This is a genomic window from Lacticaseibacillus sp. 30 (assembly GCF_053819265.1).
Genome location: NZ_JBSOQX010000002.1, coordinates 115344 through 226921, shown reverse-complemented (window position 1 = coordinate 226921; position 111578 = coordinate 115344). Strand labels below are relative to the sequence as shown.

Genomic DNA, 111578 nt, shown 5'->3' with positions numbered 1-111578 from the left:
CATTTTTCTCATTAATCGTCATGCCCAACGTGTTGCGTGACGGCCCACATTAAGAAACGGTCCCAGTATTCCTCAAAGCAAGGAGTAATGGGACCGCTTTTTCTATAGTCTCATTGAGTCAGTTGACCCAACTTCATTGAGCCTCGTTTTGAAGACATTCTCGTTACCTGTAATCTTGACTGCACCACCATGAAATCTCTAGTCAAAAGACGATCTTTTCCGGTAAGGAGTTGACTCACTAGGTCAGCATGCCAAACATTCATCGTTGCATTAGCACGACAATAAAATATCCCGTCTGTCATATTTGGAATGATCACCGGTCTAGTGCCCACATATAGTTGATCTAGATTTTCCAAGATATCCCCGATGGCATTAACATTGTAATCTGGAATATCCGGAAGAATCCCTTTTGCAAGTTTCCCTGCGCCACTTGTTCCCATCAGTGCACCCGAATCATGATTAATGCCTAGCGCATGACCCATCTCGTGGCTTATTGTTGCTACAGCTTGAACAAAACCCTCCTGAGAACTAGCATCGTCAAGTGTGCCATTGCCAATTTTAATTATGTTTTGCCAACCTTCATGAACAATACCATTGTAACCAGTTTCGGCAACAACGCCATTAGGCAGATTTGTGGACTTTATGACAACATCGGCATCAGCCTTTGCCACTTGAGCCTTTTGATAGCTCATAATTAAATTCATGCCAACTGCTCTATTCCAGTGAGCTGCTGCTGCTGTTATCACGTCTTTTTGTTTAATAGCGTCATCATCATAAATCATAGTGCCATGTTTGTTAATGGTTGTTATGGATGAAAGCTTACTTGGTCTTGCATTTTCCGGTTCGTTTTTAAAAATATTTAAACCGTTGGTGAACTTAACTTTGGCATCTACTTGTTTTGCGTTATTAAACAAGGTCATGCTCGTCACAATCGTTAATACCGTTAAAAAGATTCTCCAGCTTTTTCTCATAGTCTCACCCCTTTGCTCCCCGGGTATTTATATATTAACTGTACGCTATTTCGCTTAATGCCGGTAGTGGCTCATGATTACCGAATCATTTTCTTGCGAGTTACTATTCTTCGCTTTTTAACCTAACAACGCAATGATGACGGATCGAGGCTAAAGGATCTGTTATGTAATGCTCTTGCTGACAAATCGTTAATCCGAATGACTTTTATTGAAGTATTTGCTGATGAAGCAATGCCTAAATTGAAACTCTTCAGAATAAGAATCACTTTATCAGCAGCCACAAAAAAAGTTTGACCTAATTGATTACAATCAACGTACCTTTAAGTCAACCTGTTATTAAGTTTGATTACTTAGTGGCTGTTTAATTTCTTCTTCTGTCATCACGCTGATCGCCACTTGTCTTTGATTTATTGGCATGAGTGTACCACTGATCAAACGCAATAACGATTGTTTTTTAGCTTTTAATGCATGGAGATTGGATGTACGGTCGGTCGATGGCCCAGCCTGAAAGTAGCCGTACGAATTGCTTGGTGTGAAGTTTGCGGACCTCATCTTGATTCAGTGGCCATTGTAGGCGACCATCTTCAATGCGTTTGTAAAGCAAGATAAAGCCGTCACCGTCCCAATAAAGCGCCTTGAAACGATCCTTGCGCGTTCCGCAGAACAAGTACAGTGCTTTGTTATAAGGATCAAGTTCAAATTGGTGTGTCACCACATTCGCCAACCCGTCAATACCACGGCGCAGATCGGTTTTGCCGCAAACAATGTAAATGCCATGTAACTGGCGCATATCAATGAGCATCAGGGAACACCGCCTTCAGGAGGGCATCAAGAATATAGCCCTGAATGTGGTTGTAAATAACGACCGTTTCACGGTTGTTAACCCGGATTTGGAGGGTCTTAGACGCTGGCAGTGGCTGCCGTGATGGGCTTTCCTGATCGAGTTTAACTTGAACAATATCTGGATTTTCTGACATAGAAAACACCTCACCATATTTGATGAGGCTAGTTTAGTACTGTGATTAGAGTTTGGGAATCCGTGCTGTTATTGAGTGCTTACTATACGACGCGAAGCGGTTTGCGTCTCTTTGGTGCAAAAAAGCCTCGATTTCTCGAGACTCTCTGTCGATATTCAACTTTCACTTTTTAGTTATCGGCATTAAAAAGGTGGTCTAGGAAGGAAGTTCAGATAATTTTTCCTTCTCTATCAATTTTAATAAATCACTAGGTGTTACATTTTTTTCTACCATTTTTCTTTTTGCATAATCCCTCCACGAAATATCATTGCGTTCTGATAGTTCCGTAATCAGTTCAGCCATAGTATTAGTAGCGCTTACAGCAAACTTGTATAATGCATCTTGGTTTAGGTAATAGATATTGTCCGCAAAAGTTCGTGCATCACTTTTTAATTTTGTTTGATTTGAAATAAATACAGTAATGATGCTTGTGTCTTTACCGATGCCAGGTATATTATTTTTCATAAGCCACTCCTTATGGCCAGCGGCTTGTCTGACATACTTTGTAGGTATATGTTCCGTTATGATCTTACATTCCGAAACAACAACTTTTGTATCATCAATGAACCACCATGGGTCTGGAGCAGAGTCTTGAACTGTGTTTTCTGATCTATATCCTAATAAACGTCCTAATTCTTGAAAACCTTGTTCAAAAATTTTACCGTTTTTCCCATTTGATTTTGAGTCAGGTTCCACTTTTAATTTTTCAAGCGTCTTAGTGACATCTTTTCTATACTTTAACTTTGTTTTTTTCAAATTACCGGAAAAAAGAGAAGTTTCAATATTTTCAAATAATAATGACAAAGAATCATCCAAAAAATTTGACTCATTAGCATTTGTTGATTCACTAAATTCTGGAACTATTACTTTGCCAAACCATGGCGTGTACTGAGAGGCCGAATGCATTTCAGCTATACATCTAATGCATTTTTTCTTGTCAATAGGATCTTGTGTTTTCTGAAAAATTTCGTATGCTGAATATGCTGCGAGGTATAACCAAAACGCACGATATCCTAATAATTTTATGTCGTCAGACAGTTCATGAACAGCTTTTTCTGCGTTAACAAAAGCTTCATCATAATTATTATTCCATAGGTCATAATTGCACTTTAATTCATACTTTGCAGACCTATTAAGCTTTTCTAAATAATCTGGTTGATTTTTATCGTCGTTAAGTAATGACAATTCTTCATTGATCTGTTTCTCAACTTTCTCAATTGCCGTCTTATTTCTGCTAGTCAATGACTCTATGACTTTTGATAAATTAACGCTTGGATTGTCACTGTTTTCTATATTACTTGATAGTTGAATCCCAGTATTAATTTCGGCCTGTATCATTTTAGGAAATGGACTAACTTTATTATGCGATTGTAATTGATTCTGCAAATCTGTCCCTAAAATAATTACAACTGAATAATCTTGTTCAGATCGTGAAGCACGTCCTATTGCTTGAATAATTCTTGTTTGTATTTGTTCTCTGTATAAAATTCGTGCATTAATTCTTGAGGATAAGAATCTTTCTTGTAGGTTTGTAGCCAAAGCAATGTCAGATAATACAAGTAAATGAGATAAATCTTCTTCAAAATCTAAGCCATCGTACCTATTTGACAGTACAATGATACCATCTTCTGAATTGTAAAAATCCTGAATATGAGAAATATCAAACTTTTTAAAGCTATTTGGTAATAAAGCATTGAATAAATCACGATCTCTATTATTCTTAGTAAGAATAACGGCCTTTGTTTTTATAGGAATTACCTCGGTTAATAAGTTTGCGTACTTCTCAATTTGATTTTCATTCTGATTATTAATAATCGGAAATAATAAGTAGTGTCTTCCACCTGTAGGTTCTCTGTTACTATCGAGTTTGATATAGTCTATTTTATCAGATACTCCTATTGTCCTAGAAGTTTGTTCAGTATGCCCGAATGTTGCCGATAAATAAATTCTTTGTTTGGTTTGTCTAATGTTTTCAAGTGTGAGAGTTGGAGAATAAAGAGGCTTTATTGTTATTGATTTTTTATCGTAGAAAAGGTTACATGCGCCTAAATGTTCTTTAATATTACTCCACGCATATTTCGAATCTTTTATCAAATCGCGATTTGACTCAACAATTTCTGATATTGCATTCCAAAATTTTTGTAACTCAAATAATGATACAGAATTGACTGAGTTTTCAACCTCTGGATCATCAACTAAAGATTTTTTAATCTCCGGACTACTTTCAGTAGTACTCAGCAGATCCATTATTTGGTCATATACGACGTTGACCTGTTCGTTACTACCCTCTCCGTCTAAGAATCGATTAATTGTAAAAGTCCATGGAGAGGCAATATAGTTGTCTGCGCCGTGAATATCATCGAATATAAAGGTATCAACGTCTGAAAAGAACGAATTATTGTTAAAGACAGAGCTATAATTCGTAACTGCGATTGCTTCATTTCTTAGAAAAACATGCATATCACTTGTTGAGTACTCGCTTTGAGTACCCGTAAATTTCAATACCCTGATACCATACTTTTTAATTGCCTGCGTACAAACCTGATCAACTAATATATTATTGGTGCAAACAAAGACAACTTGTTCACCCCTTTTTCTTCGTCTGTATTCGCCAATAATCAGACCAACTAGAGTTTTACCAGAACCTGTAGGTAATTCAATGGCAACATCTCGACGGTCCAAGTGTTTTGAAAAGTATTTCATGATAATTTCTGATTGATAGTCTAGCGGACCATTAATTCGTTTACCGGCTCGATATCCCTTTTTGTACATTTCGATTGGATCATCAAAGTCATCTGAACTATGACTGCTAAAATTAAAGAGTTCTTCCAATACAAGTCATCTCCAAGAATATTTAATATTAATAGAACCTATCATTCAATAAGTATACCAAATATACCAAATGTTTGCGATGTCAGAGAACTTTTGGTGGTATTCTAGAATAAATGGTTGATTCAATCGCCCGCTGTTTGAAGCCGGGTCGGTTGACCACCGTATACGGTCATTTTCTAAACGCTTCTAAAATAGAATAAAACCATCACCGTTCCAATAAAGTGCCTTGAAACGATCTTTTCGGGTTCCGTAAAACAAATAGGGATTTTGACAATAAGAATACAACCCCGAATTCAACTCCTTTTTTCATAATCCCACCTCTTATTTTTCACGCCTATACACAGTAACCGTAGCTTTTCATTTCAAAAACGTCAATTTTTTAGTGAATGGCTCCTGTAAAAAATCAAAAAACAGGTTAACGTAACTGAGCGCAATCATCGCCCCATTAAGTCAACCTGTTATTAAATCTCATTATCGAGAATATAAATGACTATTTCTTACTTCCCGGCTTCCCAACAGGCTTATTTGCCTGCAACTTTCCCGCCAAATCAAGAAGATAAGCACGCAACTCATCCTTCACTTCTGGATGGGTCAGGCCGTACTCGATGTTGGTCTTCACATAGCCAAACTTATTCCCAACGTCATAACGATCGCCGGTGAATTCATGGGCGAAGACACGCTGGGTTTGGTTCAATGTGTCGATGGCATCGGTGAGTTGAATTTCGTTACCCTTACCAGGTTTTTGATTTTCGAGAATATCAAAGATCTCTGGTGTCAACAAGTAACGGCCAATGATGGCCAAGTCACTTGGTGCATCGGCAACAGCTGGCTTTTCAACAAATTTCTTGACGTTGAAGAGTCCCTTTGAAACTTCTTTTTCAGGGTCAATAACGCCATAAGCTGAAACTTCGTCATGTGGCACTTTTTTAACGGCAAGGATGGATGCGTGGGTCTTATCGTATTCGTTAATCAGTTGCTTGGTCAATGGTACCTTGTCATGCATCAGGTCATCGCCGAGCATGACAACAAATGGTTCGTCGCCAACGAATGACTTCGCCAAACGAACGGCATCCCCAAGGCCGCGCGGATATGGCTGGCGAACGAAGAAGAGATTAACGCCGATGTCAGTAGTGGAGTGAACCAACTCCAACAAGGCATCTTTATGTTTTTCTTTCAAATTTTGTTCCAATTCAGGAGCAGAATCGAAATGGTCCTCAATAGAACGTTTTTGTTTACCCTCAACGATCAGAATGTCTTCAATCCCGCTGGCCTTAGCCTCTTCAACGATGAACTGAATGGTTGGTTTATCAACGATTGGTAACATCTCTTTGGCTAAAGCTTTAGTTGCTGGCAGAAAGCGGGTCCCAAGCCCGGCTGCCGGAATGACTGCTTTACGAACTTTCACGTGTACACAAGTCCCTTCTCTTACTAATTTGACTACCTACTATACTATACTAGAAACCGCTTGCGAAAAGTATTGGAAATCCTGAATTCTAACAAAGAATTCACATTTTCATCGCTGAAAATAAAAAACTCGATCACCATTAGCAATCGAGTTGTCTTTAATCATTAATTTCATGCACATTAAATTTCAGAGGCTCGATATGATGGTCGCGCCAAGCCGCAAGTAACGGTTTGATGGCTTGATGAGAATCAATCAAGACGATCCCACAATCGCCGCCACCGGCACCTGAAGATTTTGCCGCGCCGCCTGCTTGTTCAGCTAGTTCAACAAGTTGACGTAATGCTGGTGTTTGGATCGCAACCCCCGAGAAATGAGCTAATTCATCCAACAACTCACGGTTGCGGCGAATACCAGCTTGAATACTGCTCAACGAACGGTTGCGGAACCCATCAATTAATTTTTCTAAGGTTTCGCGGCTAGCTGTTAAGAAGTCACGGTAAAGTTGTGGCTTCTTCGCTTTGGCCAGCGTAATTTTGTCGACCAACTGAGAAGTTGAAGCTGGTGAACCTGTCCAGCCAACCAGCAATTGCATGTCAGCCGGAGCTGTGAGCAGCTCAATCGACAAGTCCGGCCAGTCAGTGTTAATCAGGTCGGCTAGTGACATCTGGTTTCGTGCTGCCGCCAACCACGCTTTATCAAACGAACGGTAGGCAATCCATCCCCCATAGACAGATGCTGCTATGTCACCTAAAGAGCCATTGCCCTGTACGTCTAGATGGGCAATGGCAGCCAGCTTGTAGATCTGATCCTTCGACATTTTCAAGTCGTAAAACTTGGCTAATGCCTTAATGGTGGCAACAGTCACCGCTGCTGAACTGCCTAGGCCATACTTCTTCCCATCCTTGGCGTCCAGCTGCGAATCAATATAGAGCTTATATAACGCGAGCGGTTTGTCTAACTCTCGAGCGTATTGTTCAGTCAATTTGATTGCCGAGAGAATGTAATGAAACGGATTATCCCGATTATCAAAGACCATCTCGTCGCCTTGACGCTGCCAATACAGCGAGTTTTCCTGATACTGCTCGGACACGATACTGCCGAAATGCTTCGTTGCCTCAACCGTGACGGTGACGAATTGATCTAACGCCACAATGATTGCGGGGAAGCCAGTTTCAACCACCGCGTATTCACCGGCAACATAAAGCTTGCCTGGCGCCTGCGCTGTTATCACACAATCAGAACCCTTCAATTTTTCATTTATATAGGACCCCAGAGGGAATCCGACTGTAAGTATAGCTGACCTTACGTCACAGTGACGTAAACCAACAAAAACCTTACTATTTCTAAAGAATCACCTTAATTATTTTAGCAGAGATTCAACTTTGTGCAATGGTTTCCGAATTTTCGATCATTTAGGGTTGTCAAATCGAAGGGTTCACCGATTTGTATAAGTGTAAGGCAAAAAAATGTCTTACGATGCCATGGCACCTTTTGATCCACCTAGTTGTATTTTAAAGACCGCGTGACCTGACTTCGGCCAAGTCTAGTCACACAGTTGCAATTGACGATGAAAAGCGCACGCAAGCGCTGAAAACAAGGAGGAAGTAACATGCCACGAACAATCAAAGCACAAGCCATTGTCTATACGATGATCGACCCAGAGAAGGAGGATTACAAACAAGTCCGGCGCATGAACAACGTCGCGCTTGAAGCTGACGATGGTCAATTACTCGCGATCGGCAGTGCCTTCGCTAGTTTGTACCCGGGTACTCAACTGCACAGCACGGTCTTGCAGCAGCAAACCGAACTGAACGCCTAAACGGAGGGCTAACTTATGAAAACACTTTCTTTTAGTTTCAAATCTTCACTTGGTAAGACCACCAGTATTCGTTTAAACAAGTACGAAGCTGACGTAACGGCGGATCAAGCCAAACAGTTCGCGCAGATTGTCGCTGATGCCAAGGCCTTCGTCAAGGATGGCGTCAACCTGTATGCGACTCCGACAGGCGCCAAGATGACCGAGACACAGGTTACTGAAATCTACCACGTTGATGAGAAGAAGGAACCACAACCTGCAGAACCACAGGCATAACTGAACAACCGCCACCTGCTGAAACCCCCATCAGCCCCTTTTCGATGATCGCTAGGAAGCCGCCGCTCGCGAAACACATGAGTGGCGGCTTTTTTGTGCGAGTCGTTTAGAAACAAGAGCGTAAGTGGCCTCAGCGTCTAGTGACTGTGTCTTAGTCATTGAACGCTGAGGTCACTCACGCGAAATATTGTTGCGGCTGTGAGTGCGGTTGTCCCTCGCTAGGATTCTCTTTTCACATCTTCTGGATCATCATCCGCCTTGGCAAGCTTATTCAAGTCATCGAAGGTCGGCAAGTCCAGCAACTGCGACCATGCGCGCAACCTGCCTGTCAGGCTCGTTTTGTTGGGCTTGTCTGGATTTTCTGTCGCTAAATCGTTGACATCGCCTGCCGAGATGACATCTTGAAACTCGCGGGTATATTGCCCCAGTACCATCCCAAGCTGGCGGACATAACCCCAATTTTTAACAAGCTGACGTGGTGACATTTTTGATAACACAAATAGACTCAGGGCTGCATAACGGCGCACTGCCAGTGAGGTCAATTCCGGCTTGTCATGCGCGAGGGTCAGGAAAACGGCGCCGAGTTGATGGATTGCTTCTAAATCACGCTTTTGAAACTTGGCGTGCACACTGCTGGTCGCATTGAACCGGTAATAATACCGAGGTTCGTCAATGAAGCCGATTTGATCAATTCGCGGCAAAAGATGGCCGATAAAGTAAGCATCCTCTAACAAATTAAAATTCGCGACAGGCACAGGCTGTTCGAATAACTCGGCACGGAATAATTTATTCCACAAATAACCGCGCAAATCACGATCCTCTAACCAATAGCGATACTTGTCATCGCCTTCGATTTTAAATGTCGATTCACGAAACGCGCGTGCCTTCATCTTCGTACTGCCAATGTAGTTGTAATAATTGACGACCACCATATCGACCCGTGGTGCCTTCATCCCGTCTGCCATGGTGGATAGCCACTGCGGATGCACAAGATCGTCGCTATCCATAAACGTGATCAAGTCCCCGTTGGCATGATCAATCCCAATTTGCCGAGCCCGTGCTTGACCGCCATTTTGAACCCGCACAACGTGAATTCGGGGATTTTCTCGCATATAAGCCGCCAAGATAACTTTACTGGTATCCATGGAACCATCGTCTACACAAATAATCTCATAATTCGGATAATCCTGTGCCAATAAACTGTCCAAGGCCTCTGCGAGATACTTCTCTGCATTGTAGACTGGCATGATAACCGAGATCAGCGCTTCAGGATCTGCCATATACTCCCTCTTTTCGTCCTTTCCTTTAGTATAACGTGAACTGGTTTGATTAAGTACCATTCGTTTGTAAGTTACGATAACGCGCTCGCTTGCGCAGAAGCCTGCATATAAGGACCTTGATTGCAATGGTCAAAGCCCGACCATCACGATCAAGGCCGCTTACACTCCGGTTGCTAACCGGGCTGATTCGCGCTCACATACAAAACGGGGTGAGCAATCATCGTCGCCACCCCGTTTTTTCGTGCCCTATTGTTTCTGAATGATCGCGTTGGCCGCTATTATTCAGGAAGTGTTTTAAGATCGGCCTCGGTTAACTTGTACTTCTCATCAATGGCATCGCCTTGAGAAGTCAAAATCTTCGGGCCGTTATCTGTGATGACCAGCGTGTGCTCGTACTGGGCACACTTGCTGCCGTCAGCAGTGACGTAGTATTCCCAAGTATCGCCTGGGACTTGTTTACCCTTGATCTTCCAAGTACCTTCAGTGATCATCGGCTCGATCGTAATGGTCATGCCGGCTTTTAGTCGTAAACCATGACCTGGCACGCCATAATGCGGCACATTAGGACTTTCGTGCATGGTTGGCTGAATGCCGTGGCCAATAAGCTCACGGACATCGCCGTAGCCGTTATCATCTTCGGTGTAAGTCTGAATAGCAGCGCCAATGTCACCGATCCGATTGCCAACAACTGCTTCATCAATCCCTAAGTACAGGGACTTTTTGGTAACGTCCATCAGCTTCTGGTCAGCTTCTGACACCTTGCCAACGCCGTACGTCCAGCAAGAATCGCTGAAGTAGCCATTCCAGCTGACAACCGTGTCAACACTGACAACATCGCCATCTTTGAGTTTCAGGCCCTTACGCGGAACCGCATGCGCAACTTCATCGTTGATGCTGACACAAGTCACATACTTATAACCTTCAAAACCGACTTGTTCGGCCTTGGCGCCATGAGATTCAAAGAATTCTTTGGCGAACTTTTCAATTTCCCAGCTTGAGATACCTGGTTTGATAATATCGCGCAGGCCAAGGTGCATACCTGCCAAAATGGCACCGGACTTTGCCATGCCTTTAATTTCTCGTGCTGATTTGATCGTGATCAAGCTTTTCTGCCTCCAATACAAGTTTAGCTCGCAATTAGTGTAGCATTAATCAGGGATAAACAACAGAAGTCTGAGAATGGTTGGTTAAACAGTGTCGGTGTCGGCTATGACATCAGGGATCATTGGCCTTTTCGATTCACATCCCCAGAGTCGTGTCCCCTATGCTATAATCAGGCAAATGAACAAGAAAAGGCAGCCTCGCCGACGTGTAAGCCCCCGAGCGCTGTGTTTTAGGAGGAATAAGAGAAAAATGGCAAGCGCAAGGATTGTATATGCCAGTTTGACCGGCAACAACGAGGATATCGCTGGTATTATTGAAGAAGCTTTTGAGGACTTAGGGGTGGACGTGACGACAACGGAAGTTTCTCAAGCGCTGGCCAGCGATTTTGAAGATGTCGATATTTGTGTCACCGCGACTTACACCTATTCAGATGTCGGTGATGGCGAGTTGCCTGATGAAGCCGTTGACTTCTATGAAGAGTTGCAAGAACTCGATCTTAAAGGTAAGGTCTACGGTTGCTGCGGCAGCGGTGATCGCTTCTATGATGACTTTGCCACTTCGGTAGACGACTTTGACAAGGCTTTTGCCAAGACCGGAGCCACGAAGGGTGCAGAAGACGTTAAGATCGATCTCGCCCCTGAAGAAGACGATATTAAGCACCTAGAGGCCTTTACCAAACAACTTGTTGAAAAGTATCAGGCATTGCAATAAAACCGTTTAAAACAAAAGGACTTACGCTCTCAGATGAACGCAAGTCCTTTTTTGCTGCTCTCAGCCATGGTTGCTCGCTCAATGACTAGCTTTTCGCTTCTTTTTCTTCGTGTGGTGTCCGCACCCGGCGTTTGACGAAATCGTGCACCTTGCCTTTACTGCCATGCAGTCGGCCAATGAAATACTCAGCGGTGAGTGCATTGATGACGGCGCCCCACAACAGCACCAGTGCGGAGAAGTTAAGCCATAACATGATCGCGATGAAGGTGCCAATCGTGCCATAGGACAGATAGCGTGTCCCAAAATATTTCATGTATAAGGAAAACGCTTGGGCAATTAACAGCCAACCGGCGACTGTAAAGGCGGTGCCTGGTAAGACTGTCCACATCCGAATTTTGACGTTCGGCAGAAAATAATTTAAAAACATAATAATGACAAAAAGCGCGGTAATCGTCACTGGCCAACGTAGGGTATTAAATGTTCGCAGCCAGTCATCGTTGAGACGAAGCAGTGGGATCAGCCATTCCAGAAACTGGCGGCCAAATGCAAAAACAATCAGAATGGCGCCCATCACAATGATGAGTGTGAAGGTCATGAGCATCGATAATAAGCGTTGAATAATAAAATTTTGCGATGACTCGACGCCGTAAATTTGATTGAAGCCCATTTTCAAACCATTCACGCCTAAACTGGCCGCCCACAAAGTCGCAACCGCCCCAATTCCCAGCAAACCGCCACTGCTGGAATCCAACAGATTGGCGATCACTGGGTCCAACCAATTCATGACATTGGATGGGATTGCCTGTGTCAAATAGGCAGCAAGGCCTTTGTATGTTAAGCCAAAATAAGGCAATGCATTGGCGACAAACAAAATCAATGGGAATAAGGACAGCAAGGTATAGTACGCCAAGGCAGCAGCACTTTGGCCGATGTTCGATTCGGTGATCCGATTGATGGCAAGTTTAACAAACACCCGCATTTTGGTGCGGCGTGGCAACGCCAAATCTGCCAATGCTGCACGCCCGGATTGAATCGCGACTTCTTGTTCGGCGGAAAGCAGCGGCGGCTTTTTTTGATGTTGTTTGCGAGCCATAATCACTTGCCTCCTTTCTGTGACGCCCTGCTCTTCAGGCATGTCATTAAGTTAGGTGATTAGCGTCTTAACTTTATTTTGCCAGAGTGAGCGTCATCAGGACAAGAAAAATCTGATCTGTCAATCAGTTCCAAGATGGCTCAGGCCAGCATGTGCGTCTGAACTGCCCGCATAAAGGCTGAATAATCCGCTTTTACCTGATTCAGATACCATTTGCTCCAACGCTGAACGGCGCTGTCAAAACTTTTATCGAGATAGCCGGTAACCACTGCAGCCTGAGGCGTCTGAGCGTGTGCCATTGCCAATAGATACGTGGTGATCTGGGTGTAGTACTGAAACTCGGGGAAAGTCAGTTCCTCAAGATCCACAGACCCCTTCATATCACGGAACTGGCGGACATAATAGCTTTTATCGCCTACGTTAAACCAGCCGAGGAATGGATCAGAGGCTTTCTGCAAAATCATCTGGGATGCGATGATCCGCTGTCCCTGACTGACTTCTTGTTGTAACGTGATGCGTTCCGTATTTGGAATTAATTCAGGTCGCGGCGGCAAGGCTTCTTTGACTTGCAGCACAAGATGGCTGCCACCTAATCCGCTTAGCAAAACGAGATAGCAATTCGTGCCAAAGCTGCCGATACCCACGCTGTGATGAATGATGTCCGTAATCCGATATTCGCTCAGTAGCACCAAAATATCCGGCCGCGTGGACTTACGATACTGGGTAAAGCCGTCAAAGATCGCCTGATAAGTCGTTTTATCCAACCTGACGGAGCTTGGCGGATCGTCTTTAAACCGCATGTTGCCATCGATAGTCGTGGTGTATTTTTTGATCACCGAGTCATTATTACGCTTCGTCGCCTTTTTCACAAATTTCGACAGCAACGCCGAATCTTCAGCGCCGGGGATCGACTGCACAAGATGGTTGACTTCGGTGGACTGATAAAAACGATCCAATGCACCAACCTTGAAAAGATCCCGTAAGGTTTTACGATAAATCGATGCATCAGTCTGTACCAATTCATCTAATTTATCTGCATCAAATCCTTGTTGGTCGCCTAACAAATAAACACTCGTCAGCAAACGCTTGATGTCAAACTCAAAGCTGTTGATCTGCGCTTCATCGAAGTCGTTGAGGTCAAAAAGCAGGTTGCGTTCTGGCGATGCGTAGAAACCGAAATTCTGTAAGTGGGCGTCACCATCAATTAACAGATTGATGCCAGACTTCTCCCCTTGCTGCAAGTCATAGGCCATCAACTCAGCAGTGCCGCGAAAAAAAGCTGCCTGTGAAGCGCCCATGCGACTATGACGCATAGGCAGCAGTGATTTGGTTAAGTTTTGTTCGACACTATTAATGAACTGGACGGGGTCCCGATCAATCTTACTGACGGCAGCCAGACTTTCAATTGGTGCGGTTTTACGAATCTTTTTCCCAGTATCTTTTAAATCGTCAATGGTATATTTAGCGGCGATTCGTTCGCGTAATAGGTCTTTTAGGTCTGATGAACTTCCCATAATAAGCTCCCTTGTGGTTTTCTGTGTTGTCTTGTGAGACGGTAGACAACATCGTTAGTTTTAAAGTAGCGCATTGTGAGATGGTTTTCCAGTGATTCGGTGAAGTGGCGACTATGTAAAAGGCGGCAGCAGTGTTTGGCCCAAGGTCAGGGTTTGCACTGTTGCCGTCTTTTTTAACCGGTGGGACTCATTGTCGTTGAAAAAGCATTCGCCTTTAAACGCGTTCGCTGGCCCAGAAACCTACACATAAGGACCTCAAGGCTAAATGGCCAAAACCCAGCCATTTAGCCTTGAGGCCACTTATGTTCCGGTTTCTACCCGGGCCAGCTCACGCTCTAAAAAAACCGCTCCACATCGGAACGGTTATCCCCAATTTGCTATTAATGATCGTTAGTATCCCTGAGCGATCTTGGCGTCTTGAAACCAAGAGATGCGCGGGTCGTCTGAGAAGCGGCCGTTAACAATGAAGTCTTGTGTCACAGCCGTTAGAATATCAACCATTTGATCTCGTGTAATATCAATGAAGCCTGGTGCCATTAAATTGGCGATCCCCGTTGCAACGATCCATACCCCGCAGATCGTGTTGCGCAACTGTGCTTCGTTCAAGTGCTGCGCTGGTTCGTAAGAATCGAATACGCGCATTGCGGTGCTCATCGCATATTCGCGCATTTCATCAACACCGAAGTGATCTTCCACAAAAACGGCGCGATACAATGGCCGATTTTCAAGTGCAAAATTGATATAAGCAAGCCCCAAATCAACGACTGGATCGTTGGTAAAATGCTTTGCCATTTTCAGTGAAAGTAGTTCTTTAATTCGATCCATGACAGCCTGTTTCAGCTCAGCCATGTTTTTGAATTCTAAATAAATTGGCTGTGTTGAGCAGTTCATCTTTTTGGCGATATTCCGCGCTGTGAAACTCTTGAAGCCCTGTTCCACAACAAGGTCATACGCCGCATTGAGAATCTGATCATGCGTAATTGTTTTCTTTCGTGCCATAATGTTCCCCTTGCTTTCTTTAGTTATTTAAAACTAGCTTGCACACAACTCATTTACAAACACCTTTGGATACGCCTCCACTCCAAAAGGCAATCTAGATGTTATGCTGTTATTTTACCAGACCTCATACCAGAAAGAAACACTATTTGCAAACAAATTGACGGTTTTCTTAATTTTTTTCGAAGTATTTTTTAAAGAGAACGCCATGCTTTGTGGTGTCATTTATTTGAACATAAAGCACGGACGTTTTTTAGAACTGTTGAGCACGTGATGATGACTGCTATGGTAGACTATTGCCAACGACGGATTTGGAGGGAACGAAAGATGACATTACCTAACTTTGACAAAAGCCTCAAACAATATGCAGAGCTCGCGGTTGATATTGGCGTCGCCGTGAAACCCGGTGACACGGTTTATTTGCAAATTGCCGTGGATCAGGCCAAACTTGCGCAGTTGATTGTGGCTGCGGCTTATGACCGTGGTGCCGCTGAAGTGCAAGTTCAGTGGCACGATGATCTGATCAAGCGGTTGGACATGGCCCACATGGCAACATCCCGCCTGTACAACATCCCCGATTTCATTAAGGGTCAGTTTGATTACTGGGTCGATCACAATGCCAAACGGATTACTGTGATCTCTGCCGATCCTGACAACCTTGCAGGACTGGATCCACAACGCATCGCCAACTATCAAAATGCCTTCAATCAAGCTTACGCCCGCCTAATGGACGCAATCAGTTCAATGAAGATTAGCTGGACCATCATCGGCGCCGCAAGTCCAAAATGGGCCGAAAAAGTTTTCCCTGATGCCAAGACCCCGGAAGAAGCGACTGATAAACTCTGGGCGGCCATTTTCAAAACCACCCGAATTGACCAGCCTGATCCTGAAGCCGCTTGGAAAGCCCATGATCAACAATTGCGAACAAAAGCGGACTGGCTGAATGCTGAGCAGTTCGATCGGCTTCATTATGTCGCGCCGGGTACTGATTTGGTTGTCGGTCTGCCCAAGCACCATATTTGGGAAGGCGCTGGCGCCTATAATCCGCGCGGTGAGGAATTCATGGCCAACATGCCGACTGAGGAGGTCTTCACGGCGCCGGATTTCCGCCGCATTGATGGTACAGTTGCCTCCACTAAACCGCTAAGTTACTCCGGGAATATCCTTGAGGGGATGCATTTTACCTTTAAAAACGGTCAAGTCGTTGATGCCCATGCTGATCGTGGAGATGCGGTATTACAAAACCTGCTAAAGATCCCCGGCGCCCGCTCGCTTGGTGAAGTGTCGCTGGTCCCTGATCCATCCCCGATTTCCCAATCCGGCTTGATTTTCTTCAACACGTTATATGACGAGAACGCCTCTGATCACATGGCGCTCGGACAAGCTTATCCATTCTCCGTCAAAGACGGCGTTGCCATGACCACCGACCAACGCACCGCGGCTGGCCTCAACCAAAGTAACACGCACGTTGATTTCATGATGGGCTCAGCTGACATGAATATTGACGGCATCAAGGCCGATGGCACCGTCGTTCCGATTTTCCGCAATGGTGACTGGGCTTAGGTATTTTTCTCCGCCGTAATTGTCTTTTCTCCGCCAAATAAACCATAGTGGCGGAGAAAACCTGGTAAAAAGCTAAAAAGGCCGTGACCGCATCCCCCCGCTTCAAAACGGGAAAGACGCGATCACGACCTTTTTTGATCGACACTAGCCATTCAAGCCTTGGCCTTAATCGCCTGCAGGACATCCAAAAAGATTTGGCCATACTTATCCAACTTCGCCTGCCCGACGCCTTTGACTGCCATCAACTCATCAAGACTTTGCGGCATGGCGCTGCCAATTGCCTTCAACGTCTTATCAGAGAAAATCATATAAGGCGGTAAATGCTGCTGCTCCGCCAGTTGTCGCCGAGTACTGCGCAGTTCCTGAAAGACAGTGTCGTCGACTTCGAGATGCTGCTCGGCTTTTTGCGCCGTCTTCTGGAATACTTGCGCTTGTCCGCGAAGAACCTCAGTGCCTTTGGCCGTTAAGCCCAGAGTTGGGTACTGACCACCGCGGGTTTCTAAATAACCGCCAGCCGCCAGAAAATCTATGAACGTTGTAATGTCGCGTTGACGACGACTGCTCATCAACCCATAAGTTGACAATTGATCTAGATGAAACGACAATACCCTCTGATTGTGGGCTCCGGCCAACACTTGTGCCACAACGCCTTTGCCAAAACGTTCATGCAAGCGAACCACACAAGATAAGACCTTCTGCGCATCAACCGTAACATCCACCGATTCGCGGTCATCCAAACAATTCGAACACCGACCACATGGTTTTGTCCCGCTTTGACCGAAATAGTTCAAAATAAACTGTTGCAAACACTGATCTGTGTTCGCATACCGTTCCATCATTTTCAACTTCTCATATTGCCGCTGTTTGTGCTCGTCATCGCCTTCGGATTGATCGATGAAGAACCGCTGAACCTGGAGATCTTGCGGCTTAAACAGCAAAATTGCCTCACTCGGCAAGCCATCACGACCAGCCCGACCGGCTTCTTGATAATACGATTCGACATCTTTGGGAATCTGGGCGTGAATGACAAACCGCACGTTGCTTTTATCAATACCCATGCCGAACGCATTCGTTGCAATCATAATTGGTTTGCGATCAAACAAAAAATCTTCCTGATTAGCAGCACGCTGCGCTTCACTCATGCCCGCGTGATATTTGGCCACAGGCAACTTCTTATGTGCCAAAAAGGTATACAAACGGTCAACTTCTTTTCGGGTGCTGGCATAGATGATGCCTGCCTGATCGACATTCAGTTTCAGGTAATCTAGTAGATACCGATCTTCATCCTGATCGCGTACGACCTTGAAGCTCAGATTACTTCGCTCAAAACCAGTATTAATCATCCCGTCAGCCGGAATCGCCAGTCGCTGGCAAATATCCTGCGCAACTCGCGGTGTAGCCGTTGCGGTCAAGGCAATGACCGGTGGCTGCGAAGGCAATTGAGCCGCCACATTCGCCAGATTCAAATAACTCGGCCGAAAATCGTGCCCCCACTGAGAAATACAATGGGCTTCATCAATTGCAAATAACGAAATATCGGTGCTGCCAAGCCGTTGCACAAACCAATCCGTGTCAAACCGTTCTGGGGCAACATATAATAATTTAATCTGACCACTTCTTGCTTGATCAAGGCGATCAGCAATCTCTTGATAATCAAGGGTACTATTAATGAAAGCCGCCGGAATCCCGTTATCGTTCAGCGCATCCACCTGATCCTTCATCAACGCGATGAGCGGCGACACCACGAGCGTCAATCCCGACAACAACATCGCTGGAATCTGATAACACAACGATTTCCCGCCGCCTGTTGGCATCACAACCAGCGTGCTTTCACCAGCCAAAACGCGACTGATGGCCTGATTTTGACCAGCACGAAAATGATCATAGCCAAATTTTTCCTTTAAAATTGTCTCCGCTTGCGGCGCAATCATCGTCTTCCCCCTACTAAAGAACAAAAGGCTTCACTTATAAATTATGACATCGGGCACATTTGCCCTCTCACTTGTCAACATTCATTCACAAAATGCTTGCCAGTAACCAAATCAAGATACTGAAAAGCAGCATAATCGCATCTAACAATAACACATTCAAGTTCAACAGCGACCACCAAGCAAATCCAGCTGGCCAAAACGTCAAAAAAACATAAAAAATCACGATTGTCAGCAAGAACACGATCGGGGCACTCCGCCACATGTTGCGCAGATCCTGAGCTGAAAGCGCAATGCCTGGCGTCAGCACCAAGGCCGTGACGATAAAAGCCGCAAACCAAACCCAGTTGATCTGAATCAAGCCGCGCATCGCGAGCCATTTTTCATTCAGACTCGTGGCGGCAGTTAAGACTGGCCAAAGCCGGCCATCTGTCGGAAAAAAGGCCCATCGTCCCATGATCAGCAACACGGTACTGATGCCCCAGACAGGTGCACTGCTGGACAGAAATAATCCCAGTTGTGCCCAAAGCGAGCGCCGATTGTACCGCAGACTGACATGCGCTGCGCTGCCGCTAACCACATCAGCTCGCATGGAAAAGTTAGTCACTTGTAATCCGAAGAGCCGCGCAACAACCGCGTGCAACAGCTCGTGCACAAAAATACCCGGTTTCATATACCAGAGCTGCGTATTCGAACGCCCGGCCCGATTCACCATGGCTTGCACCGTCGCTGCATTCACGCTGCTAATGATCAGCATACCGCCAATGAAAATCAACCAGCCCGGCAAATAAACGGCTGTGAAGGCTTGCATCGCGTAATCTCCTTTTAGACAAATCCAGCTACCGCAAAAATGCGATTGCACTCATTTTTAATCTTTAAGACTTTTTAGAATGTGCAATGTGATTTCCAAAAAAGCACAGCCATCAAGACTGTGCTTCGTACTGTGCCCTATCGGAATCGAACCGATGACCTACTGCTTAGGAGGCAGTCGCTCTATCCTGCTGAGCTAAGGGCACCAGACAAAGTCAATTATGCCAAAAGCCACAGGGCAATTCAAATTCATTTGCAAATATTGACTATAAAGTGTTCAGCAGGCAGCGAACAACGCCTAAGCCGTCATATACGACCGCTCTATCGAATCCAACATCCGGCCGTAATTACGGCGGCGTTTGTTACCGACCAATAATTCGGTCACCATTTGCTTCAATTGCGCCGCCCAGTTAACCGGCTGCACGGTTTCACTGACGCGGACTTGGCTGGCATTGGCATTTAACGGCGTGATCAGGTACCGGACCTTGAACCGCGAGAAACGGGTGACGGTCAACATCGCAAATTCACGATCAATCACATTCTTAGTAACCTTAACTTTGGCCCACTCGCCATCTGGAAATTGCTTGCGATAAGCATAACCACCGAGTTCTGCCGCCGCAACCTGTTGATTGTTAGCCGCCGCAATATCAGCTTGTACGGGCGCAATAATCTTGCTATATAAAAAAGCTGCTGGTGTCTGTAATGTTTTTTCGATTTTCATGGGGATTACCTCTCTTGATTGCGAGCGCGTTATTGCCGCGGTTGCAGGCACGTCAACCGCGCTGTACCAGCCGTTATTTACGCGCCTGCACTTGCTGATAAAGATCAATAATCTCATCGGCAAGCCGGCGAATGGTCATCGCACTCATTAGATGATCCTGACTGTGCACCATCAATAATGTCACGTCAACTTTTTCGCCTCGTGCTTCATACGTCAGCATCTGGGTCTGAGCTTGATGAGCTTGCTTCAACTTGGCATCTGCCTGCTTCAACAGCTTACGGCTGCGCTCAGCATGGCCGGCCTTGGCTTCGTCAATCGCCGTCATGGTTGCATTTTCCGCATCACCGGCAGCGCTCATCAATGTCATCATGGCAGCCATTTGTTCTGCTTTCATACTCACCATGACTGCCCCCTTATCTTCATCATACATCCGATGCTGCATTATGCGTTATCCTTGTGCTTGCCTTTATTCCGCTGATCTCGCAGGCGATGTTTCTTATGCTTGCGACGCGGACGAACAGCCGGTTCTTGTGCCACTTCTGGTTTAACTGGCTGCTGCTTGGCGACTGGCGATGCAGGCTTTTCAACCGTCGTTGGTGCCGACGCCTCGGACACTTTTTTAGCTGGCGGCGTGTCCACAAGCTTGCCCTCTGACATATAGCCGCGATGAATATGATACTGCGGTACCAACTTGCTGAGGTCGCGGCGATCATGATCATCCCCCAGGGTCACAACCAGACCTGCTTCACCCATCCGGCCAGTCCGCCCAGCCCGATGGATGTAAACTTCCGCGCGCTTCGGTGGTTCAAAGTTTACCACAGCCGGCAACTTAGGAATATCCAAGCCGCGCCCTGCCATATCGGTCACCAGCAAGAGCGTGATTCGTCCGCGCCGAAAATCAGTCAATGCCTTCTGTCGAACCGTTTGCCGGCCTTCGCGTGACAAGACTGCAAAGCGAACCGCCTGATGACGCAAGATCCCCGCCACGCGTTCCAAGGACGAATTTTGATTGAAGAAGACCAAGGCTTTGAAGCCATCGGTATGGGCTAAGGTGCGTAACCAATCAACCTGATGCGCCCGATCCGTCTGCAAAAACAGATGCCTGACTTCGCCACGGGTTCGATCAATTGCCCGAACATCAATGATGTCTGGTGTTTTACCAAACCACTTATGCAGCTCCTTAAAATAAGGGCTTGGCGTGGCCGAGAAAAAAGCCAATTGTGCTTCCGCGGGTGCTGCTGCCGCAATCTCTCGAACCTGATCAAATCCTGGATCACGCAACATTTCATCAGCTTCATCAACAACCAGCGTTTGCAACCCATCAAGTTTCAACTTACGCGACTGAATCAGTTCCAATAAGCGACCCGCCGTTGCAACAATGACTTCTGGCTTTTCTTTTAGCCTATCGAGCTGACGTTTGACATTCGCCGAGCCAATAACCCCTTGCACGGTGATACCAATATCTTTGGCGTAAGGGGTAAGCACATCACGGGTTTGAATCGCCAACTCTTGTGATGGTGCCAAAATTAAGAGTTGTAAGCCATCGCCTGGCACCATCTTTTCAAGTAGTGGTAAGCCAAAAGCTAATGTTTTCCCTGAGCCTGTTGGAGCAAGCCCAACAACATCTTCATCGGCTTTCAGTGGTTGATACACGGCGGTTTGAATCGGCGTCTGTTCAGTATAGCCGGCTGCTTGCCAGCGTTTTTGGAACGGGGTTGCAATTGTCACAATATTGTCCTCACTAAAAATCCAGATTTGCGGAGGTCCGCAGAATTGACATGACTTGATGAACCTCTTTGGCGAGCTGCCATGCCTTGTCAAAAGCGTTGCGGTCCTTGCCGACAATTGCTTTTGCAAAATAGGCTGCCTCTGCTTCCATCGGATTAGCCAACTTTTCTTTGCTCAGCACTTGATCACCGAGCTTAACGGTCTCCAGCTCAGCAGCGTTGTCCATCATCAATGTTTGCTTGCCAGAATAAATTTCTGACGGCAACTCGCTATTAGTCGTTTTACCCGTGATCAATGTCACCGCAAACTTACCATAGTCGAGCCGAGCAACGCCATCGCCGTCAATCCCGCTTTTGAGAAAATGCGGCAAATAAACGGCATTCTCCGGTACACCAAACCACGCAATCGCATCATATACAAGGTAAATACCGAGGTCCATTAAAGCGCCGCCGGCAAATTCAGGATTAAACACATTCGGTAACTTGCCAGCTAAAAAGGCATCGTATTTTGACGAATACTTCATATACGTTAAGGTGGCCCCATCAACCGGTTGACTGTGGGTGAAATCATTGACGACTTCAAAGTTGTGTTCATACACGTGACGCGCTGCCTCAAACAGATATAAAGAAGGTTTCTTCCGCAACGCTTCGTCCAACTTTTCAAACTCCATGGTCGTGGCAACCAATGGTTTCTCCACGATCACATGCTTATCGGCGTCTAACGCTGCCAACGCTTGAGACGCATGCAAACTATTTGGACTGGCAATGTAAACAACATCGATATCACTGCCAAGAAAAGCATCCATCGTCGTATAAGCAGTAGCTGGTGCCGTGCTGTCAATAAATGATTGCGCGCTTTCCTGATGTCGCGAATAAACAGCGGTGAGCTGATAAGCTTTCGTCGCCATCGCTGCCGCCACGAATTGCTTGGTGATCCAACCTGTTCCAATCACACCGAGTTTTAACATGGCAAATCCCCCTTTTCAGACACGCCATTCAGCTCAGAAACTGGCTGAATCGTGCTCTGTTTTTTAACGTGCTGATGCACATGCCAGACACCGCGAAACCGCCTAAGCCGTGGCCTTCATAAACTGGCGGTCTTCAACTCACACGGTCAATCATCAAGCGTCATCACGCACGCTTATCCCGATTCAGTTGCCGTCATCCTTTTAAAAACAAAGTATTTTTGACAAGTCTCTGAACCGCTTACCATTATTGTAACAGCCCAGTAACAGAAAAACAGCATCACTGTAACCACTAAAGGAAAAAGTCATGGTAGACTTAATGTAATGAAAAAATGGGAGGTCGAATAACATGGCGAGTTTTTTACGCGGGCTGAAACATGCACTCGCGCATCGGGGTCATCATCAGGAGTCGCAAACCAAGGCAGCCAATCCTGCATTGGCATTGGCGAAGAATTTTACGGGGAATTTTGCATTTCTCGATGAGCAAACCAACAAGACCCACTCGCTGGCGATCTCGCCACAACTGCAGATCGCAATCGACAACAAAGTGCTTCCCGGTCAAGTCGTCGGCATCACCATCCATGAGCTGACTTTTCTCGACCATTACGGCTATAAGTTGGTCATCACGGCCGACGATAATGGTCCGCAAACGATCTACGACGAGGCTGAAGATGCCACTTATGCGATTATTGTTCCGAGTGTTTAAAGTCATCAGAAGTTGATCAACAGATTTTTGCCGTGCCAAACGCTGTAATCTTTGGCTAGATGTGGCTCAATCTTGGCACTGTCATCTGTAAATTCTGCTGGGTTATCTATGAGCGATCAAAAAACGGCTGATTTTCCAATACGGAAAATCAGCCGTTTTTATTTAGTTGAATTAACCTTCACGTCTATGAAACATTTTGGCATCTTATTGACTAGTCCAACTTTGCCAGCGCCGCTTTTGGCACTTCTGCTCGCGGGACACGCTGCCAATCAGTGACGCCTTTTTTATCATTGTATATCACTTTCAAATAAGCATTCATTTTAAGTGGTCGGTCTTGATTAGCATTGAACTTCAGTTGCTGCAAACTGCCTTTTTCATCATAGCCGGGCAAGTCGTATGCATAGATGGTGTATTTATTACCATCTTGATCATGGTCAGTGGCCTGTTGACCAGCGTTTGTGATCTTCGTGTAATAAGTCGTGCCACCATAATTTGTGATTTCAAAAATTTTCAAGCCGCCAAATACCAGCACAATCAGCACAACAAGGCCGATCAAAACTTTCTTCATCCAGTTTCACCTCGCAACTATTATGCCGCATTGGTGTCAAGGTTGACATGGCTTTTCGCGAACAATCAACGAACACTTTTGTCATATACAGCCACAAAAATTATGATTAGCTGACAATTCCCGTGTTTGGCGTTAATTGACTATCTGCTGAGACAGTTTTAAAAAGGCCGCCCGATCCCCCATAAATACGGCAGCACGGTAATCTGCGTGTGGCCCATTCGGCAACCGGGCGCCAGACGTATATTGCCAGAAACCACTGCTCGTTGTCGGCTTCTTGTCGCTTACAACCCAGCGTGGTGCTTGCGGGTCGACTTTTTGGACAGCTTTTAAAATACTTGGGCTACCCATCAGCAACACTTGGCGATGATAATGTTGCTGCACCAATGTGACAAAAGTTTGTAACTGAGTTGTCAGCCATTGTGTGCTTGGCTTCTTTTCAGTGTAATAGCTTAAGTAAATGCCAATCGGTAAATCACCGATATTTTGGCCGACTTGGCGCGTGAATTGGGCAGCTTGGACTTGGGGTGTCGTTTCAAAGCTGAACCCATGGTAAATGCCGATGCTCAGTCGACTGCCAGCTGCCTGATTAAAATTCGTATTAAAATTATCATCAAAATAGCTGCTGCCTTCAGTCGCTTTGAGATAGACAAAACTGACTTTGCTGCTGCGCAAACTGTCAAAATCCTGCACCCCATCGGTTTGGTCAAGGCGCACGCCCAACACGGGATAGGTCTGCGGATCAGGGCGGGGATTGCGCTGATGCCACCAAACAAACAGTGCGCCCAAAGCGATGATTAAAACGGCCAGCAAAAATAACCGTCTTTGATGACGTTTGCGATAGGTATCAGCATAAATGACCCGACTGCGCACAGTGTCCCCTCCTCGTATAAACGCCTTCACTGGCGCATTATCCTCCACATAAGAACCTTGGCCGCAACGACCAAGCCGCTTATGCTCCGGTTGCTACCCGCGCCAGCTCACGCTCTTTTTAAACGCGATCGCGGACCCAGAAACCTTTGTGTAAGGACCTCAAGCGCAATGGCCCAAGTGCGGCCATTGCGCTTGACGCCGCTTACACGCCGGTTTCTAATCGGGTCGGCTCACGCTCTTTTTAAACGCGATCGCGGACCCAGAAACCTTTGTGTAAGGACCTCAAGCGCAATGGCCCAAGTGCGGCCATTGCGCTTGACGCCGCTTACACGCCGGTTTCTAATCGGGTCAGCTCACGCTCTTTTTTTACCATTGTAGCAAAGTCGATCATTTTCGCGAAATTTGGTTTTATCAACGTCACAGTCTGTTAAGTAAAGGCCAATAAGAATAGAAGCAAGCAAAAACAATAGTAATTTTATCCAACATAAGCAAATAACTTGCTTTTTGAAGTCGTCATCGTTGTCTTTCCCTCACCCGTGCTTTAGAATTAGCGTGTGATAGCGATTGCTTTGCAAAGCTGATGAGGCTTCCACCAAACGCAATCGCGGAACTGGGAAGGAGACGGATAAATGCTTGATGAACGGCTCTTAGGAACGATTTTTACGTTGCCAACTTCGGCCGCGAGTGGCGAAATCACCCTTTATGGCATTCATTATCATTATCGAGTCCAAGATGATGCAGCCGCTGGCGACAAGGTCGTTGTCAACGCTATTTCGCCGTTGTATCTCAGCGTGGTAAAACCGGAACATGCTTTGCATTATTAAGCCACGCCAAGTTCCTAATACATGTCACCCGTATCAGTAGAAATTCATAGACATCTGGTTAGATGTTTTGAAGGAGTGATTTTTATGAATAGCATTATTTTGATCTCGTTAATTGTTGTTGTCCTAGTCATTGTCGTTGCCATTCTTTTCTCCAGCGTTGCCATCATCCATACTGGTGAAGTCGGCATTGTGGAACGGTTGGGTAAATATGTGGCAACCTTAGAGCCTGGTTTTCACATGGTGCCACCGCTAATTTATCGGATTACCGAAATTGTCAACATGAAGCAAATTCCGTTGAAGGTTGACGAACAGGAAGTCATTACCAAAGATAATGTTGTCGTCCGCATTTCCGAAACATTGAAATATCATATTACCAACGTTAATGCTTATGTTTACCAAAACAAGGATTCCGTTCTTTCTATGGTGCAAGATACCCGCGCTAACTTGCGTGGTATTATCGGCAATATGGATTTAAACGATGTCTTGAACGGAACCGAAACGATTAACCAAACGCTGTTCCAGCAAATTGCCGAAACGACTGCTGGTTACGGCCTGAATGTTGATCGGGTGAACATCGATTCCATCCAAGTTGACGCCACGATTCAGGATTCCATGAACAAACTGTTGCGTGCTTCTCGTGAAAAGGAAGCCAACATCATGGAAGCTGAAGGCCACAAACAGGCTGCCATTGCCAAAGCTGAAGGTGAAAAACAATCGGCTATTCTTGAAGCCGAAGCCAACAAACAAACTCAGATTTTGCAGGCGCAAGGTCATGCTGAAAGTCAGCGACTCATTGCCGATGCCGTCAAAGATCAGATCAATTCGATTAATGCCGGCCTGATTGATAACGGCAATCTGTACTTGCAATACAAGAATGTCGAAGCACTTGAAGCGCTGGCAAAGGGCACCGCTAACACAGTTGTGCTGCCAAGCACTGCCATTGATTCTCTCGGTAGCATCCCAGCAGTCGGTACCTTATTTAACCAAAAGAAGACTGCCGACAATAACTGATCCGGTCACAGCCGAATAGCACGATGACTGCTATTCGGCTTTTTTGGGCAAAAGTCAGCTTTTCCCTTCTGCTAAACAAAATGCCGTCTTAACAGGCCGTTGTTGGCCAATGATTTGCAACTAGCTCTTGTTTTTAGGCGTTAAAAAACACTCGCTATGTTTGAAAAGCCGTGCGGCACTTTCAGAAATAGATAAAACAGCGTAACATTGATGGAAATACCCCGTGGCTAACCACGGGCAACGAGAGGTGAACCTAATGTACCAGCTTTTAACCGATTCTTGCTGCGACTTACCCTATCAAACATTACACGATCATCATGTGGATTTTGTCTCAATGCATTTTACAATCGATGGTCAGGAATACGAAGACGATCTTGGCGAAGATAAATACGATATCAATGCCTTTTACCAGCAGCTCAAGCAAAATGTGATGCCAACAACGACACAGGTCAACGTTGGCCAATTTGTGGATTTCTTCACACCTTATGTTGAAGCCAAAACACCGATTCTATACATTGGTTTCTCCAGTGGTTTAAGCGGTACGTTTGATTCTGCAACACAGGCTAAAGCGATGTTGTTAGAAAAGCATCCTGATGCCCAAATTTATTTAATCGACACATTAGCCGCTTGCGCGGGGGAAGGCCAATTTGTGTTGGATGCGATTGATAAACGCGATGCTGGCATGCCGATTGCTGAGTTAGCGCAATGGCTGACAGATCATCGGTTGCATTATCGGATGTGGTTCACCGTTGATAAGCTAGATTTTCTGTATCATGGTGGCCGGGTTTCCCGGACATCAGCAGCCCTTGGAACGATGCTGAATATTAAGCCGGTTATGGACGTCGATACTGCTGGGAAACTTCGCGTTGTGCGCAAAGTCCGCGCCCGAAAACGTTCACTGATCGACTTAACTGATGAAACACTGAAGGCTGTTAAAGCCAACCCGACGCACCGGGTCATCATTTCAACGTCAGGCGATTATGACGCCGCCAACTTCGTGAAAGACCGATTGCATGCCGCCTCACCTGAAACACCGCTGCAAGTCGGCAACATCGGCCCCACCATCGCCAGCCACACCGGCTTTGGTTGTGTCGCGGTCTTCTCGATGGCTACTGACGATCGGCAATGACTGTCTCTCAGGCTGAACGATAACTTCTGAAACCTACAATTTGTCAGAGCCCAAATAATCATATGAAGTGCTAAGCTAAAACTTCCTTGCCATGCCAAATGCTGCAATCTTTAAATTCCAACAGACTATTTATGAGAGCGAAGACTGATTTGTCTATATATGGCAAATCAGTCTTTTTTAGTCTGTCTGGTAGCTATTCAGAATGTCCAAAAGCCAGTTAATCAAGCATGAAAAGGTGCTAATTAGGCGTACTTCAAGGTAAAATAAGACAAGATTATGGCCAAGGAGGTTTTTCCAATGTCCATTCGCCCTGCCATCACCAACGACGTCTCGCCTTTATTATCACTCGTTCAAGGTTATTATCATGACAGCCCTGTCCCACTTACGATTGATGAAAGTGCCATGGCTGCTCATCTGAATCAGCTACGGACTGATGCCACATTAGGGGCTTTGCTTGTGGCTGAGTTGGACCAGCAACTGGTCGGCTTTGCGATTCTTTATCGTAGTTTTGACACCCGCACGCTCAAGCCGTTGCTGATCATCAATGATGTTTATGTCGCCCCTAAGTTTCGCCGCCACGGTTTGGCCCGACAATTGATGCAGGCTGCCTTTCAACTGGCTGATGAGCGCGGTTATGCAGGCTGCAGTTGGCAAACACGGATCAGCAATCATGGCCGCCCAGCATCTGTATGATCAGCTTGGCGTCCGTGAAACTGGCTGGATTCATTATGATCGTGCTGGCAAAGATTAATCTGAAAAAAGAGCCAAGTTTTCGGCTGTTTACCATGCGTTTTCGCCTGATAATCGGTCGCAGAACTTGTCTCTTTTTTTAATTTTCAACTTAACGACTGTTTACGCTCGTGCAGCCGATGCAGGTTCAACCAGCCTAGCAGCAGCACAGCTAGCAATAAGAGTAACAGAGCAAAATCATAGCTGCGGTGCATGCCATAGATAAACCACTGGGGATGGCCATGCGGATAATCATGAATGTACCGACCGGCCTGCGTACTCATATTCAGGTACAACAAGCTTGTCACCAAGGCAACACCTATTGTCATCCCCAAATTACGGCCAAGCGCAGCCATGGACCCCGCCAGTCCTTGAAACTTCGGCGCGACATTGTCCATCATCATCGGATTGTTTTGAAAAGCGCCATTGGCCAATCCTGACCACGCGAGGCCAAACACGATCCAACCCAACGGCCAGTTTGGGGTTGCCGCGGCAAACAACCCCATCGGCATACACCAGAGAAACAGCGCGAAGAAAGACACCCGTTCTGCTCCGAAATGATCGCCCAGATTCCCGCCAATTGGCGCACTGATAACATTGGCCGCCGGAATTGCCATCATACAAAAGCCCGCTGTTAACGCACTCAAGCCTAATGTTTCCTCCAGATAAAACGGCATGATCACGCTATTAAAATAGCCGAGCATATAGACGATCATCGCAGTCAGAATACCAATCGTGAAACCCGGATTTTTGAAAATGGCAAATGGAATCAGCGGATCAGATGCATATCGCTCAATCTGCACAAAAGCCACAAGAGCGACGAACGCAAGCATCCCTGGTAACAGCGTCACCCACGACAATCCGGCTGTTTGTGCCCAGAACACCGTGATGAAAAAGCCCAAAATGATGACCGAATAACTGCCATATCCCGGCCAATCCATGTGGGCACCCGCCAAGGACGGCCGCTGCCTTGGAAAAACCAGCACGCCAATTAAAAACGCCACCAGCGCAACCGGCACATTAATCAAAAAGATCCAATGCCAGCTTAAAACCGCCAACACCCCGCCGCCAATACCGGGACCAGCGATATTGCCGAGTTGCAACAAGGCACTGTTGACCCCGAGCGCGCGACCATGCTGATTCATCGGAAAAATGGCGGTGATAATGCCAAAATTAGTCGCCATCGTCATCGCGGCTCCAGTGGCTTGAATCAGTCGGGCCGTTAATAACCATGGTAAGGTCATGGATAGTCCGCAAAAAAGCGAGCCTAGTGCAAACAAAATGGTCCCCAACTGAAACAACCAGATCCGACCCACACTGTCAGACAACTTCCCCCAGAAAATAAGCAGGACACAAATCGCGATCATATAAACTGATGTGACAAGTTCGATGGTGCTCATCGGCACCTTCAGCTCCCGGGCAATATAGGGCAAAGCAATATTGACGATGCTGGCATCCAATGTAGCCATAAAGGACACAATTGAAGTTGCAATCAAAATCAACCAACGACGGCTGGCGCTCATGGTGATCATCTCAGTTTCATTTTAGATTTAAAGACAACTAATAACTGACACACAGCGTTATGAGGCGATTTCAGGGACAAGATAGGCCTACTAATATCGGTTTTATTTAAAACAAATGTGTTTAAATGCTACCGACGCCAAATCGTGACGCGCTTTGCGGGCAGTCGATACATACCATCGGTCGGCTGTACATCGAAAGCTTGATACCACGCCTCAAAGTTTTGCACAGGGACATTAACCCGCAAGGTCGCCGGGGCATGGACATCTTGCCGCAACACCGTTTTAGCGCGCTCTGGCCGCATTTTGGTCGCCCAAGAACGAGCATAGGCAATAAAGAAGTCTTGCAGCACTTTCGGGTCAGCCGAATCCCCTAACAAGTCCAACGCCACCGCCATGCCGGCATTATCGGCGATGTTTTCGCTAACCGTCAGTCGGCCATTCACTTTGACGCCTTCATACAATAAACCGTCAAATTGATCCGCAATAGCTGTCACTAACTTGTCGAAGGCTTGTTTGTCCTCAACCGTCCACCAATTATTTAACGTGCCGTATTCATCATACAAGGCGCCATTATTATCGAACGAATGTGAAATCTCGTGACCGATGGTAGCACCGGTACCGCCAAGATTTTGCGCTCGGGTCCAGTTCAGTGAGTAGTATGGCGGCTGTAAAATCCCGGCTGGGAAGGTGATGTCATTTTTCATCGGATCGTAGCAGGCATTCACAAGGTGCCCCGGCATCCCCCAAACATTGCGATCCACTGGCTGACCCACCTGCTGAAGCCAAAAGTCTTGCGTCTGCTGGCTCAATTGCAAAATGGTCGGCAGTAAATCAGGCTCTGGCTCGACATGCAGGGTCGCGTAAAGCGGGAAAAGTTGATCTGGATAACCCATTTTAATTTTCATAGTCGCTAATTTGCGGATAGCCTTCTGCTTAGTCGCTGGGCTTAACCAAGTATTGTGTTCAAGTTGAACTTGATATTGTTGCAAAATTTCCTTGACCATCGCGGTAATATCCGCTTTCGCATCCGCGCCAAAATAAGTTTGGCCATAATACTGACCAATTGCATCATCAAAATAGTCGTTGGCAACTCCAAAAGCATGCTTTTCCCAAGCTTCGGGCTCAGGCTGTCCAGCCAAAAAACGGTCATATTGACCAGCAAGTTGGCGGCTATCATCGCTTAAATAATCAGCACAAGCCAATAGTTCGCTAATCAGCATCCATGCTTGCCACTCTGGATAGTTTGCTTCGGTGATTAATGTCGACAGATGCGGCAGATAAGCAGGCACCACGGCGTTGACCTTCGTCGGTGTCTGCGGCATTTTAGCAGCCAAAGCTTCGGGAATGCCTAAGAAGCCAGCATCTTCTACAAATTCAGTCCAGGTTAGCGGATTGTCAAAGGTGCTATCAACGGCAAAATCGACATTTGCCGGAATGAACGCAGCCAATCGGCGATCAAAGCTTTTAGCCGCCGCCACATAGTGCGCTTGTGCTGTCTGGTCAAAACCGGCCTCACCCAAAAGCGTCGCGACCATTTTCGACCATGCAGCTAAATCTGCCGCATTCTCTGCATCATCGGTTTGATACATGGCAGCGTCAGGTAAAATCGTGGCCGGACCGCCAAGATTCAAAATATTGTGAGCCGCATCGTGCATATCAGCATCAACGTACGGGCTTACTGGCAACACATATTGCTCCGCTAGTAGTTTTGGCAGTGCTGCACGAAACTGGGCCAGCGTTTTAAGCCCAGCAATTTTATCCAGCCGTGCACGAACCGGTGTCATGCCGAGTTGGTTGCGTCGAACTTTATCATTAGCCTTAGCAAATAGTCGTGCGGCATTTTGCAGTGGTAAATCGGCGGCTTGTGGTGCCGCGTTTATTTTCTTCAAATCGGCTACCAACTTGATTCGAATGCTATCAGTTAGATCACTGTCAGCACTCACGACGCTTTTGTCAGGCGGGATCACCGTGTTCTGCTGCCAAGTCCCGTTGACCGCCATATATAAATCATCTTGAATACGTGGTAATGACATCAAAATTCCTCCTTTTAAGCGCATTCGTCGAACCAAAATCTGATGCTCCTCCTGCGGTTTTTAAATGCGATAATGCAAGCATAGTTTGACTAAGCAAGCGCGTCAATTGCTTGCACAATGTCCTTGAAACTTCTATCTTAAAAGCAATAAGACAGAGAGGGTGATGAGATGGCATTAGAACAATATCGGTTTGACGGTAAAGGCAAGTTTGATATGAAAGCCTTCACGACCACACCGCCAGATAGTTTTAAAAATAAAAAAGATCAAATTAAAGCAGATATTGAGAATAACATCAAAACATTATCAAAAGTACAGCAACATTTAGCCGCGCAAAAACAATACAGTGTTTTGATCATTTTCCAAGGCATGGATGCTGCCGGAAAAGACAGTATGATCGAGCATGTGATGTCTGGGGTTAATCCACAAGGCACCTCAGTTGTCTCGTTCAAAGTGCCGACTGAGCTGGAGCTAGATCATGATTTTTTGTGGCGGATTCACAAGGCCTTCCCCGCTGGCGGCGAATTAACAGTTTTCAACCGCTCGCAATATGAAGAAGTCCTCGTTGACCGCGTCCATCCCGAATTGTTACTCAAGGAAAACCTGCCTGGTATCGACAGTGTTCAGGACGTTTCCGATAGTCTTTGGTCTGAACGGTTCAATGATATTAAAGCTTTAGAAGCTTACGCACGGCGCAACGGGATTCTAATTTTGAAATTTTTCCTGCACCTTTCCAAAGCAGAACAAAAAAATCGATTCCTTAAGCGTATCGAGGTTCCGGAAAAGAATTGGAAGTTTTCACTGGCTGATATTAAGGAACGCCGCTACTGGGATGATTATCAAAAAGCCTATCAAGAGGCTATTCAGAACACGGCAACTAAAGCCAATCCTTGGTTCATCATTCCATCTGACGATAAATGGTATTCACGGCTGATTGTTTCGCAGATTATCAATCAAGAAGTCACCGCTTTGCCGCTAAAATATCCAGAGATTTCCGATGCTCAAAAGCAGCAGCTTGAACATGCTGTTGAGGCTTTGAAGGACTAAATAGATTCGTTTAAAACTATTTTATACAGAATAAAAAGACGCCTCGACAAAATTGAATCCTGTCAAGGCGCCTTTTTGATTATGCTTTGGCCATCGCATATTTTCTGATGGCGACCGCTGCACCATCATGATCGTTGTCAGGGACAACAGTTTTAATTGCATCTAATACCACAGGCAACCCATTGGCCAAGGTCACCCCAAGTGCAGCAGTTTTTAACATTGGCAAATCATTTTCGCCATCGCCCAACGCCATCGTCTCAGTCATGGGGATGGCAAACAGGTCACTGAGTTGGCGAAGAGCGGCTTCTTTTGACACGCCTTGCCGCACAATTTCTAGATAGGTTCGTTTCGAACGGCTAGCGACCAATTGCCACTCCGGATGGGCAAGAATGATGGCTTCCGCGCGATCAACCACAGCAGGCTCACCCATGCACAGCATTTTATGCACTGGCAATCCTTCCGCCAGCATTTGTTCCATAGGCACAGTTTCTGCGCCAAAGCCTGTGATTGCGGCTTCTTGTTGGACCCACGCATCCACCACGTTCACATACCAATGCGCGCCACTGAAAATATTCAGACTGAGTGCCAGTTTAGCTAACGCTTCGTATGCTTGGCTACCAATGCCAGCGGGCCAAGGCGTTGCGGACAGGATTTTTAAATCGCCATGTTGCGGTTGGCAAATGACGGCGCCGTTGAGACTGGCAAGTGGCACGTCGAGACCCATCTGATGTGCCAATGCAGTCATGGCCAAAGGCGGCCGCGCAGAAGCCAGCACAAAGGTTCCGCCAGCAGCCGCGTATTCCTTGATGGCCGTTTTAACTTCATCGGTCAACTGGTGATTTGAATTCAGCAGCGTCCCGTCAATGTCACTTAAAATCAGTCGATAACGCAAATCAAAAGCCCCTCTCTTTTTCATAATCCCCTCGAACGATTCTTTTCAGCCTTCACGACTGCTGGTGGGTAACCGGGTGCAATGGGTCGTTCAGGGCCGGAATACTCTGGCGAACACTGAAGGCAAAACCCAAAGCCGCCAACAAAATTAAGCCTGTGGCACCAACAAACAACAACTGATAGCTGCCGGTGCCCTCAATCACCATTGCTCCTAACAACGGACCCAATGCGCGACCAGCTGAAGCAAAGCCTTGAATCAATCCCTGATAACGCCCTTGCTGTGCCAATGGCGTAAACAAGGTGACATAAGTCGAGACTGCTGGTAAGGCCAAGACTTCACCCATGGTTAAAACAATCATCGCCACGATGAACGTTATATACTGTCCTGAACCGTTCAACAAAAGCAAAAATGATCCGGCAAACAAGACAAAACCGCCAATCAAACGCAAGCGAATGTGTTGCAATAACCAGCGATCAAACGCCGTCAAAATTGGCTGGAATAGCACAATCAGTAAGGCATTAATCGTCCACAAGAAACTATAATCCTTAATCGTCAAACCTTCGCCTAACATGAAAGCAGAAATATTACTCTGCCATTGCTCATACATTAGCCAGGTCACAAATAAGGTCACCATCAACATGACTAACCGCGGCTTGGCTGGGTTGCGCTCGCCGCTAACAGTTTGCGTGGTCGCAGTCGCAATCGCCACTTTATCAATTCGATAATGCAACAAAGCAACCACTAAAAATAAGGCAAATAAGCCAGTTGCCAAAGCGAAAACAACGCCAATACCATAAGGCAGCACAAATCCGACAATTAAAGTGCCGATAACCAACCCTAGATTCGATGTAAAGTAGAGAATATTGAACACGACACTCGGTCGTTTATTCTGAATCCGAGTCGCATAGGAATTAATCGCCGTCGTTGTGATACCGCTGCCAAGACCGGACACAACTAACAGCAGTGGATAAGCCGGCCATCCATGGAAGAAAATCAGCATACCAGTCGCAAAAAGATTCAGGCCAATACCAGCAAGAACTGTCCCATATGGCTGCCAATGATCAAATAACCACCCACCGAAACTGTTACCGATCACCATAAACATGGAATTAGCAAAAAGAACAATCCCTGCAACCGTTAGTGGTTCACCTAAATATTCATGCATATAAATCGTTGTTAACGGCCAGATCAGGCTGATCCCGGTATTCGTAATCAACGAACCCAGAAATAACCATTTCATTGCTAAAGTCTTTTGCTGCACCATACTCCCCCATTTCTTGTCACTGCTACTGATCATAAGGGAAATGGCCCTATTATAGCAACTTGAATGAGCAAATATTTAGGGTGTTATCATGATTTGCCCAAAATAAAAGCCTAGTGTAAAAGTTCGAGCTGGTTCCGCGGCAATTCAGGGGTGCCGACTGCGAAGCTTGAGTGGTGGACACAACTGCAAACTCACAAAGAATCAAGATCTTGTCGTTCAGTCAGTGCTTGTGCCAAATACGAGCCTCAATCAACAATAAGATCGACATGCTGATCGTGTTCTAAAATAGAATCATGAGAGCTGGCGGAGCGGCGATGGGCTCAGTGGTGAGATTGGTCTTAGTGGAGTGGTTTTCTCCGCTTAGACCAAGGCCGAGCTTCAAGACCGCGGGCTTTGCGGGCTTGAAGTCGTGCCCACCACGTTCCAGCCCAATCGCCGCGGAGCCAGCTCGGACTAAGGCGAAATCTCAACTGAAATAGAACTGATACTGAATCAACAGATATTCATACCTGCTACAGTCAAAAAGAGGCACCCGCAGCAATCAATTGATGTGCGGGTGCCTCTTTGAGTTGCGCCATGATAGTTGTGCAGTCTTACTTCGCCAACGCCAAAGCCGTAATACTCTCAATATGCTGCGTCTGCGGGAACATGTCCACTGGCTGGGTTTCCTTTGCTGTGTAGCCAAAGGCGGCTAGCAGCTGCAAATCTCTTGCCAAAGTCGCGGGGTTGCAGGACACATAGACGATCTTTGGCGGCTTCATATAACCGACAGCGTCGATGAAACTTTTATCCAGTCCTTTGCGCGGCGGATCGACCATGAGCACATCCACTGGCAGTTCGTTGTCTTTCCAGCGTTGGATGACCTCCTCCGCCTTGCCGACTTCAAAGGTGACATTATCGATGTGATTGCGCACCGCGTTTGCCCGGGCATCGCGCACAGCAGGTTCAACCACTTCGACGCCGTAAACATGTTTGGCATGACGTGCCATCGTCAAGGAAATCGTCCCGATACCTGAATAAGCATCGATCACATTTTCCTTACCAGTCAGACCAGCAGCCTCAATGGCCTTTTTGTAAAGCACCTCAGTCTGAATCGGATTAACCTGATAAAAACTGACTGGCGAGATCTGGAATTCACTGCCTAGCAACTTATCCAGCAAATAGTCCTCGCCGTAAATGGTTCGTGACTTGCGGCCTAGAATGACGTTGGTTCGTTTGTCATTCAAGTTCACAACCACACTCGTTACTTCTGGTAATGCTAAGGTGATCTCTTCGACAATATCTTTGAGATGCGGCACTTGCCAAGTTTGTGACACCAAGACAATCATCATCTGCTTCGTATAATGGCCCCGGCGCACCATGATGTTACGAATAACGCCTTTATTAGCGCGTTCATCATAAGCTGGCACATGGTATTTTCGTAAAAGATCACGCACCACCACAATGGCTTGGTCAATTTTCGGATCTTGAATCAGAAAGTCTTCAATTGGTACGAGGTCGTGGCTGTGTTTTTTATAAAAGCCAGTTTGCAGTTCGCCATTCACGGTACGAACCGGTACTTGCGCCTTGTTGCGATAGCCTAAAGGATTCGTCATCCCGATGGTCGGCAGCACCGCAATATCAAGATGCGCTTTTTTATAAAGTTCTTGAATTTGTTTCTGCTTAAATTGCAATTGTGCCGGATATGCCAAGATCGACAGTGGCGCAATCCCCGTGCGGATATAAGTGCTATCTGCACCGGGAACACGATCCGGTGAGTCGCTCAATCGTTTGACAACTTTGGCAAAGCCATATTGTTTCTGCGTTTTGAGGACATGCACCTGCATTTTTTCGCCAGGCAGGGCATCTTCAATGAAAAGCGGAAAGCCGTCGACTTTGGCAACGCCCATCCCTTCATAAGTGAGATCTTGAATGGTAACTTCCAGATCTTGGTTCTTGGTTACAGCTGGTTGGGCCAAATTAGTCATCCTTTTCGTCTTGTGAGCCGATCTGTCCATCACCATCAATATCTTGATGAGAAATGGATTCGACTTCGGCCATGTAGTCCTTCTGCTTCTGCGCGTCCGTACCAAGATTCTTGGTCGGGATCTCGTCTAGATTAGCATACATGGCAATATGTTGCTTCAAATTAATAAACGTCATCGGCGCATCGCCGCCGTATTCACCATCAAGGTTAATTTTCAACGGATCGTCTCCGCCGGCCTTCACCCGCAACTTTTTAGTTTTTGTATAGATAATATTGGGATCATCCACGTGGCGACCACCGTTGAAGACAAGCGCCATTAGCTTCAGCAAATTCGCCATGTTCGCTGTTTTAACAATAATTAAGGAGAACTTGCCATCACCAAGCGCAGCATCCGGCACGATCTGCTCAAAACCGCCCACAGAATTGGTAAGGCCGAGGAAAAACATGCTGGCGGGTCCATCATAAACCCCGCCATCATATTCCAGTTTCATCGGCACCGTCCGCACCGCTGGTAACATCTCGGCGCCTTTAATCACATAGGCAAAATAGCCAAAAATAGATTTAACTTCAGATGGCACAGAATAAGTGAGTTCGCTCAACAAACCACCAGCCGCGATATTCATAAAATAATGATGATTGGCTTGGCCAATATCCATCGCAAGGGTTTGGCCTTTGAGAATCACTTGGGCCGCCTCAACCGGATCATCCCGCGAAATCCGCAAAGCACGCGCGTAGTCATTGGTCGTCCCTGCTGGAATAATCGCCATTTTTGGGCGTTTTTTAGCTGGTGCAATCCCATTAACCACTTCATTAATCGTACCATCGCCACCAGCAGCGACAATTAAGTCGAAACCCGCTTCAGTGGCACGCTTTGCTTCTTCACGTGCAGAAAAAGGCTTCGGGGTTGTTTGAAAGGTTGAACTTTCATATCCTGCCTGTTCCATGATATCCAAAATGTCGGGGACGAAGCGCTTTAAACCTTCGTTGCCGGATGTAGGGTTGTATATCAAACGCGCCCGTTTTCTCATCGGTCAATGCTCCTTAAACGTTTTAACAATACTGGACTGCTGGCCCGTTGCTGGCGGAAACAGTCTTTGTCATAATCGTGAATCGTCAATGTCTTGCTCAAAAGCTTCAATCATGAGCAACTTTTGAGCCTATTTTTCTTGGTACTTCCCATCTGCCGCCACAATAGCAAGACTAGCAATTTGCGCAATAACCTCGGCATGTAAACAACAAAGAACATTGTCTACATGTCGAGGCTATTATCCGAACTGAATTGCTAGATAGTCAGTATCACTTATCGTTGCTTAATCTCAGCCATCAAAATCTGGTTGACCACTTTAGGGTTTGCCTGACCATGTGTTTGTTTCATGATCTGACCAACTAGGAAGCCAATTGCCCGGTCCTTACCAGCTTTGAAGTCATCGATACTTTGCTGGTTATTATCGAGAATTTCGTCAATAATCGGGGTCAATTTAGCCGGATCGGAAAGTTGGATCAGACCTTTTTCATGGACCCACTTATCCGGATCAGTATCATGTTGAATGATTTCCTTAAAGACCTTTTTGGCCATTTTACTGGAAATCGTGCCATCACCAATAAGCTTGATCATGCCTGCCAAATGCGCTGGCGTCAAGGCAACTTGCCCCAGTTCAACGTGTTGGGCATTCAAGAAACCGGAAACCTCACCCATCAGCCAGTTAGACGCTTGCTTGGCATCAGCGCCTTGCGCCACAGTTGCTTCGAAGAAATCTGACATTTCCTTCGTCTGCGTCAGGACACCGGCATCATAAGCTGGAATTCCCCAGTCTTCGATGTAACGCTGCCGGCGCTCTGCTGGCGGTTGCGGTAAAGAAGCCTGAATGTCGTCAATCCATTTCTGGGAAACAGCCACTGGTGGCAGGTCTGGTTCAGGGAAGTAACGATAATCATCGGCGCCTTCCTTAACCCGCATCAGAAGCGTTTCTTTAGCATCTGGATCCCAGCGCCGGGTTTCCTGACGCACTTCACCGCCGCTCAAAAGCACAGCCTGCTGCCGTTTTTCTTCAAATGCGAGGCCATCGCGAACATGCACGAAGGAGTTCAGGTTCTTGATTTCGGTCTTGGTACCAAAATGTTCCTGTCCAATTGGCCGCACTGACAAATTGGTATCAACCCGCATAGAGCCTTCTTCCATCTTAACGTCGGAAGCCCCTGTGAACTGAACGATTTGGCGCAAGGTTTCCAGATAAGCATAAGCTTCTTCTGGACTGGTGATATCCGGTTTGGAAACAATTTCGACCAGCGGTGTGCCTTGACGGTTCAAATCAACATAGGAATAACCATCGTCTTCGTGCTGGTTCTTCCCGGCATCTTCTTCAACATGCAGTTCTGCGATACCAATCTTTTTCTTCTTACCGTCAACTTCAATTTCCACCCAGCCATTGGTGCCCAAAGGCTTCTCACTTTGAGTGATTTGATAAGCCTTAGGATTGTCAGGATAGAAATAGTTTTTCCGATCAAAATGAGTCAAACGCGTGATGTCAGCATGCAATGCCAGCCCCACCATGATGCCAAGTTGATAGGCCCCGCGATTGATGCTCGGCAAAACGCCTGGGAATCCCCAGTCAATCACGTTTGTCTGGGTGTTGGGTTCCTGACCATAAGTGACAGGTGATGGTGAGAACATTTTCGATTTGGTTTTCAACTCAACGTGGACTTCAAGCCCGATTGTTGTTTCAAAGTTCATCTTACTTGCCCCCCGGGATCTGTGCTAAGTAGTCGTTTTGTGCTTCAAAAGCCGCAGCAACTTGGAAGATCGTGCTTTCGTCAAAATGTTTGCCGATCAGCTGTAAGCCGACTGGCATGCCATCAACGAAACCAGCTGGCACGGATGCCGCCGGTAAGCCGGCAAGATTGACCGGAATTGTCAAAATGTCGTTCATGTACATGGTAACTGGATCGGTGACTTTTTCGCCAATTTTGAACGCAACGGTTGGGGTTGTCGGTCCAATAATCAGATCATAATCTTTGAAGACATCTTCAAAGTCACGGGTAATCAAAGTTCGAACCTGCCCTGCCTTTTTGAAGTATGCATCATAAAAGCCGGCTGACAAACTGAAGGTGCCCAGCATGATACGTCGCTTGACTTCTGGGCCAAAACCTTCGGATCGAGAACGAACATAAACATCCTCAATATTTTTGACATCCTTGGCGCGGAAACCATAACGAATGCCATCAAAGCGCTGCAGATTGGAGCTGGCTTCGGAGCTGGCGATGATGTAGTAAGATGGCACCGCATATTGCGTATGTGGCAGTGACACTTCTGTCACCGTCGCGCCCATGTCTTCGAACTGCTTGGCAGCTGCTTTAATCTTGTCCGCAACCGCTGGGTCAACCCCTTTGCCTAAGTATTCCTTTGGCAAAGCGATCTTCATCCCCTTGATATCCTGACCGATTTTGGCGGTAAAGTCCGGTACGGGTGTGTCCGCTGTGGTGCTATCACGTTCGTCATGACCAGCAATCACATTCAGCAACTGCGCAGCGTCTTTAACATGTCGAGTCAGCGTTCCGATCTGATCAAGGCTGGAACTAAAGGCAATCAAACCCCAGCGAGAAACGCGGCCGTATGTCGGTTTGACCCCGACGATGCCGTTAAAAGCAGCAGGCTGACGAATGGAACCGCCTGTATCACTGCCCAGTGCGGCAATCACTTCACCAGCTGCGACAGCTGCCGCGGAGCCGCCTGACGACCCACCGGGAACGCGCGTGTGATCCCAAGCGTTTTTAGTCGTTTTAAAAGCGGAGTTTTCTGTTGACGAGCCCATTGCGAATTCGTCCATGTTGGTTTTACCAACATTGATCGCACCGGCTGCATCAAGCTTTTGCATAACGGTCGCATCATAAATCGGATTGAAGTTGGCAAGCATCTTGGACGCTGCCGTCGTGACAACGCCTTTGGTGACAATGTTGTCTTTGATAGCAATTGGCACACCGGCTAGTGGTTGATCGTCAGCAATACCGGCTGCATCTACTGCAGCAGCCTTTTCCTTGGCGCCATCAGCATTCAGCGCTAAGAAGGCATCTACTTCAGCATCCAACTGGTTGATGCCGGCCAATGTCTCGTCAACCAATTGACTGCTGGTCACCTTGCCGGAGCGTAACTGCTCATGCAATTGATCGATACTGGTTTTAAAGTAATCCACGCGCTAGTCCTCCTCTTTATCGATGATCGCTGGAACTTGGATCAACGTGCCCTTCTTGGTTGGCACATTTTTCAACAAGTCCGCTACCGGCTCGCCTGGCTTAGCGACATCCGCTCGCATCACATTTTCCAGATGAATACTCTGGGTAGTTACCGGCACATCTTGCGTCGGAACACTTTCTAGTTGTTCAACCATATCGAGAATCTCGGAGAGCTGGCTGGTGTATTTCTCCAGTTCCGTTTCAGAAAATTGCAACTTGGCCAATCCTGCCACATGCGCAACACTGTCTTTAGAAATCATGCTATCCCCGCTTTCAGTTTCATTATCATTCGTAGTTTACCATAGATTCGGCTAATAGCTCCCGAATACATGGGTATAAAAGCCTTTGTCGCCAGAACTTCGCGATACAAAGGCCTGCATGCCTTGCGTGCTCTGAATCGTGATCTCAATCGGCACGCCAGAGGGTAGATACTTGCTAGCGGCCGTTGAAATATATTGCGTAAAGCTCTGAATTTCGGTCAACCCATAAAACTGTGTGTTAACCGTAATGTTCATGCCGGCTAGATTACCACCTTCATAATGCGCCTGTGCCGTAATCCCAGCTAAAGTCGGGAAGAAGCCCTTCACTTGGTTCGTAAAATTCGAAAAGTCATTGGCCACGGTACTGTTAATCGCCTTATGATCGCTCACCACTGGCAACACTTCATTCTGTTGGTCAAGCTTCTTCCAATCGCCTAAATTGGTGCCGGTTTTACTGGTTGTCTGCTCAGTATAAACACCGCCAACGAGACTATCTTGTTCAGCATTCTTGTAGATACCGACAATGATCGGAATATTATTCGGTACTTTACTCATGGCGCGCAAACGAGCGACGACCTTGGCAGCGATTGCTTCACCTTGTTTCTTGATCGCCTCATCGGAAATTTCGGTTTGATACTGGGCACCGTATTCCGTCTTTGTATAGTAATCAACCTTATTCATACCAAGCGCAATTGCGATTCCGCCCAGCTTCATACTATTACCGTCTTGCACCATGAAATCCTGCTCTAAAATCTGCTGCAAATAAATCGGATTGCGGGTATCAGGATCGGTTTTGCCATTATCAACCGGATTAAGGCCGTCTTTGTTGTCCTTGGCTTCACGTTTCAGCCAACTTTTAGCAGTTGCCGTACTTAACAACTGACCTTCTTCAAAACTATATTTGTCAGTTGGAAACTGTGCTTTGGCTAGGTTTTCGAGACCACTTTCCATACTTTTAATATTGAAGTTGTTCTCGCCTTGATCATTCTGCTGCAACGTCAAACCACGGGCGCTGCTCGTCTGATAACGTCCGTTTTTGATAACGCCTTGATACATACTATTATCAACCGTGCCGGTGGTTTGGTAACTACCGGTTTTTGTGCCACTAGTACTGCTGCTGCCACTGTCAAAATTCAACTTGCCACAGGCTGCTAACAACACCGCAGCCCCAGCCAGCAAAGTTAACGTTAAAAATTTCTTCATTGATGTTCCTCAATCCTTCAAATTCGCCAGCAATTCCGTCTCATTCATGATTGGGACATTCAAGCTTTGTGCCTTTGCCAACTTACTGCCAGCCGCGTCGCCAGCGATCAGGAGGTCCGTTTTCTTTGAAACTGAACCTGTGACCTTGGCTCCTAATCCTTCTAGCTGCTTCGTGAGTGCTGGCCGCGAAAACTCGGCAAACTTACCGGTAATCACAACGGTTTTTCCTGCAACAAAACTATCTTTGACCACTGGTTTGGTCGGTCCGGTGTAACGCAGGTTAACATCAGCTTCGCGCAACTGAGTGATCAACTTTTGAACCGTTGCGGCTTTAAAATACGTCACGATCGCTTCCGCAATGGTCGGCCCGATATTTGGCACATCTGCGATCGCCTCTTGACTGGCGGTCATCAGATGATCCAAATCGCCGAAATGCTCGGCCAGAATTCGTGCGGCTTTACCGCCAACGTGCCGAATGCCCAACCCAAAGATTAGGCGTTCTACCGAGTTTTGCCGACTGTTGTTGATCGCACTTAACAAATTATTAATTGATTTTTCTTTAAACTTATCTAATTTCGCCAGATCCGCAGCTGTGAGGTGATACAAATCAGCGACATCTTTTACCAGATGTTTGGCCTGCAACTGTGCCACAATCTTCGGGCCTAAGCCATCGATATTCATCGCGTTGCGAGACGCAAAATGGGTGAGCTGCTCTTGGACCTGTGCCGGACACATCGGGTTGATGCAACGCAAAGCTACTTCATCGTCGAGATGGACCAGTTTTTGGCCACATGACGGGCAGACCTCTGGAATCGGCGCCGGTGGCGTATCCGCTGGACGTTTAGCAACCAGTACCCGCGAAACTTCAGGAATAATGTCGCCTGCTTTGTGCAACATGACGGTGTCGCCGATGCGAATATCTTTATCACGAATCATATCCGCGTTGTGCAACGTGGCACGTGCCACTGTGGTTCCAGCAAGCTGAACGGGGTCCATCACGGCAGTCGGCGTGACCACACCGGTTCGACCAACTGTCCAGACAATGTCATGAATGACGGTCTCTGCTTCTTCAGGTGGGAATTTGTAGGCAATTTCCCAGCGTGGCACTTTAACGGTGTTGCCTAGTTGCGCTTGCAGCGCCAAATCGTTCACTTTCAAAACGATCCCATCAATTCCGTAAGGCAACGCATCACGGTCGGTGGTGTACTTCTTAATGTAGGTGTCAATCGCCTGCATGTCACCAGCCACTTCTGAACTTGGATTTGTTGTAAATCCAAGTGCCTGCATAAACGCAATCGCCTCATGCTGCGTGGTCACGTTAAACTGCTCTGGTTCAATTAACGTATAAATGAAGGTATCCAGCTCTCGAGCAGCGGTGACTTTGGCGTCTAACTGTCGGAGTGATCCAGCTGCCGCGTTACGTGGATTGGCAAAAGGCGTGCCGCCCTCAGTTTCCTGCCGCGCATTCAGCTTGGCAAACGCCGCCTTAGGCATATAACATTCACCCCGTACCTCGAGTGAAAGTGGCTGCTTTAACTGCTTGGGAACTGACGCAATGGTCAACACATTTCTGGTCACATCTTCACCGACATTACCATCACCACGTGTTGAGCCTTGAACGAGTTTGCCGTTTTCATAAATCAGAGATAAAGCCAACCCGTCGATTTTCAACTCAACATTGTAATCCACCGGATGGCCGACATTGCTTTGCATGCGAGCATCCCATTCACTCAGCTCTTCGAACGAAAAAACATCGCCCATCGACAACATCGGAATTGGGTGTTGCACCTTGGCAAAGTCCGAATTAATGACATCGCCGACTTCTTGAGTTGGCGAATCAGGCGTGACTAACTTGGGATAAGCCTCCTCGAGTGCCTGTAAATCGCGATAATGATCGTCATAGACGTTATCGGTCACAGTTGGCGCATCCTTGGTGTAATACTCAAGACGCCATTGATTCAGTTGCTTCCGAAGCTTTTCGACTTCCGCCTGAGCTTCTTCAAGTGTGAATTGTGCAGCTGGTTTTGCTAACACAGCGAGCCTCCTCTAAAAATATGCATCCCGACATTTCTGAGTCAAACTGCGAACGCTTATGATGCCACTTTGACAATCGGAGCAAAGGCAGCTAGCAGTCGTTTGATGCCGTTGTCTTTAAAAGCAATATCGAGTTCTTGATCATCGCCGGTACCCGTGACTTTCACCACGGTACCAGTCCCCCACTTGCGATGCTTCACCTTGTCGCCAGCTTCCCAACTGGTTTTGCCTGCACCTGTTGTTGGCGCGGCTTGCACAGTAACGGGTGTTGCTGTTTTTTGATCAGCGTGGCGGCTATACGGGGAGCTGAATGCGCGGTCAGTACGATTAATAAATGGAATGTCACTTTTTGGCTGGGTAGTGCCAATGACTTCCAACAAGTCAGGATTAATTTCTTCAATGAAACGGCTAGCAGGATTGTTTTGCCGTTGACCATACAGCATCCGGCCATAGGCATTGGACAGATACAGCTTCTGTTTGGCACGGGTAATGCCGACATAAGCTAAGCGCCGTTCCTCTTCAAGCTCGCTTTCATCCATGGAAGCCCGACTCAATGGAAAGAGTCCTTCTTCCATCCCCACTAAAAAGACAACCGGAAATTCCAGTCCTTTAGCAGCGTGCAAGGTCATCAAGGTAACTTCTTGTGCATCTTCTTCAACGTCATCCTGATCCGATAACAGCGCCAGTTCAGCCAGAAAATCAACGAAAATGTCGCTGTCTTCATTTTCCGGCTGATACCGGGAATCGAATCCTTGGGTCACCGAAAGCAATTCTTCTAAGTTTTCGATGCGGGTATCGGCTTCCAGATTGTGAGCCGCTCGCAGTGTTGATAAATAGCCACTATCCTCAAGAATTGCCTGCATCATCTCGGTCACGTTTAGATCTTGTCGCCGTGTACCCAGCTGCTGGATCATTTTACCGAACTTAGCTAACTGTCCGCGAGCTTTACCAGCAATCGGACTGAGTTCAGCATTCGCCGCTGCTTCCAGCAAGGACCAGTCATGCTCATTGGCAAAGGCCTCTAACTTCTCAACGCTTGTGTTGCCAATACCGCGTTTTGGTTCATTGACAATTCGATTAAAACTCATATCGTCTTCCGGATTGACCACTAACCGGAAATACGCTAGCGCATCGCGAATTTCCTTGCGATCATAGAACTTATGCCCGCCAACCATTTTATATGGAATATTGGACTTCACAAACGCTTCTTCAATCGCCCGTGACTGCGCATTGGTTCGGTACAGAATCGCAAAATCACCATATTTGCGATGATTATCGGCAATCTCTGCTTCAATTCGGCGAATGACAAAAATAGCTTCATCAGTTTCGCTTTGAGCGCGGTAATAGGTAATCTTGTCGCCTTCGCGATTTTCCGTCCATAACGTTTTGGCTTGGCGATTCTGATTATTCTGAATCACATCATTGGCCGCACTCAAAATTGTTTTAGTTGACCGATAATTCTGCTCAAGCAAAATGACTTGCGCCTTTGGATAGTCTTTTTTGAAATCCAAAATATTCTGCATATTGGCACCACGCCAGCCATAAATGCTCTGGTCGGCATCACCAACCACACATAAATTATGGTAGCCTTCTGCCAACATATGCACGAGCTGGTATTGTGCTTCGTTAGTGTCCTGATATTCGTCAACATGAATGTAGCGGAACTTACGCTGGTAGAATGCCAGTGTTTCTTTGTCTTTTTCAAAAAGCACGATGGTCTGCATGATGAGATCATCAAAGTCCAATGCCTGATCACTGCGCAGACGCTTTTGATATTCCGCATAAACCTGCGCCACAACTTTGGTGAAAGGACTGTTAGCCTGTTCATTGGCATAAGTTTGTGGATCCACGAGTTCATTTTTAGCGCTCGAAATAGCACCTAAAATGGATTTAGGATCGTAGCGCTTTGGATCAAGATTGAAATCAGCCAAAATATGCTTCACCAGCGTCAGTTGCTCAGCAGGATCAGCAATCGTAAAGGCACGGTTATAGCCCAGCTTGTCAATGTCGCGTCGTAAAATTCGGACACAGAGCGCATGGAACGTTGAGACCCAAATATCGCGCGCAATCTCAGCATCAACCAACTTGCCGACCCGCTCGCGCATCTCACGGGCGGCCTTATTTGTAAACGTGATGGCAAGGATGTTCCATGGATTGACGTGCTTTTCTTCAACTAAATAAGCAATCCGATGAGTCAATACCCGTGTCTTGCCTGAACCGGCACCAGCCATAATCAGCACTGGCCCTTCAGTCGCCAACACCGCCTCAGATTGCTTATCATTCATACCCTTTAATGCGGCATCCATTACCATTTAACGAATCGTCCTTTCAGAAAAACCAAGTGAAAAATTCCTTGACCTATTGTACCAAATTTTGGGAGGGAGCGTGAGCGAGTGGTCAATCATGACCTCTTTAAAATCAGATGTACAAGGTTTCTCGTCCTATCTGACGTGAGTCTTCACCTGTGGTCCGAGCTGGCTCCGCGGCGATTGGGCTGGAACGTGGTGGGCACAGCTTTGAACCCGCAAAGTGCGCGGTTTCAAAGTCTGGCCTTGTTCTAAAACGGGAAGCCCACCCGTTTAAGAACAATGTCACCACTGAGCCCATCGCCGCTCCGCCAGCTCTCTCTTTCTATTCAAATGGCAGTAAAACGCATTGCCACCGGTCTCTGTTGTGGCTGTAGGCAATAAATCAAAGGCTACAATTCAAGCATCCTCCTCCACCCTGCCTACCAGTTCTGCTACACTAGAGAAAACAAGTTGGAGGCAGCAACGATTATGGAGACGAAATATGGGCGGCACTCTTTTTTTGATGGTGGCTTGTTGGCTTATGTCGGCTGGACGATTCTTGGCACTTTGATCACGATTTTTACACTAGGCATTTGTTATCCATGGGCTTTGACCATGCTATATGGTTGGAAAATCAATCATACCGTGATTGAGGGTCATCGGATGCACTTTTTTGGGTCGGCCGTGAGCTTGTTCGGCAATTGGATTAAATGGTTGTTGCTGACAATTATCACGTTGGGGATCTATGGCTTCTGGGTTTTTATTAAATTAGAAGATTGGAAAGCTAAGAACACGCGGTTTGTTAGCTAACGCATCGTGATTGCATTGGAGAAGGCATGTTATGAAAAAGTTTTGGTTGGGTTTTGGTCTTTTATTGCTCATTTTAGCAGCTGGCTGCGGGGTACAACATAAAGTGGCTAAATCGAGCAGTTCAGCGGCTTCGCTTCGCAGCCGCAAGTCGCCTAGTTCGCGATCCTCAGCTGCGATTAAGCAGACAAGCATGCTCGCCCGGCTGAAGGCAAAATCACAAACGACGCTCGTGTATGCACCGTTTGGCGACAGCCTCTCTGTTGGTTTGTTTGCGGATAGTAAAACAAGCCGGTTTACCACCCTTTTTGCTGACCAATTACACCATTTGACTGACAAGACGGTGACAGAGGAAGGGATTGCAGAGGTGGGAAAAACCGCGACTAATCTTGGTGTCCCTGCTCTGCCAGCGTTGATTGCCCAGCATCCTGATTTGATTACCATCGAGTTTGGGACGAACGATGCGGTTGGCGGCGCCACACCAACGGCGCTGGCTGATTACCGCCAGGCGTTGACAACCATCGTGGCAACCTTGCAGAAGCAAACAACAGCTGAGTTGATCCTTATGACGACCTGGTCGCCAAACCATGGTCCTTATGCCGCCGCCGATTTGCAATTTGATGCTGTGGTCAAACAAATCGGTCAAACTTATCACGTTCCAGTTGCCGATCTGGCGACCATCTGGCAAAACCATGATGACGTCACAGGCCCTGCCGGTACAGCCATCACCGACTTCGCTGGTAACGGTCCGCGCGATACTTTTCACCCCAACCAGCACGGTCATGATCAGATTGCTGCCTTGCTCAAGAAAACTTTGGAGGAATAACTTATGCAAGATGTTTTAAAATTTTGTCCCAACTGCGGTCAACCAATTAAACCAACTGACGACTTTTGTCCTAACTGCGGGTTTGATTTGCGGAAAGCCCGACTTGAAGCCCAATCAACCCAAGAACCAGCATCGACGTCTCCTACCGAGGCACCAAAAGCAACTCAGTCTGCGACAGTTGCTGCTTCAACCCAGCCAGCGCAGCAACAAGTACATAAACGCCGGCGCTGGCCATGGATCGTTGTTGGTGCGGTTGTCGTTCTTTTAGGTGCGGCTTATCTCGGCGGATCAATGTACTATGGTCAAAATCGACAAGTCGCTGAGTTGGCTGATGAAATGACTAGTGGAGATGCCGATGACATGGCTGAAGTTGCCATTGCAAACGATGGCACACCATTGACTGAAAGTGATCTTAAGCCGCTCGCCCGTTTGACTAAGAATCGGCTTTATCGCAGCACCTTGCGAACCATGATCATGGACAAGCAAACCAATGGCATGGTTCAGGTCGTCAAACAAGGCAGTTACCTGCTACTTTTCCCGAAATACAAGGTTAAGCTTGGTACCGCCAACGTCACAGTCAAAACCAACCTTGACGCCGCTGCTTTCACCATGGATGGCAATCAAATTCAACCTGAAAATCGTTCTGGCAGTTATACCATCGCCAGTCAATTACCTGGTCTGTACGCCCTCAAGCTGAGCGGTACGCACGAAGGAAGTACGAAAGACTTCAATCGTGAAGTCATCGTCCCGCTTAAAGGGCAACCGGAAGCACTGACCTTGGATGCCGCAACCGCTGCTAAGACAGTTACACCAACGCATGACGCCACAAGCGGTTCTTCAACATCTGAATCTCATGATGATGACGACGATGATGATTATGATGACAATGGTGTGACCAAAACGAACCGCCAGTATCCTTCTGATGCTTCAAAGCGCAATGATAATCATTCAACGGATGGCGTCGTCGGTCGCTGGGAATCAGGCGACACTGCCACTTTCAACTTCAACAGTGACGGTACTTATACGGCGACCAGCAATGGCACGCCAACAAATGGTAAGTGGGAAGTTGTTTATCGCGATGGCAACATCTTGAATATCAAGTTCACCAAAGATGATGGCAGCAGTGTCGTCGAACCTTTCGCATTGGACGATGGTGATTTGATTGAAACTAATCTGAAGATTAAGTGGGATCGAGACTAATGCTTGACTGAGGTGAACACCCCTTTGTTCAGAAATAAGACTGGTGCGTGCCGCCTTATTTTCTCCCAATTCCTTCATCTAACGGTGTTATACTACATGCTGTCATGTGTTTTTAGTTGTTAGGAGGTCGTTGCTATGTTACATTCTGAAAAATGGCGGCCATTGATGGTCACCTTGATCGTGATCGCGGCAATTTTTGCAGCCTTCTTTGTCCTAGAGGCCTTCAGTGGCATGGGAATGGGCTTCTTCCACAGCAATATGATGTCCAACGTCTCTTCATGGGGCAGTCATATCGGCGGTTGCATGCGCTAACCGAAACAATTGCTTAACGTCGATTCAATCAAACCGTTGCGTTTTTTGACGCAGCGGTTTTTTTCTGGGCTGAAATCACGTTATGCTTGCTTATACAAACGTATGTTCGTATAATAATTGCAGAGGTGATTTTGATGGCCTACGATTATTCCCACGAACCGCATCGAACGGTTTTCCTGATTGACAATAAATCCTTTTACGCTTCGGTTGAAAGCATTGAACGCGGGCTGAACCCTTTAAGAACCCTTCTCGTGGTCATGTCCGAACAAGAGAATACAAATGGCGGCCTCATCTTGGCAACTTCGCCAATGGCCAAAAAAATATATGGCCTTAAAAGTAACGTTAGCCGTCAACGGGACTTACCTGTGGATAAGCATCTGATCGTGGTGCCGCCACGCATGAATCTTTACATCAAAAAGAATCTGGCCATCAATGATATTTTTCGTGAGTTTGTTGCCAATGAAGACTTGTGGCCTTATTCCATTGATGAATCCATTCTCGATTTAACGCACACATGGCGACTCTTTGGCAAAACACCACGTGCAGTTGCGCAATTAATTCAACATACTATTCGGCATCGACTTGGTCTCTACACAACAGTCGGGATCGGTGAAAATCCGCTTCAAGCCAAAATTGCGCTGGATGTTTATGCAAAACATGATCCTAATTTAATTGGTCAAATCTCCTATCAAACTGTACCAGATACCATTTGGCAGATCACCAATATGACAGACGTTTGGAGTATCGGTCAACGAACAGCAGCGCATCTCGCACGTATGGGCATTACGACAATGAAACAACTTGCTCACGCAAATCCGTATGCCTTAAAGCAAGAACTGGGCATCATTGGCACGCAGTTATTTGCGCTAGCATGGGGCATTGACCGCACAAAAATCAGCGAACGCGTCATCACCCGCGAACCAAGCATTGGCAACTCACAGGTTCTGCCGCGCGATTATAGCAATCAAGTTGAAATCGAAATCGTTATTAAAGAAATCGGCGAACAGGTTGCCGCACGGTTGCGGCATCATCACAAACGAGCTGGTGAAATTTCCCTAGGTATCGGCTTTTCCTATGCTGAAAGTGAAAAAGACGGACGCGGCGGGTTTCACCAAACTAAGCGAATTTTACCGACGAATCGGGACGGCGATCTTGTTGCCACACTGCAACTGATTTTTCGGCAAAACTGGCATGGTGAGGTCATTCGTAACGTTGCCGTTTATACCGGCCGCTTAGCCCCAGATACCGGCGAACAACTCAATTTCTTTGAGCCGGTTGATCAACAAATTAAAGCAACCAATTTAGAACGCACGCTAGATACTATTCGCGATCGTTTTGGCTTTAAGGGCTTGATCTACGCTAAAAGTGCGATGCATGGCGGAACGGCGATTCAACGGGCATCACTAGTAGGAGGACATAATGGCGGCAATAGCTATGACTAAAGATTTGAAGCTAATGATGGCGCGATTAACCCCCCTTTTCAAACGACGCCGTCAAACACGTTACTGGCTATCACTGGTCAATCAAACCTATACACCGGCATACAATTTTTTCATGAACGTTCAGCCTAAGGATCAGCGCCAACGTTCCATTCCCTTACACAGCCTGATCAACTATGATCTGGCAGACTTAGAAACCTTCATTGGCCTGCTTCGTCAGCACACGCAACTCACGATTGAATATGTCGGCTTTGAAGAGATGCGCTGGCCTGAATCAAATCGGGTGATTCAATGGCGGCCGCGGCGTGATGAATAAACGCGTCAATTTCAAAAAGTAGCCAAGAAAAAAGAGCGCTGGCACAGCACTCTTGCGGATGGTATTTTAAATTCATTTTGTTAATACGCAATTGAGTAGGAATGCCGCTCATCAACCACAAAGGACTCCGCCATTTCAGGGCCGTGCTGAGCAAGAATCTGATCAGCAAGATACGCCTGCAAGTCTTCGTGGAAGTAAGTCTCAAATCCAAACCCCCAGGCTGATAAAAGATGCCGCCCGCGCCGTCGACCCGCACGGAAATTTTCATAAATCGCGTGGTAAATCGTCCGTCCTGTCAACTTGACCGTCACCGGCAATACCACCCGTTCACCATGATGTTGAAAACGAACATTCACTGTTCGGAAAGTCATAAAGCGAATCACCAGCAATAAGCATGGAATCATGATACTGAGACCCACCAAGGCCACAAAAATGATACCGAGTACCAGCCCAACAGCGCTAATTGCCATGGCACCAGAAACGACCACGCTCAACCCAATGACAAACAAAATCAACAGTAGCGCGGGAAATAAAATCACACCGGTCACTAAGACCCAGAGTAATAGTTTAAATGCTATTTTCATACAGCCTCCAAATAATCATGGCGCTCATTCAACAGAAACCAGATGCACATCACTGACACCGCGAATGTCGCCAAGTTTGGTTACAAGATCATCTAACGTTCCCTGCAGTGCCGAAATATCAAATGACATCACAACACTAGCCCAATTATGGATCGGAATATTTTGGTTGATGGTCACGATACTAGCTTGCGCTTGCGACATGGTTGTCAGAACTTCTGATAAAATGCCGCGATCGTGATGCAACATCAACGAGATGACCGCTTTACGCGATGCCATTTCTGGGTCGGGTAAAAAAACATAATCTTTGTATTTATAATAGGTTCCACGGGAAATGCCGACCTGTTTGACGGCCTCGCTCACCTGCTTAACCTCGCCATTTTGGAGAAGTGCGCGCGCCGCTATGACTTTACCGACGACTTCCGGAAGCATCGAACTGTCAACAATATAAAACTGCTTCACGCTAAAACCTCCAAAACGATTGACTAAAACTAAATGTCCTTGAATAATAGACATTCGTTCAGATATGTTCATATTGTAACAGTGATTGTCATTTCTGCAAACCCACTGTCAACTTGTAAAAGGTTTGCAATAAAAAAAGTCAAGCAAAAAGACCGTTTTTACGGCCTTTTAAAAAAATAGCAGCGTTTTTGACCAGATGGATGATGACATTTTGATGAGCCTGAAAGCGTTTAAGTGAAGTGCCTTTAATCTTGATCGTTTTTGCGGTAGGCTAAGACTGTCGTTGCGGGGAGTATTAGTTAATTCATACAAAGCGTGCGCGGACACGTTTAGAAACCTGAACATCCGTGACTTGAAGCTTAAATGAATGGATCTTTGACCAGTTGGGTTTCAAATGTTTATGGACAGGTTTCTGCGCCTGCGAACGCATTTATAAGGGGGCCTTCACATGAAGGTACAGCATACATATCATCCACATCATTTCTCATGGCATTTTGTGGTAGTCGCGGTCATCATTGGCTTTGTCGTCTTCATTGAATGCTGGCCGCATGTTAGCGACAATACACTCATGGGAAGTGCTTTAGTCACTGGCGGTCTGTGTATTGGGTCAATCCGCATGGCTCATCATCACGACAAGGATCAGGAAAAACAAAAATAATTAAAAAATGAGTCGCGTTTTAAACAACGCGGCTCATTTTTTAATGTGGTGGTCTCAATGATTAATTCGCTATCTGGGTCAAAAAAGGTGCTGGATAATTGACCTTGCCGCGAACACTTGCCAAAACACCAGGCACAAGTTCCTTAATCAAATGGTCTTCAGTGACGACTGGGAAAGGCGGATCGAGTTTGTACTTGGCTGCTTTTTGAAAGCCAAGTCGGCCAAAGAATTGTCGATCGCCGACAACACTGACAAAATCACGCCGCAAATCAGTTGCTCGCATGTCGAGTTCAGTCACAATCGCGCCCCCAATGCCACCGCCTTGATATTCAGGGGCAACTGCTAACGGTGCCAGCGCCACCCCTTGCATATGGGCATCTGGCGTAATGCTGGCCGCGGTCATTAGCCCGTAGCCGACCAAATGACCGTCCATCATCGCCACAACTTCAAGGGCTGAATCATAATTAGGATCACGCCGCAGTCCGGCAACTAGCTCTGCCTCACCGTTATAACCGCGATTGCTGGCATTGAATGCTGCATGTAACAAGGCATCTACATCAGCAAAATCATTTTGTTGTATTCGTCGAATGGTCATATGCGTCTCCTTTTAGTTTATTAATTCTATTATACACGTTTCCATGCAAAGCCGTCGTTGTGAGGATTTGGACGCAACCCAGTAGCCAAAATTGTTATATAATTTTGGCTAAGCAGCTACTGCATTGTAAAAGCCCTGCCAGCCATCACACGCGGCAAAACTTTTGCTTAACAAAATCAGGCAATTCACGTGAGCGTGATGATCATTTCGAACGGTCCTAATGGCCTTTTTCTGGTGTATCTTGACGCTGCTTGAACTTGTCTCTTCTTCATGATGAGGTCTGCTGATCGGCTCCTGGCTGCTTTTGCTTAGGCGCTGTCGCTTCATCTGGGAAGGTCAACGTAAAGGTTGTACCTTTGCCTAGGGTCGAATCAACATGAATGGTGCCACCGTGTTGTCCCATTAACTGATGCACAATCGCCATGCCCAAACCGGACTCACCATATTTGGTGTTTTTACGTGATGGATCGGCCTTGTAATACCGCTCCCAAATATTCTTCATCTGATCCTTGGACATACCAATACCAGTATCGCTAATGGCAAATTCAGTCTGGTGATACCCCACTTTTGCTTTTATGGTGATTTGACCATTTTTAGTGAATTGGACCGCATTTTGGACAATGTTGAAAAGAATCTGAACGAACCGATCATGATCAGCATATGTCGGCAGATCTGCTGGGGCATCAATTGTGATCTTATCACCAGCCTCTTCGGATTTCTGCGCCAGCTGTTCCGCGATGTTATCAAGGTCCGTGCGCGCGTTAAACGTCTGTTTGCTGAGCAAAATTTGATTTGTCCGAATTTTTTCATAATCAAGGTTCTCGTTGACAAGCCGAATCAAGCGGTTCGTTTCGTTCCGCATTAATTCGATACTCTTTCCCTTACTTTCTTCAGGGATGGCATCATACGCCAAGCCTTCAAGTAAGCCATTGATTGTTGTCAGCGGGGTCCGCATTTCATGAGCCGCATCAGCCATAAACTGCCGGCGCCGATCTTCCTGCCGTTGAATTTCTTGCTGACTAGCTTTCAGTGAGGTCACCATGTCGCGAAAATCATCGGCCAGTTCCGCAACTTCATCATGACTGCGGCTTTTAATTTTTACTTCAACATCATAATTGCCTTCTGCCACTTGATGCGTTGCGCGCCGTAATTGATTAATCCGCCGCACCTGATAGGACGCAATGAAATAACTGATGATGAACGCCGCAAGCGTTGACAGTACGAACGCGATAAGCAAATTATGCTCAGTTTTGCTAATTGAACTTTGAATTTGCTCAACTGGCGCAAAGGCGGCAATCACAAAGAGTAATTTTTCACTCAGAAAAACCGGTTGATAATAGATCGTCATGCTTTGTGCATGGCCGCTGATTGGATTCGTCATCATCTCCGGGACGGCAACAGCCGCCCCTTGCTTTAGCTTTTTCCAATAGCTTGCCTTGATCGCTGGCATCTGACCTTTTTGGGACACAGGATATTTAGCAACGTTATTGGCATCATAAATAACAAAATGCACGTGTTGATCGCTTAAAATCTCTTCAGCATTTTGAATAAATCTGGCATTGATGACGTAAGTATTTTCATCAACCGCATTATTTTTTAAAACATCCGTGTATTGCTCTAACTGTTTAAAGCCATTTTCCCAAACCGTGTTCGTGGTAGACCGAATAAACAGAATCGAGACAATCACTAAGGTCACCATAATGACTGAGAAAAAGCCAATCAGTTGCTGGTAGAGCATTTTCATCGATCAAGCCCCGAATCATCAAACTTGTAGCCGACGCCCCAAACAGTTTGAATAATTTGCGGACCGACTTTTTCGACTTTTTGGCGTAGTTTTTTAATATGGGCATCTACAGTTCGTTCGTCACCGTAATACTCATAATCCCAAACCAATTGCAGTAATTGTTCACGTGAGAAAACCTGCTTCGGACTTTTCGACAAGGTATGCAGTAAATCAAATTCCTTTGGTGTTAAGCCTTCAATTTGCTTACCATCCAAATAAGCTTCACGTGTTTTGGTACTGAGCTTGAAGTGATCGGTTTCAACATCAAAACCGTCAGGCGGCTCGCTTGTTGTCTGCTCAGCACCCACTTCGGCGCCTACCTCAGCCCGACGATGTAGAGCCTTGATACGTGCAATCAACGTAATCGGTGAAAATGGCTTGGTAACATAGTCGTCGGCACCAAGTTCCAGTCCCAACACCTGATCACTTTCAGTATCGCGCGCTGTGAGCATAATCAACGGCACAGTTTGACTGATTTTACGAATTTCTTTTGCGACCTGCATGCCGTCCATTTTTGGCAGATTGAGGTCAAGCGTAATAATATCAAAGCTGTCCGGTGCTTCCTTAAACTTAGCAAGACCTTCTTCACCATCATAGGCGTTGACGACTTCCCATTTCTCTTTTTGAAAGAACATCGCCATCATTTCGGCGACACTCGTGTTATCTTCGATCATTAATAATTTCATGATGTACCCCTCATTTCACAGATCTTTAAAGCCTTTTTTGCGTTGCGGTTTCGGTGCATCGTCTGGTGACACGTAGTCATAAGGCAGTGCATCATGGGCTTGCAAATAATGCTTTAACCGCGTCTCGGTATAGACAAATCCTGGCAGAAACAACATGACGGCCAAAAATAGCCAAACAATAAAGAAATCGTCCCATGCCAGAAAATGGATCAACCAGCCCGCACCGGCTTCAAGTGCGCCTGTGATGATCAATGCTTGGCAAAACCAACGTTGTGCCAAGCGAAAACTTTCGGCATTCACCCCGGCAAGATAGGACGTGTAGCCCCAGAAACCAGATTGATGACGCGGTCGAAAAACAGCAAGAAGGATGCCCATCAGTAATTGCATGCATCCGGCAATAAGTAGAATCATAGACATGCCTCCATAAAAATAGCTTAAATCCGAAATTGATGCCAGTCTAAAACCAAACATTTTGACAAGCTTAATTATACCGTGGTATCATAAAGTTTGCACCTTAATCGGGGGTGTAATGGTCTCGACATTGCTTTTCGCACATGCAGTGCACCTCGGAGGCTCGGCTCCGTCATCAACGGAACAGTTAATATAACTGCAAAGAACGAAAATTCTTACGCTTTAGCTGCTTAATAACCAGCTAGCGTGATCCTTCCGACTTCGCTCAAGGGTCGGATCTGGGTCTCAAATTATTGAGCTACGGTTAATGTTGCCACCTGAGGCATTAACAAGAGACTAGTAGGTTAGCCGCCTTGTGTTAGCCTTGCTGGCTGGCGCGACATCGCGGCGAATTTTAAATAAGTCAGCTATAGGTGTAGAGCTGCATGTAGCAGGGGTGATGGACAGGAGTTCGATTCTCCTCACCTCCACTTATCATTATCATTAGCTTTCATCGGTGTTCAAAATGCCGGTGTAGCAGCATTTTATGTTTGGCAGATAGTCACTGATTATCATTAGTTGGTAACATCAGGTAACATTTAGGTAACATTTTAATCTGCTTGGCAGGCGGTGGCCGTCCATTATGGGCGGCTATTTTATTATCTCTTGTTGCTACTGTATGTTATACTGTGTTCGTCTATAGAGACAATATAACCAAAAAGGAGGAATTATCATGCATTTTCTTTGGGCTTTAATTGTTGGTGCTATTATTGGTGCAATTGCTGGTGCTATCACTAGCAAGGGCAAATCGATGGGCTGGTTTGCTAACATCATTGCAGGATTAGTGGGTTCTGCAATTGGTGAGGGACTTTTAGGCCATTGGGGGCCACAACTGGCAGGAATGGCTTTGATTCCTTCAATTATCGGCGCAATTATTGTTGTTGCCGTAGTCTCCTTCTTTGTTGGCAGATCAAAAGACTGATAGGAGGCCATCTTTATGGACGCTTTAAAAGCTGCATTTAAGTTTATGGTTGCTAGTACTCTCATCGTTGGCGGTGTTTTAGTTGCAGGTACAGTCTTCGCAGCTAAGGGCATTGATAATGCTGGAGATAAACTACAAGAAAAGCTACATGACTAACACAAAATAGCCACTTCATTATGAGGTGGCTATTTTTGTGCCAGTAACTGGTTCTGATATTCGTTGTCTAGTTCAGCCACGACCGTACCTCAAGGAACAGTCGTTGAATTTGTGTCAGAACGCGTCTGTCAGCGCCGTATTAAAAGTGGGTTTGAGCCGCTTAAAACTTTTTCAGCACACAAAAAACGGGCATCTCTGCCCGCCAATTGAAAACGACAAGTCACGTAGTCAGCTTCCAAAGCAGAACGATCTGCTAAACAAGAAACTGGCTATTTTTATGACCAAAGAGGTTAGTGTAATGATGATACTGTACTGCCTGGATTTCAGCGAGGCAAAAAGTAACCTGGTCTATAAAATGCGCCACCGGTTAGCTATGCCGTGCGTCGGTTAAAACGGATCTACCCGCTTATCGCCTAGGACTGTCTTAATTATATCATAACCTTTTTGCTATTGATACTATACGTTTTCCGTAAACAGTCCTCTTAACTGCTGGATCATGCTAACCACTGAATAAGGTGGCTCTTGGCTTGCTGTGGTAACTGCTCCACGATTCTGATACCAGAATTCGGTCAACATGGCCACGGCAATATCAAACTGCGAGTACGCTTGTAACTCATCAATTGCCGCTGTGCTGTCAACGGCATTGTGAACATAGTCTTGCGCCGCTGTCAGGTAGTTGCTGATCAAACTATCATCAGTATTAGTTTGCACACGCAGGCTATTTTTAATGTCATTAGTAGTTACAGTCATGTGCTCATCTCCTTATAAAAATAGGGGCGTACCCTAAGGCACACCCCCCACTAAATTATGCTTTTGGCGTGGCTGCTACCGGTGTGATGTCAACAATTCGAGCAGCGTCTGGATCAACCACTTCATAGTCGTTGCGGATGACCACGGCCAGTCCCTGAGAATAGCTATCGAACCGTTCCCATTGAGTGTTGACTTCGTTCTTTTGGGCTAAGAAGATTGCTTGAGCAAAGTCACCAATGATGATCCGATAGGTGCCAGCCTTATCAGTAGGAAGCACCTTATTAGAAATGACGATCACTGGGGCACCAAACAGTTGCTTGCCTGATGGTGCCGTGATTGAAGGTTGTAACAAGTACCGGCCTTCGCTGTCTTTCAGGGTATCAAGGTAGTTAAATGCGTCCTGATTGACGATGACGGACAGAGACAGTGCTGGATCTAACTCAATATTGAAGGTTTGCTTGATGTCATCGAGACCAGTACCCGTGATGTGCTTGAAGTTATCGTTGGTGCCCGTCTTGCCAGTCAGAACGCTGATAATGTTGCTATTGTCCGTGTTTTGTACCAGCTTCTTGAGTTGATTCTTAACCTCGGCAACAATATCAACTTCACTGTCTTCTACCAGTTCATTAGACAGATAGATCTTGCCAGCACGGGTAGCAACCTTATAGTCAACACCACGGAATAGGGTTGCATCGATCTCTGGCACGTCTGCAAGTTCTGCCTTGGTGGCTAAAACGCCATTGTTGGTAAGGGCGATCGGATAGGTGCCGACTGGGGTACCTACTTGCTTCACAGTGACGTATTTAGCCAGATCATAATCGGATTCCTTTAGATTCCAGACGTCTTCGATGACTTCTTTAGGAACGACTGCACCAGCAGTGGTTGTCGTTAAACCGTCTCGTTGCTCACCCATGCTGCGGATGTAATCTTCATACGCGCGGGACTCGGTATGTTCTTTGTTGTCGATAATTGTTTTTTCAGTCATGGTTTTATCTCCTTTTTCTGATTGTTCAGTATTAGTTTTCAGCCACTCAGTGTAGCTGCGTTTGTCCACTTGGACGTTGGTATCGTCATACGCTGGAATAGCTACCAGTGAGACGTCAAACAAGCTCTTTACTTGCTTGATGGTGCGGATCACTTGCCCACTGTCGTCCTTAGTGAACGTGTCACCGTCTGGCGCAGCATTGAAAGTAAAACTCATGGCTGACAGATTACCAGCTTGGACGTTGTTATAAGCATCATTGGCTGTGGTCGTATCGGGTAAGGTTGCTTCAAACTGCAAGCCTTTATCATCGACATTTAGACTCAAGGTGCCAGCCTTAGTACTGGCTAAGACTTGGCTAAAATCATGGTTTGAAACCATATAGACGTCTGATAGATCCACATTGTCGAATGCGTGCGGATCAACGACTTCTTTAAAACCACCGAGATCCTTACTTGGGCTATTGAAAACTACTGCATAACCACTTAGTTTCTTTGGCCCGCTAGTGGTGTCGTCCTGTTGCTGTGTGTCTGGATTGTCTTGGTCTTGACTGTCGTCTGCTGTGGTAGGATCAGCGGCAGTTAGATCAGCGTCAGGATTCAGGCGCTTTTCTACGTCATCATTGTTCATTTGACGCACTTCCTTTCTGTTTATCTTGATAAGTGACAAGGTTGCTTAGCGGCGTATAGTTCAGGCTGGCCATGATCTCATCACCACCGGTAATTGGTGACAGGTTTAATCTTGCTCGTGCTTCATTAGTGGTCAGAACACCGCCTTGCAGCCCCTTAACTGCTAGTTCTTGCATCGTTGCTGGGTCTGCACTGAACAGCTTGTCAGTGTTGAAGCTGAATCGATTATCGCCAGTCGAAAGTTTAGCATCCATCTCACTTGTGAAGCAGGTAAAATACTGAATCAGTGTGTTTTGCAGATAAACCAAATTCGACTGTACGGCATTAGAGTGCTCGCTTTCGATACCCAGCCGATCCAATGGTAACCCGAACGCTTTAGCAATCTGTTTAGTTGTCCAATCGCTAGAATTGACTAGATTAAGCACGTCAGTATTAACTTCGAGTTGCTTATAGTCCATATCATTGTCGAGAATGATTGTCTTGAGGGCATTATCACCACTGTTGGCAGCTTCAAATTTATGACGGATGTTTTCTTTGGCCTTGGTGTCTAGCTGGGTCTTGTTGACTTTAAGAATGCCTGTCCCTTGGACACCGGAGTTAAAGAAACCTTTCAGCAACGCATGCCCAGACTTTTGTACCCCAACCTCATCACGGAGGCTATAAAGTGGTGATAGTCCTTTGTAACCGTCTTGTGTGAAGCACTTGAAGTGTAAGACCTCACTGGCATTTAAACGCTGTGAACGACCGCTGTCAGGCGTGTATTCGTAACTGATAATGCCGGTCGTATCATCTTGTTTAACCACCATTTGACTGTTGGGGACTAACTCGAAGCCAGTGACTTGTCCGCTAGGATTTTTAGTAACCCGTGCAAAGCTGTTACCATTCAGCAGCATGTTAGCAGCTAGGGCAAACTTGAACCCCCACGCGGTCATGTGGTCATTGGGTGCTTTGTTAAGGAGCACGCTGATGCGCTTGTCACTATATTCAATCGGATTAGTTGCAAGATCACTGGCAATCACGCGCACCGCTGTAAACACATCCGAATTACGTAAAGCACCAATCCCCACATATAAGCCGCTGTCATTGCTGGTCATGCTGACAAGCGCATCTAAGAACGGGTCGCTGTTGTCATCGCGTGGTTGTGTTGTGTCATTCGTGAAAAAGCTCATTGTTTCACCTCCCTTTGTTGAAGTTGATGATGACTGCGACGGAGATCAAGGCCGTGCCGACTGCTAACATACCAACGCCAAACCCGAACAGCCACCAGATCCCGACAACCATACAGATCAGCCCCAGCAGTAATAGCACGGTCTGCACATTAAAAACTAAAGTCATCGCTCGAATAAAAACCATTATCTGCTACCTCGCTTTCCTTGCTTTGATCCATTGCAATTGTGTAAGCATTCATCAGTGCGGCTATGGGATCAATCTTTGTAGCGTTGTGAGCCTTATCTATCATTGGGTTGGAATTGGAATCGTATTTCAGAATAGCGTTGTTCACCGCATAGGCCAGTAACTGATTATCAGGGTGCTTTAACTTGCCATTGAAGAGATCGTCACGGAAACGTGTTGTAGGGGTCGACAATGTTCTAACACCTTGCCTCACCTCAAACAGTGGTAAATTACGTTTTTCAAATTCAGGTATCAGGTATCCCATGGCGAAGGGATCGTAACAGATGGCACGCACGTTCCAGCGGTTCCGCTCGATCATGTCGAGAATGAAGCGGAGCACGTCGTCATAGTCGATCATGCCGCTGTCGAGTTTGGTGATACTGCACTCGCCGCGCTGTTCTCCAGCGATGTAATCGAACCCGTCACGCTTGATCTTTTCTTCCAGTCCGTACTTCGTTCCTACGAATGAATGGCTGTCAGCATACAGGTAGCCATCTTCTGGAACCAGCCACGAAATGCTAGTCAGGTCGCTAGACTTAGAGAGATCCAGCCCGATATACACGTCCTTGTCTCTGGTCTCTGGTGGCTCGATAGTGGCTTTCTCCCAGTCGTCCAGACTGATGTAACTGTCTGCTCTGGCTGATTGCCACATGTTGAAGTTCTTGACGAGAATTGGCCGCAGGGTTCCTTGCTTGGCTGCTAGATCAACATCAGCTTGCAAGCTAGGCCGCATTGTCCTTGCTCTTTCAGCATTAGCCAGTAGTGGATTGGACTTCTCCCAAGTCTCTGGCGCAAAGGCTTCGTCTTTGCTATCCTGCTCAAAAATGGCAATAAAATACCGATCAGCTTGTTCGCGACCGGTTAGGACTTTGGAAACGAATTTGTATTCCTTATACATAGGACCATTCAGGTCTGGTCCCGTGGTTGAGATGACGGCTAGTAAACTGTTATCACTGTTGATCTGGCCAGATTTGAGTGTTCGTAGAATCTCATCGGTACGAGCTAAGGCGAACTCATCAATAATAGCCAAGTCACTTTGATAGCCATCTAGGCTGTGCAGATCAGACGCAAGCGGCACGGCTCGGCTGTTGCTCGGCAAGTCAATGATCTCATTGCGGTTAATCCTCAAACGTTCTCGCACAGAGGTAGAAACTTTCCAAACTTGACGTAAGCCGCTAGACAACATATCGAATGCTAAGTGTGCTTGAGCGTTGCTGTTGGCTGTATAGACGATCTCTCGGTTCATGGCTGGCTTGTTCTCCCTGAGGAGATACAACGCACCTAGATCAGCCATCAGGAAGCTCTTACCATTCTTGCGTGCCATGCTGATGTAGGCTCGATCATACCGGCGGTTGCCAGTTTCCTTATCACGCCAGCCGAACAGCTCTGAAATCAACCACTTCTGAAACAGCTCTAACTTGAGTGGTGACCCATCACGTGCCGGCATAAGTTCGATGAATTCAATGGCTTTGTTGGCAAAGTCCTCATCGAAGTAATACGGCCATGGGTTCTTCTTGCGCTTGCTGGCTTTCAGGTCCCGCCGATAACGTCTTGCTGCTTGCTTAATCTTTTTACAAGCAACAATCTCACCACTTAGCACCTTGTCGGTGTATTCAGTCGCATAGTTCACGATGACATCAGCTCCGCGAACGGATCGTCAGGCTTCTTCTTAGTCTCATTCTTCACTGCCAACTTTGCCCGGCTGTAGACTGACAAGCCAAGCAAGTCATCAATACGGATCATCTGATTAGTGGCATCAAGTTTCATTTTGACTGCTGGGTTAGCTTTCACACTATCGGTGGTTTCAACCATCATGCCTTGTTCTTTAACCAGCTCGGCAGCTTTCTGAATGTCAGAATAGGCTTGGCAATGACTGGCAATCAGGGCAGCATCCAGTTCACTCACTGGAATGTCTTTTTTGAGCAATGGTACAATACGCTGCCATTCTGTCACTGCATATTCATCAAGCCATGTAGGGGGCTGATCAACTAATTCTTTATAGGTGAATAGTGATTCTTCCATGTCACGCCGGTCTGCCAGCTTCTTTTTACTCATTGCACCGCGCATTTGCGTAATAGATTTCAGTGGTGCTCCCATCTCGATCACGTCCTTTCTTTATAATTACAATTAGACTTATCTAACTTAATTATAACACATAGTACCAAATACCCATGATATATTACGGTTATCACGGATTTTCAACAACGAAACTCCTATGCTTGGTTCACAAGACTAGATGACATAGCCCCCGTATTTATGTGGGGGTAGCGTGCCGCGTCTTCTACTTTCGTTTTGGTTCCGTGGCAAGCATTACACAGACTTTGTAAGTTGCTCTCGTCCAGTCTGCGGTTCCAGTCCACACGTATCGGCACAATATGATCTACCACGTCAGCTTGTACATATAACCCCTTTGCTTGGCATCGCTCGCACAGTGGATGTGCTAGACGATACGAGTAAGACAGCTTACGCCACACCTTGGACTTGTAGAACTTGAAGTAACGACCACCAATTGCTTTGCGATATGCGTAGCGTTCGTTGTCGGACGCTCGTGGTTCTGGATGGTGCTTATCACAGTACCGTTGATTGAACGGCACCATGGTGTTGCACCCAGCATGGTTACACAGCTTCATAATCATGACAACACGCCTGCCGTTTCTGTTTCATGCTTATCGTCGCGATAGTAAAGCTGAACGGTTATCATATTATCTGGTGCAGAGAATACCCGAATGAATCCGACTTGCCACCTGTGTAACATCATGAACTTGTCGATGACACCGTTTAGTTCTCCTTGATACGCAGTATATTCAAATAGTTTCATCGTTCTAAGCTCCTTTGGTTGTCTTCTTGAGTGTCACAACATCGAATGCATTGGGATCATCATCATAGGCGATGGACTGAATCGCGAACAAGGTGCCATTAAGTTTTACCTGTGTGCTGTCATCTATCGCGTCAGTGTGGCGTACTACGATCGATATAGTGTCCGCTAGGTCTGTGCCCGTGATCTGGTAGGTCTGTGTCACAGTGCGGTTATATGATCCATAGAACAGGGTACCAGTCGTCTCAAACGTAGAGATGTTAATACCTGCACCAGTCCTGCGACTAACTGTCTTACCGATTTCAGCCACCTTGTTCAGACGGGCAATTGAATAGTTCTTCATGCTATTCCTCCTGTAAAAATATTTGGTAAAATCGCAAAATTTTCGGTACTTCGGTGACAAGCACTTATAAACGCCTATATATCAACGCTCTACTGTCACCGAACTTCAAATATTTTCGGTGACGTGTCACCGAAGTTTTGGTGACACAGGATTGATAGTAACTGTCACCGAACTTGTTTTTCTGTATTCGTTGAGCGCGTAAGGATTGAACGATTGTCACCGAAGTTCGGTGACGCCCGTCACCAAAAATATTCGCGCTAATCCCTTGAGCGAGTAAGGTTGTCACCAAAGTGCAGAAAATATCGGCATTCATTTTGTTTTCAGTTGAATCTTGGATTTATCAGTGATCCCGTTAGACGCAAACCGATGTATCGCCGTGTACTACCGGTGTCATTGTCAAACCCTCTGCGGCTGCTTACCTTTTTCACTCCGTAGGCATCGAGCTTCTTGGTTATGGCTTGTGTCGTCGTTCTGTCCATATAGTTGTTGTCTTGGCAAAAGCGCTTGTATTCGGCAGTAACCACTGTAGAGGCCTCGCCACGATCATCTTCTAGGTTGATCTCGGCATACTGGTCTAGGAACTCTTTGAAATGGTCGTTTGCATCCAGCCACTCTTGGCTTGCGTTTACTACCGAATCAGGTTTTGTTAGGCCACCGCTTTTAAGCGCCTTGGCAAACATATGCATGCATTTCATAGCGAAGCGTGGTGTTTCTTCGTCCATTTTGGTGTCGTCGAACTGATTCCACCAGTGTGTGTGTCGGGTGTCACCATTAATCATTTTGATCACGGTCACCCGATCAGCAAAGCCACTGCTATGGTCACTGAATGCGGGCATTTCATTGGCACTGAACAGTAGCTTGGCATAATTCATAAACTTAAAGTTCTGAATGCCTTTAAACTCTGCTGCTATATAATCACCACCAGTTAGCGACTTAATCACGGCTGTACTCTTGAGGTAATCTGCCCCAACGTCTGCCACGATATTTGCTTCCTTGCCGTATAGGTTGGCTGTTTCAAAACGACGGTCACCATTGGCAAGGTCTGCTGGTTTTGATGCTGACACATTGTCACGCCCGATGAGGTTAGTAATTCTGCGAATAAGTGTGCTTTTGCCTTCACCACCGGTACCATACAACCATAGGAATGCTTGGAATGGACGGTAAGACCGATAGAACATATAACCGATGAATTCCTCAAATGTGATCGCGGCATCGCCCATCATAGCTGCAAGCAGTCGTTCAGTCTCTGGGCAATCGTCCCTATCTGGATCGACCGCGTACTCATGAGCGTTCAGCATGTAATTGTCAGCGCTACTTTCCTGCATCTTGTTGGTCAGTATGCTGTATGTGCCGTTAGCGAATGCAACTAGTTCTGGATGTGGGTTCTCATCAAATGGTGATCGCTTGCCGTATTCCTCGTTATAGCTGATACGTTGCAAGAATCGTCTGGCGCCTGTAATATCACTTTCACGATACAGCCCCCATTTGAGCATCTCTTTGGTGGTTCGGCTCTCGGTGGTCTTAGTGAACTCACCCTTGCCAAATGTTCGCCATGTCCCTTTGCTTGGCTCATAAATGGCGCCTTCACTCAACCCGGGGAAACTTTCTACTCGTGTTTTATCCATGAAGTGATATCCATAGGCTAAGAAGTCCACCTTGATGTGGCGATGAATGGTCACACTTTTAGGATCGTTTTCGTCTTTCTGTTCTGACTGAAACCAAACTCTTAACCAGTTCGGTAACTTAGCAGCAAGCTGTTTGTTATATGCCCGAATACCTTTCTCGGTCTTATCTTGAGGCTCTGGATACTTGTTCACGTCAAATGGTTCTAATGTGCTTTTAGAGATCACCTTGAGCTGGGTAAACTCTGGCGACTTGTTTAGTTCTTCCTTTAAGCTGTCCGTATGCTTCACCGCCTAACTTCGACGCGCGATTTCGCGCTTGCTGATTGAATTGATGATCTTAACTAGCTCGCCATTAGGCAAGGGAGGGCGAACATAGCGCTGGTTGATAGTTTGAATTAGATCCGCGCAGCTATCGGGATCAGCACCCGACCGAAAGACTGAACCGGCAATGCTGGCCAACCACTGATTTCGGTTTCCTTCGTCTGAACCATCTACCAGACGATTAATAAAATGTCCAAACCAAGAGTCTGGGTTACCATGGTAATTACTCATGATCGGGTGGCTGACACGTTGAATCTCAGTAAGTAACCACTGAGGTGCTGGTGCCAGCTTGGTGATCTTGTGCCCTTTAAGTGGTTGATACATGCCGTTCTCGCGAATGCTAGGAAAAACCGGAACACCAGTCGCAATATAGTCAAGGCCGGTTTTCTCGCCATTCTTAGAGAACAAATCCGATCGACTGGTTAGCTTCAATTCCTTGGGATAGGTGAAGAAAATATGAAGTCCACCGTTTGGGGTTGTTTCTATATAGGTAGATGGAATTTGACCAGCACGACCATCAGCGCTCAATTTAGCCAACGTCTCATTGCCATTGACTTCGCTTTTATGCCCCATATCAATATCGAATACCAGCACGCCATCAAGCCCTAAGCCAATATTGTAATTAGGATGTTCACCCCACCATTTCTTGGCTTGTTCTGGGTCTTTGGTAGCGTCCTTATATCCGTGGGAACCATTAAGTGGCGTTCTGGTTCCAGACGCAAGTGGATAGACTGCAAAGCCATGCTGCTGATATCCAAGCGCTACTTTAAGCACGTCGACCATCGACAGCATCTCCCTCCAAAAGTAGACGACGAGCATCAATGATCATGTCAGCGACTGTGTCGGCCAGTGCTGATTGCTGTTCATTGTTGATCTGATGTCGCAAGATATTCACCATTGCACTTGTATCGCTTAAAAGTGCCTGAGCGGTTGTATAATAATCTTTCTTCATCATTTGTCTGCCTCATCAGTTTCGGGGGAGTCAATAGCGGTAATCTGGTCGGTGATAATGTCTCGAGCACAAAAGACTAGACATTCCCACGTATCAAAGTCTCGTAAAGCCTCTAAAGCTACCAATGCGGCATTGTCGTGCGAGTGATTTTTATCGAAATGGCAAACTGAGATACCGAACTCATCTAGTTCATCGCATAGTGCAGATAGTGCCCCTTTTGCTTTGCGCAAGTCGTACAGCGAATCACTCAAATCTAATGGCTTCTTAACAGTAGTTGAAACATTTTTCATCATAATTGCCTCCATTTTTCTTGACAAAAGTACCTACTTAGAGGCAAGCTAAAAAGGAATATATATCTTTTCGCTTGTCCTCTTCTCGCCTTGAGCTGCCACTCTTGGCGATTTTTTTGTGGCCTCATTTAGTGAGCGTTTCTCGGCTTTTTGCGCTTGCCAATACCGATCACAATCAGCATCAGCCTTTACAAACTGCGGCCACGTCCACCCGAACTTGCTATTTACCATTTTTACCATGGTCATAGTCCTCTCTAAACTGTAGAAACGCTCCCAGTACGCCACCGTTCATGAAAACCATCAGCATGACGGGTATAACTGTCGGATGAATAAATATCCACGTAATAAGGCTAGTCATCGGCATCGTCCTCGTTTTCATACAGCTTTAGGATCTCCGATACCCGCAGCAGCTCTTTTGCAGTCGTAACGGCCAACTCGCTATTGGAAATATACTTGCCATCAACCGTGACACTGCTGTCTTCTGCAATGGCATGAACGTTAAGCTTAATGTCGTCAATCAAATTTCCAAGCTCGTGATCTAGTGCCATCTCTTCTTTACTGAATAGCTTCATAATGTTGTGCCTTCCTGACGCTCCTGCGCCTGTCATAAGTTGCTTACATGCCCGCCTGCCCAGCAGTCTAAACTTCCCTTGATGCCATGAACTCGATCAACTGCTTCTTGCTAATACGCTTAGCACGGCCAAATGGTACTAGCTTAATGGCGCCTTTGTTGATTAGTTTGGTCAACGTTCCGCGGCTGATGTTAAGAAACGCGGCGCTTTCTCCCAAATTAAGGTATTCGGGAATCTTAGTCGTTACCATTTTGCCTTGGATCGTGCTGGCGATTTCTTCATGAACCATGTTACGAAGCTCTGATTTCAGCTCTGGTGTCATGGTTAAATTTGCTTGTACTTGCATAACGTTCACCTCCATTTGAGTACATCTGTACAGTAACACAAATAACTCCATGCAGTCAAATGCAAATCCAAGCTAACCACGTTTTTTTTAACTGCTTGAATGTATTCGCTCTGGCGCGTATATTTAAGGTCAAGGGGGGATTTTGCATTGATTACTATTCGACTAAAGGAAGTCTCAAAAGAAAAAGGATACACACTTACTGATATTTCAAAGGCAACTAAATTATCAATGAACACATTGAGTGTTCTTGGACGCGGGGAATCAAGCGGAATTCAATTCGACACTTTAGAAAAAATATGTAGCTTTCTAGACGTGACACCTAACGATCTTATTGAACTGTCACCTGATAAATACGTCGTTGTAATGCCCGTGCAGAGACGCATTAATCATCAGGCTATTGCATATGTTTATAATGAAAAAGACTATAAGAAAATGGCATCCAATGAGGGCCCCATGCTGAAAATTGACAATAATAATGAACATCTTATCGTTGTCACTCAAATGAATGAGTCTAAAGACATGGTCCAATTCTTCATGGGGTTCCCTATGCAACGCACCGATGAAACAAAGAAACGACCACTGCTGACTGAAGAAGAACTATCATCCACAAGAGACTGGTTAAACAGATTGGATAACAGCCAGAAGAAAAGTATATGTGAGCAAGCTGCCTATCTGTATTTGAAACAGTTCTCAAAGGGTAATTATCCCAATTCAATCTTCACTGCCGTAATTTCGGATGATAATTCGTCGTCCATAATTTATCCATTCTGGGTGGGATCTAAAACCGGAAAACTTGTTGACTTACAGTTCCGCGATGGTGGCCCAATTCGACCAGATGATTTAGACTAATTTCATGGCCGAAAAATCGGCCGCCACCTTTTACTCGAATTTGAGTAAAACTCTCCAATCTAACACCGCCTGCCCAGCGTGACGGATAGGAGAAGAATATGGCAATTAAAAAAGTAAAGCTTAAGTCTGGTGCAGTTCGCTACCGCGTAACAGTCAACGCTGGCCTTGTTGCTGGAAAACGCAAGAATATTGTTCGCAATGTTCAAAGCATGCAAAAAGCACGTCTACTAGAGTCAAAACTCAAGCTAGACGTGGCCAATGGTTTATATGATGAAGAAGACACTACCCCACCGGTTCAGACCTTTAGTGATTTGTACAATCAGTGGTGGCCGATCTATGTTCAAACTGTGGAAGGAAGTACAGCCTATAAGACTAAGCAGCTTTTCCATAACCATCTGATCCCTATGTTTGGTTCTAAAACTCTCACCGCGATAAAAACCGGCAGCATTCAAAGTGCTGTCAGTCAGTGGCGAGAAACAACCACCAAAGCATACAAGGAACGTTTCATTTATTTGAAGAAGATACTCTCATTTGCTGTTAAGATGCAGTACATCGAAAAGAACCCCGCAGACGGTGTCGAATTGCCACGCGGGGTAGGATCTGGAAAGTCACCAGTTTACTGGGATAACAAGCAAGTCGCCCGATTCCTAACTTGCATTGATCCTAATAACGATCCAGAAAAGTACACAATGTTTCTGCTGATGGTTAGCACCGGTATCAGGCGTGAAGAACTATGCGCTTTGAACGTATCAGATGTTAATTTCAAAACGTCCACACTGTCAATCAATAAAGCCTATGCAACTGGTCTAAATGGTAAGGAATCAATTAAAGGCACCAAGTCAACCGCGGGTATGCGCACAATACCATTAACCCCGAAAGTGACAATACAGCTTAAAAAGTGGATAGCATTACTTGATGCAAGCAAGATTATCAGCATTAGAGATGATCGGCCACTGTTCCCATCTCCACAACACTTCGACAGGCGTTTAGGCATTAACAGGCCTAACAAGTGGCTGAAAGATATTATTGAAGCAAACCACCTTACACCTCGAATCACATTACACGGTCTGCGGAAGTCTTTTGTAACGAATATGATCCGCAGTGGTGTTGATGTTTCAACTGTGCAGCGGCTTGCCGGTCACTCTACGCCCGATGTGACGCTTCGCATATATGCTGGCATGAATCAGTCGGACGCTCGAGAAGGCATCGACAAATTAGCAGAATATATGGAACAGGTAACATTTTAGGTAACATTTGGAGTAAGGCCACCGCACAAATGCTGTTATATCAGTGGTTAAAACCAATGGAGTTGGAGACTCCTCACCTCCATTATGACATTTTCCCTTACTTCTAGTTAGTCCTAAAATGCTGGTAAATCAGCGTTTTGGGGCTTTTTATTTTGGGTTGTTTGGAAAATGTGTCCTTGTCGTCACCTAGCAGACAAAAGCTTACCTTCCGTAAGTAAATATTTGCTACAATAGTGCCGTGAGTCTGAAAATGACAAGTAGGAGGAAAATCATGAACGACAAAGTAAAAGCACTTCTCAGCATTTTAGAATCTGCTGGGTTTTCGCACGACGATCTAGCAGGTACTGTTGCCGAACTGAATGACGCCGTTAACGATGGCAAATCAACGTCCATTCAATTGGTCAGCCCCGGCGCAGCTGCGCGTTACATTAAACGGATTAATGACGAAACTGTTTTTACTGCGCGCTTTCGTCATAGCGATGAACCAGATTTATTGAACAATGAATCGAACGATGAACGGATTGAGAATCCTAATCAAGATTCATGCATTGTTGTTAGTTACGATCCTGCCAAACAATAGAAAGGTGATAATCTCTTGAGCAAAATTTTTTCTCGATCTGTTGGTGTTGTGACACTTGTCGCTGGTGCTGTTGGCATCGTTGCCGGTACCATGAGCTTGGTTACTGGTATTTTGCTAGTAAGCAAGCATCGTGACTAAAAAGGGACAAACAAGTCCGATAGATGAGCTGCAAGTCAAGAACTGATACTTGCAACTCGTTTATCGGGCTTTTTTTACTCATATTCCTGATCTGAACAGCCATTGTCAAACCAAAGCTGTTTGGCAGCACATTTAATGGGCAACTGTTTGCTTGTCGGCATCGGTCTGCTGGCTTTCACTGTGATCCAAACTTGCCACACTATCAAAGGTCAACAGTGCCGATTGATAGTCACCGATTAACTGAGCCTGTGCGCGATTGGCACCATTGAATTGGACTGGTAAGCGCACACCAACGCGCTGGAGGACATCCCCCGAAATTGGGCCTGTGTGCTGATTGACCCAATACGGTGTGTCAGATTTTGCCAATGGCACCTTCATATACTGCACAGTGCGACTGTCTGCATCAGCCAAGACTCTGAAAAAGCCAAGAACAAGGTGCTTGCGATCATGAGCGCTGAGCAACCACGCCACCTGATTCTGCCCATTGGACTGTCGCGGTAACAATAGGCTAAAGTCGCCTTTCAGTACTAGCGGTTGTAAGGCGTGGTAATAGGCAATTTGAGCCTTGATCGTAGCCAATGTTCGCGCATCAAGTTTGGTCAGATCCAGTTCATAACCAAGAATCCCAAAGGCCGCCACCCGAAACCGCGTGACCAGCGGCGTTGATCGACCAACCTGTTCATTCGGCACGGCTGTCACATGATTGCTCATGCAGCTCAGTGGATAGGCCAAAGCCGTGCCTGATTGAATGGCGAGGCGTTCGATCGCATCGGAATCATCACTAGTCCAAATTTGTGGGCTGTAGAACAGAATGCCCAGATCAAAGCGTCCACCACCGCCGGCACAACCTTCAATCAATAAATGCGGGAATGCCGTCAGCAGCTTCTGATAGAGCGTGTACACGCCTTGTACGTAACGATGGAAGAACTCGCCTTGCGGATGACCGATCTTTTCGAGATACGGTGAAAAGGCCTCTGTAATGCTGCGATTAAGATCCCACTTCACATAATCCAAGTTGGTTTCAGTGATGACCTTTTGCATCTGTTCAAAAATATTGTTGACGACAGCCGGGTTGCTGAAGTCTAACACATATTGATTACGCGTGATCGAGATACGACCCTTTTTTGGTCGAACGACCCAATTCGGATGGGCTTGGAAGAATTGAGATCGCGGTGAAACCATCTCGGGTTCAAACCAAAGGCCAAACTGCAGGCCCATCGCGTGAATTTCCTGAGCAAAATGGCCGAGACCGTCGGGAAATTTATGCTTATTAGTAAACCAATCACCCAAGGAACTCAAATCATTGTCGCGCGTTCCGAACCAGCCATCATCCAGCACAAAGCAGTCCACACCGACCTGCTTGCCGAGTGCCGCTAACTTGAGCAACTTCTTCTCGTTCAAATCAAAGTAAGTCGCTTCCCAGCTGTTTAAGACGACCGGGCGCTGCTTTTGACGCCATTGCGGATCAATAATATGGCGGGCAACAAAACGTTGATTGGCCTGAGCTAAGCCGGCAAGACCACCAGAGCTATAACTAAACACGGTTTCTGGCGTGGTAAAACTGGTTTTTGGATCCAACCGCCAACTAAACGATGCGGGATGAATGCCAGTTAGCAATCGAGTCTGATCCCATTCGTTGACCTCGGTGCTGTCCAGAAAGTTGCCCGAATAAATCAAGTTCGCCCCATAGGTATCGCCTGCTGCAAACGGCTGTCCCGCTGCATGTAAGACCACAAAAGGATTCTGTTCATGACTGGAGGCACCACGTAGCGATTCAACTGAAAATGTTCCCTGAGTTAACGGTTGCGTTTGAATATGACGCTCCTTCGCCCAATTACCAGATAAATGAACAACGTCATACCGTCCTTGCGGCAAGTTCAAAACGCCACTCAGCATGCGTTGAATCATCACTGGTGCTGCCCCTTGATTGGTTAGTGTGGCGGAACGAACAATTGCCGCACTGTCGGCAAAAATCGTATATTGCAACGTTAACAACAATTGGGCCGTTTTATCTTCAAGATGAATCGTCAGCACATCGGTCAATGCCGGATTGCCGAAACTCGTCGGATGGTGCAAGTCCCGCGTTTTCGTATGCGTCAATTGATCATCTTTAAAAACAAAGTTCGGATAAATTGGCATATCATCTTGGGTCACACTCAGGCTGCCTTGGCGAAAATCACCAGTGCCGTAAACAGGATACTCTTGCTGAGCATCACCCAAGGCAAATTCCTGGTCGTCTGAAAAATTGGCCATCCACGCAAACGGACTTGGGCCCTGAGACAAATAGGCTAAGTCATTTTTAGTTAATGACAAGCGCGGACCAAAATAAAGATGCCCGAGCTGACCATTCGGCAGCAAAGCGCAAATATAACTGATTTGATCGTTGTGAAGATGAAAAGCTTGATTATTTATAACATCTATCAAAGCGTAGCCTCCTTCAAATATAACCTCTCACTTCCGTTATAGCATAACAAGCAAGTTGGTGAAGGACCTGCGCGCCACTGTCAATTGATCACTATGAAGGTTACGGTTGGCATTCGCCGCAGCATACCAAGTGGCACTGAGACATATACTGTCACTTTGGCCTCGGTTATTTAGTCGATCCGTTCATGCTCAAAAAAATCGGCACTTGGCGGACTGATTGTCCAACAAGTGCCGAGCACATTTTCTTTTTAAATGAAATAAAAATATTTTTTGCTAGTTACTGCGGGTCCCAACCAGCTATATCCTGGTCGCTGAATGCATAAGTCAGTGGCTTGCCATAAGCAGCTTCATAAGCCTGCCGCTTTTGAGCATAGTCGCGTTGCATCATTTGAAAACTGTTGTCTCTGACGGATAAGTTGCGATCCGGGTAGATCGGATCAAGTACATGCAGGACATAACTGACCTCGCGTAATTGATCATTTTCACGCGCCTTCAAATCACGAATCTCAGTGAAACACGAGATAATGGGCACCCCGGCCTCAGCCGCATAAAAATATGACCCGCGCTTGGGCGGACGCGGCTTGCGATAATTGAACCACATTTCTTGCTCTGGGTAAATTAACACCCAATGATGTCCAGAAAAGGCCTTCGTTAGCATTTGCATAAATGGTCCGTTAAGAAAACTTGGACGACCGGATAGTGGAATTGTATCGTCATAATTCATGACAAATCCCAGCAACCCCTTCATGGCCAAGTTGGTGTCTTGACTCACGATATACATCCGGTGGCGGCCAGCTAAACGGACAGCTTTGCGAATCGCCATATTTTCAAACGGACTAAAGTGGTTGCTCGTGATGACACCACCGCTTTTAATCGCCCGAATCTTTTCAACCCCAACAACTTCAACATCGCTGGTGACCCTCACTGCATAAGCATTCACCAGCAATCGGCAAATAAAAGTTTTCACTCGGAATGTCCAGCGTTGCCGCTGATGTAAATAATGATCAATAATAGCTGTTTCTTGTGCTTCCGAGAAAGTCGGGTCGTGTTCTTCCACCTTAACGTTGAATGCCTTAGCCGCCACCGCGCGACGAATATTTTCGATCACCGCGGCTCGGTCTGGTCCAACAAACTTGCCGGATTTCATAGCGCCACCTGTTCACCATGCTTGATTGCGTTCAAGATCGTGTTATCGGTATGGCAAACTTGAACGGCGGTTTTTAGCATCGCCGCCATGCTGTCCCGATCCGATTGTCGATCAGCCGGCGTAAATGCCGCCAACTGCTGCTTCAAATCCGTTTCAAAACCAGATGCTGGCGCATAATGCCAAAAGTTTGCCGCTAACTTAGCATCGCGGTAATGCCATGGCTTGCCAAAAAGATTGTAGTGAATTAACTTGCCGCCTGATTCAGCAGCAGTCGGGACACCTGTTTGCATATTCCAAGTTTTTGACAGGTACTTGATTCGATGCTGTGCGATCACATTGATGTAATCTTGATCCGCAGCAATCATTGTAAAATGATACGTTTTTAGCAAATGCAGAAACCGGTCGGAGAAATGTTCCTGCCGCATCTGCGCGAGATTCAAAATCAATACCCCGGAATTGATGTATTCACCTGGTTGAACACCAAAATCACGCTGAATGTATTCAATGGTTTCCGGGTATGTCATCATCACCGGATCTGCAACACCAGCGACTAAATTATCGCCTAGGTCAGTCGTAAACAATTCTGCCAAATCACCATCGGCAACCGTATCGGCATCAATATAAATTGCTTTATCATATTGCGGGAACATGTCAGCAATGAATAGCCGGAAATAAATCGTCAACGTCACATAATCGCCGCGCAGTTTATTTGTGTCGCCACTAATCTGCTGCGTGACCGCGTCCATGTCGATAAAGTTAATGGTAAAATGCGGCGCTGCTAAAGCCGCAAGCCGCGTCTGATTCTTTTGAAGTAAACCACTGTTAAGAATGTTGATAACGAAATCAGTTTGCGGATCTTTATTCGTTCGAATAGATGTCAAGGCAACAGCCAGACACGGTACGTAACCGTCATCGACAGAAAAGAAAATGGGAACCGTAGTTTGTTGAGGCATTTAAGACACTTCTTTCAATTTTGGGGCCAACTGACGATAATCGTTTAATAGATCATCATATTCATGAAGGCCAAGTTGTTGATGAACAGCACTGATTTGCCATGGCTTGACCGTCACAATACGAAACCGCGGCCAGAAACGGAATGAGGTGGTGAAATGTTGGAAGACAGTATCCGTTTCGACTTTATGTTGTTCATTATACTTCCGCGGCAAAATCTGCTTTGACTTTGCAATGATGTTCAGTGCACTTTGGTCTGGCATAAACAGCCAACGATGGCGGATCAGGCGCCGACAGCGAACCAGCAAGCCATCTTGCCGAATGCTAGCAAGGTTCATCAGCAAAACCCCGGAATTAATGTAATCAAACCAGGTTAATTTATGATGGAACCACCATTTGCCATAATGATCCAATACACCAGCAATATCGACGTCTTTCATTGGTTCTTGATACAGGTTGCTAAACGATCGACGGCACACAATATCAGTATCAAGATACAACACACGATCTGGCAACTCAGGAATCAAATCAGCATACAAACGCAACATGCAATAAGGGGTAAACATCGTGGTCATGTTTGCTTGCGGCGGATTAGCCATAAATAAATCAGTGATGTCAATCCGCGTCAAGCGGTGCTGCGGATTCTCCTGCCGCATCAAGTCAGCCATGCGCTCAGCCGTCACCGCAGAGAATGGCTGGTAAGCATGGCCATTGACGTTTAGCTTGGCGGTTAACACATAAATATGCAATGGTTGATCGGTATGCCGCATCAATGACAAGGTAGCAATCAAAACGCCATCCGTCATCTTCTCATCACCGCAAAACATGATGTTCATCGTCATGAGTCCGCCTCCTCTCGCTGCTGATAGTGAATATACGTTGCCGTACTCAAGGCGGCGCGAGTAGTCATCGCCGTTCGAACTTGCGCCTCTAACTGCTGCTGACGCGCTTTGAGCGGTAACTGTTCATCTGGCCAAAAAGGGCCATCGACATACAAGATCCGGCGTGGCTTTTGCCGCCACCGCCGGGCTTGATAAGTCATTGTGGTTGCAAATACTGGTGCATTGGTTGTCACCGGATAATGAAAAGCACCATTTTCAAACGGCCGAATGCCGGTATAGTAAGGCCAGACATGGGCTTCAGGATAAATCATGACCACATGTCGTTGTTTGATAACGCGCCGAATGGCTTGAGCAAACGGGCGCAATTGATGTAACTTGCTTGGCACCAGCAAACCGCCACCATAAGGCACGATTCGTCCTAGAATTGGCACGCTGAGATTAGCCGGTGATGCCAACGTAAAAACCCGGCGCGACTGATTCACGCGCATGGGTGTGAAAACATCCCCAAAAGGCTGGGTGTGATTACCATAAACAAAATAACCGCGTCCGGCAGCCTGGCGAAAGGCCTTGCGATTGCGAACATGTAAGACGCTGCGGCAATACCCTTGGGCAAAAAGCCAAGAACCCGCATAAACCAAATTTGCTTTGATCCGGAACCGCCACGAAGGCTCCCAGCGATAATTATCCGGGATCTCGGTTTCTTGATCAGGTGCAGCAACAACATCGTCTGTCAAGTGGCGATATGTCACGACTTTTGCCATTGTCGGCCCCTCTCTCTATAAACCGCCATCATGATGACGGATGCGTGTTGATCTACGAACCATCAATAGCATAACGCGTTGCTAAAGTTAGTCAACCCTAAAATAAATAATTTTGAGTGTTCACTCAAAATTATTTTCACTTTTATATGAGTCCTCAAGTATCTTTTCCGTTATTGAAGCGAGTGCTCACTCAATCAGATTAAATACCGTCTTTTGTTTTGTCTTCGTGAGCTTTATGATCAGCGTGCAATCGGCGCAAGGTGAATAATGTTGCAATCCAGATAACCGCAAAGATCAATGCGGACAGCATTGCCCGATCAAAAATCATAATCACAGCAGTCAGCCCTAAAAACGCCAAAATAAGATAATTTGAATAAGGATAAAATGGCATTGGAAAATCCGTTCCGCGCGGATGTTGTTTCTTATAGCGCAAGTGAGCGAGGACAATCATGCCCCAAACAAATAAAAAGCTGATTGTAGCAACACTTGAAACCAGTGCGAAAACAGACTCCGGTAAAAAAAGGTTCAAAATGACAGCCACAGCAATGGCTCCTGTTGAAATCATAATGGCCCGCGCTGGCACTTGTCGCCGAGACAGTTTAGCAGTCCAACGCGCGGACTTGCTTTTACCAGTTAATGTCAGTGAGAAGAGTAATCTGCCAGTGCTGAAAATAGATGAATTGCAGGCAGATGCTGCCGCTGTCAACACCACAAAATTAATAATGTCGGCGGCGGCTGGAATCCCGACATTACGAAAAACCTCGACAAAAGGACTATTAACGGGTGACACATCGCGCCATGGGTAGATGCACATAATGACAAACAATGCGCCAATATAAAACAGTAAAATCCGTATCGGAATCTCATTGATCGCTTCTGGAATCACTTTATGCGGATCTTTGGTTTCACTAGCAGTCAACCCGACCATTTCGATCCCGACGAAACTAAACACCACCATTTGCAGCGACATTAGAAACCCGCTCATTCCTTTTGGAAAAAAGCCGCCGTCATTAACGAGGTTGCTTAGGCTGGCATAGCCAACAGGCGTTTTATAGTGCACAAACAGCATAAAGACGCCGAGCGCAATTAACCCAATAATGGCCACGATCTTAATCAAGGCAAACCAGAACTCCGCCTCACCAAACAACCCAACGCTAACCAGATTCATTAGCAGCAACACTGCCAGTGCAATCAGGCCCGGCAGCCATTGAGGAACTCCTGGCAACCAGAATCGAATGTAGAGACCGATCGCTGTCACTTCGGCCATGGCGACCGCCACCCAACAAATCCAGTAGGTCCAGCCAGTCACCCAACCAGCATCTTTTCCCATATATTGGCTAATAAAATCAATAAACGTATGTGAATTCACATCGGACATCAGCAGTTCACCCAATGCCCGCATAATTAGAAAACAAATCCCACCTGTGATGAGATAAGCTAGTAAGATGGAAGGCCCAGCGGTGTGGATGGATTGACCAGATCCTAGAAAAAGGCCTGTCCCAATCGTTCCACCAATCGCAATCAGTTGCACGTGTCGGCTTTTCAAGTGACGCGCTAGTTCGGGCTTGTCATCTTTCTTGGCTTGCATGCTCATCCTCCTATAAACGTGTTAACCCGAAAAAAATCAGGACATAACAGGTTCTGTCTTTGCAAATGCAGAAATATCCCAGCTCTTTGAATCGTATCAGAAAAAATTATACACCATTTTCAGAAAACGCCCAACTGATCACCCTGTCACGATTTGAATCTGTTCTGGTGGCATTTTATCGACCAAAAAGCTTTGTAGATCTGTTGGCGACTGGCGAAACTGCAGTTTTAAAACCGTCACTTGACCGGCTTGCGCCAATAGCAGCGTCCCCCCAGCATTTGCCTGTAAAACAACGCCAGAAAGATTCTGATACAATCGAATGCTACCAAGCCCGCCAATCATCGCAGCATCAGCAAGACCCTTCTGCCAGCAGGCAAAACAGATAAACATAACGACAATAAAGACCCCGCTGACAAGATCGTCAAAATGTTGACTTTGCTGCAAGGTCAACACCAGAGAAAAGGCTGCCACCGCAAGATACAAAAGGATACGCCAGACTTTTGGTTGCGCATGTATCCGAACTTGAATGATATCAAAGATGGTCACACCAACTGAAATAATTGCAATCAGCAGGTAGGCCACGCTTAATAATGACATATTAATTCTCCTTAAGTTTGATAACCCATTCTAACCGATTCCAGTTTAAAAAGGCAGTGGCGACCGGATCAGTAAAGTCTATTCTAACGTCCTAAATCCTGTGACAGCAGCCATACCGCCTTGCTATCACAAGATGAAAAGTGTTTTGAAATGACAAAAAAAGCTGACAAGACAAGCGTTTGTCAGCTCTCCTTTTTCGTTACTTAAAAATCAATCAATCACGCAATATTAGCAGCTGCCCAATCCTTCACTTTGTCAATAAACGTGGCAAAAGCATCGCGGTCATTTAGATCCGGAAATTGGCCTAACAAGATCTGCTTAGCACGTTTGACATCCGGACTCGGTTTCTGTAAAACCAGCAGGCTCTTCTCCGCCTTTTGGTCAGCAAAGAAATCTTCCGGCAAATTCAATAACCCTTGGAAGTAGGTCGACTTCGCCAGCCAAGCTGTCAGCCCCGCCGCTTCTTCAGAACGGAAAACCTGACTCGGCACATAAAACAAACCCAGTCCTCCTGGCTTCAAGACCCGCATACTTTGCTCGATTAACAAATGATGCGCATAAGAATGTCCCTTGGCCGCCGCGGTCTCAAATTGCTTGGCGCGTTCGTCAACCGGGTAGTAACCAACTGGCAAATCAGAAACAACAACATCGATGTCTTTAAACAAAAGATTATCTAAGGCATCCTGATGAAAAAGATCAACATCTAACTGTTGCAACGTACTGCTCATGCCGGCAACTGCCAATAAGGTTTCGTCATTATCAATGCCGTAGCCTTTGACTGCCACCTGACGCGCATTGTGGAGCTGATTCATCACAGCAAATAAAAGGTTCCCCGTCCCGACGGCCAGATCGGCAACTTGCATCTTTTTTGGCAGATGTTGCGCAAAAACCGTCACCATAAATGTCGCAAGACTGGCCATGGCATCAGGCGTGACTTGCTTATTGGGTTCAATGCCATCTACCTTGATTGCCTTAACAAGCACTAATTGAATGGCTTGACGAATCTCTTCCGGCTCATAGGTGGCGAGTTTGATCTGATCAAACAACGCTGTTAGCTTCTTTTTAGCTTCATCGTTGGGAACACCGTCTTCTTGCATGACGTTGCCCGACGCAAGATCCTCTCCCGCCTCAATAACAGCAGCAATAAAAGATGTTTTCAATTGTTGATGCAAAATTGTCGTGCTTTCATCCAAAACATTGTACAGCTTCTCTAGATGTTCGTGGGCCAAGATGCTTCCCCCTATCAATACGGTTTCAGGCCTAAAAAACGATGCGTGCAGGTGCTGGTCATCGCCGACACTCCGCTTACCAGTGTACCGATTGAGAAAAGCTTATTCAAGCGCGTGAATCCCTGATTGAGTTGATTCAAGCTGTTCCTTAGTCGCTTCTTTGGTCTCACCAATCGCTGGCGGCGCTGATCGAATAGCTGATGTATCAGATTCCTTGCCAGCTGAAGTCGAGGAATCAGCCTCGCTTTTCGATTTATCAGACATCTGTTCTCGCCAATGGTTGTATGCCTCCGTAAATTGGCGCTTTTCTACCTGTTCAAGCACCTGATAACTTTCCTGCCAATCACGAAAACGTTGCATCGCGCCAACAGTCAGCATTAGGAGTAAAGCAAACAGTATCAGTGTGTTGATCAAAACACTACCGCGTATCTTCATCGATTTGCACCCCACCGTCAATCTTCTGCGAAGTCGTCAAATACAGACGATAGCGAAAGCCTTGAGCTACCTTGCTAAAATTGACACCGGTTAGATGCGTAAATAATGGCATATGCCCATTTTCAGATCCCATCACACGAACCATACCGCGAAAATGTTTGGTCTGATAAAAATTGATCGTGTAAGCTTTCTCGGGACTTCTCACCCTTACCGACATTAAGGCCACAGACCGCAACTTTTTATCTCGTACAAACATTTGCAAGTCATGCTCTGCTTGCAATGACGTGATTAGCACATGGTCTTGAAGCGTGAACCGCGTGACATGCAATAAAACCGGTCGCCATAACAGCATGACCGCCGCAAGTAAAATCAGGCTGACCACCACTTCAATTAAAGTAAAGCCTTTAAGGCGTGAACGTATATGTTGATCGACCCTTTTGGGCATGCGCCTTTACCTCCTGCGTATTGACGGTTACTTGCCACACATCAGGTCCAACTTGAACCGTCGTCTCTCCGCCTCGTACTGGCAAATGAACAAGCGCCACCCGTGCCGCATAATAGGCCGTCGTTCGCTGTCTGGATTCAACCACAACTCGGTCATATAACCGCACTAACACCATTAACCAACCAACCGCCAGCAAGAGCACCCCCAGAGCTGCAAGATGTTCAATTAACAAAGAACCTGTTAATGTTTTGGTACTTTTTGGAATAAGAACCGCCCCCATTCAAACTGTAGGGTTATATGCCAGTAATAGCCGTCTTGACTGAGAAAATTTACGCTGCGGTTGCCTTTCAATTTACCTGATGGTTCTCTCGTCGTTTTTGTAGGAATTTTATCGTCATATTTCAAGGATGGCGGAAATGGCAAAATTCGTTTTGAACCATTAAAAAGACTAAATGTCACCTGACGTGCCTCATCATTGACAGACATGGTGCCAATTTTATGCGTGGCATATGCCTTCATCCCCATTGATTCCCATTGTTCCCGCATAGTTTCGATAAACTTGGTCTCCTGATGACGGCGAATCACACTTTGCCCAATAGGAACGGCTGCCAGTGTTAAACCCGCTAGCACAACCAAGACCGCCACCACTTCAAGCATCACAAAGCCACGCAGCCGTTTCAAGGAACTTTAAATTTCGGCGGATTGTCACCGCTCATCGTTGCCTTGCCTTTTTCCAAGTCCTTCGCCTGCGCATCGGTAATCACGCCTTCTCTGACTAAATCAGGAATTGTTTTAAGTGATTTCTTGTCAGCATCCGGCTCGTTATAGGCCATTTCAATTTGTGAATTCACAGTTGCCACCGTAGCTTTTAGATTCTGACTTTCAACACGTTTCATTTGCCCTTGGATTGTCAAAACCAAAGCTAACGTCAATAAAATAATGACCCCAAGTGCTGCAATCACTTCAATCAATGTAAAAGCCCGTAATCGTTTGCGTCGCATGGTCATCCTCCGAAAGATTGATAGAGTGGTAAGAGAATTTGCAAATAAACCAGTAAAATTTCGCCACCAATAAGCAAAAACAGCAATGGCTGCACCAAGTTCACCAGTCGTTCTAAACGTTGCTGCAACTGTAAAAATAGTTGTTCACCAAAAAGTTTTAAGCCGGTCGCCACTAAGTGATGTGTCTGGCCCATTGTCAATAAACGGGCAACTTCAGGTGGCACAAAGGCTTCATGTAACGCATCGGCCAACTCAGCCCCTTGTTGAATCTTTTGTTGAATGCGTGCTCCTAAATCACCCAACGGACCGCCAACGGTTATCAAGTGTCGGCAAAAGTCGGCAATCTCAGCACCTGCCAGTAAGAAGTGGGCGGCTCCGGCTGTGAACTGAAACTGATAGTACACTTGCATGACGCCACGGACACCAGGCAATCGTTGTAAGAGTTGCAAGCGTTGAGCCAACGTCAGTCGATGCCACCCGAGCCATATTAACAACCCGGCGGCTAAGCCCCCACCCATGGTCATTAACTGCGTATGCACTAAATGCGATTGTGGTAACGCCAAGGCTGGCAACACGCCAAACACAACGACCACTTGCAAGGTAACAAGCATGCCCAGTAACACAAGTGGGTAAATTAACAGTTGACCAATCCGCTGACGATTCCGCACTCGCAAGCCTAAGTAATCACCAGCCACGGCCAATGCCTTTGCCAAATCCCCATGAACCTGTGCTAGTTGCAGTTGTTGAAAGAGGATGGGAGCTAATGCCTGATGGCCAACTGCTTCTGGCAATCCGATGCCAGAAGCCAAATCCGTTTCGATTCGTTCCCAAATTCGCCGGTATTTCGGTATACTCACACGCAAATAAGCAAACACATCCGGCAAACTAAAACCAGCAGCAATTAACGCAGCGCTTTGACGGCAAAACCGTTCCTGAATCACCAGCGGCATGCTCACGAAACCACCTCCTGATCAGCTTGCCCTACTTGCTTGAAAACCACGACTTCCGCCACTGGGTGAATCATTGGCCGATACTGCAAACTGATCGCCGCACTCGCCGTCAATGCCGCCGCTACTAACTCATCCGGCAAGCCAAAACTGCTCAGCCTTAAGGGTGTATCCGCCGCTGATCGGGCATGCACGGTCGCTAGGACAATGTGACCGCTAATCGCCGCTTCGCAAGCACTTTGCGCTGTTTGTCGATCACGAATTTCTCCAATCAGCAAGACGTCTGGTCGATGGCGCAGCGCCGCCTTCAGTAATTGCGGATAGGTCATGTCTGCCTCCGGATTGACTTGCAACTGTAAGAATTGCGGCTGATTGATCTCAACTGGATCCTCGATCGACAAGACCATTCGTGATTCCGCCAAACGCGTCGCTAACTGATAGAGTAATGTCGTTTTTCCTGACCCAGTCGGCCCAGCTAGGGTCAGCATGCCGCGTTTCTGCAGTAAAATACCCAACAGACGATCTAACAGATGACGTGCGCCTGCAGCATCTGGAATGCCTTTGATTATGCGAACTACCAGTGATTCACCACCGCGAAAGTCAGCCACTGAACTTAACCGTAAAAAAGCTGCTGATTCCTTTTGATAAAAGGCTCCCAATTGAACGCGGCGATGTTCGGCAACATTCATGCCCGCCATAAATTTCAAGTAATTAATTTCTTGCTGCCCACGTTTGCTGTCTCGCTCGGCGATTGTTACCAAGCCCGTCGGTACCCGTAGGCGAATCAAATAACCTTGCGGACTAGGCAAATAGTAAATATCGCTAGCACCCTTTTCCAGCGCAATTGTCAAAAGCTTATTCACCGATTGCATCGTTTTTCCCCCTGTATTAAAAGAGTTCGCGAGCGTCATATATCACCCCGTCCTCTTTACTATTTTGGGCAGAAAAAAAGACGAGGATTTTCCCTCGTCTTGATCACTAGCTATCAATCGATGCATTAATCGTCTGGCCAGTCGCCGGCTGTGTAAACTTCCTGCACATCATCGTCGTCTTCCAATTGATCAATCATAGCTTGGAATTGTTCAACTTTATCTTCTGGAATCGGGGTCAGGTTTTGCGGAACCATTGTCAGTTCGTTTTGGACAAACTTGTACCCTTTTTCCTCAAGCGCGTCGCGAACCTGAGCAAATTCTTTAGGATCGGTGTAGATTTCAAATGCCTCATCTGAAGTCTGCATATCTTCTGCACCGGCTTCAAGCGCATCTTCTAGCATCTGATCTTCGTCAACATCAAGGTCATCACGGCTAATCACCAGATAACCTTTTCGATCAAACATGTATGAAACCGCACCAGCAGCTGCCATGTTCCCACCGTGTCGGGTGATCGCCACTCGTACGGTACTGGAAGTCCGGTTGCGATTATCGGTCAAAGCTTCAACCAAAATCGCCACACCACCTGGCCCATAGCCTTCATAGGTCACTTCGTCATAGTTGGCCGCATCACGATCACTTGCTTTATCTAAAGCACGCTTAATATTGTCTTTTGGCATATTGGCAGCTTTAGCTTTGTCCATGACTAAACGAAGGGAAGGATTACCACTGGGGTCAGGACCACCTTGCTTTGCTGCCATGTATAATTCACGTGATAATTTCTGGAAAATTTTACCACGTTTCGAATCCTGAGCATTTTTACGGCCCTGAATGTTATGCCATTTGGAATGTCCTGACATGATAAACCCTCTTTTCGTAAGTTTAGGAGCATATGAATCGCTAAAATTATAGCAAAGATCGGCACTTTATTCAATGACGCTTCTGCCGCCATAACCATAACCACATTAAGGTCACGGCCACAGCCGCAGCAGCAGTATCGAGCATCACATCTTGGAAAAGCGGTGTCCGCCCGCCTGTCAGCATTTGATGAAACTCGTCAAATGCCGCAACACCGGTACAACTTAAGACCATTAGCGGCCAATGCAGCCAACGATTTTTCTGATACATAAACGTGCCTTGTGTCAGACCAAGACCTAATAGGAAAAAGATGCTGACATGCGCACCTTTGCGAATGAAAAATTCAACAAATTTAAAATAACCTACCTCAGCAATTGATTGCTGTTCACCCGCATAATTAAAATGAATATCACTTAAGGCTTGCTTAAACGGTTCATTGTGTAACAAGCGTTCCAATAACGGCACCGTTGTTTGCTCTTTGTAAGTCATACTGGAACTAAAGAACAAGACAAACAAAAGGACTGCCGCCAGCCACAACCCCCAATGTTTTTTAAAAGACGTCACAAACTTCTACCTGCTTTCACTCAGACTTTTCTCATCTACGGTATAATAAAGCTATTTCGAAAGGAAGTGCCAATATGTCTTATCCAATTAACTGGAACCTCGATTCGATTTTCCCCGGTGGTATCGACTCACCGCAACTTGCCGACCGAATTAGCGATGTGACGGCCAAATTGCCTCAACTGGAGTCAAAAGTAGCCGCTTGGGCCCCTGACCACGATGCTCCTGAGTTTACCGATTTCATCACACTTTGGCAACTGCTGGAAGACATTGGCAAAGGCCTCGCTACTACTAGCAGCTTCGTCGAGATGATTGCCAGCGCTGATACAGCTAATCTGAAAACCGGGCCTGTTCAAGGTCAGCTCACGACACTTTATACCCGTTTTCAAAACATTAACAACCCGCTGGCCAAAAAACTCGCAGCCATGTCACAAGCAGCTTTCGATCAGCTAACGACCACATCAGCTTTAAGCGCTAGTCGTTTTGGCTTGCAAGAAATGCGCGACCAGGCAAAGGAACTGTTAGATGATCAAACCGAAACGATGATTAACGATCTGGCAGTCGATGGTTTTACTGGCTGGAGCGATCATTACACCACCTTGAGTGGCAGTCTTAAGTTCCCAATCACACAAGATGGCAAAACCACAGAGCTTAGTGCTGGCCAAACCCAGAATAAATTCGAAGGCGATCCTGACACTAAAACGCGTGAACAAGTCTTTAACGTTTGGGAACAAACGTGGGACGATCATGCCAGTCTGTTTGGTGAGACCCTGAATCACATTGCCGGCTTCCGGCTTACGAATTATCGGTTGCATCATTATCCGGATTATCTTTTCAAGCCGTTGCAATACAATCGCATGCAACGTGCCACGCTGGATCAAATGTGGCACACCATCAGCGCCAACAAACAGCCTTTTGCTGCTTACCTCACGCGCAAGGCCGAATTAACTGGCAAGCCAACAATGCCATGGTATGACCAATGGGCGCCAGTCATCGTGGGCGATTTTCAGCCAAAGACCTATACCTTCGATGAGGCCGCCGAATTTATTGTGAACAACTTTGCCAAGTTCTCACCTAAAATGGCTGCCTTTGCCAAACAGGCATTTGAAAATGGCTGGATCGAAGCTGAAGATCGGCCAGGCAAGCGCGCTGGCGGTTACATGACCAGCGTCCCAGATGTCAAAGAAAGTCGTATTTTCATGACCTTCGATGGTTCAGCATCTGGTGTTTCCACCATTGCCCACGAATTGGGCCATGCTTTCCACAGCAGTATTTTGAAAGATATGCCGCTACTGCGTCAAGATTATGCAATGAATGTTGCCGAAACTGCATCAACTTTTGCAGAATTAATCGTTGCAGATGCCACAGTCAAAGCAGCAACCTCACCGGCTGAGAAACTTAATTTGTTAGACGCTAAAATGGCCAATCCATTGGCGATGCTGTTAAATATCCATGCTCGCTTCCTGTTTGAAGACAGTTTCTATCAGGAACGGGAAAAGGGAATTGTCAGTGTGCCACGACTGAAAGAACTTATGACGACTGCGCAACAACAGGCCTATGCAGGTGGTCTAAGTTCTTTTGATCCCATGTATTGGGCAGACAAGCTGCATTTCTACTTCGACAACCCACCGTTCTACAACTTCCCTTACACTTTTGGTTATCTGTTCTCTAGCGGTATTTACGCAAAGGCCCAAGCATCTGATAATTTTGAAGATGATTACATTGCTTTGTTGCGGGATACGGCGAATATGACAACAGAAGCACTAGCGAAAAAACATCTCGGGGTTGACTTAACGCAACCGGATTTCTGGCAGCAAGGCATTGATTTAGCCGCCAAAGATGCGCAACAGTTTATGACTTTGAGTGAAGGTTACTTGAAATAAAGTTCTTCCCGATTTGCAACGTGTCACTTAGCGCACAAATACTTAATTTGTGCTTATTAAAAAAGTGTTGCATCACGAGGATGCCCGTGATGCAACACTTTTTTATATACATGGATCACGATCCGCTACAACGTCAGACACCAAGCTGGGGATTGAATCCACATCTTGACATGAATGACACCGATCACCAAATGAAATTCTTAGCGATTATTCAACGGTCACTGACTTAGCCAGATTACGCGGACGGTCAACATCGTAACCACGATCCGCACTAGTAAAGTAAGCCAAGAGCTGTGCCGGGATAATCGTCAAAAGCGGTGCAAGTAATGGATTGATTTCATCGACAACGATTTGGTCACCATCTTGGGCTTGACTAGCCATTGCGATATGAAGCACCTTGGCACCGCGAGCTTGCACCTCGTCCGCATTGCTGCGAGTGCGCGCTGCTGTAACCGGATCAGAAATGATTGCAACCACTGGCGTATTCTTTTCAATCAAAGCAATCGTACCATGCTTCAATTCACCAGCTGCAAAGCCTTCTGCCTGAACATAACTGATTTCCTTGAGTTTCAATGCTGCTTCCATGCTGGCATAGTAATCATCGCCACGGCCAATGTAGAAAGCATTGCGCGTGGTCTTGAACATGTCAGTTGCTAGTTCATGGATGCGATCCTTTTGGTCAATCAAAGCCTGCTGACCAGTTGCTGCCAACCCAAGTTCATGGATCACATCGAAGTCCTTAGCAGCCTGCAATCCTTTAGCCTCGCCGACTGCTTTCGATACGAGCGCTTCAACGGCGATTTGTGCCGTGTAAGCTTTGGTAGAAGCAACCGCAATTTCTGGGCCGCCATGCAACTGCAACATAAAGGTTGCTTCACGAGCAAGCGTTGAGCTGGCAACGTTTGTGATCGTTAATGTCTGATAACCGCGTTCCTTGACTGACACAAGGACCTGACGGATATCAGCAGTTTCCCCACTTTGGGTTAGGAAAATGAACAGTGGGTGCTTGGACAACAGTGGTTGATGATAGGCAAACTCAGAAGCAACATGCACTTCTGTCGGAATACCTGCCAATTGTTCGAACAAAGGTGCACCGACTAAACCGGCATGATAACTGGTACCAGCCGCAACGATATACAAACGATCAGCTTGCTGTAAAGCTTTCAGCAAATCTTCTGGCAAAACGATGTTGCCATGATCATCGGTATACTTTTCGACCAAACGCCGCATAACGATTGGCTGTTCGTCGATTTCTTTAAGCATGAAGAATGGGTACGTACCTTTAGAAACTTCACCATCATCAACTTTAACGGTGAATGGCTTACGTTCCTCAACTTTGCCGTCAATCGTTTCAATGTGAATGGCATCAGCCGTCAAGGTCACGATTTCCTGATCCTTCAGTTCAACAAACTGATCGGTTTCACTAAGCATTGCCAAGGCATCAGAAGCCACCACATTAAAGCCTTTACCACGGCCAATCAGTAATGGACTCTTGTTTTTAGCAACATACAGCACTGTTGGGTCAAGGCGATCAACCATCGAGAAAGCATAAGAACCTTGGATCATTTTCAAGGTTTTGCGCAGTGCTTCCTTAGCAGACAGACCTTCGCGGGCAAACAAGGCAATCAGCTGAACAACAACTTCGGTATCCGTATCACTCTGTAATTCAATGTCTTGCAAGTACTGCTGCTTCAGTTCGTTAGCATTGGTCACAACGCCGTTATGCACCAGATAAAACCGTTCGTCATTGGAAACATGCGGATGGGCGTTGGCTTCGGTAGGGCCGCCATTGGTTGCCCAGCGCGTATGGCCAATCCCCATAACGCCTTGAACATCAGGCGTAACCGCTTCTTCAAGATTGGAAATGTGGCCGACGCGCTTAATTAAATGATCATGGCCGGCTTGGTCATTCACGTAAATGCCGGCTGAATCATAGCCGCGGTATTCCAACTTCTCTAATCCCTTAAGCAAGATGTGCGTTGCATTCTTTTTACCGATAACGCCAACGATTCCACACATAGTCAACATCCTTTTCATTTTTGTCTAAAAATTGGTTTAGACAGATTTTTTTATTGGTATTGTTGAAAGCAAAGCTAACTATAGTTTTTAATAGGCTATATGTCAACACCATTTTTTCACTGGTATACTTGAAACATATATATTGGTCTATATTAATTTACCCAATTCTTATGCACACTGGCTTTGAGATTTTATGAACGCGCTTTCAAAGTGTGCCAATTGCGAATGCTATCACCAGACAAAAAAACCGAGTTGTCGATGAGACCCGTGACAACTCGGTTAAAATAAAGTTTAAATTTTTGATAAAGACAGCAGCTAATCTTCCTTGCTGCCCATTTCTTGCTTCACCACATCCACGATTTGATCCACATAACGGGAAACCAAATCTTCGGTTTTGGCTTCGGCCATGACCCGCAACAAAGGTTCAGTGCCTGAAGGGCGAACCAGAACACGGCCATCACCGGCCATTTCTTTTTCGACGGTATCAATGGCACTTTGGATTTCTGGATAAGCTTGCCAATTTTCCTTGTCCGCAACTTTCACATTAACCAGTTTCTGCGGATAGTCTTGAACAGGTGCGGCTAATTCAGACAACTTCTTGCCGGTTTTCTTCATGACATTTAACAAGTGAATGCCTGTTAGCATGCCATCCCCGGTATTGTGATAATCAAACAAAATAACGTGGCCAGACTGTTCGCCGCCAATATTATAGCCATCTTTGCGCATGGCTTCGACAACGTGGCGATCACCGACGGCCGTTTGCACGGACTTCATGCCATTCGCTTCTAATGCCTTATATAACCCAAGATTACTCATAACAGTGGTGACGACAGTATCCTGCTTCAGCCGGCCCTGTGACTTCATATAACTACCGAGAATGAACATAATCTTGTCGCCATCAACGATATTGCCTTGTTCATCAACTGCGATACAGCGATCACCGTCACCGTCAAACGCGAGGCCAACATCAGCACCTTTTTCGACGACAAATTTCGATAACGCCTGCGGATGCGTTGAACCAACGTTAGCATTGATATTAAGCCCATCTGGACTGATTGCCATTGTATCAAAATCGGTCTCAAGATCAGCAAAAATTCGACTAACTAACCCACTCGTTGCACCATTTGCGCCATCCAAGCACACATGAATGCCACTCAGATCATCTGCCAAGGTTTGCTCAAGAAATTGGGTGTACTTGAGTGCGCCTTCAGGATAATCGTCTACTGTACCTAATCCTTCAGCAGCCGGCCGTGGAAGTTTGTCTTCTGGCGCATCCAGTAAGGCTTCAATTTCTTCTTCAGTATCGTCAGACAATTTGTAGCCGTCCGCTCCAAAGAACTTGATGCCATTATCGGCAACCGGATTATGCGACGCCGAAATCTGGATACCAGCATCGGCGCCTTGAATCTTGATTAAATAAGCAACAGCAGGCGTTGTGATCACGCCTAAATCCAGCACTTCAATCCCAACAGAAAGCAAGCCAGCAATTAAAGCATCAGCCAACATCTGCCCTGAGATTCGTGTATCGCGAGCAACCAAAACCAATGGGCGTCGACTCGCATCTTCTTTGTGCTGCGTCAAAACATAGCCGCCTGTCCGCCCTAGCCGGAAAGCCATTTCCGGACTTAGTTCCTTGTTTGCAATGCCACGAACGCCATCAGTACCAAAATACTTTGTCATCTTAATTCTTCCTCATTTCTTTCAGCCATTATTGTCGCTTGTTGATGTACTTGAGTCTGATTCACTGGCACTCGAGGTGCTTGCGGCGCTCGAACTCGAAGTACTGGCGCTCGCTGTTGAACCGCCATTGTTGTTATTATCATCATTACCAGTGTTGCCAACACTAACCGTCACTTTAAGTGATTTCGGACTAGCAGCAGAAATGCCATCATTCAAATCAGTCACGTTGTAAGTCCGAGTTGTCGTCGTGCTAATACCGCTGACATCGACGTCCACGGTTAATTTACTCAACTTGTCCAAACTACTTTGGTCTCCGTATACGGTAACCTGTTTTGTGTCAGAGGACAAGACATACGTGCGTCCTGGCACGGCATTCCCAGTTTGTTTTAGCTCCACGGTAAGTTTCTTGCTAGGTTGAGAAATCGGTAAGGTTACATGAACAGTCTGCGGTGCCAACACAACATTCATCGTATTGCCGTTCTCATCAAGCGCCTGTAACAGCACCTCTTGGTCAACCGTACTCCGGGTATTGTGCGACAGCGAGACATTTGCCACAACCTGTGCGATCGAGTCAATCACGGATCGTGCGCCAGTGACATCCACTGTTCGCGTCGACAGCTTTGGCTCACCAGCTGCATACCCGGATGCGATACTGGCTTTATTATAGCGAACCTGAATCGGCATCGTCTTATTGTCCCGAACCTGAATGTCAACGGTCACAGATTTAGGCGAAATCGAATAACTCAAATCCTTATTCAAACCTTCTGCCTTCAACCGAACACGATGCTTGCCAACACCGAGTTTGGTAAGATCAGCAATGATCCGAAAATTTTGGGTGTTGGCGGTCATCGTGACTAATGAAGCCGTTCCTGTCAATGCAACTGAAACTTTTGACGGATAACCGGTAATAAAATACTTGTCCGTGTTGGCATTTACCTGTAACGGCACTTTCACGGTCTGGGTTTTGTTGGCAACCAAGGTTGTATCATCATTTGCACTTTGTCTGGTGTTGTTGATGCTTTCAACGTTGACATAAGCAAAAAGCCCAATCGCGAGAAGCAGAGCCAACAACCGATTAACCCATGGATTATCCCATAAGCGATTCATTGCTTGCCCTCCTTCTTTTTACGTGACTTAAACCGGCGCGAAAAGAAACTGACAACTGGGTTCGGATTCGGCGCCTCTTCTTTTGGCACTAACTGCGCCGTCAGAAACTTCATATAGTCATCACGCGTCAAATTACGAATCAGGTTGTTGTTATTTGTGATCGTCACTTCCCCAGTTTCTTCAGAGACAACGATCGTCAACGCATCGGTCACTTCACTGATCCCGACAGCAGCACGATGGCGCGTACCAAGTTCTTTAGGAATGAGATTGCTGTCAGATAAAGGTAAGTATGCAGCCGCAACCGCAATTCGATTGTCCCGAATGATCACCGCCCCATCATGCAACGGCGTATTCGGTATGAAAATGTTGATCAGCAGCTCTCCACTAATATCAGCATCCAAGGGAATACCTGTCTCAATGTAATCCTCCAGCCCGGTACTCTTCTGGATCGTCATTAAGGCCCCGATCCGGCGCTTGCTCATATATTGAATAGCCTTATCAAGTTCTTTGACCATCCGTACTTCGACTTCGTGCTGGTTATTATTCGACCGAAAAATCAAGGAACCGCGACCTAGGTGCTCAAGGCCACGCCGAATTTCCGGCTGAAAAATAATAACCAGTGCTGGCACACTCCAAGTAATAACCAAATCAGTTAAATAACCGACCGTCTTCAACTGAAGGAACCAAGAAATAATCTTGATCGCAGCAATGACAAAAACGCCTTTCAGAAGCTGAACCGCTTTTGTACCGCGAACAAGCATGATCAAACGATAAATGACATACCAGACGACGAGGATGTCAACCAGATTGATCAAGGTGGACCAAGTTAATAAATTTGTCAGATAGGTGCGCATCCGCGTTCCTCCATTATGGTTTAGAATCAAACTTCTGAATAATTATACCACGAGGTGTGCACAGGCGCGGCCAGAAACGGGAGCATAAGCGGTTTCAGTCGCTATAACACAGCTTGAAGCAGCTTTTAGATGCCATCCTTTTGACAACAATCCGATTGATTTGGCTGATGACTTTTAAACTTTTAGTTGCTTTTACCCCAAAATTGGCGATAATGGCAGGTGAGTGAGCACTCACTATATTATTGAGAAAGTGACGCGATAATATGCAAACAAATCAAGCTGTTCAGGTCAGCGCCCTCACCCAAGGCTATGGTAAACAGATCGTGCTTAAGGACATCAACTTGACCTTAAATCATGGTCAAATTCTTGCTTTAATCGGTCCTAGCGGTGCTGGCAAAACCACTTTAGTCAGTACCATTATGGGTATGTTGCGCCCACGCACCGGACAAGTCAGCGTTTTAGGGCAAGCCGTGCCGAATCGCCCCCTACTCGCGAAAATCGGCTTCATGGCTCAGACTGATGCCTTATATGAAAGTTTAACCGGTGCCGAGAACCTGACATTTTTTGCCAAAATGCAAGGCGTCCCACACGCGCAGATTACCAAACAAATGGCTTATGCTGCTAATGTCGTCAATCTGCAACCGGCCTTAAAGCAACCAGTTAAGGATTATTCAGGCGGGATGAAGCGCCGATTATCGCTCGCCATCGCCCTCATCAGTCAACCGCAGCTGTTGATTTTAGATGAACCGACCGTTGGCATTGATCCTGAGCTGCGCCAACAAATCTGGTATGAATTGCATCGTCTGGCGGATCAGGGTGTCGCCATTATTTTAACGACCCACGTCATGGCTGACGCCGAAGAAGCGGACACGTTATTGATGATTCGCAACGGGACTGCCATTGCCCAAGGGACACCGGCACAATTAAAGGCAGATTATCAAACGGACTCGATTGAAGCGGTCTTCTTAGCCGCAGGGAGGCAGCAAGATGCGCATTGAAGCGTTGATTAATCGGATTTTAAAAGAAATGCTCCGCGATAAGCGCACGTTAGCCCTGATGTTTATCGCGCCTTTATTTATCATGACGTTGATCTTTTTTCTTTTTCAATCCAATACGGACACCAAGGCTGATTTGGCAGTTCATGGTGTTGATTCGTCACTAACAAAGGCGATCGATACCAAACACGTTCGATTGCATCAGGTCAATAATGACCAACCCATCGCATTAATCAAGGCTCATGATTATGCCGGTGTGCTCACGCAGGATGGCGATAAGCTGACCCTGACGTTGGCCAACGCTGATCAAGGAAAAAGCGCGATTCTGAAACAAACCTTGCAAGCCGCTTCTATCAAACTAAAAATGCAAGCCGCAGCCACAGGGCTTAAGATCCAAGCAACCACCTTACAAAAGCTTGCGACAGCTCTCAAACAGGCCACGCGCGGCGCAGCCCAGATTCCAGAACCCCATCAACCAAAAACACCGAGTTACACGTTAACAACCCATTACCGATATGGCTCAGCCGACTCAACTTACTTTGACACCCTGTTGCCGATTTTAATGGGATTCATTGTCTTCTTCTTTGTCTTTTTGATTTCGGGCATCGCTTTGTTGCGCGAGCGGACCACTGGCACCTTATACCGTTTACTGGCAACGCCGGTTCGCCGCGGTGAAATCATTAGCGGTTACCTACTAGGTTATGGTATTTTCGCCATTATTCAGACATTGCTAATCGTTGGTTATTCCTTGATCGTATTCAAAATTCAAATTCTTGGCAGCATCCCCGCCATCTTTTTGATCAATTTACTATTAGCGTTCACTGCCTTGGCACTGGGCTTGTTGGTTTCAACCTTTGCTAACACTGAATTTCAGATGCTGCAATTCATTCCAATTGTGGTTATTCCCCAAATTTTCTTTACGGGATTAATTCCAATTGATCACATGCTTGGGTGGCTGCAACCCATCGCTCACATCATGCCTTTATACTATGGTGCTAATGCCTTAACCGGTATTATCGCCAAAGGCCAGTCGCTTGCCGTCCTCTATCCGGATGTGTTGGCTTTATTCGGATTCTTCCTATTATTTCTTGGATTAAATCTACTCACGATGCGAAAATACCGGCAAGTATAAAGTCGAGCAATTTTTATTGAAGGGAAGCGATCTCGCGATGCACACACGTAATATTACCGATTTGTTTTCCGCTTCACTTGCCAAAAGCAATCTATCCGCTAAACAGCAAGCCGTTTTAAAGGCCAGTTTAGCGTTATTTGCTAGTCAAGGCTTTGATCGCACTAGCACTAAAGAAATTGCTGAAACGGCACAGGTCAGCGAAGGCACAGTTTACAAGCAGTTCAAGACGAAAGATGGGATTCTTCAGGCGCTACTAGCCCCTATGATTCGCCAAGTAATGCCAAACGTATTAACCGAGTTTGTTAATGAAGTTGGTGAACAAGATTTGCCCGACTTACACACTTTTTTAACGTTCATTGTTCATGATCGTATGCAGTTTGCCATTGCTAATCAAGCCCAGCTACGGGTTTTAGCAGCCACTGTTCTTCGTGATGCTGCCTTAGGACAAGAGCTCGCTGAGCAATTCAACCACGAGTTATCGGGAAAAGCCGCGCGCCTTTATGCAACTTATCAGGCTAACGGACAATTGGTGGATTGGCCATTTAACCGAGTCCTACGAGCCATTTTTGGAACCGTGCTTAGTTACCTATTACCACTCATTATCGGTGAACAATCCGCTTTTGATCTCGAAACTGCCGTTCACGAAGCGGTTGAATTCTTAGAACGCGGTCTCCGCGCCTAAGCCGAAAAGTTTAATTACTTAAAAACAGCACTTTGGGTGTTTTCCGCCGCTCAGAACGTTAGAATGAAGCTAAACATCTTTATGAAGGAGACGTGCTTAAGTCATGAAAAATGAAAAGGAGACGCGGCGCAAGTTTGCAACGGATCCCGTCCCGGATCTGATGACGGATTTGCACACAACGTCAACTGGATTAACGCAGAAGGAGGCCGACGACCGCCTAGAAAAATATGGGGAAAACGTGATTACTCGGGAAAAGCAACAATCACAATTACTCATTTTCCTCAAAAATTTCACAAGCGTGATGGCCATTCTGTTGTGGGTCAGCGGCTTTGTCGCCATCCTGTCAGGCACCCTCGAATTAGGGATTGCCATTTGGCTGGTCAATATTATCAACGGTGTTTTCAGCTATTGGCAAGAACATGAAGCTCAAAAAGCAACTGACTCGTTAATGAAAATGCTACCGGCTTATACGCAAGTTTATCGCGATGGCAAACTGCAACAAATTAATGCAACCAAAATGGTACCTGGGGATGTTTTCAATCTTCAGGCAGGCAATGCGGTTCCGGTTGATGCGCGCTTGATTAAGGCCACTTCGGTTCAAGTTGATCAAAGTGCCCTGACTGGTGAATCGGTACCTGAATCAAAAAAAGTTGCCTTTGATGCTGGTCAAGGTGAGTTCGCGGAATCAAACCTTGTTTATGCTGGCACTACTGTTGGCGCTGGCACGGCAACTGCAGTGGCATTTGCCACGGGGATGAATACCGAGTTTGGTCGAATTGCGGCGTTAACGCAACAACAAAAACCAAGTCTGAGTCCCTTACAATTAGAGCTAAATCGTTTAACCAAACAGATTTCACTGATTGCTATCGGTCTTGGTCTGGTATTCTTCGTTTCGGCAATCTTCTTTGTCCACTACCCTGTGGCTCAAAGTTTCATTTTCGCCTTGGGTATGATCGTAGCCTTCATCCCTGAAGGCTTGTTGCCAACAGTCACATTGTCCTTGGCTCAAGGCGTTCAACGCATGGCCAAAAAGCATGCGTTGTTAAAAGATCTGAATAGTGTTGAAACCTTAGGCGAAACCACGGTGATCTGTTCAGATAAAACCGGCACCTTAACCCAAAATCAGATGACCGTGGATCACATCTGGACACCTGCTCATTCCTTCACCGTTACTGGCCAAGGCTTCGTGAATAATGGCCAGATTCAACTGGACGGGAAACCCATTAAATATGGCACCGATGCCGATCTGGATTTGCTGATCCGCTTAGTTGCCTTCAATAATGATACTGAAGTTGAGCCGTCAAAAGGCAGTGCTCGGCCGAAAATCCTAGGTACCCCGACTGAAGCCTCACTGGTCATTTTGGCCCAAAAGTCCGGCATTGATACCAAGGCATACAGCATTAAGTATCCACGCCTGAAAGAGCTGCCGTTTGATTCAGATCGGAAGCGTATGACCACCATTCATCAACATGACGATCACACCTTATCAATTTGCACCAAAGGCTCGCTGAGCGATTTGCTGCCGCATTGTGACACTATCCAAGAAAATGGCAAAGTTCGGCCACTGACTGAAGACGATAAAAAAGCGATTGACGATGCCAACCGCAAATATGCTTCCCTCGGCCTGCGTTCCATTGCCACCGCTTATCGTGAGGTGCCTCAAGAAACAGATAAAGAAAAACAACTTGACGGCCTCACAATCGACACGGCCGAAACCAATTTGACCTTTGTTGGCTTAGCAATCATGTCCGATCCGCCACGTCCGGAAATTTACGAAGCCATCAAGAAATGTCACCGTGCCAGCATCAAAATTATTATGGTTACCGGCGACTCTTCCTTAACAGCTAAGTCCGTCGCGGTCAAAATCGGCCTCACTTCTGACAAAGCGCGGGTTGTCACCGGTGGCGAACTCGATTCAATGAGTAAAGAAGATTTAAAAAAGGCACTTGCTGGCGAAATCATTTTCGCACGGGTCGCCCCAGAGCAGAAATACAAAATCGTCTCAACCTTGCAAGAAATGGGCGAGATCGTTGCTTCTACCGGCGATGGTGTCAATGATGCCCCAGCCTTGAAAAAAGCCGACATTGGTGTTGCCATGGGCGTTACCGGCACCGATGTCGCCAAGGATGCCGCTGATATGATCCTAACCGATGATAACTTTGCCTCAATTGTTGCCGCCATTGAAGAAGGTCGAACCGTTTACAGTAACATTCAGAAATTCCTGATCTACATCTTGAATTCTAACTTGCCTGAAGCGGTACCTTCAGCCTTATTCCTGTTCTCACGTGGTGCGATTCCGCTCCCGTTGACTGTCATGCAAATTTTGACCGTCGATCTTGGCACCGACATGATGCCAGCCTTAGGTCTTGGCTCTGAGAAAGCGGAACCTGGCATCATGGACAAGCCACCGCGAGCACGCGATGCCCACCTCATGAGTAAAACCGTTCTCTGGAAGGCGTTTGCTTGGTATGGCCTGATTGCCTCAATCATTTCAAGCGGTGCCTACTTCTTCGTCAACCATCTCAATGGCTGGCCGTTGAAGGGTCTGGCAACCAGTGGCAACACTTACGTCATGGCGACTACCATGACCTTGGCCGCCATCATCTTCTGTCAGATTGCCGCAGCGATGAACTGCCGAACCGAAAATGCTTCTGTTTTCAAAGCCGGTCTTTTTGCTAACAAACTCGTTTGGTTCGGGATCGTCTTTGAAATTTTCCTATTGGCACTTCTCAGCTATACCCCATTCTTACAGGAACTCTTTCACACCGGCCCACTCGCCCCAACGGATTGGATCTTCTTGGCTATTATTCCAATTCCGCTCTTCCTCATCGAAGAAGGACGCAAGTGGCTCAATCGACGCCGATTGGCTGCTAAGAAAGTCGATGTTGTTGATTAGGTAATAGCGGTTAATATGAACAAAAAGCGATCCGTCCAAAAATAGGCGGATCGCTTTTTATTGTGTGCGAAGTGGCGTGCATTAAATCGCCATAAAGCCGAAAGATCACTGCCCCTATGTTAAAAAATGTAACCAAAATTTTCAGCTTCATGTTATCCTTTCTATAAGATAGAAAGCATTCTCATTGGCAACTTAAACTACTACTGGAGGTTAAATTGATGCAAACAAATAAAGTTGTTGGTCTAAGTTTTGTTGGAGGATGGTGCGTGATGTTTGCCAGTGCAGTTGTATGGTTTGTCATTCGGAATGGCTTTATCGCTTCCATATTGCTCGATGCTTTAGGAATTGCAACACTTGGAACTATATTTTTCGTGGTCGGTTATTGGTTGATTAGTCACAAAAATAATCACTGAAAAGACACAGCTAATACTGGCCCATTTTACCGTGACGCGTGATACCATTAAACAATCTTATCATCCGCCTCAGCGCTTTTTCCTAACCAACGTCACCGTTTCGCCAATGGCGCAGGCCGTTAATGACAGCATAATAATGAAGAATGGACGATTGACATCGAGTACCGTAGCGGCTGCCATCAAACTAAAAGATGCCAACCAAAGACTAAGGCAACAAACAACGTCTACCCAGCGCTCTTCATTTTTGTAAGTTCTCTTTCCCAAGCTGCCCACCTCTTAGTGATCGTATCTGAAACAAGTAACCAAGACGACTGCAAAACCGTTTATCCCTTTGTCAGTTAATGACGCTGGGGCACAATCAGATGTTTTTCATTGCAATAAGCGTACCAGATTTTGCTAGTGTGATGTGCATTTTAGAAAACGTTCTCATCTTTAAAGCCATTTTCCCTCATCGCTCTTTGTTATCAAGGCTTATTTTTTGCGAGATCATCAGTTAAATCCTTGTCATTTAAGACTACCGAAGCAATCGAAAAAGTGACCCCAAAAAAAGCCCGCAAATTAGCATTTTCAGCTAATCATAGCGGACTGTAAGCGATGAGCCTTCTCATCGGCGATACATTTTGAATTCCAAGAAAAGATCATTATAAAGCCCAACCTTAGCTGGTGGCAGATCAGAATAAATCTCCAAATGTTTCATTGTTTCATCATCTGGATAAAATTGGCGATCATTTTGCACACTCTTTGGTAGAAGCTTCTTGGCGGCTGCATTTGGTGTTGCATAACCGACATATTCGGCATTTTGGGCCGCGTTTTTGGGTTCCATCATGAAGTTTAGAAAGGCATAGATGGCCTTAAAATGCTTAGCCGTCTTAGGGATGACCAAGTTGTCAAACCAGAGATTGCTGCCTTCGCGCGGGACAACATAGTGCAGATGTTTATTGTTGGCCAACATCTCACTGGCTTCACCTGACCAGTCAACGGCAATCTTAGCCTCGTTCTCGGCCATGTACATTTTGATTTCATCAGCAACAACAGCTTTCACATTAGGCGACAGCTGATCAAGTTTTGCCTTGGCGAGCGCTAAAGTTTGCGGGTTGGTTTCATTAACCGACTTGCCCATCGAAATGAGCGCTGGTGCAAACACGTCGCGGGCCGAATCAATCAACATGATTGAATCTTTGAATTTCGGGTTCCATAGTTGATCCCAGTGTTGAACTTCACTGGCTTTGACAAACTTATCGTTGTAAATAATCCCCAGCGTTCCCCAGAAATACGGAATGCTGTATTTATTGTTGCGATCAAAATCTTTATCGATTAAACGCGGGTCCATGTTTTGCATCCCGCGTAATTTACTTTTATCGAGCGGTAGCAACAGATTGGCCTTTTTCATTTTTTCGATCATGTAGTCAGATGGTACTGTCAAATCGTAGCTTGTACCACCTTGTTGAATCTTGGTGAACATGGCTTCATTTGAATCAAAGGTTTCTTGATTAACATGATAGCCAGTTTGTTTTTCAAACTTGCTGATCAGCGCCGGATCGATGTAATCGCCCCAGTTGAAAAGGTTTAACGTGTTTTCACCCGTGTCACCTTGCGATTTTTGTAACCCTTCACTCCAAACTGCTAATCCGAGACAAACAGCTAAGATGGCAATCGCAATACTAATGAGTCGTTTCATTGATCAACGCCTCGCTTTCTCGCTTGTGTTTTTGTTTGGCTCGCCGATTTTGACCTGCTTGTTGAATGAAGTAGTAACCGACTACCAGCAGTAAAGCAAAGATAAACATAACGCCTGACAACGCATTGATCTCCAAACTGATGCCTTGTCGTGCGCGAGCGTATATTTCGACTGCCAGTGTTTCAAAACCATTACCAGTGACAAAGAAGGTCACGGCAAAATCATCTAGTGAATACGTAAAGGCCATGAAAAAGCCGGAGAAAATACCAGGCGTAATATAAGGCACGATCACGCGCGTTAAAACTTGATAGTTGGACGCGCCTAAATCACGAGCAGCATCTAATAAAGAATGGCTCATTTCCTGAAGCCGCGGTAAGATCATCAACACGACAATCGGGATAGAAAAGGCAATATGGCTCATCAAGACGGACCAGAAACCCAATGGCACTTTCAACGCGGTATAGAAGATCAGAAAACTAGCACCGATAATGACATCTGGACTCACCATGAGAATGTTGTTGAGGGATAAGACCGTGTTTTTAACAACAGATCGACTAGTACGATCAATTGCTAATGCCCCTAACGCACCGATAATCGTAGCGATCAAACTTGATAATAGCGCGACTAGCAACGTATCCAGAACAATTTGAATCATCCGGGTGTCGGCAAACAGCTCAGCATAATGTTTCCATGTGAAGCCGCTGTAATTGCTCATGCGATCTCCCGTTGAAAACGAGTAGATAACCAAATAAAAAATCGGCACATACAAACAGATGAAGACGAAGATCAGATAAAGGTTGGACCATTTGAATTTACGCTTCATGACGCCGCGCCCCCTTCTTCTTACGTTCGCCGGTCAGGAACATGATGATGAACATGGCGACGATCAGGACAACCCCGATCGTCGAACCCATGCCCCAGTTCATCGTTGTCAGAAAATGCTCTTCAATGGCTGTCCCCAAAGTAATGACCCGGTTCCCGCCGATCAGACGCGTCAACATGAATAAACTTAAACTGGGAATGAAAACAGCTTGAACCCCGGATTTCACGCCGGAAATTGTCAACGGCCAGATCACCTTGGTGAAAGTCTGCCAGCTTTTGGCCCCTAAATCTTGGGCAGCATTGACAAGGTTTTCCGGTAATTCTTCGATTGCATTGAAAATCGGCAAGATCATGAACGGGATTTCAATATAAGCAGCAACAAAAATGAAACTAAAATCCGTGAACAGGAATTGCTGGGGCGCGATGCCAAACATTCCCAAGAAACTATTAACCCCGCCATCCTGACTGAAGATCCCGATGAAGGCGTATGCTTTCAGCAGCAAGTTAATCCAAGTCGGTAGAATAATCAGCAACAACCATAACTGTTTATGCTTGGCATAATGCAGCAAATATGCTGTCGGATAGCTGATTAATAAGGTTGCTAACGTGATCAGGAACGCATACCAGACGGAATTGATCGTCATCATAATATAAGTGCCTGATTGAAAATAGGTCTGATAATTAGCAAGGGTAAAGTGACCGCTGATGTTAAAGAAACTTTGATAAACGATTAAAACCATCGGTGCGATCACAAATAATGCCAGCCACATCACATAAGGTGTGTAGAATGCGGCGTTTGTGGTGGATTTTTTCACGATGACCCTCCTCAGTTCGAAAATCGATCAGCGCCGACCAGTGTCTATCTAATCGTCAAAACGCTTCGATGACACTGCCCCAACTGATCCTTACTGACGTTATTCCCCTTCGTAGGTTTCCAGCCGAGCGTCGAAATCTTCTTCAGATTCGTTAAGCCGCATGACATGGATGTCCTCAGGATCAAACGTCAAGCCAACCGTTTCGCCGTCTTTGGCGGGATTGGTTGAGTGAATCAACCATTCATTCTTGAGATCGTCGTAACCCACAATTTCGTAGTAGTCACCGCGGAACAGTTGGGTGTCTACTTCAACATTGACCTTGCCTGAATTTGCTGGGGTAATGTCCAAATCTTCTGGGCGCAAAACAACTTCAACCGGTTCATTTGGACGCATTCCGGCATCGGCACATTCAAACCGTTTGCCATTGAACTCAACTAAAAAGTCCTTAATCATGTGCCCTTGAATGATGTTACTTTCACCAATGAAATCCGCCACAAAATGATTGACCGGCTCATCATAAATATCAACTGGCGTACCACTTTGTTGCACTTCACCATCATTCATGACAAAAATTTCGTCCGACAAAGCCAACGCTTCTTCTTGGTCGTGTGTCACAAATAGGAAAGTGATCCCCAACCGTTCCTGCAATTCGCGCAATTCATATTGCATATCCTTACGCAATTTGGCGTCAAGTGCTGATAACGGTTCATCTAGCAGCAATACTTGCGGCTCGAGTACAATCGCTCGAGCAATGGCAACTCGCTGTTGTTGACCACCGGATAATTCGGAAATTTCCCGATCAGCATAACCTTGTAATCGAACCATTTTTAAGGCATCTTCGACCTTTGTCTGAATGTCCTGCTTGCTCATCCGATGCAACCGCAACCCGAATGCAACATTGTCAAAAACGTTTAGGTGCGGGAATAGGGCATAGTCTTGGAAAACCGTATTAACCTTGCGCTGGTTGGCAGGCACATCATTGATCCGTTTGCCATCAAACAGCACTTCACCTTCTGAGACATCCAAAAACCCCGCAATTGCACGCAAAATCGTTGTTTTACCCGATCCGGATGGTCCCAACAACGTGTAAAACTTGCCTTGTTCGATCTCAATGTTGATATCCTTCAGCACCTGCGTGTCGCCGTACCGCTTACCAACATGCTTCAGTTCAACGATAATGTTGCTCAATGACCCCAACTCCTTATAAATAAGATGCCGTCGCGACTAGCAAACACTTACTACGACCCGTCGCGGCGTTGACCAATTGATGTTGCTTGGTTGCGTGAAAGTAAATTGTCTCGCCTTTCTTTGCAACATAGGTTTGTTCACCCAGCAGTAATTTGACACGACCACTAACAACGTAAACAAATGTTTCTGCCGGTGAAGGCTCGAACGTTTTAAAAATGCCGTGCGCGGCAAAATCGATCATGACCGGTTCCATTTCATTTTCATTGCTTTCAGGCACCAGCCATTTCAAGCGGTACCCTTTTTCTTCATCCAAATATGTGACTTGATCATCCTCGTGATAAACCAAGGAATCTTTTGGTTCCTCACGAAAAAAATCAGCCGGAGATTCACCTAAAACACTCAAAATATCAAAAAAAGTCTCAAGTGACGGTGAACTCTGGTCATGCTCCACCTGCGAAATATAGCCTTTTGTTAGATCCGTTCGCTCGCCTAACTCTTCTTGGGTCAAGTTTTTCCGGATTCGCAAGTCTCGAATTCGACTGCCAATCTCCATAAGACACCGCCTTTGTGGGTTTCGTTAAACTAAACTTTAAGTTTACTAACTCTGCCTATTATACGAGTGCCAACCAACAACGCAAGTATTTGATTTGTAATTCGTCAAAAAAGTTTCGCCGAATCCTCACAAAGCGCCGACAAATACGTATGTCATGGACATCAAAAAAACGGTACCGGCCCAGTCTCAATCGAGACAAGGACGATACCGTTGTCAATTAACGTCTGTTTTAAAAAGCAAAAACCAACTGATTTGACCCAACCAAACGCTCTTTTGGAACAGGCATGACTTGTCCGCAGCGGCCCTTAAACCTCTTCAAGTGACGTTAAGGTAGCCGCATTTTCAGTGAAATTAACATTTTGATTCAGTTTTTGCGCCATCGTCATCGTGATATACCCTTTTTCTGTCAGATCGTGGATAGCGGCCCGTTCAGCTGCAAACGCAATAGCTCGCAAGCGCCCGAGTTCCTGCTCATATTGAGTTGATTTGTGCGTGTTCAAAGCCTTCACCGAAGCAATTCGATTTCGATACTGGACAATCAAAGCATAAATAACTTGGCGGTTATAATTGTGGGCTTTGTTCTCCTTTTGTCGTAAAAACTGCGATAAATATTTAAGTCCGCCTTTTGCGGTTTCTTTTTCAATAAATAAGCGCTCGTTGAAGAATCGGTGCGAACGATTTTGCTCGCTGGCCACGGTGTACCACCAATGCGATAAGCGTAAGGCGGAACGTTCGAACAACATGCGGAAAGTTGGTCGGCCGGAGCGTTTGGCCATTGAGTCCAGATCATTCAGGCGGTGTTGCAATTGTTTGCGGGCTTTAGCGTAACTTTTGGACATAATTTTGTTGTCGCGCCATAGATCGTCTAAAGCATATAGCTCGCCTTGAACCCCGACTTTTCGCAGATCCAGTTCATCCTGAATGAGCGGTGGAATGGCAGCACCGGTATCTTCAGCGAGTTCTAACCGGCGAATCAGGTACTGATATTCCGCAATCAAGTCCAAAGCGGCTTTTTGATTCGTCTCACGGCGCTCCGACTCAACTCGGCGAACCGCCATTTGAAAGACAAAGGTTTGTGCCTGACTCATCGAAATGATACGAATATCGTTGCTGTCATCATCATCTTGATCGCCACTGTCGTCAGTTACAATCGTGGATCCACGCGTTTGCAGTGGTGCCACTGAACGGGTAACTAACGGCAAAGCGATAATGGCGACGATTAAACTTAGCACCACCACACCAGCCGCGATGAACAACATTAAACTACGCTCCGGAAATGCATCACCGTTGCTCAAAGCTGCTGGGACGGCAAGCACCCCGACTAATGTAATCGCGCCGCGCACGCCAGAAATACCGCTCAAAAGAGCTGCTCGCCATGAAGCTTTGCCTTCTTTGGACCGTTTTACCAGCAGCATGTAACCGTAAATCCATAGCGTTCGAACAATTAAAATGCCTAGGTAAACGACAACCACAAAGCCGAGCGCCTGAAACGTGCTGACCTCATGATCAGCAATCGTGTCGGTCATCGCAACCGGCAATTCAATGCCGAGAATGAGAAAAATAATCCCGTTAAGTGTATAGACAATAATGTCCCAAGTACGTTCAGAAACAATTCTAAGTTCTGGCAAGGCAGCAATGTAACGGTTGTAGCGAGTATTACTAAGCAACCCCGCCACAACGACTGCAATGACACCCGACGCATGCATGAACTCGTCCACCACGAGATAGATGAAGAAAGGTGTTAGCACCTGCAAGATAGTATGCAAAATGACATCGTTAATCCCTTGCTGCAGCAGCCATTTGCGACTTAGGTTGATTAAACTGATTAACACCAGTCCAGCCAAGGCACCGACAATTGCCACATAAAAGAAATCCCGAACGGCGTTGCCAAGGACAAATGTACCTGTCATGGTCGCCGCAATGCCATATTTAAAACCGATCAGCCCGCTGGCATCGTTGATCAAGCTCTCGCCGCTCACCAGATGCAGCACACCTTTTGGTAGATGAACTCGCTTAGCTAGACTCTGCACCGCGATCGGATCAGTCGGGCTGAGAATCGCTGCCAAGGCAAAACTTGCGGGCAACGGCATCGGCGGAATCAAAAAGTGAATCAGATACCCACCGACCAGCATCGTGACAAATACCAGAAAAATCGCGTTTCCGATAATCGGACCACGCAGTTCCCATAACTCGCGCCGCGGAAAATTACGCCCGTCATAAAATAGCAGCGGAGCAATGAACAACAGCATGAACCAGTCTGTCGCTAAATTGATCTCCAAATGAAAAAACAAAGCCGCGCCTAATCCCAGCGCGACTTGAATCAAGGAGACCGGGACAGCCACAATGTAGTGACTGAGCACGTTTGAGACGATGACAAGTGCCATCAAGAACAAAACGGCTTCGACTAAATGCATTGTGTCGCCCCTTCCTAAGGTCTATTTTGGTTGACCAGGTTCACCGATAATTCGAACCTCGGTTTCCAGATCAACATCAAATTTAGCTTTCACTGTTTTTTGTATAAGATGAATCATGTCTAGGTAATCCGTTGCGGTTGCATCGCCGAGGTTGATGATGAAGCCAGCATGTTTCTTTGACACCTGTGCCCCACCGATAATATGACCTTGCAGACCAGCTTTTTGGATCATTGGGCCAACAAAATGCCCCTTTGGCCGTTTAAAGACCGACCCGCAAGAAGGATATTCAAGTGGTTGTTTAGCCGCCCGACGCGCATTCAACTCATCCATTTTTGCTCGAATGACTGGTTTGTCACCCGCTTTGAGCGTAAAGGTAGCGCTTAAGACGACATCACCTGTATCCTGAACAACACTGTGCCGATAACGGAATTTCAGTTCACGGTGATCATACGTCTTTAATTCGCCTTCTCGCGTCAAAACGTCAACACTGCTGATGACGTTGCAGACTTCACCATCGTAAGCGCCTGCGTTCATGAAAACAGCGCCGCCAACACTGCCAGGAATGCCAGCAGCAAACTCAAGACCAGTTAAACCTGCTCGGTAAGCTGCTTCAGTTGTATCAATCAACCGCGCCCCCGCCTCAGCTGTCACTTGATTGCCACTGGCCGTGATGGTTTTCATTTCGGTTAAAATCAACACCAGTCCGCGAATGCCACCATCCCGGACAATTAGATTGCTGGCATTTCCAATCACCGTCAAAGGCAAGCCCCGGTCACGAGCGGCATCAACTAATGCCCGCACTTCGGCCACATTTTTGGGAAACGCCAATAAATCAGCCGGTCCCCCGGTTTTCGTAAACGTATAATGACTCAAAGGTTCATCATGCATCATGGTAATTCCTTCAAGCGTACGCGGCGCATCCACCACAACATCAGGTCCTTTCACAAATACTACTAAGCTATTTTAGCAGATAATTGCTGTTATGAACACGGGGAGGCTGTGAAGGTATATCGCAATCATCTGTCAAATCTAGTAGAATGGAACCGCAATGCATCGTTAGGAGTGAATCATTTGATGAAATTAATTTCTTGGAACGTGAATGGCTTACGAGCTGTTTTAAAAAAAGACTTTATGACTATTTTTAATGAATTAGACGCCGACTGGTTCTGTTTGCAGGAAACCAAAATGCAGGCAGGCCAAGTTGAACTCGATCTGCCTGGCTATCATCAATACTTTAACTACGCCGAACGCAAAGGCTATTCTGGTACGGCCATTTTCACCAAACATGAACCGCTCAATGTCACGTATGGGATGGGCGTTCCTGAACATGATACTGAAGGCCGGATCATTACCTTAGAGTATCCAAACTTCTATTTGATGACGGTTTATACGCCGAACTCTGGTGGTGAACTGAAGCGTCTGGATTACCGCCAGCAATGGGACAAAGATTTTCTTGCCTACACGAACCAACTCGCGGCCAAAAAGCCGCTCGTTTACTGCGGCGATTTAAATGTCGCGCACCAAGAAATCGACCTTAAAAATGACAAGACCAATCACCACAACGCCGGCTTTACCGATGAAGAACGGGCTGACTTTACAAAACAGTTAGATAGCGGCTTTATCGATACATTCCGGAACTTGTATCCAGATACCGTCACTTACTCATGGTGGAGTTATCGATTCCATGCCCGCGCTAATAACGCTGGTTGGCGTATCGACTACTTTGTCAGCAGCCGTGACTTCAAACCATATATTCAGGATGCAAAAATTCTGACCGACATTATGGGCAGTGACCACTGTCCAGTTGAACTTGTCACAAAAGACTTGATTTAGGAGAAAATACGATGGACTTTATCGCCATGGATTTCGAAACCGCCAATCGCAAGCGAGCCTCAGCGTGTTCATTGGCGCTCGTGGTCGTCCAGCAAAATAAGGTGGTTGACAGTTTTTACACCCTTATTAATCCGCAGATGCAGTTTGATGCCCAAAACATTCACATTCATGGCATCACCCCTGAAATGGTTCAAGATCAGCCAACATTTGATCAAGTTTGGCCGCATATTCAAATGTTCTATACGCCAGGTCGGATCGTGACCGCTCACAATGCACCGTTTGATGTTTCGGTTATGCGACTGACACTGGATCGTTACGGCATTGCGGCGCCGCGCTATCAAGTGATTGACACGGTTAAAACCTCGCGACACTTTTTGCCGAAGTTGCCGAATCATCGGTTAGATACTGTCAGTGCCGCCTTACACATTCCGCTTGAGCATCACCACAATGCCTTAGCGGATAGTTATGCCTGTGCACGGATTTTGATCGCCGAAAATGAGCACTTTGGCGAAGCGCGGATTAAAAGCATGATGAAGCTTTCAAAAGCGGGTTGATTCAGGTACGACTGGCAACCGCTCAACGTTTGACCCGACTGCGCGCTCATTAACTGCTGAATACATTGCCATGCAAAAAGGCGACTTCGCTGAGGAATCGCCTTTTTATTTTGCCTATTTTGCCTAATTATATTTATTTTTTAGCCACACCGCGTTCCGCCTTCCAAATGCTAAAGGAGGTCTTCATTGATTGCCACAAGCCCGAACCGGAATAGACCAAGACGTTATTCCGATAAACCGCGACCGTAAAGAAAGTAAACAAGGCGAGAAAGACGACACTAATACCGACACTGACCCATGCCTGACCCATACTTGCTCGGCCTAGCGACATCTGCGTTGGCATAACAAAAACATTCAAGAAAGGCACGTAGCTTGTTACTTGTGCCAGCGTCGAATCATTGGCTTGGGCGGCGATTGTAATGAAGTAGCCGATCATCCCCAGCATGGTAATTGGCATAACAGCTTGCTGGACTTGTTCCTGATTAGAAACAAGCGAGCCGGTTAATGCAGCCAAGACCGAATAAGTGAGTGTGCCGATGATAAAGAAAAGCGCAATCATGGCGGTTGTCCCAGAAGCTAGTATCGACAGATCCACTTGCTTTAACAAGCCGGCAACCATTGTTTGATTTTTCAAAAATTGCCAGCCGATAACACCGGCAATCACGTAAACAACCAGTTGTGTCAGCAACAAGGCGAAAATACCCGCCAACTTGCCAAAGAATTGCGTCGTGGCACTGACAGAGGACAAAAGGATCTCCATGATTCGCGAGCCTTTTTCAGTTGCAATTTCCTGTGCCAGAATAGAACCATACACCATGGTGACCATCAGAATCAAAACCATTGAAACGAGCGCAAGGCCATGATTCATAAGTTGTGCCGTATTGGATTTGGCTACCTGCTTGCCATCCTCAATGGCAACCGTCTTCGATGTCACTGTCGGCGGTGCCGTTAAAGCCTTAACCTGAGCTGGTGTCAGCTTCATGGCTGCGGCCGTGCTGCTTAATTTCAATCCGCTCAGCGCTGCCACAAGCGTTGAAGTCTCAACTGTCTGACCGTTATCGCGAGCAACATAATGCGACTTG

Annotated in this window: 116 protein-coding genes, 1 tRNA gene, 1 other RNA gene and 1 pseudogene (1 of these 119 only partly in view); 34 read left to right on the top strand and 85 right to left on the bottom strand. The window is 46.3% G+C overall.

Annotation, left to right across the window (positions count from 1 at the left end; all coding sequences use genetic code 11):
• Nucleotides 1-110: 110 nt before the first annotated feature.
• The 7 genes from ACWPAB_RS02610 to ACWPAB_RS02580 form a co-directional block, all read right to left on the bottom strand.
• Nucleotides 111-971: a zinc metalloprotease gene (locus ACWPAB_RS02610; protein ID WP_003586346.1), complete on the bottom strand. Its 861-nt coding sequence runs from the start codon at nt 969-971 to the stop codon at nt 111-113.
• Between the two features lie 454 nt (nt 972-1425).
• Nucleotides 1426-1773 (bottom strand): IS66 family insertion sequence element accessory protein TnpB, encoded by a 348-nt coding sequence (gene tnpB / locus ACWPAB_RS02605; RefSeq protein ID WP_003568913.1) that lies wholly within the window; start codon nt 1771-1773, stop codon nt 1426-1428.
• Nucleotides 1763-1948, bottom strand: coding sequence for a hypothetical protein (locus tag ACWPAB_RS02600; RefSeq protein ID WP_003568915.1), 186 nt, complete (start codon nt 1946-1948; stop codon nt 1763-1765). The genes tnpB (ACWPAB_RS02605) and ACWPAB_RS02600 overlap by 11 nt, the downstream gene beginning before the upstream one ends.
• 195 nt (nt 1949-2143) lie before the next feature.
• Nucleotides 2144-4819: a DEAD/DEAH box helicase gene (locus tag ACWPAB_RS02595; protein ID WP_016382100.1), complete on the bottom strand. Its 2676-nt coding sequence runs from the start codon at nt 4817-4819 to the stop codon at nt 2144-2146.
• Nucleotides 4820-5005: 186 nt separating this feature from the next.
• Nucleotides 5006-5104, bottom strand: coding sequence for an IS66 family insertion sequence element accessory protein TnpB (gene tnpB / locus ACWPAB_RS02590; RefSeq protein ID WP_372499582.1), 99 nt, complete (start codon nt 5102-5104; stop codon nt 5006-5008).
• Between the two features lie 205 nt (nt 5105-5309).
• Nucleotides 5310-6224, bottom strand: a complete 915-nt coding sequence (gene galU, locus ACWPAB_RS02585; protein ID WP_003569802.1) for a UTP--glucose-1-phosphate uridylyltransferase GalU — start codon at nt 6222-6224, stop codon at nt 5310-5312.
• Nucleotides 6225-6381: 157 nt separating this feature from the next.
• The gene (locus ACWPAB_RS02580) at nt 6382-7455 is read right to left on the bottom strand and encodes a phosphomevalonate kinase (RefSeq protein WP_003569800.1); all 1074 of its coding nucleotides are present in this window, start codon (nt 7453-7455) and stop codon (nt 6382-6384) included.
• Nucleotides 7456-7833: 378 nt separating this feature from the next.
• Between ACWPAB_RS02580 and ACWPAB_RS02575 the strand changes: the two genes are divergently transcribed.
• Nucleotides 7834-8043, top strand: a complete 210-nt coding sequence (locus ACWPAB_RS02575) for a DUF1659 domain-containing protein (protein WP_003564534.1) — start codon at nt 7834-7836, stop codon at nt 8041-8043.
• Nucleotides 8044-8058: 15 nt separating this feature from the next.
• Nucleotides 8059-8316, top strand: coding sequence for a DUF2922 domain-containing protein (locus ACWPAB_RS02570; RefSeq protein WP_003564532.1), 258 nt, complete (start codon nt 8059-8061; stop codon nt 8314-8316).
• Between the two features lie 218 nt (nt 8317-8534).
• On the opposite strand, the gene ACWPAB_RS02565 is transcribed toward ACWPAB_RS02570, so the two are convergent.
• On the bottom strand, nt 8535-9596 hold the full coding sequence (locus ACWPAB_RS02565) for a glycosyltransferase family 2 protein (protein ID WP_003569798.1): 1062 nt from the start codon (nt 9594-9596) through the stop codon (nt 8535-8537).
• A gap of 278 nt (nt 9597-9874) precedes the next feature.
• Entirely contained in the window at nt 9875-10699 is an 825-nt protein-coding gene (gene map, locus ACWPAB_RS02560; RefSeq protein WP_003564528.1) for a type I methionyl aminopeptidase, read from the bottom strand.
• 250 nt (nt 10700-10949) lie between these two features.
• Here map and ACWPAB_RS02555 point away from each other — a divergent pair, with 250 nt between their 5' ends.
• Complete coding sequence (locus ACWPAB_RS02555; protein ID WP_003564526.1) at nt 10950-11411, top strand: flavodoxin; 462 nt, start codon at nt 10950-10952, stop codon at nt 11409-11411.
• An 85-nt stretch (nt 11412-11496) separates the two neighbouring features.
• Here the strand turns inward: ACWPAB_RS02555 and ACWPAB_RS02550 are convergent, their stop codons facing one another.
• The 3 genes from ACWPAB_RS02550 to ACWPAB_RS02540 form a co-directional block, all read right to left on the bottom strand.
• Complete coding sequence (locus ACWPAB_RS02550; protein WP_003569796.1) at nt 11497-12504, bottom strand: YihY/virulence factor BrkB family protein; 1008 nt, start codon at nt 12502-12504, stop codon at nt 11497-11499.
• 140 nt (nt 12505-12644) lie between these two features.
• On the bottom strand, nt 12645-14018 hold the full coding sequence (locus ACWPAB_RS02545; RefSeq protein WP_003569794.1) for a DUF2252 domain-containing protein: 1374 nt from the start codon (nt 14016-14018) through the stop codon (nt 12645-12647).
• Between the two features lie 390 nt (nt 14019-14408).
• Entirely contained in the window at nt 14409-15017 is a 609-nt protein-coding gene (locus tag ACWPAB_RS02540; RefSeq protein WP_003564519.1) for a TetR/AcrR family transcriptional regulator, read from the bottom strand.
• 324 nt (nt 15018-15341) lie between these two features.
• On the opposite strand from ACWPAB_RS02540, the gene ACWPAB_RS02535 reads away from it, so the two are divergent.
• Nucleotides 15342-16577 (top strand): aminopeptidase, encoded by a 1236-nt coding sequence (locus ACWPAB_RS02535; RefSeq protein ID WP_003569792.1) that lies wholly within the window; start codon nt 15342-15344, stop codon nt 16575-16577.
• A gap of 152 nt (nt 16578-16729) precedes the next feature.
• Here ACWPAB_RS02535 and recQ read toward each other — a convergent pair whose 3' ends face one another.
• The 7 genes from recQ to ACWPAB_RS02500 all read right to left on the bottom strand — a co-directional run bounded on the left by recQ (nt 16730) and on the right by ACWPAB_RS02500 (nt 22731).
• The gene (gene recQ, locus ACWPAB_RS02530) at nt 16730-18508 is read right to left on the bottom strand and encodes a DNA helicase RecQ (protein WP_016381151.1); all 1779 of its coding nucleotides are present in this window, start codon (nt 18506-18508) and stop codon (nt 16730-16732) included.
• Nucleotides 18509-18593: 85 nt separating this feature from the next.
• Nucleotides 18594-19316, bottom strand: a complete 723-nt coding sequence (locus ACWPAB_RS02525) for a hypothetical protein (protein WP_003569789.1) — start codon at nt 19314-19316, stop codon at nt 18594-18596.
• A gap of 131 nt (nt 19317-19447) precedes the next feature.
• Nucleotides 19448-19521, bottom strand: a tRNA-Arg gene (locus tag ACWPAB_RS02520).
• A gap of 92 nt (nt 19522-19613) precedes the next feature.
• Nucleotides 19614-20036 (bottom strand): DUF3284 domain-containing protein, encoded by a 423-nt coding sequence (locus ACWPAB_RS02515; RefSeq protein ID WP_003564512.1) that lies wholly within the window; start codon nt 20034-20036, stop codon nt 19614-19616.
• A 73-nt stretch (nt 20037-20109) separates the two neighbouring features.
• The gene (locus ACWPAB_RS02510) at nt 20110-20478 is read right to left on the bottom strand and encodes a PTS lactose/cellobiose transporter subunit IIA (RefSeq protein ID WP_003569787.1); all 369 of its coding nucleotides are present in this window, start codon (nt 20476-20478) and stop codon (nt 20110-20112) included.
• Nucleotides 20478-21764 carry a DEAD/DEAH box helicase gene (locus ACWPAB_RS02505; RefSeq protein WP_003569785.1) on the bottom strand — a complete coding sequence of 429 codons (1287 nt, stop codon included), beginning with the start codon at nt 21762-21764 and terminating at the stop codon, nt 20478-20480. Before ACWPAB_RS02505 ends, ACWPAB_RS02510 begins: the two co-directional genes overlap by 1 nt.
• Nucleotides 21765-21777: 13 nt before the next feature.
• Nucleotides 21778-22731: a Gfo/Idh/MocA family protein gene (locus ACWPAB_RS02500; RefSeq protein ID WP_003564506.1), complete on the bottom strand. Its 954-nt coding sequence runs from the start codon at nt 22729-22731 to the stop codon at nt 21778-21780.
• Between the two features lie 346 nt (nt 22732-23077).
• Here ACWPAB_RS02500 and ACWPAB_RS02495 point away from each other — a divergent pair, with 346 nt between their 5' ends.
• Entirely contained in the window at nt 23078-23434 is a 357-nt protein-coding gene (locus ACWPAB_RS02495; protein WP_003564504.1) for a DUF4828 domain-containing protein, read from the top strand.
• Nucleotides 23435-23645: 211 nt separating this feature from the next.
• Here the strand turns inward: ACWPAB_RS02495 and ACWPAB_RS02490 are convergent, their stop codons facing one another.
• Both ACWPAB_RS02490 and ACWPAB_RS02485 read right to left on the bottom strand, forming a co-directional pair.
• Nucleotides 23646-24002: a YxeA family protein gene (locus ACWPAB_RS02490; RefSeq protein ID WP_003564501.1), complete on the bottom strand. Its 357-nt coding sequence runs from the start codon at nt 24000-24002 to the stop codon at nt 23646-23648.
• A 132-nt stretch (nt 24003-24134) separates the two neighbouring features.
• Complete coding sequence (locus ACWPAB_RS02485; protein WP_016382229.1) at nt 24135-24872, bottom strand: GH25 family lysozyme; 738 nt, start codon at nt 24870-24872, stop codon at nt 24135-24137.
• A gap of 629 nt (nt 24873-25501) precedes the next feature.
• Between ACWPAB_RS02485 and ACWPAB_RS02480 the strand changes: the two genes are divergently transcribed.
• From ACWPAB_RS02480 to ACWPAB_RS02465, 4 genes and pseudogenes are all read left to right on the top strand, one after another.
• The gene (locus tag ACWPAB_RS02480) at nt 25502-25696 is read left to right on the top strand and encodes a hypothetical protein (RefSeq protein WP_003564497.1); all 195 of its coding nucleotides are present in this window, start codon (nt 25502-25504) and stop codon (nt 25694-25696) included.
• Between the two features lie 84 nt (nt 25697-25780).
• Nucleotides 25781-26707 (top strand): SPFH domain-containing protein, encoded by a 927-nt coding sequence (locus tag ACWPAB_RS02475; RefSeq protein WP_003564495.1) that lies wholly within the window; start codon nt 25781-25783, stop codon nt 26705-26707.
• A 256-nt stretch (nt 26708-26963) separates the two neighbouring features.
• On the top strand, nt 26964-27836 hold the full coding sequence (locus ACWPAB_RS02470; protein ID WP_003569778.1) for a DegV family protein: 873 nt from the start codon (nt 26964-26966) through the stop codon (nt 27834-27836).
• A gap of 297 nt (nt 27837-28133) precedes the next feature.
• A pseudogene (locus ACWPAB_RS02465) lies at nt 28134-28587 on the top strand (N-acetyltransferase family protein).
• An 85-nt stretch (nt 28588-28672) separates the two neighbouring features.
• Here the strand turns inward: ACWPAB_RS02465 and ACWPAB_RS02460 are convergent.
• Together ACWPAB_RS02460 and ACWPAB_RS02455 are read right to left on the bottom strand one after the other, a co-directional pair.
• Nucleotides 28673-30097: an MFS transporter gene (locus ACWPAB_RS02460; protein ID WP_003569772.1), complete on the bottom strand. Its 1425-nt coding sequence runs from the start codon at nt 30095-30097 to the stop codon at nt 28673-28675.
• A gap of 119 nt (nt 30098-30216) precedes the next feature.
• Nucleotides 30217-32121, bottom strand: coding sequence for a M13 family metallopeptidase (locus ACWPAB_RS02455; RefSeq protein ID WP_003569769.1), 1905 nt, complete (start codon nt 32119-32121; stop codon nt 30217-30219).
• Nucleotides 32122-32289: 168 nt separating this feature from the next.
• Here ACWPAB_RS02455 and ACWPAB_RS02450 point away from each other — a divergent pair, with 168 nt between their 5' ends.
• Complete coding sequence (locus ACWPAB_RS02450; RefSeq protein ID WP_003587598.1) at nt 32290-33165, top strand: PPK2 family polyphosphate kinase; 876 nt, start codon at nt 32290-32292, stop codon at nt 33163-33165.
• 79 nt (nt 33166-33244) lie between these two features.
• Here ACWPAB_RS02450 and ACWPAB_RS02445 read toward each other — a convergent pair whose 3' ends face one another.
• The 10 genes from ACWPAB_RS02445 to pcrA all read right to left on the bottom strand — a co-directional run bounded on the left by ACWPAB_RS02445 (nt 33245) and on the right by pcrA (nt 47323).
• On the bottom strand, nt 33245-34081 hold the full coding sequence (locus tag ACWPAB_RS02445) for a Cof-type HAD-IIB family hydrolase (RefSeq protein WP_016363547.1): 837 nt from the start codon (nt 34079-34081) through the stop codon (nt 33245-33247).
• A gap of 28 nt (nt 34082-34109) precedes the next feature.
• Nucleotides 34110-35321: an MFS transporter gene (locus ACWPAB_RS02440; RefSeq protein WP_016365028.1), complete on the bottom strand. Its 1212-nt coding sequence runs from the start codon at nt 35319-35321 to the stop codon at nt 34110-34112.
• Nucleotides 35322-35914: 593 nt separating this feature from the next.
• Entirely contained in the window at nt 35915-37288 is a 1374-nt protein-coding gene (rlmD, locus tag ACWPAB_RS02435) for a 23S rRNA (uracil(1939)-C(5))-methyltransferase RlmD (RefSeq protein ID WP_016373214.1), read from the bottom strand.
• Nucleotides 37281-38315, bottom strand: coding sequence for a diacylglycerol kinase (locus ACWPAB_RS02430; protein WP_003564476.1), 1035 nt, complete (start codon nt 38313-38315; stop codon nt 37281-37283). The genes rlmD and ACWPAB_RS02430 overlap by 8 nt, the downstream gene beginning before the upstream one ends.
• A gap of 272 nt (nt 38316-38587) precedes the next feature.
• Nucleotides 38588-40018 carry an Asp-tRNA(Asn)/Glu-tRNA(Gln) amidotransferase subunit GatB gene (gatB, locus tag ACWPAB_RS02425; protein ID WP_003578560.1) on the bottom strand — a complete coding sequence of 477 codons (1431 nt, stop codon included), beginning with the start codon at nt 40016-40018 and terminating at the stop codon, nt 38588-38590.
• Between the two features lies 1 nt (nt 40019).
• Entirely contained in the window at nt 40020-41474 is a 1455-nt protein-coding gene (gatA, locus tag ACWPAB_RS02420) for an Asp-tRNA(Asn)/Glu-tRNA(Gln) amidotransferase subunit GatA (RefSeq protein WP_003569751.1), read from the bottom strand.
• Nucleotides 41475-41477: 3 nt separating this feature from the next.
• Nucleotides 41478-41774 carry an Asp-tRNA(Asn)/Glu-tRNA(Gln) amidotransferase subunit GatC gene (gatC, locus tag ACWPAB_RS02415; protein WP_003564470.1) on the bottom strand — a complete coding sequence of 99 codons (297 nt, stop codon included), beginning with the start codon at nt 41772-41774 and terminating at the stop codon, nt 41478-41480.
• Nucleotides 41775-41825: 51 nt separating this feature from the next.
• Complete coding sequence (locus ACWPAB_RS02410; protein WP_003569748.1) at nt 41826-42977, bottom strand: CamS family sex pheromone protein; 1152 nt, start codon at nt 42975-42977, stop codon at nt 41826-41828.
• Nucleotides 42978-42986: 9 nt separating this feature from the next.
• Nucleotides 42987-45011 (bottom strand): NAD-dependent DNA ligase LigA, encoded by a 2025-nt coding sequence (gene ligA / locus ACWPAB_RS02405; protein WP_003569746.1) that lies wholly within the window; start codon nt 45009-45011, stop codon nt 42987-42989.
• 56 nt (nt 45012-45067) lie between these two features.
• Nucleotides 45068-47323 (bottom strand): DNA helicase PcrA, encoded by a 2256-nt coding sequence (gene pcrA / locus ACWPAB_RS02400; protein WP_003569744.1) that lies wholly within the window; start codon nt 47321-47323, stop codon nt 45068-45070.
• A gap of 465 nt (nt 47324-47788) precedes the next feature.
• On the opposite strand from pcrA, the gene ACWPAB_RS02395 reads away from it, so the two are divergent.
• The 6 genes from ACWPAB_RS02395 (at nt 47789) to ACWPAB_RS02370 (ending at nt 52199) form a co-directional block, all read left to right on the top strand.
• A complete protein-coding gene (locus ACWPAB_RS02395) occupies nt 47789-48109 on the top strand; it encodes a DUF898 family protein (RefSeq protein ID WP_003564461.1) in 321 nt (106 codons plus the stop codon).
• Between the two features lie 31 nt (nt 48110-48140).
• Entirely contained in the window at nt 48141-48932 is a 792-nt protein-coding gene (locus tag ACWPAB_RS02390; protein WP_003569742.1) for an SGNH/GDSL hydrolase family protein, read from the top strand.
• 3 nt (nt 48933-48935) lie between these two features.
• Nucleotides 48936-50132 (top strand): zinc-ribbon domain-containing protein, encoded by a 1197-nt coding sequence (locus tag ACWPAB_RS02385; protein WP_003569740.1) that lies wholly within the window; start codon nt 48936-48938, stop codon nt 50130-50132.
• A 135-nt stretch (nt 50133-50267) separates the two neighbouring features.
• Nucleotides 50268-50444 (top strand): hypothetical protein, encoded by a 177-nt coding sequence (locus tag ACWPAB_RS02380; RefSeq protein WP_003564455.1) that lies wholly within the window; start codon nt 50268-50270, stop codon nt 50442-50444.
• A 134-nt stretch (nt 50445-50578) separates the two neighbouring features.
• A complete protein-coding gene (locus tag ACWPAB_RS02375) occupies nt 50579-51886 on the top strand; it encodes a Y-family DNA polymerase (protein ID WP_003590324.1) in 1308 nt (435 codons plus the stop codon).
• On the top strand, nt 51879-52199 hold the full coding sequence (locus ACWPAB_RS02370; protein WP_003574405.1) for a hypothetical protein: 321 nt from the start codon (nt 51879-51881) through the stop codon (nt 52197-52199). The genes ACWPAB_RS02375 and ACWPAB_RS02370 overlap by 8 nt, the downstream gene beginning before the upstream one ends.
• Before the next feature lie 80 nt (nt 52200-52279).
• On the opposite strand, the gene ACWPAB_RS02365 is transcribed toward ACWPAB_RS02370, so the two are convergent.
• Together ACWPAB_RS02365 and ACWPAB_RS02360 are read right to left on the bottom strand one after the other, a co-directional pair.
• Nucleotides 52280-52783 carry a hypothetical protein gene (locus tag ACWPAB_RS02365; protein ID WP_003564448.1) on the bottom strand — a complete coding sequence of 168 codons (504 nt, stop codon included), beginning with the start codon at nt 52781-52783 and terminating at the stop codon, nt 52280-52282.
• A 24-nt stretch (nt 52784-52807) separates the two neighbouring features.
• A complete protein-coding gene (locus tag ACWPAB_RS02360; RefSeq protein WP_003564445.1) occupies nt 52808-53242 on the bottom strand; it encodes an ACT domain-containing protein in 435 nt (144 codons plus the stop codon).
• A 448-nt stretch (nt 53243-53690) separates the two neighbouring features.
• On the opposite strand from ACWPAB_RS02360, the gene ACWPAB_RS02355 reads away from it, so the two are divergent.
• The gene (locus tag ACWPAB_RS02355; protein WP_003564443.1) at nt 53691-53900 is read left to right on the top strand and encodes a hypothetical protein; all 210 of its coding nucleotides are present in this window, start codon (nt 53691-53693) and stop codon (nt 53898-53900) included.
• A gap of 61 nt (nt 53901-53961) precedes the next feature.
• Here ACWPAB_RS02355 and ACWPAB_RS02350 read toward each other — a convergent pair whose 3' ends face one another.
• The 4 genes from ACWPAB_RS02350 to ACWPAB_RS02335 all read right to left on the bottom strand — a co-directional run bounded on the left by ACWPAB_RS02350 (nt 53962) and on the right by ACWPAB_RS02335 (nt 57375).
• Nucleotides 53962-54495 (bottom strand): GNAT family N-acetyltransferase, encoded by a 534-nt coding sequence (locus ACWPAB_RS02350; protein ID WP_003569732.1) that lies wholly within the window; start codon nt 54493-54495, stop codon nt 53962-53964.
• A gap of 268 nt (nt 54496-54763) precedes the next feature.
• On the bottom strand, nt 54764-56239 hold the full coding sequence (locus ACWPAB_RS02345; protein WP_003564439.1) for a sensor histidine kinase: 1476 nt from the start codon (nt 56237-56239) through the stop codon (nt 54764-54766).
• A complete protein-coding gene (locus ACWPAB_RS02340; protein WP_003564436.1) occupies nt 56236-56964 on the bottom strand; it encodes a response regulator transcription factor in 729 nt (242 codons plus the stop codon). Before ACWPAB_RS02340 ends, ACWPAB_RS02345 begins: the two co-directional genes overlap by 4 nt.
• Before the next feature lie 15 nt (nt 56965-56979).
• Nucleotides 56980-57375, bottom strand: coding sequence for an SdpI family protein (locus ACWPAB_RS02335; protein WP_003569728.1), 396 nt, complete (start codon nt 57373-57375; stop codon nt 56980-56982).
• A 109-nt stretch (nt 57376-57484) separates the two neighbouring features.
• Here ACWPAB_RS02335 and ssrA point away from each other — a divergent pair.
• From ssrA to ACWPAB_RS02315, 4 genes are all read left to right on the top strand, one after another.
• Nucleotides 57485-57848: a transfer-messenger RNA gene (gene ssrA / locus ACWPAB_RS02330) on the top strand.
• A 239-nt stretch (nt 57849-58087) separates the two neighbouring features.
• Nucleotides 58088-58336 carry a GlsB/YeaQ/YmgE family stress response membrane protein gene (locus tag ACWPAB_RS02325; protein ID WP_003568375.1) on the top strand — a complete coding sequence of 83 codons (249 nt, stop codon included), beginning with the start codon at nt 58088-58090 and terminating at the stop codon, nt 58334-58336.
• Between the two features lie 15 nt (nt 58337-58351).
• Nucleotides 58352-58492: a hypothetical protein gene (locus tag ACWPAB_RS02320; protein ID WP_003568371.1), complete on the top strand. Its 141-nt coding sequence runs from the start codon at nt 58352-58354 to the stop codon at nt 58490-58492.
• A 37-nt stretch (nt 58493-58529) separates the two neighbouring features.
• On the top strand, nt 58530-58883 hold the full coding sequence (locus tag ACWPAB_RS02315) for a hypothetical protein (RefSeq protein WP_016380844.1): 354 nt from the start codon (nt 58530-58532) through the stop codon (nt 58881-58883).
• Nucleotides 58884-58948: 65 nt separating this feature from the next.
• Here the strand turns inward: ACWPAB_RS02315 and ACWPAB_RS02310 are convergent, their stop codons facing one another.
• From ACWPAB_RS02310 to ACWPAB_RS02235, 16 genes are all read right to left on the bottom strand, one after another.
• A complete protein-coding gene (locus ACWPAB_RS02310; protein ID WP_003574397.1) occupies nt 58949-59242 on the bottom strand; it encodes a head-tail connector protein in 294 nt (97 codons plus the stop codon).
• Nucleotides 59243-59297: 55 nt separating this feature from the next.
• The gene (locus tag ACWPAB_RS02305) at nt 59298-60854 is read right to left on the bottom strand and encodes a phage major capsid protein (RefSeq protein ID WP_016382143.1); all 1557 of its coding nucleotides are present in this window, start codon (nt 60852-60854) and stop codon (nt 59298-59300) included.
• On the bottom strand, nt 60844-62022 hold the full coding sequence (locus ACWPAB_RS02300; protein WP_016382144.1) for a phage portal protein: 1179 nt from the start codon (nt 62020-62022) through the stop codon (nt 60844-60846). Before ACWPAB_RS02300 ends, ACWPAB_RS02305 begins: the two co-directional genes overlap by 11 nt.
• Nucleotides 62023-62026: 4 nt before the next feature.
• Complete coding sequence (locus tag ACWPAB_RS02295; protein WP_003574365.1) at nt 62027-62206, bottom strand: hypothetical protein; 180 nt, start codon at nt 62204-62206, stop codon at nt 62027-62029.
• Nucleotides 62172-63875 carry a terminase large subunit gene (locus ACWPAB_RS02290; protein WP_016382145.1) on the bottom strand — a complete coding sequence of 568 codons (1704 nt, stop codon included), beginning with the start codon at nt 63873-63875 and terminating at the stop codon, nt 62172-62174. Before ACWPAB_RS02290 ends, ACWPAB_RS02295 begins: the two co-directional genes overlap by 35 nt.
• Nucleotides 63872-64342, bottom strand: a complete 471-nt coding sequence (locus tag ACWPAB_RS02285) for a phage terminase small subunit P27 family (protein ID WP_003574359.1) — start codon at nt 64340-64342, stop codon at nt 63872-63874. Before ACWPAB_RS02285 ends, ACWPAB_RS02290 begins: the two co-directional genes overlap by 4 nt.
• 116 nt (nt 64343-64458) lie before the next feature.
• Nucleotides 64459-64881 carry an HNH endonuclease signature motif containing protein gene (locus ACWPAB_RS02280; RefSeq protein ID WP_016380371.1) on the bottom strand — a complete coding sequence of 141 codons (423 nt, stop codon included), beginning with the start codon at nt 64879-64881 and terminating at the stop codon, nt 64459-64461.
• The gene (locus ACWPAB_RS02275; protein WP_016380372.1) at nt 64878-65063 is read right to left on the bottom strand and encodes a hypothetical protein; all 186 of its coding nucleotides are present in this window, start codon (nt 65061-65063) and stop codon (nt 64878-64880) included. Before ACWPAB_RS02275 ends, ACWPAB_RS02280 begins: the two co-directional genes overlap by 4 nt.
• 4 nt (nt 65064-65067) lie before the next feature.
• Nucleotides 65068-65403 (bottom strand): phage head closure protein, encoded by a 336-nt coding sequence (locus ACWPAB_RS02270; RefSeq protein WP_016380373.1) that lies wholly within the window; start codon nt 65401-65403, stop codon nt 65068-65070.
• 320 nt (nt 65404-65723) lie between these two features.
• Complete coding sequence (locus ACWPAB_RS02265; protein WP_016380374.1) at nt 65724-67316, bottom strand: DNA primase family protein; 1593 nt, start codon at nt 67314-67316, stop codon at nt 65724-65726.
• A gap of 3 nt (nt 67317-67319) precedes the next feature.
• Nucleotides 67320-68132, bottom strand: coding sequence for a bifunctional DNA primase/polymerase (locus ACWPAB_RS02260; protein WP_016382146.1), 813 nt, complete (start codon nt 68130-68132; stop codon nt 67320-67322).
• On the bottom strand, nt 68116-68304 hold the full coding sequence (locus ACWPAB_RS02255; RefSeq protein WP_003571964.1) for a hypothetical protein: 189 nt from the start codon (nt 68302-68304) through the stop codon (nt 68116-68118). Before ACWPAB_RS02255 ends, ACWPAB_RS02260 begins: the two co-directional genes overlap by 17 nt.
• A complete protein-coding gene (locus ACWPAB_RS02250; RefSeq protein ID WP_016380962.1) occupies nt 68301-68591 on the bottom strand; it encodes a hypothetical protein in 291 nt (96 codons plus the stop codon). The genes ACWPAB_RS02255 and ACWPAB_RS02250 overlap by 4 nt, the downstream gene beginning before the upstream one ends.
• A 48-nt stretch (nt 68592-68639) precedes the next feature.
• A complete protein-coding gene (locus ACWPAB_RS02245) occupies nt 68640-68831 on the bottom strand; it encodes a hypothetical protein (protein WP_016380961.1) in 192 nt (63 codons plus the stop codon).
• A 110-nt stretch (nt 68832-68941) separates the two neighbouring features.
• Nucleotides 68942-69163, bottom strand: coding sequence for a hypothetical protein (locus ACWPAB_RS02240; protein ID WP_016380959.1), 222 nt, complete (start codon nt 69161-69163; stop codon nt 68942-68944).
• 67 nt (nt 69164-69230) lie between these two features.
• Nucleotides 69231-69509: a helix-turn-helix domain-containing protein gene (locus tag ACWPAB_RS02235; RefSeq protein ID WP_016380958.1), complete on the bottom strand. Its 279-nt coding sequence runs from the start codon at nt 69507-69509 to the stop codon at nt 69231-69233.
• Nucleotides 69510-69656: 147 nt separating this feature from the next.
• Here ACWPAB_RS02235 and ACWPAB_RS02230 point away from each other — a divergent pair, with 147 nt between their 5' ends.
• From ACWPAB_RS02230 to ACWPAB_RS02215, 4 genes are all read left to right on the top strand, one after another.
• Nucleotides 69657-70358, top strand: coding sequence for a helix-turn-helix domain-containing protein (locus ACWPAB_RS02230; RefSeq protein WP_016380957.1), 702 nt, complete (start codon nt 69657-69659; stop codon nt 70356-70358).
• Nucleotides 70359-70456: 98 nt separating this feature from the next.
• On the top strand, nt 70457-71605 hold the full coding sequence (locus ACWPAB_RS02225; protein WP_016380956.1) for a tyrosine-type recombinase/integrase: 1149 nt from the start codon (nt 70457-70459) through the stop codon (nt 71603-71605).
• Nucleotides 71606-71876: 271 nt separating this feature from the next.
• Nucleotides 71877-72185, top strand: a complete 309-nt coding sequence (locus tag ACWPAB_RS02220; protein WP_003569727.1) for a hypothetical protein — start codon at nt 71877-71879, stop codon at nt 72183-72185.
• A 15-nt stretch (nt 72186-72200) separates the two neighbouring features.
• The gene (locus tag ACWPAB_RS02215) at nt 72201-72323 is read left to right on the top strand and encodes a hypothetical protein (RefSeq protein WP_003564429.1); all 123 of its coding nucleotides are present in this window, start codon (nt 72201-72203) and stop codon (nt 72321-72323) included.
• Between the two features lie 132 nt (nt 72324-72455).
• On the opposite strand, the gene ACWPAB_RS02210 is transcribed toward ACWPAB_RS02215, so the two are convergent.
• The 17 genes from ACWPAB_RS02210 to ACWPAB_RS02130 all read right to left on the bottom strand — a co-directional run bounded on the left by ACWPAB_RS02210 (nt 72456) and on the right by ACWPAB_RS02130 (nt 86981).
• Complete coding sequence (locus ACWPAB_RS02210) at nt 72456-74747, bottom strand: alpha-galactosidase (protein WP_016381731.1); 2292 nt, start codon at nt 74745-74747, stop codon at nt 72456-72458.
• 277 nt (nt 74748-75024) lie between these two features.
• Nucleotides 75025-75894, bottom strand: a complete 870-nt coding sequence (locus ACWPAB_RS02205; protein ID WP_003569724.1) for a lysophospholipid acyltransferase family protein — start codon at nt 75892-75894, stop codon at nt 75025-75027.
• Nucleotides 75891-76847 (bottom strand): glycosyltransferase family 8 protein, encoded by a 957-nt coding sequence (locus ACWPAB_RS02200; RefSeq protein WP_003564422.1) that lies wholly within the window; start codon nt 76845-76847, stop codon nt 75891-75893. The genes ACWPAB_RS02205 and ACWPAB_RS02200 overlap by 4 nt, the downstream gene beginning before the upstream one ends.
• Entirely contained in the window at nt 76848-77687 is an 840-nt protein-coding gene (locus ACWPAB_RS02195) for a glycosyltransferase family 8 protein (RefSeq protein WP_003564420.1), read from the bottom strand.
• Nucleotides 77684-78448 (bottom strand): lysophospholipid acyltransferase family protein, encoded by a 765-nt coding sequence (locus ACWPAB_RS02190; protein ID WP_003564418.1) that lies wholly within the window; start codon nt 78446-78448, stop codon nt 77684-77686. The genes ACWPAB_RS02195 and ACWPAB_RS02190 overlap by 4 nt, the downstream gene beginning before the upstream one ends.
• Nucleotides 78449-78647: 199 nt before the next feature.
• Nucleotides 78648-80036, bottom strand: a complete 1389-nt coding sequence (locus tag ACWPAB_RS02185) for an amino acid permease (protein ID WP_016381730.1) — start codon at nt 80034-80036, stop codon at nt 78648-78650.
• A gap of 138 nt (nt 80037-80174) precedes the next feature.
• Complete coding sequence (locus ACWPAB_RS02180; protein WP_003564414.1) at nt 80175-80633, bottom strand: hypothetical protein; 459 nt, start codon at nt 80631-80633, stop codon at nt 80175-80177.
• A 218-nt stretch (nt 80634-80851) separates the two neighbouring features.
• Nucleotides 80852-81862: a class I SAM-dependent methyltransferase gene (locus ACWPAB_RS02175; protein WP_003569719.1), complete on the bottom strand. Its 1011-nt coding sequence runs from the start codon at nt 81860-81862 to the stop codon at nt 80852-80854.
• Between the two features lie 102 nt (nt 81863-81964).
• Nucleotides 81965-82297: a hypothetical protein gene (locus tag ACWPAB_RS02170; protein ID WP_003569717.1), complete on the bottom strand. Its 333-nt coding sequence runs from the start codon at nt 82295-82297 to the stop codon at nt 81965-81967.
• Entirely contained in the window at nt 82281-82742 is a 462-nt protein-coding gene (locus tag ACWPAB_RS02165; protein ID WP_003569716.1) for a type II secretion system protein, read from the bottom strand. Before ACWPAB_RS02165 ends, ACWPAB_RS02170 begins: the two co-directional genes overlap by 17 nt.
• Entirely contained in the window at nt 82702-82938 is a 237-nt protein-coding gene (locus ACWPAB_RS02160; RefSeq protein WP_003569715.1) for a hypothetical protein, read from the bottom strand. The genes ACWPAB_RS02165 and ACWPAB_RS02160 overlap by 41 nt, the downstream gene beginning before the upstream one ends.
• A gap of 44 nt (nt 82939-82982) precedes the next feature.
• Nucleotides 82983-83423, bottom strand: coding sequence for a hypothetical protein (locus ACWPAB_RS02155; protein WP_003569714.1), 441 nt, complete (start codon nt 83421-83423; stop codon nt 82983-82985).
• Nucleotides 83420-83743, bottom strand: coding sequence for a type II secretion system protein (locus tag ACWPAB_RS02150; protein ID WP_003564402.1), 324 nt, complete (start codon nt 83741-83743; stop codon nt 83420-83422). Before ACWPAB_RS02150 ends, ACWPAB_RS02155 begins: the two co-directional genes overlap by 4 nt.
• Before the next feature lie 2 nt (nt 83744-83745).
• Nucleotides 83746-84699, bottom strand: a complete 954-nt coding sequence (locus ACWPAB_RS02145) for a type II secretion system F family protein (protein ID WP_003587543.1) — start codon at nt 84697-84699, stop codon at nt 83746-83748.
• Nucleotides 84696-85562: an ATPase, T2SS/T4P/T4SS family gene (locus tag ACWPAB_RS02140; RefSeq protein ID WP_003569709.1), complete on the bottom strand. Its 867-nt coding sequence runs from the start codon at nt 85560-85562 to the stop codon at nt 84696-84698. Before ACWPAB_RS02140 ends, ACWPAB_RS02145 begins: the two co-directional genes overlap by 4 nt.
• 125 nt (nt 85563-85687) lie before the next feature.
• Nucleotides 85688-86419, bottom strand: coding sequence for a YebC/PmpR family DNA-binding transcriptional regulator (locus tag ACWPAB_RS02135; protein ID WP_003564397.1), 732 nt, complete (start codon nt 86417-86419; stop codon nt 85688-85690).
• 70 nt (nt 86420-86489) lie between these two features.
• Nucleotides 86490-86981: a VanZ family protein gene (locus ACWPAB_RS02130; protein WP_003587541.1), complete on the bottom strand. Its 492-nt coding sequence runs from the start codon at nt 86979-86981 to the stop codon at nt 86490-86492.
• 74 nt (nt 86982-87055) lie between these two features.
• Between ACWPAB_RS02130 and ACWPAB_RS02125 the strand changes: the two genes are divergently transcribed.
• Together ACWPAB_RS02125 and ACWPAB_RS02120 are read left to right on the top strand one after the other, a co-directional pair.
• Nucleotides 87056-88861 (top strand): M3 family oligoendopeptidase, encoded by a 1806-nt coding sequence (locus ACWPAB_RS02125; RefSeq protein WP_003569705.1) that lies wholly within the window; start codon nt 87056-87058, stop codon nt 88859-88861.
• 89 nt (nt 88862-88950) lie between these two features.
• Nucleotides 88951-89091 (top strand): hypothetical protein, encoded by a 141-nt coding sequence (locus ACWPAB_RS02120; protein WP_016383098.1) that lies wholly within the window; start codon nt 88951-88953, stop codon nt 89089-89091.
• On the opposite strand, the gene glmS is transcribed toward ACWPAB_RS02120, so the two are convergent.
• From glmS to cdaA, 4 genes are all read right to left on the bottom strand, one after another.
• Nucleotides 89069-90880, bottom strand: a complete 1812-nt coding sequence (glmS, locus tag ACWPAB_RS02115) for a glutamine--fructose-6-phosphate transaminase (isomerizing) (RefSeq protein ID WP_016381157.1) — start codon at nt 90878-90880, stop codon at nt 89069-89071. The two genes, ACWPAB_RS02120 and glmS, sit on opposite strands and share 23 nt — an antisense overlap.
• Nucleotides 90881-91195: 315 nt before the next feature.
• The gene (gene glmM, locus ACWPAB_RS02110; RefSeq protein ID WP_003564385.1) at nt 91196-92560 is read right to left on the bottom strand and encodes a phosphoglucosamine mutase; all 1365 of its coding nucleotides are present in this window, start codon (nt 92558-92560) and stop codon (nt 91196-91198) included.
• Nucleotides 92561-92581: 21 nt separating this feature from the next.
• Nucleotides 92582-93667 carry a CdaR family protein gene (locus tag ACWPAB_RS02105; protein ID WP_003569703.1) on the bottom strand — a complete coding sequence of 362 codons (1086 nt, stop codon included), beginning with the start codon at nt 93665-93667 and terminating at the stop codon, nt 92582-92584.
• A complete protein-coding gene (gene cdaA, locus ACWPAB_RS02100; protein WP_003564381.1) occupies nt 93664-94521 on the bottom strand; it encodes a diadenylate cyclase CdaA in 858 nt (285 codons plus the stop codon). The genes ACWPAB_RS02105 and cdaA overlap by 4 nt, the downstream gene beginning before the upstream one ends.
• Nucleotides 94522-94784: 263 nt before the next feature.
• On the opposite strand from cdaA, the gene ACWPAB_RS02095 reads away from it, so the two are divergent.
• The 5 genes from ACWPAB_RS02095 (at nt 94785) to ACWPAB_RS02075 (ending at nt 100639) form a co-directional block, all read left to right on the top strand.
• On the top strand, nt 94785-95519 hold the full coding sequence (locus ACWPAB_RS02095) for an ABC transporter ATP-binding protein (RefSeq protein WP_003569702.1): 735 nt from the start codon (nt 94785-94787) through the stop codon (nt 95517-95519).
• Nucleotides 95509-96648 (top strand): ABC transporter permease, encoded by a 1140-nt coding sequence (locus ACWPAB_RS02090; RefSeq protein WP_003590309.1) that lies wholly within the window; start codon nt 95509-95511, stop codon nt 96646-96648. Before ACWPAB_RS02095 ends, ACWPAB_RS02090 begins: the two co-directional genes overlap by 11 nt.
• Before the next feature lie 37 nt (nt 96649-96685).
• On the top strand, nt 96686-97330 hold the full coding sequence (locus ACWPAB_RS02085) for a TetR/AcrR family transcriptional regulator (protein WP_003569700.1): 645 nt from the start codon (nt 96686-96688) through the stop codon (nt 97328-97330).
• A 103-nt stretch (nt 97331-97433) separates the two neighbouring features.
• Nucleotides 97434-100226 carry a cation-translocating P-type ATPase gene (locus ACWPAB_RS02080; RefSeq protein ID WP_003569698.1) on the top strand — a complete coding sequence of 931 codons (2793 nt, stop codon included), beginning with the start codon at nt 97434-97436 and terminating at the stop codon, nt 100224-100226.
• Between the two features lie 218 nt (nt 100227-100444).
• Complete coding sequence (locus ACWPAB_RS02075; RefSeq protein WP_003569696.1) at nt 100445-100639, top strand: hypothetical protein; 195 nt, start codon at nt 100445-100447, stop codon at nt 100637-100639.
• Between the two features lie 69 nt (nt 100640-100708).
• Here ACWPAB_RS02075 and ACWPAB_RS02070 read toward each other — a convergent pair whose 3' ends face one another.
• From ACWPAB_RS02070 to murB, 8 genes are all read right to left on the bottom strand, one after another.
• The gene (locus tag ACWPAB_RS02070; protein WP_003564368.1) at nt 100709-100903 is read right to left on the bottom strand and encodes a hypothetical protein; all 195 of its coding nucleotides are present in this window, start codon (nt 100901-100903) and stop codon (nt 100709-100711) included.
• A 340-nt stretch (nt 100904-101243) separates the two neighbouring features.
• Entirely contained in the window at nt 101244-102317 is a 1074-nt protein-coding gene (locus ACWPAB_RS02065; RefSeq protein WP_003569694.1) for an ABC transporter substrate-binding protein, read from the bottom strand.
• Entirely contained in the window at nt 102301-103140 is an 840-nt protein-coding gene (locus tag ACWPAB_RS02060; protein WP_003569692.1) for an ABC transporter permease, read from the bottom strand. The genes ACWPAB_RS02065 and ACWPAB_RS02060 overlap by 17 nt, the downstream gene beginning before the upstream one ends.
• Nucleotides 103130-103954, bottom strand: coding sequence for an ABC transporter permease (locus ACWPAB_RS02055; protein ID WP_003564360.1), 825 nt, complete (start codon nt 103952-103954; stop codon nt 103130-103132). Before ACWPAB_RS02055 ends, ACWPAB_RS02060 begins: the two co-directional genes overlap by 11 nt.
• A gap of 99 nt (nt 103955-104053) precedes the next feature.
• Nucleotides 104054-105142, bottom strand: coding sequence for an ABC transporter ATP-binding protein (locus ACWPAB_RS02050; protein ID WP_003564358.1), 1089 nt, complete (start codon nt 105140-105142; stop codon nt 104054-104056).
• 13 nt (nt 105143-105155) lie between these two features.
• A complete protein-coding gene (locus ACWPAB_RS02045; RefSeq protein ID WP_003564356.1) occupies nt 105156-105695 on the bottom strand; it encodes a helix-turn-helix domain-containing protein in 540 nt (179 codons plus the stop codon).
• A 305-nt stretch (nt 105696-106000) separates the two neighbouring features.
• Entirely contained in the window at nt 106001-108109 is a 2109-nt protein-coding gene (locus ACWPAB_RS02040; protein WP_003569689.1) for a cation:proton antiporter, read from the bottom strand.
• 21 nt (nt 108110-108130) lie between these two features.
• Nucleotides 108131-109036 (bottom strand): UDP-N-acetylmuramate dehydrogenase, encoded by a 906-nt coding sequence (gene murB, locus ACWPAB_RS02035; RefSeq protein ID WP_003569687.1) that lies wholly within the window; start codon nt 109034-109036, stop codon nt 108131-108133.
• Nucleotides 109037-109183: 147 nt separating this feature from the next.
• On the opposite strand from murB, the gene ACWPAB_RS02030 reads away from it, so the two are divergent.
• Both ACWPAB_RS02030 and ACWPAB_RS02025 read left to right on the top strand, forming a co-directional pair.
• The gene (locus tag ACWPAB_RS02030; RefSeq protein ID WP_003569685.1) at nt 109184-109942 is read left to right on the top strand and encodes an exodeoxyribonuclease III; all 759 of its coding nucleotides are present in this window, start codon (nt 109184-109186) and stop codon (nt 109940-109942) included.
• A gap of 11 nt (nt 109943-109953) precedes the next feature.
• Nucleotides 109954-110496, top strand: a complete 543-nt coding sequence (locus tag ACWPAB_RS02025; protein WP_003569683.1) for a 3'-5' exonuclease — start codon at nt 109954-109956, stop codon at nt 110494-110496.
• A 133-nt stretch (nt 110497-110629) separates the two neighbouring features.
• Here the strand turns inward: ACWPAB_RS02025 and ACWPAB_RS02020 are convergent, their stop codons facing one another.
• Nucleotides 110630-111578, bottom strand: partial view of an ABC transporter permease gene (locus ACWPAB_RS02020; protein ID WP_003587534.1) — the 3' portion only. Its footprint extends 311 nt past the window's final position; only the last 949 of its 1260 coding nucleotides appear in the window; the start codon falls outside the window, past its right edge — the gene reads right to left on this strand; its stop codon occupies nt 110630-110632.

Excerpts from the sequence above, each read along its gene's own strand:
- ACWPAB_RS02455 (WP_003569769.1), bottom strand. The coding sequence starts at position 32,121 with ATGTCATTACCACGTATTCAAGATGATTTATATATGGCGGTCAACGGG.
- ACWPAB_RS02470 (WP_003569778.1), top strand. The coding sequence starts at position 26,964 with ATGTACCAGCTTTTAACCGATTCTTGCTGCGACTTACCCTATCAAACA.
- ACWPAB_RS02445 (WP_016363547.1), bottom strand. The coding sequence starts at position 34,081 with ATGAAAAAGAGAGGGGCTTTTGATTTGCGTTATCGACTGATTTTAAGT.
- ACWPAB_RS02365 (WP_003564448.1), bottom strand. The coding sequence starts at position 52,783 with ATGAAAATAGCATTTAAACTATTACTCTGGGTCTTAGTGACCGGTGTG.
- pcrA (WP_003569744.1), bottom strand. The coding sequence starts at position 47,323 with ATGGTAATGGATGCCGCATTAAAGGGTATGAATGATAAGCAATCTGAG.
- ACWPAB_RS02180 (WP_003564414.1), bottom strand. The coding sequence starts at position 80,633 with ATGTCATTATTAAGCGTGGCCTACCTGCTGATTGCAATTATTTCAGTT.
- ACWPAB_RS02300 (WP_016382144.1), bottom strand. The coding sequence starts at position 62,022 with ATGAGCTTTTTCACGAATGACACAACACAACCACGCGATGACAACAGC.
- ACWPAB_RS02430 (WP_003564476.1), bottom strand. The coding sequence starts at position 38,315 with ATGAGAAAACGGGCGCGTTTGATATACAACCCTACATCCGGCAACGAA.
- ACWPAB_RS02185 (WP_016381730.1), bottom strand. The coding sequence starts at position 80,036 with ATGCAAGCCAAGAAAGATGACAAGCCCGAACTAGCGCGTCACTTGAAA.
- ACWPAB_RS02245 (WP_016380961.1), bottom strand. The coding sequence starts at position 68,831 with ATGGTAAAAATGGTAAATAGCAAGTTCGGGTGGACGTGGCCGCAGTTT.
- ACWPAB_RS02150 (WP_003564402.1), bottom strand. The coding sequence starts at position 83,743 with ATGCGACGCAAACGATTACGGGCTTTTACATTGATTGAAGTGATTGCA.
- ACWPAB_RS02220 (WP_003569727.1), top strand. The coding sequence starts at position 71,877 with ATGAACGACAAAGTAAAAGCACTTCTCAGCATTTTAGAATCTGCTGGG.
- ACWPAB_RS02095 (WP_003569702.1), top strand. The coding sequence starts at position 94,785 with ATGCAAACAAATCAAGCTGTTCAGGTCAGCGCCCTCACCCAAGGCTAT.
- ACWPAB_RS02065 (WP_003569694.1), bottom strand. The coding sequence starts at position 102,317 with ATGAAACGACTCATTAGTATTGCGATTGCCATCTTAGCTGTTTGTCTC.
- ACWPAB_RS02600 (WP_003568915.1), bottom strand. The coding sequence starts at position 1,948 with ATGTCAGAAAATCCAGATATTGTTCAAGTTAAACTCGATCAGGAAAGC.
- ACWPAB_RS02545 (WP_003569794.1), bottom strand. The coding sequence starts at position 14,018 with ATGGGAAGTTCATCAGACCTAAAAGACCTATTACGCGAACGAATCGCC.
- ACWPAB_RS02515 (WP_003564512.1), bottom strand. The coding sequence starts at position 20,036 with ATGAAAATCGAAAAAACATTACAGACACCAGCAGCTTTTTTATATAGC.
- ACWPAB_RS02270 (WP_016380373.1), bottom strand. The coding sequence starts at position 65,403 with ATGAAGAACTATTCAATTGCCCGTCTGAACAAGGTGGCTGAAATCGGT.
- ACWPAB_RS02305 (WP_016382143.1), bottom strand. The coding sequence starts at position 60,854 with ATGAACAATGATGACGTAGAAAAGCGCCTGAATCCTGACGCTGATCTA.
- ACWPAB_RS02255 (WP_003571964.1), bottom strand. The coding sequence starts at position 68,304 with ATGATGAAGAAAGATTATTATACAACCGCTCAGGCACTTTTAAGCGAT.
- ACWPAB_RS02165 (WP_003569716.1), bottom strand. The coding sequence starts at position 82,742 with ATGCCCAAAAGGGTCGATCAACATATACGTTCACGCCTTAAAGGCTTT.
- gatC (WP_003564470.1), bottom strand. The coding sequence starts at position 41,774 with ATGATTTCTAAAGACAGTGTTGCGCATGTGGCAGGATTGGCCAAGTTG.
- ACWPAB_RS02195 (WP_003564420.1), bottom strand. The coding sequence starts at position 77,687 with ATGACGATGAACATCATGTTTTGCGGTGATGAGAAGATGACGGATGGC.
- recQ (WP_016381151.1), bottom strand. The coding sequence starts at position 18,508 with ATGATTGCGCCGCAAGCGGAGACAATTTTAAAGGAAAAATTTGGCTAT.
- ACWPAB_RS02540 (WP_003564519.1), bottom strand. The coding sequence starts at position 15,017 with ATGGCACGAAAGAAAACAATTACGCATGATCAGATTCTCAATGCGGCG.
- ACWPAB_RS02535 (WP_003569792.1), top strand. The coding sequence starts at position 15,342 with ATGACATTACCTAACTTTGACAAAAGCCTCAAACAATATGCAGAGCTC.
- ACWPAB_RS02045 (WP_003564356.1), bottom strand. The coding sequence starts at position 105,695 with ATGGAGATTGGCAGTCGAATTCGAGACTTGCGAATCCGGAAAAACTTG.
- ACWPAB_RS02075 (WP_003569696.1), top strand. The coding sequence starts at position 100,445 with ATGCAAACAAATAAAGTTGTTGGTCTAAGTTTTGTTGGAGGATGGTGC.
- ACWPAB_RS02295 (WP_003574365.1), bottom strand. The coding sequence starts at position 62,206 with ATGGTTTTTATTCGAGCGATGACTTTAGTTTTTAATGTGCAGACCGTG.
- ACWPAB_RS02340 (WP_003564436.1), bottom strand. The coding sequence starts at position 56,964 with ATGAAATTATTAATGATCGAAGATAACACGAGTGTCGCCGAAATGATG.
- glmS (WP_016381157.1), bottom strand. The coding sequence starts at position 90,880 with ATGTGTGGAATCGTTGGCGTTATCGGTAAAAAGAATGCAACGCACATC.
- ACWPAB_RS02350 (WP_003569732.1), bottom strand. The coding sequence starts at position 54,495 with ATGACCATTCGACGAATACAACAAAATGATTTTGCTGATGTAGATGCC.
- ACWPAB_RS02190 (WP_003564418.1), bottom strand. The coding sequence starts at position 78,448 with ATGGCAAAAGTCGTGACATATCGCCACTTGACAGACGATGTTGTTGCT.
- ACWPAB_RS02320 (WP_003568371.1), top strand. The coding sequence starts at position 58,352 with ATGGACGCTTTAAAAGCTGCATTTAAGTTTATGGTTGCTAGTACTCTC.
- ACWPAB_RS02025 (WP_003569683.1), top strand. The coding sequence starts at position 109,954 with ATGGACTTTATCGCCATGGATTTCGAAACCGCCAATCGCAAGCGAGCC.
- ACWPAB_RS02345 (WP_003564439.1), bottom strand. The coding sequence starts at position 56,239 with ATGAAAATGCTCTACCAGCAACTGATTGGCTTTTTCTCAGTCATTATG.
- rlmD (WP_016373214.1), bottom strand. The coding sequence starts at position 37,288 with ATGACTAATTTGGCCCAACCAGCTGTAACCAAGAACCAAGATCTGGAA.
- ACWPAB_RS02080 (WP_003569698.1), top strand. The coding sequence starts at position 97,434 with ATGAAAAATGAAAAGGAGACGCGGCGCAAGTTTGCAACGGATCCCGTC.
- ACWPAB_RS02380 (WP_003564455.1), top strand. The coding sequence starts at position 50,268 with ATGTTACATTCTGAAAAATGGCGGCCATTGATGGTCACCTTGATCGTG.
- ACWPAB_RS02390 (WP_003569742.1), top strand. The coding sequence starts at position 48,141 with ATGAAAAAGTTTTGGTTGGGTTTTGGTCTTTTATTGCTCATTTTAGCA.
- ACWPAB_RS02395 (WP_003564461.1), top strand. The coding sequence starts at position 47,789 with ATGGAGACGAAATATGGGCGGCACTCTTTTTTTGATGGTGGCTTGTTG.
- tnpB (WP_003568913.1), bottom strand. The coding sequence starts at position 1,773 with ATGCTCATTGATATGCGCCAGTTACATGGCATTTACATTGTTTGCGGC.
- glmM (WP_003564385.1), bottom strand. The coding sequence starts at position 92,560 with ATGACAAAGTATTTTGGTACTGATGGCGTTCGTGGCATTGCAAACAAG.
- ACWPAB_RS02385 (WP_003569740.1), top strand. The coding sequence starts at position 48,936 with ATGCAAGATGTTTTAAAATTTTGTCCCAACTGCGGTCAACCAATTAAA.
- ACWPAB_RS02490 (WP_003564501.1), bottom strand. The coding sequence starts at position 24,002 with ATGAAGAAAGTTTTGATCGGCCTTGTTGTGCTGATTGTGCTGGTATTT.
- ACWPAB_RS02280 (WP_016380371.1), bottom strand. The coding sequence starts at position 64,881 with ATGATTATGAAGCTGTGTAACCATGCTGGGTGCAACACCATGGTGCCG.
- ACWPAB_RS02225 (WP_016380956.1), top strand. The coding sequence starts at position 70,457 with ATGGCAATTAAAAAAGTAAAGCTTAAGTCTGGTGCAGTTCGCTACCGC.
- ACWPAB_RS02450 (WP_003587598.1), top strand. The coding sequence starts at position 32,290 with ATGGCATTAGAACAATATCGGTTTGACGGTAAAGGCAAGTTTGATATG.
- ACWPAB_RS02170 (WP_003569717.1), bottom strand. The coding sequence starts at position 82,297 with ATGAAGATACGCGGTAGTGTTTTGATCAACACACTGATACTGTTTGCT.
- ACWPAB_RS02610 (WP_003586346.1), bottom strand. The coding sequence starts at position 971 with ATGAGAAAAAGCTGGAGAATCTTTTTAACGGTATTAACGATTGTGACG.
- ACWPAB_RS02060 (WP_003569692.1), bottom strand. The coding sequence starts at position 103,140 with ATGAAGCGTAAATTCAAATGGTCCAACCTTTATCTGATCTTCGTCTTC.
- ACWPAB_RS02570 (WP_003564532.1), top strand. The coding sequence starts at position 8,059 with ATGAAAACACTTTCTTTTAGTTTCAAATCTTCACTTGGTAAGACCACC.
- gatB (WP_003578560.1), bottom strand. The coding sequence starts at position 40,018 with ATGAACTTTGAAACAACAATCGGGCTTGAAGTCCACGTTGAGTTGAAA.
- ACWPAB_RS02090 (WP_003590309.1), top strand. The coding sequence starts at position 95,509 with ATGCGCATTGAAGCGTTGATTAATCGGATTTTAAAAGAAATGCTCCGC.
- ACWPAB_RS02135 (WP_003564397.1), bottom strand. The coding sequence starts at position 86,419 with ATGTCAGGACATTCCAAATGGCATAACATTCAGGGCCGTAAAAATGCT.
- ACWPAB_RS02250 (WP_016380962.1), bottom strand. The coding sequence starts at position 68,591 with ATGAAAAATGTTTCAACTACTGTTAAGAAGCCATTAGATTTGAGTGAT.
- ACWPAB_RS02565 (WP_003569798.1), bottom strand. The coding sequence starts at position 9,596 with ATGGCAGATCCTGAAGCGCTGATCTCGGTTATCATGCCAGTCTACAAT.
- ACWPAB_RS02525 (WP_003569789.1), bottom strand. The coding sequence starts at position 19,316 with ATGCAAGCCTTCACAGCCGTTTATTTGCCGGGCTGGTTGATTTTCATT.
- ACWPAB_RS02555 (WP_003564526.1), top strand. The coding sequence starts at position 10,950 with ATGGCAAGCGCAAGGATTGTATATGCCAGTTTGACCGGCAACAACGAG.
- ACWPAB_RS02460 (WP_003569772.1), bottom strand. The coding sequence starts at position 30,097 with ATGATCACCATGAGCGCCAGCCGTCGTTGGTTGATTTTGATTGCAACT.
- cdaA (WP_003564381.1), bottom strand. The coding sequence starts at position 94,521 with ATGCGCACCTATCTGACAAATTTATTAACTTGGTCCACCTTGATCAAT.
- ACWPAB_RS02275 (WP_016380372.1), bottom strand. The coding sequence starts at position 65,063 with ATGAAACTATTTGAATATACTGCGTATCAAGGAGAACTAAACGGTGTC.
- ACWPAB_RS02040 (WP_003569689.1), bottom strand. The coding sequence starts at position 108,109 with ATGCATTTAGTCGAAGCCGTTTTGTTCTTGATGGCACTTGTCATCGTC.
- ACWPAB_RS02575 (WP_003564534.1), top strand. The coding sequence starts at position 7,834 with ATGCCACGAACAATCAAAGCACAAGCCATTGTCTATACGATGATCGAC.
- ACWPAB_RS02235 (WP_016380958.1), bottom strand. The coding sequence starts at position 69,509 with ATGCAAGTACAAGCAAATTTAACCATGACACCAGAGCTGAAATCAGAG.
- ACWPAB_RS02120 (WP_016383098.1), top strand. The coding sequence starts at position 88,951 with ATGCAACACTTTTTTATATACATGGATCACGATCCGCTACAACGTCAG.
- ACWPAB_RS02260 (WP_016382146.1), bottom strand. The coding sequence starts at position 68,132 with ATGGTCGACGTGCTTAAAGTAGCGCTTGGATATCAGCAGCATGGCTTT.
- ACWPAB_RS02125 (WP_003569705.1), top strand. The coding sequence starts at position 87,056 with ATGTCTTATCCAATTAACTGGAACCTCGATTCGATTTTCCCCGGTGGT.
- ACWPAB_RS02495 (WP_003564504.1), top strand. The coding sequence starts at position 23,078 with ATGGCGAGTTTTTTACGCGGGCTGAAACATGCACTCGCGCATCGGGGT.
- ACWPAB_RS02240 (WP_016380959.1), bottom strand. The coding sequence starts at position 69,163 with ATGAAGCTATTCAGTAAAGAAGAGATGGCACTAGATCACGAGCTTGGA.
- ACWPAB_RS02375 (WP_003590324.1), top strand. The coding sequence starts at position 50,579 with ATGGCCTACGATTATTCCCACGAACCGCATCGAACGGTTTTCCTGATT.
- ACWPAB_RS02370 (WP_003574405.1), top strand. The coding sequence starts at position 51,879 with ATGACTAAAGATTTGAAGCTAATGATGGCGCGATTAACCCCCCTTTTC.
- ACWPAB_RS02310 (WP_003574397.1), bottom strand. The coding sequence starts at position 59,242 with ATGACTGTAACTACTAATGACATTAAAAATAGCCTGCGTGTGCAAACT.
- ACWPAB_RS02500 (WP_003564506.1), bottom strand. The coding sequence starts at position 22,731 with ATGTTAAAACTCGGTGTGATTGGAACAGGTTGGATCACCAAGCAATTC.
- ACWPAB_RS02200 (WP_003564422.1), bottom strand. The coding sequence starts at position 76,847 with ATGCCTCAACAAACTACGGTTCCCATTTTCTTTTCTGTCGATGACGGT.
- ACWPAB_RS02030 (WP_003569685.1), top strand. The coding sequence starts at position 109,184 with ATGAAATTAATTTCTTGGAACGTGAATGGCTTACGAGCTGTTTTAAAA.
- ACWPAB_RS02550 (WP_003569796.1), bottom strand. The coding sequence starts at position 12,504 with ATGGCTCGCAAACAACATCAAAAAAAGCCGCCGCTGCTTTCCGCCGAA.
- ACWPAB_RS02355 (WP_003564443.1), top strand. The coding sequence starts at position 53,691 with ATGAAGGTACAGCATACATATCATCCACATCATTTCTCATGGCATTTT.
- ACWPAB_RS02085 (WP_003569700.1), top strand. The coding sequence starts at position 96,686 with ATGCACACACGTAATATTACCGATTTGTTTTCCGCTTCACTTGCCAAA.
- ACWPAB_RS02285 (WP_003574359.1), bottom strand. The coding sequence starts at position 64,342 with ATGGGAGCACCACTGAAATCTATTACGCAAATGCGCGGTGCAATGAGT.
- ACWPAB_RS02325 (WP_003568375.1), top strand. The coding sequence starts at position 58,088 with ATGCATTTTCTTTGGGCTTTAATTGTTGGTGCTATTATTGGTGCAATT.
- ACWPAB_RS02410 (WP_003569748.1), bottom strand. The coding sequence starts at position 42,977 with ATGAAGAAATTTTTAACGTTAACTTTGCTGGCTGGGGCTGCGGTGTTG.
- ACWPAB_RS02480 (WP_003564497.1), top strand. The coding sequence starts at position 25,502 with ATGCTTGATGAACGGCTCTTAGGAACGATTTTTACGTTGCCAACTTCG.
- ACWPAB_RS02335 (WP_003569728.1), bottom strand. The coding sequence starts at position 57,375 with ATGATTCTACTTATTGCCGGATGCATGCAATTACTGATGGGCATCCTT.
- ACWPAB_RS02475 (WP_003564495.1), top strand. The coding sequence starts at position 25,781 with ATGAATAGCATTATTTTGATCTCGTTAATTGTTGTTGTCCTAGTCATT.
- ACWPAB_RS02205 (WP_003569724.1), bottom strand. The coding sequence starts at position 75,894 with ATGAAATCCGGCAAGTTTGTTGGACCAGACCGAGCCGCGGTGATCGAA.
- ACWPAB_RS02440 (WP_016365028.1), bottom strand. The coding sequence starts at position 35,321 with ATGGTGCAGCAAAAGACTTTAGCAATGAAATGGTTATTTCTGGGTTCG.
- ACWPAB_RS02140 (WP_003569709.1), bottom strand. The coding sequence starts at position 85,562 with ATGCAATCGGTGAATAAGCTTTTGACAATTGCGCTGGAAAAGGGTGCT.
- ACWPAB_RS02105 (WP_003569703.1), bottom strand. The coding sequence starts at position 93,667 with ATGAATCGCTTATGGGATAATCCATGGGTTAATCGGTTGTTGGCTCTG.
- ACWPAB_RS02510 (WP_003569787.1), bottom strand. The coding sequence starts at position 20,478 with ATGCAGCATCGGATGTATGATGAAGATAAGGGGGCAGTCATGGTGAGT.